Raw genomic sequence first — 111946 nt, 5'->3', positions numbered from 1 at the left:
CGCGGCTCAGTCGGCCGCGCCGAAGGCGCCCGAGGAAAAGGCCAAGCCGATCATCACCCTCGCCTCCACGAAGGCCAACTCGAAGCAGGTGGCGATGGCCTCGCTCGGCGGCTCGTCGGGCGGCGATTCGGACTGGGCGCTGCCGGGCGTCCGCACCACCGACCTGTTCGAGATCAAGCGCAAGTCGGGCATCAACGACGACAGCGACGTGGACCTGAACGAAGGCGACGACGACGGGTCCTACGAGGTCGCCTCTGCGGCTGGCCTGGCGCGTCTGGCGCCGAACGGGCTGCTCAAGCAGAACGACAATGTCGACGTCAGCTGCCTCAAGCCCTCGTTGGTGCGCGTGCTCAAGGCAGTCGAGCAACGATTCGGCACCAAGATGATCGTCACCTCCGGCTTCCGCGATCCGGAGCGAAACCGCCGGGTGGGCGGCGCCAAGAAATCTCTGCACATGGCCTGCGCGGCCGCCGACATCCAGGTGCCCGGCGTGGGCAAATGGGAACTCGCCACCTTCCTCCGCTCGATGCCCGACCGCGGCGGCGTCGGCACCTATTGCAGCACCAATTCGGTCCACGTCGACGTCGGCCCGGAGCGCGACTGGAACTGGCGCTGCGGCCGCAGGGGATAAGACGAAAAATTTCGCGGCGCAGCAAAAAGACGGGTTGCCTGCCGCGAACATCCCAACTATACACCGCCTCACCTGAGCGCGCCCATCGTCTAGCGGTTAGGACACCGCCCTTTCACGGCGGTAACAGGGGTTCGATTCCCCTTGGGCGTACCAGGTTTTCCAGACAATTCATTTGATTGAGGCTGCCATCGGCGAGGACTTGCTGAGCGCAAACACGCAATAGCAGCGGCTTTGTCTTGACCTCTGTTCAGGGCCGCCAGCGCACGTCGCTCGGCGTGAGGCCATACTCCCATCTGGTCACGACGACCTGACTTGCACCGCAAATGCCACTTTACGCCGCGCTTCCGAGGACATAGTCCAAGCTCTCCACTCCAGCCACCGAAGGACATCATGGCCGAAGACATCGTCAAGGACAGCAACGGTACCCAACTCAACGACGGGGATTCGGTCACGTTGATCAAGGACCTGAAGGTCAAGGGCACCTCCGAGACCATCAAGCGCGGCACCTTGGTCAAGAACATCCGCCTGACTGGCAATGCAGGCGAGATCGAGTGCAACACCAAGCAGGTCAAGGGTCTCGTCCTGAAGACCGAGTTCCTCAAGAAGGCCTGACCGTCCCTGCCCATGAGGTCATCTGCGTCAACGCGGCTTTAAGCTCTGAAGTCCAGACTCGCCGCATGTCCGGATTCGCCCTTCCAAAACTGAGATGGCTCCTGCTCGGCGCGATGGCGGCTGGCGGCTGGGCGATGACGCAGGAAGTGCCCAGCAAGTCGGGCCTCGGCGAGCGCCCCGCCCGCGTAGCCAGCCGTCCCCGGACCGAAGCCGCGCCCCGCAAGGAAGTGCCGCGCCCGCAGGCAAGCGTCGGCGCGCAGACCAATCCCGGCGTCGCGCGCCCGAAGGCGGACGTCGAGCAGCGCGACGCCAAGGTCCAGCCGAAGGCCGCGCAGCCGAAGCTGGCAGCGGCTCCGCGGCCAGGCGCCGACCGAATTGCCTCGAAGCCTGCGCCAGCCCCCACACCGTCCCAACCTGGCACGCCGCTTCGCCCCCCGGCCGAGATCAAGACTGCTTACATCCAGAAGGCGCCGCCGACACCCGCCCCGCGTCCGCAAGTGCCGGCGCCGCGCCCTTCGGTCGAGAGCAAGCGCGCCAGGAGCGGCGAACCCGGCATGCTGTTCACCAGCACGCGCATCTACCTTCGCCAGCGGCCGGAGATCGCCGCGCCCGTGCTCTACCCGGTCAAGCAGGGCGAAGGCGTCAGGATCTTCGCCCGCGACGGCAACTGGGCGCTGGTGATGGCCGCGGGCCGTCGCGGCTGGGTCCATGTCGAAAGCCTGAGATCGGCCGATCCCTCCGCCCCGCGCCCGGAGCAGCCGCTCGTCCAGCCAGCCAAGGGCGGCTGACCGTCGCCTTTTTGGGCGGCCGGGCGCCGCAAAAGCGCGCGCCATCGCCTTTGCGGGTTGAATCCGGACGCGTCCGGTGCCAAATCTGCGGCGATGCCTCGCATGCCCTTTGCGAGCAATCCGAACTTATCCGGCAGAAGTCCATGGTCAGCTATCTCGACGCCGCAACGGCGCCCCTCAGGAATACGGGCCAGATCCGGCTCTACGGAGCCGATGCCTTCGAAGGCATGCGCAAGGCCTGCCAACTCACGGCACGATGCCTCGACGAGCTGGCCGACCGCGTCGCACCCGGCGTGACGACCGAGGCGATCGACCGCTTCGTCTTCGAGTTCGGCATGGACCACGGCGCGGTGCCCGCCACGCTCAACTATCGCGGCTACACGAAATCCTGCTGCACCTCGATCAACCACGTCGTCTGCCATGGCATCCCCGACAACAAGCCGCTGCGCGAAGGCGACGTCGTCAACATCGACGTCACCTACATCCTCGACGGCTGGCATGGCGATTCGAGCCGCATGTATCCGGTAGGCACGATCAAGCGCGCCGCCGAACGGCTGCTCGAAGTGACGCACGAGTGCCTGATGCGCGGCATCGAGGCCGTGCGGCCGGGCGCGCGGACGGGTGCGATCGGTGCTGCGATCCAGACCTTTGCCGAGGCCGAGCGCTGCTCGGTCGTGCGCGACTTCTGCGGCCACGGCGTCGGCGCGCTGTTCCACGACGCGCCGAACATCCTGCACTACGGCAATGTCAACGAAGGCGTCGAGATGCGCGAGGGCATGATCTTCACGATCGAGCCGATGATCAATCTCGGCCGCCCGCATGTGAAGGTGCTTTCCGACGGCTGGACGGCCGTGACGCGCGACCGCTCGCTGTCGGCGCAGTACGAGCACACCGTCGGCGTCACGGCCACCGGCTGCGAGATCTTCACGTTGTCGCCCAAGGGGCTCGACCGCCCGGGCCTGCCCGCATAAGATCGCCCGGCCGGCTGCGGACCGGCGGGGGCGGCGAATGGGCAGCAACGAACACGACGAGCGCGGGTTCTTCGGCGAGCAGCCGGTGCCGCCCGTCAAAAGCGGTCCTGCGCCTGACAAGCCTCACTATCTCGGCCATCGCGAACGGCTGCGCGAGCGTTTCTCTGGGGCAGAGGACGCGCTCGCCGACTACGAGTTGCTCGAACTGCTGCTGTTCCGGTTGATCCCCCGCGCCGACACCAAGCCGGTGGCAAAGGCACTGCTGGCGCGCTTCGGTACGCTGGCGGAGGTGCTCGGCGCGCCTGCGAGCCTGCTCCAGGAGGTCAAGGGGGTGGGCGCATCGGTGGCGCTCGACCTCAAGGTCATCGCGGCGGCGGCGAAGCGCATGGCGCGCGGCGAGATCAGCGGCCGCGAGGTGCTATCGTCCTGGGCACAGGTGCTGGACTACTGCCGCGCGTCGATGGCCTTCGAGGAGCGCGAGCAGTTCCGCATCCTGTTCCTCGACAAGAAGAACGCGCTGATCGCCGACGAGGTGCAGCAGACCGGCACGGTCGACCACACGCCGGTCTACCCGCGCGAGGTCATCAAGCGGGCGCTGGAACTGTCGGCGACGGCCATCATCCTCGTCCACAACCATCCCTCGGGCGATCCGACCCCGTCACGCGCCGACATCGACATGACCAGGACGATCATCGACACGGCCAAGCCGCTCGGCATTTCGGTGCACGATCACATCATCATCGGGCGTAAGGGGTTTGCCAGCATGAAGGGCCTGGCACTGATCTGACACCGATGCGCGGTCGCGGATCGCAAGACGTCAAACAAAAAGACCGCCGGTTTCCCGGCGGCCTTTTCAAACCTTGCCTTGAGGCCCAGCCTTACTCGGCGTCGCCTTCCTTGGCGGCTTTCTTCTTCGGAGCAGCCTTCTTCTTCGGCTCTTCGCCCTCGGCGGCCTCGGCCTTGGCGGCCTTCTTCGCCGCGGCCTTCTTGGCCGGCTTCTCGGCAGCTTCGTCCTCGTCGTCCGCCAGCAGCTCTTCCTTGCTCACCTTCTTGTCGGTGACGGAGATCTGCGACAGCAGGTGGTCGACCACCTTCTCCTCGAACAACGGCGCGCGCAGGTTGACCAGCGCCGACGGGTTGTTGCGGTAGAAATCGAAAACTTCCTGCTGCTGGCTGGCCGGGTAGCGGCGAACCGTGTCGAACAGGCCGCGCTGCAGCTCCTCGTCGGAAACCGTCACGCCGGCCTTCTCGCCGATCTCGGCGAGCACGAGGCCCAGGCGCACGCGGCGCTCGGCCAGACGCTGGTATTCGGCGCGGGCTTCCTCTTCGGTCGTCTCTTCGTCGGCGAAGGTGCGGCCGGCGAGCTCCAGGTCGCGGGTGACCTGGCCCCAGATGTTGTTGAACTCGGCCTCGATCAGCTTCGAGGGCGCCTCGAACTTGTAATTGCCGTCGAGCTGGTCGAGCAGCTGGCGCTTCACCTTCTGCCGCGTCATGGCGCCGAACTGGTTCTCGAGCTGGCCGCGGACGATCTCGCGCAGCTTGTCGAGCGACTCGAGGCCGAGGTTCTTGGCCGTCTCGTCATTGATCTCGAGGGCGCCGGGAGCGGCCACTTCCTTGACGGTGACGTCGAAGGTGGCTTCCTTGCCGGCCAGGTGCGCGGCCTGGTAGTTTTCCGGGAAGGTGACGGTGACGAGCGTCTCGTCGCCGGCCTTGGCGCCGACCAGCTGGTCCTCGAAGCCCGGGATGAATTCCTTCGAGCCGAGCACCAGCGGCTGGTCGCCGCCCGTGCCGCCGTCGAAGGCCACGCCGTCGATCTTGCCGACATAGTCGATGGTGACGCGGTCGCCCTCGGCGGCCTTGCCTGCCTTCGTCTCGAAGGTGCGCGCCGACTCGGCGATGCGCTTGACCTGCTCGTCGATCTCGCTAGCCGGTACGTCGTAGACCGGACGCGAAACCTTGATGTCGGAGAATTCCTTGATCTCGATCGCCGGGATGACTTCGTAGCTCAGCGAGAATTCGAAATCGGCGCCGCCGGCGAGAATCTTCTCGGCTTCCTTTTCGTCTTCGGTCATCACGACGTCGGGCTGCATGGCAGCCTTCTCGCCGCGGTCGGCGATGATCGTGCGGGTCGAGTCGGTCAGGATCTCGTTGACGACCTCGGCCATGAACGACTTGCCGTACATCTTGCGCAGGTGCTGAAGCGGCACCTTGCCCGGACGGAAGCCGTTGATGCGGACCTTGTCCTTGGCATCCGAAAGCCGCTTGGCCAGGCGGGCTTCCATGTCGCCGGCCGGGACCGTGACCTTGATCTCGCGCTTGAGACCGGAGTTGAGCGTTTCGGTGACCTGCATCATCAAACCTTTGTTCTACGTATGGCGCGGCGCGACGGCATCCAGCCGTTCAGCCTGCCCGAATTCGTTTGCCGGGGGTGGCTTCAAGTCCGCAAATTGGAACCCGGAACCGCTTATTTCGGCCCACCTGTTCCGCCGTCTTCCGAAGATTTCGATAAGTTGTTGTTATTGCTACTTCTTATCGCATCCAGCAGAGACGGATTCTCGCGTCCCGTCATATTCGACAGGCCTTTTGTCACACGCGGGCCGAATTTTCAACCATCTTCGCCATTTCTCCCGGCCAAGCCGATTTCCTCCGCGAGATTGACAGAATGATGGCGACATGGGATTTGCGGTCGCATGCGGATGTGGCGGAACTGGTAGACGCCCTGGATTTAGGTTCCAGTGCCGAGAGGCGTGTAGGTTCGACTCCTATCATCCGCACCAGCCATCTCAGCCAGCCTCCGCCAGCCGGCCTGTTCGGGTAGCCACACGCCCCGGCTCAGATGCCCGACCCGTCCACCTCGATTTCGTCGCCTTCCCAAGGCTGCGGCATCGCAAAGGCCTTGGCCGCGTTCTTGCCCAGATTGGCTTGCGGCAGCGGCATCCAGCACTTCAGTTCCGGCTCGGCATAGCCGATGACGCAGCCCGGATATGAATCGGCGGCGCGCCAGCCTTCGCTGCCGAACTGGTCGGTCCGCGCCCAGTAGGCCACGTCCACCTCGGCCGGCCCCTGCTCGACCGGTCGCACCGTGACCAGGATCCGGCTGCCGTCCTTCGGCGCGCTCGACATCTGGCGCCAACGATCGGGTTCGTCCATCTCACTTTCCTCCGCTCGCGGCAGCCGCCGCATTTGACGGGATGTTATTGCAAGCCTTGTCGCGACGCCATGGCGGGCGTGGATATCCGGGGGCCGTACGGCGTGCCGTGTCGCGGAAGACAGGGGCCCCTTGGATTCCTGACGACATGACCTAGGATCGGCCGACCCAGACTCGGCAGCGAAGGCCACATGGCAAACCAGACCAGCCTCATCGACCGGCTCCGCATCGAAAACGGAGAGATGAATCCGGCGGACCGCGCCATCGCCAACGTCATCCTCGACGACATCGAGGCCGCGACGCGCCTGCCGATCAAGGACCTTGCGGCGAAGGCCAAGGTCAGCGAGCCGACGATCATCCGCTTTGCCCGCCGTATCGGCTGCGACGGCTTCACCGATTTCAAGATCAGGCTCGCGCAGGACTATGCGATCGGCCGCATGTACATCGCGGCGGAACGGACATCGGCCGCCGAGACCGGGCCGGACGTTGCCCAGCACGTCTACGACGCGACCAGCCAGGCGCTGGCCAACGCCTTCGCCCAGCGCGACCCTGCGGCCCTCGAGCAGGCCGCCAACCTGATCCATGCGGCGCGGCGCACGTTCTGCTTCGGCGTCGGCGGCAGCTCCGCCAACGTCGCCCGCGAGGCCGAGAACCGCCTGTTCCGCCTCGACATCGCCGTGTCGGCCACCGCCGACCCCTACAAGCAGCGCATCATCGCCTCGACGGTCGAGGCCGACGACGTGCTGTTCATCTTCTCGGTCACCGGCAAGCCGCGCTCGCTCGTCGACAGCGCGCAGATCGCCCTGTCGCTCGGCGCCAAGGTGGTCACCGTCACACATCCCGGCAGCCCCCTCGCCCAGCAGGCATCGATCAACGTGCCGCTGGTTGCCTTCGACGAAGAGAAGTTCTTCTACATGCCCAATCGCGGACGCTACGGGCAGCTCTTCGTGCTCGACTGCATTTCGACGCTGATCGGCGCACGCCGGCGCAACACCGTCGGCAAGAAACTCTGGCGCGCCCGTTCGACGCTGGTGGCGCTGCACGGCAGCACCGACAGCCAGCCCGTCGGCGACTGACGCTCGCCCCTGCCCTCACCGCACCGAATTTGTCTCTCCGCGGCATCAGCCGGGGCGGTATCGTCGCGGCTTTCAATTCTATGTGAAATTTTACTCCGCAAAGATTGACATTATCGTAGTAAAACTACATTCTCGGTTTCGTTCCAACAGCGAGCCGAAAGCCGACCATGCCTGTCACCGACAAGACCATCGTTTCCTTCCGCTTCGATGAGGTCGTCGTGCCGGCCCACAAGGGCGTCATCAATTCCGACAGCCTGGCCAAGCCGCTGCACATGCTGCCCGTCGGCGGCAAGGCCGCCTGGAGCATGCAGTTCGACGAGCTTCCCAAGCTCATCCTGCGCATGACGCTTGCCGACGGCACCGTTGGCCTCGGCGAGTTCTATCGCGACCACGAATGGCCGCGCATCGAGGCGATCTGCGCCAACCTGCTCGGCCAGTCGATCATGGACCTGACCCTGCAGGACCTGCCGCTGCCGCTGTGCCGCGAATATGACGGTTTCGAATGCGCGATCTGGGACGCCTATGCCAAGTCGCTCGGCGTGCCGATGCATTGCCTGCTCGGCGGCGCCGTCCGCGAGCACGTGCCCGTGAGCGCGTGGTCGAGCCACCGCACGATGGAGGAAGTGGGCCCCTGGGTGCGCAAGTACCAGGAACAGGGCTACAAGGTCATCAAGTTCAAGTGCGACCTCGAGGACGACGTCGCCGGCTGGTGCGCCGAGATCAAGCAGCATGCGCCGGGCATGAAGGTGATCTTCGACCCCAACCAGCGCTGGGAGAATTCGGGCAACGCGCGGCGCATCATCCGCGAGCTCGAGGCGGTCGGCAACGTGCTGCTGCTCGAGGATCCGCTGCCGCGCTGGATGCTGCTCGACTTCGCCGAGCTGCGCCGCTTCTCCTCCATCCCGATCGTGCTGCACGTCTCCCTGCCCTACATCTACCAGGGCCAGCGCCCGCACGACGCCATCAACGCGCTCGCCCACAATGCGGTGGACGGCTTCAACTTCAACGGCGGCCTCGCCAAGTTCCAGGCGCTCGACCACATCGCCGCGACCGCCGGCCTCTATTGCTGGCATGGCTCCGAGGTCGATCTCGGCATCCTCGAGGCGATGTACGTGCACCAGTCGGCCGCGGCCAGGAGCTGCGTCTGGCCGGGCGACATCTTCGGCCGCATGATCCGCTCGCACGATCTGCTGGAGACCCCGCTCGCCTTCGAGCCGCCCCATGTGCGCATTCCGAGCGACGGCCCGGGCCTCGGCGTCAAGCTCGACGAGGCCGCGCTCGCGCGCTTCCGCACCTCCGAACGCACCATCGCCTGAGGGTAGACGCAGATGCGCTGGGAAAAACTCACCACAAACGAGTTCGCCGGATTGGATCGGTCGATCCCGGTCGTGCTCAACGTCGCCGCCATCGAGCAGCACGGGCCGCACCTTGCGATCGACACCGACGTCGCCATCGGCGGCCATTTCCTCGACCGGCTGGAGGCGCGGATGGGCGATCAGGTTCTCATCCTGCCGCAGGTCAAGGTCTGCTGCTCCGAGCACCATATGGAATTTGCCGGGACGCTGAGCATCCGCCACGAGACCTTCCTCGCCTATGTCGGCGACATACTGGAAAGCGTGGTGCGCCACGGCTTCACCAACATCGTCCTGTTCAACAGCCACGGCGGCAACCAGGCCATCGGACAGGTGCTGCTCGAAACCTTCGGCTCGCGCCATCGCGACTGCCGCATGGCCATGCTCACCTGGTGGCGCCTTGCGGCACCAGAGCTCGAAGCGATCCGGGAAAGCGGCTTCGCCGGCGTCAACCACGCCTGCGAGTTCGAGACCTCGCTGATGCTGCTGGCGGCGCCCGACAGCGTGCGCCGCGAGCTGATCGGCGACATGTCCTATGTCGAGACCTTCGACTGGGCCAACGCCGACATGATCCGCGCCGCCCGCGGCGCGCTGTTCCGCACCATGCACCAGATGTCGGGGGGCACCGGCGTGGTCGGCGATCCGTCGACCGCGACAGCCGCCAAGGGCGAGCGCATCACCGAGGCCGTGGTCGACCAGATGGAGCGCGTCATCGCGTCACTGGCAAAGGCTAACTGAATACTTCACCAGCACTTCGAATGGATAAAGGGAGGCGAACATGCTGAGGAAACTGATTATCGCAGGTCTGGCAGGCGCGAGCATGCTGGCAACGACACAGGCATTTGCACAGGAACGAGGCGGCGTCGTCAACGTCGCGACGATCGGCGAACTGACCACGCTCGATCCGATGACCGCGACGGGCGACCTGCTCGGCATGGTCACGCAGCACTTCTTCGAGACACTCTACACGTTCGACAAGAACTGGAACGTCACGCCGCTGCTGGCCGAGGGCCTGCCGGAGGTCTCCGCCGACGGCAAGGTGCACACCATCAAGCTACGCCAGGGCATCGTCTTCCACGACGGCTCGGCGATGACCTCCGAGGACGTGGTCGCCTCGCTGAAGCGCTGGCTGGAGGTCGCCTCGCGCGGCAAGCTCGTCGCCGCCAATCTCGACAAGCTCGAGGCCGTCGACGACTACACCGTCCGCATCACGCTGAAGCAGCCCTTCGCGCCGCTGACGGCCCTGCTCGCCTTCAACAACTCCGCTGCCGTCGTCCTGCCGTCCGAGAAGATCGGCGAAACCCTGTCCGAATATGTCGGCACCGGCCCCTACATGATCAAGGAGCGCAAGCCCGACCAGTATCTCCAGCTCGTACGCTTCGACGGCTACAAGTCGCGCGATGGCGAGCCGGACGGCTTTGGCGGCGCGCGCAAGCAATATCTCGACGAGATCCGCTTCGTGCCGGTTCCGGACGCCAACACCCGTGTCGAGGGCGCCATTGCCGGCCAGTACGACTATGCCGATCTGCTGCCCGTCGAGGCCTTCGATCGCCTCAACGGCCAGGCCAAGACCGAGCCGCTGGTTCTCAAGTCCTTCGGCTGGCCGATGTTCATCATGAACAACAAGGAAGGCATGATGACCAAGCCCGGCCTGCGCAAGGCCGTGCAGGCGGCACTCAATTCGGAGGACATGCTGGCCGCCGCCTTCGGCAAGCCTGACTTCTTCGCCGTCGACGGCGCCCTCTATCCCGAAGGCTATCAGTGGCGGTCGGACGCCGGCATCGAGCCCTATAACCAGGGCAACCCGGACAAGGCCAAGGAACTGGCGACCGAAGCCGGCTACGACGGCAAGCCGATCCGCATCCTGACCAGCCGGCAGTACGAGTTCCACTACAAGATGGCGCAGGTCGCGGCCGAATATCTCAAGGCGGCGGGGCTTGCGGTGCAGCTCGACGTGGTCGACTGGGCGACGCTGGTGCAGCGCCGCGCGGAACCTGCGCTGTGGGACATCTTCATCACCCACAGCCCCTTCCTGCCGGATCCTGCGTTGATCGCTCCGCTGCCTTCGTCCTATCCGGGCTGGTGGGCGAGCGAGGCCAAGGACAAGCTGGTGGTCGCGCTCAACACCGAGATGGATCCGGAAAGGCGCGTCGCCATCTGGTCGGACATCCAGAAGCTGATCTATGACGAGGCGCCCTTCTACAAGGTCGGCAACTTCAACGCCCTGTCGGCCAAGTCGCCCAAGCTCGGAGGCTTCACGCCCTCGGCCTGGCCGTACTTCTGGAACGCCTACCTGTCCAAGTAACAGCCAGGTCTTTCCGGCGCGGCCACGGCCGCGCCGGAGGGACGAACGGGAGCCGATCGATGACACGATACGTCCTGCAGCGCCTCCTCGGCATGCTCACCGTGATGTTCACGGTCGTCACGATCGTCTTCATCATCGTGCGCGTAGCGCCCGGCGATCCGGCAGCCGTCATGCTCGGCCCGGATGCGACACCGGCCGACGTCGAGGCGCTGCGCGTGCGCCTCGGCCTCGACCAGCCGCTGCCCATTCAGTATGTCTACTTCCTCGCCCAGCTGGCGCGCGGCGACCTCGGCCACTCGATCTTCCTCGACATGCCGGTGGCGAGCGCCCTGCTCGACCGCGCCGAGCCGACCTTCTTCCTCACCCTGTTCGCCATCCTGATCGCCAGTGCCATCGCCCTGCCGGTCGGCATCATGTCGGCCTATCGGCGCGGCAGCCTGTTCGACCAGTCGGTCACCACGCTCACCATGCTGGCCGCGAGCATCCCGAGCTTCTGGCTCGGCCTCATCCTGATCCAGGTCTTCGCCGTGCGCTTGGGCTGGTTCCCGGTCGCGGGCTACGGTGGGCCAGACGCGTCGTTCCTGACGCGCATGAGCCACCTCGTCCTGCCGGCAACGGCGCTCGGCGTCGTCTCGTCCGCGCTCATTACCCGCTTCACCCGCGCCTCGATGCTCGACGTGCTCAACGACGACTACGTGCGCACGGCCCGTTCCAAGGGCATGGGCGAATTCCGCGTCGTCATGAAGCACGCGTTCAAGAACGCGCTGATCCCGGTGCTCACCGTCGTGGGCTTGACCGCAGCGCTTTTGGTTTCCGGCGCCGTCGTCACCGAAACGGTGTTCAGCCTGCCCGGCGTCGGCAATCTCGTCGTCTCGGCCGTGCTGCGCCGTGACTATCCCGTGATCCAGGGCGCCCTGCTCGTCATCGCCGCGATCTACGTCCTCATCAATTTCGGCATCGACATGCTCTACCTCATGATCGATCCGCGGGTGCGTTACTGATGGCTGCCTCCTCCGCCGGCGTGGACGCTCCGCGCATCTCCACCCTCATCCTACAGCGCCGCACGCTGGCGATCGGGCTCGCCGTCATCGCGACGATCACGCTGCTCGCCGTGCTCGCGCCGCTGATCGCGCCCTACGCGCCGAACAAGCTGTCGATCGTCAACCGGCTGAAGCCGCCGAGCGCGACCTGGTTCTTCGGCACCGACGAGTTCGGCCACGACGTCTTCAGCCGCACCATCTATGCCGGCCAGCTGTCGCTGGTGGTCGGCGCCGCGGCCACTGCGCTGGCCGGCGTCGTCGGCATCACGCTCGGCGTCGTCGCGGGCTTTTTCCGCAAGGCGGACGGCGTGGTCTCGCGCATCATCGACGCGATGATGGCGTTTCCGGACATCCTGCTGGCGATCGCGCTGGTGGCTGCCCTTGGGCCGTCGCTCGCCACCGTCATCATCGCGCTCGGCATCGTCTACGCCCCGCGCCTCGCCCGCATCGTGCGCGCCTCGACGCTGGTGATCCGCGAACTGCCCTATGTCGAGGCCGCGCGCGCCCTCGGCGTGCCGACCTGGCGCATCATGACGCGGCACGTGCTGCGCAACCTCGTCTCGCCGATCCTGGTGCAGGCCACCTTCATCTTCGCCTATGCGATGCTCGCCGAAGCCGGCCTCTCCTTCCTCGGCGTCGGCGTCAGCCCGGAAATCCCGACCTGGGGCACGATGATCGCGTCCGGCCGCCAATATGTCGGCCAGGCCGACTGGGTCACGATCTTCCCGGGCCTCGCCATCATCCTCACCGTGCTGTCGCTGCAGCTCGTCGGCGACGGGCTGCGCGATCTGCTCGATCCGCGCCTGCGCAAGGACCTGTGATCATGGCTGTTTCCGCATTGAAAGCCGCCAGCCAGCCGGAGGCGCTTCCTGCCGACGTCGTGCTGCGCGCCGAGGACCTGCGCACGCATTTCATCATGGGTTCTCGGGCCGCGAAGTCGGTGGACGGGGTTACGCTCACCGTCCGCCGCGGCGAGACGCTTGCGGTGGTCGGCGAATCCGGATCCGGCAAGTCGGTCACCAGCCTGTCGGTCATGCGGCTGTTGTCGCATCCGGGCCGCATCGTCGGCGGGCGACTGCTCTACCGCCTGCGCGACGGCAGCGTCGTCGATCTCGCCACGCTAAGCGACAAGCGGATGCGCGCGATCCGCGGCAAGGAGATCGCCATGATCTTCCAGGAGCCGATGACGAGCCTGAACCCGCTCTTCACCGTCGGCGACCAGATCATGGAGATGATCCGCCTGCATGAGCCGATCGGCCGGACCGACGCGCGCGCCCGCGCCAAGCGGATGCTCGAACTCGTCGAGATCCCCGCCGCAGAGAAGCGCCTCGACCAGTATCCGCACGAGATGTCCGGCGGCATGCGCCAGCGCGTGATGATCGCGCTGGCGCTCGCCTGCAACCCGGCGCTGCTGATCGCCGACGAGCCGACGACCGCGCTCGACGTGACCATCCAGGCGCAGATCCTCGACCTGATGCGGCGCCTGCAGCGCGAGATCGGCATGAGCATCCTGTTCGTGACGCACAATCTCGGCGTCGTCGCCGAGATCGCTCACGAGGTCGCGGTCATGTATGCCGGCCGCGTCGTCGAGCAGGCGCCGGTGCGCGACCTGTTCGCGCGGCCGCGCCACCCCTACACCAAGGGCCTGCTCGCCTGCATTCCGGACCCGAAGCGCGACCGCGCCGACGACGGCTCGCGGCGCATGCTCAACCCGATCCCCGGCAGCGTGCCGAGCGTGCTCGCCCTGCCCTCGGGCTGCGCATACGCCCCGCGCTGCCCGCTTGCGGAGGCGCGCTGCGAGACGGTCCCGCCCGACCTCATGAACGCGTCGCCCGAACACCTGACCCGCTGCTGGAGGCACGAACTCCTGTGACCGACGCCCGACAAACCTCCGCCGGCGACGCCGAAATCCTGCTGTCGGTGCGCGGCCTGAGCAAGCAGTTCTCGACCGGCAGCGGCCCGGTCAAGGCGGTCGAGGACATCTCGTTCGATGTCCGGCGCGGCCAGATCGTCGGCATCGTCGGCGAATCCGGCTCGGGCAAGACCACCGCCGGACGCTGCCTGCTTCGCCTGGTGGAGCCTTCCTCCGGACAGGCCGTGTTCGACGGCGTCGACCTCTTCGGCCTGTCCGAGAAGGCGCTGCGCGCCTATCGGCGGCGGCTGCAGATCATCTTCCAGGACCCCTATTCCAGCCTCAACCCGCGCATGCGCGTGCGCGACATCATCGGCGAGGCGATCGACACGCACGGGCTGGCCAAGGGCGCTGCCCGCCAGGCGAGGATCGATGAATTGTTGACGCGCGTGGGGCTTTCGCCCGAGCACGGGCGGCGCTACCCCAACGAGTTCTCCGGCGGCCAGCGTCAGCGCGTGGGCATCGCGCGGGCGCTCGCGGTCGAACCCGAGCTGATCATCGCCGACGAGCCGGTCTCGGCGCTCGACGTGTCGGTGCAGGCGCAGGTGCTGAACCTGATCCAGGAGCTGCAGCGCGAGCTCGGCCTGACCATGATCTTCATCTCCCACGACCTGACGGTGGTGGAGTATCTGTGCGACGAGATCGTCGTGCTCTATCTCGGGCGGATCATGGAGCAGGGGCCGGCGCGCTCCGTCTACGCCAACCCGCGCCACCCCTATACGCGCGCGCTGCTGGCGACCGCCCCGGTGCCGGACCCCACCGTGCGGCGCGAGCGCGTCATCCTGCAGGGAGACATCCCGAGCCCGCTCAACCCGCCGTCCGGCTGCGTGTTCCGCACTCGCTGCCTGCACGCGGTCGCCGCCTGCGCAGAGACCGTGCCGGCGCGCGAAACGGTCGGCCCAGGCCACAGCGTCGCCTGCATCCGCCAGGCTGAACTCGCAGAACAGCAGACATCGAGCCAATGACCCCATACGACCGACTGGCGGCGCTGGGCCTCTCCCTGCCGCCGCCGCCCGCTCCCATCGCAACCTACGTGCCGTTCGTGCGCGAAGACAACATCCTCTATCTGTCTGGACAGGGACCGCGCCAGGCAGACGGCATGCTCCGGAGGGGCAAGGTCGGCGCCGAAATCGGTCTCGATCAGGCCTATGACGACGCCCGCCTCACAGGCCTCAACCTGCTTGCCGTGATCCATTCGGCCATCGGCGACCTGTCGAAGGTGCGGCGCGTCATCAAGCTGCTTGGCATGGTCAACGCCGTGCCGGACTTCGAAGCGCATCCCAAGGTCATCAACGGCTGTTCCGACCTCCTGCTCGAGGTCTTCGGCGAGCGCGGGCGTCACGCCCGTTCGGCGGTCGGCTTCGGCTCGCTGCCGGACAACATCACCGTCGAGATCGAAGCGATCGTGGCCGTGGAGGCGTAAGGCGCCACAGCCAGTGCCGCCGGAGCTGTGCGGCAGCCGGCTCGCTCAATAGAGCGGTTCCTCGAACAGCATCGTGTCGCCGTCCATCAGCGCCTTGATCTGGCCGCTGCCGTCCTTGCCGACCGCCACCCTGATGCCGAAGCTGCGCATCCGCATGTCGCGCTCGATGGCCAGGCCCTCGCCTTCCGGCACGTAGAAGCGTTCGATGCCATATTCCACGCCGATCTCGGAACCCGGAGCCAGGCTCCAGCCGCCGGAGATCTCGCCGCGAAGATCGACCTCGTCGGCCGCCGCCGGCGTCAGCGCCGCACTGCCCAGCCAGGCGCTCACGGCACGCCAGAAGCCGTCGGCATCCTTCTTGAGGCGCACCACGATCGGCCCTTCCGCAGAGGTCGTCTCGCCCTCAGGCAGGTTGGCGATCCTTTCCGCCGGCAGGCGCGAAATGTCGTAGCCAAGGCGCACGTAGTCGCCACGCAGCAGGTCGCGCGGATCGACCGGCTCGACCTTGAGCAGCACCTCCTGGCCGCTGCGCAGCAGCGCTGCCCTCCCGGCGATCATCCAGCCCAGGAAGCCGATTTGCGCCAGCGCGAGCACGATCGCCGCAACGATGAGCTTGTAGCGGGACATCATGCGGCTCCCCCTGCTGCCTGGGCCTTCATCCGCCGCTCTATGCGGATGATCGCGTAGGCGAGACCGGCGAGAATTATTGCGGCTGCGAAGAAGAAGCCCGCCGTGCCCAGCATGCTGCCCACGGTGGCGACGTAGACGATCGCCAGTTCGAAGGCGAAGCCGAGATAGGCGACCCAGCGCAAGGCCCGGCTCTCGCGGCCCAGGAAGACGATGACCGCAGCGATCACGGCAAGCGCCACGGCCGCCGCAATGGCGAAACCGTCGTCCTCGGCAAGGTCGAACTGCAGCAATGCCATCCCGGTCAGGAAGCCGATCAATGCGTGCAGCGGCAGGCGCCCGCCCAGGCGGACGACGCTTTCGACGGGAGCCGCCGCCAGGGCCGATACCGCCAGCAGCACGGCCGACACCAGCGCCAGTACCGTTCCCACCGGCATAACGTCGTAGTCGATGCCCAGGAGCACCGCATAGAGAACGAGCGAGAGCAGGATCAGGTGCCGTGCCGCGCGGCTGTCGGTCCAATAGGAAAGCGCCCAGAGGACGGCCATGAACGCAGGAAACAGATGCGGAAAATCCGCGCGCCGGAACAGCTCGAAGCCCTTGGTGACCAGCCAGAAGTCGGCAATGCCTACCGCGGCGACGGTGAGCGCATTGGAGCGCAGCGCCGCCGCTGCAATTCCCGTCCCGATGCACCAGGTGACGATGGCGGCCGCCTCGTCGCCGGAGAAATGATACATCTGGCCGATCAGGGCGATCGAGCCACCGAAGGCAGCTGCGCCGATCAGCCAGAGCGCTTCGGCCAGGCCGCCATGGCCGCGCTGCTTGAGCACGGCGCCGCCGACATAGCCTGCAAGGATGAGGGCAAACAGCCCGCCAACCCTGGCCAGGCGCGGTATCGCCTCCCAATTGGCCGCGACGAGGATGAGAATGGCCGCCGCGAACAGAAGCGCTGCCATCACCGCCAGGATCGAGCCGAAGTTGAGCCCGTTGCGCTCGTTGGCCTCGACGTCGCGGACCAGCGCATCGGCCGTGGCACGGTCGATGAGCCCGCCATCTGCCCAGCGGGCGATGTCCATCTTCACCTTGGTTGCATGGCTCGCCACGCGTCACCCTCCCCCATCATGCACCGCACGATCACCCCAAGCCGTTGTCTAGTATGGCAAAAATTCGATTCGGCCACAATTGTGACCAAAGGGTGAATGCCGATTAATGGTGCAATGCACAAAACGCATTGCTGCCATGCGAGCATAGCGCTTCATTTTTGATCAGCGCGGACCTATCTACGCCCCGTAAACACGAAGCGAAAAAAGACGAACGGGATACGAAGATGAACCTGATCCGCAATTACCGCAACTGGCGCCGCTATCGCGACACCGTGAACGAGCTGAGCCGCCTGTCGAACCGTGAACTGACCGACCTGGGCATCACCCGCAGCGACATCCACTTCGTCGCGCGTAAAGCCATCTAAGCGTCGGCTCTCAAAACCGTACGAACCGAAAAGAGAACGAAAATGAACTTGCTCCGCACTTACCGCAACTGGCGCGCTTATCGCGAGACGGTGAACGAGCTGGGCCGCCTGTCGAACCGCCAGCTTGCCGACCTCGGCATCAACCGCGGTGAAATCTCGGCGATCGCCCGCCGCGCCATCTAATTGCAGTTTCCGCCAGGGTCGACCTCCTCCCCGACCCTGCCGGATCCGGTCGGCTTACTCCTCCTCCCGAAGCCGACCACCCTAACGCACCCGCCGGATCCTCCTCCCCCGGCGGGTGCCGTTACCCGGTGCATGACCCCGAAAAAGATTTCGGATAGGATCATGCACCCAGCATAAGTTTCTACAGCGTCCTTTGCGCGTCCAGTGGACGCGCGGCGCTGTAGAGGAGCTTCGCCCTCTTCGATCGGCGAAAAGAACTTCGCCTAGCCGACCTCCTCCCCGGCAAAGGCGAATAGGTCAGCCCCTCCTCCTCCCTGAGGCTGACCACCCTTAACGCGCCCGCCGGTTCTCCTCCCTCCGGCGGGCGTCGTTACCCGGTGCATGACCCCGAAAAATTTCGGACAGGATCATGCACCCAGCATAGGTTTCTACAGCGTCCTTTGCGCGTCCAGCGGACGCGCGGCGCTGTTGTAGAGGAGTTTCGCCCTCTTCGATCGGCGAAAAGAATTTCGCCTAGCCGACCTCCTCCCCGGCAAAGGCGAATAGGTCAGCCCCTTCCTCCTCCCTGAGGCTGACCACCAAAACGACGCCCGCCGGATCTCCTCCCCCGGCGGGCGTTGTCGTTTCCACACTTGAAGCAATGGCTAGTTCAGCGCGCCGCTTTCCAGCACGCCGCGCTTCCTCCATTCGCCCAGCGGGAAGATGTCGGGCGCTCCGCCCATCGGGGCGTACCACGAATCCACCACCCACCTGGTTCCATCGGACGCCCGGACCACGGCCGTCCAATGCGGATAGCGGCCGTCGAGGAGGAACCCGCGCGAGGTCCGGCGGTCTACCTTGTGGTGCTTCAACAGGCCTCTGGCCTGCAGGTAGCGCAGCAGCGCATCGGTATTCGTGGACTCGTCGACGCAGTCCATCTGCCCCCTGACCTTCGAGGCGCCGAACTCCGACTTCGGCTGGTCGCGCACGCCGGTGACCTGCTGTGCCCTCTTTTCGAAGTAGCTGACCGCCCTGGCAATCGCAGCGCGCTCGGCCTTCGGCGAGGCATTGCCCGCAGCCATAATCGACGCCAGCTTCCTGGCGTCGCCCTCTCCGAGATCGAGGCGGGACCGAAAGGCGCAACCATATCCGTGGCAGATGTCGATGCGACCGGAGGCAGGAGCGGCCAGGCCCGGCGAGAGACCAGCCCCATAGAGCGAGAGCGAAACCATGCCCGCTAGCAGCGGGCGACAGATCGAGCGCGTCGTCATCGGGCCATCTTAGAAGTCGTTCCTCGTCCGCGGCAATCCGCCGAGTCTGCGCAATCCACCGCAATGATTGCATTCATCCGGCCAAGGGACTATCTCGGCGACCATGAGCGCAAAACCCATTCACATCGTCGGCGGCGGCCTCGCCGGATCGGAAGCAGCATGGCAGGCGGCGGAGGCCGGCGTGCCGGTCATCCTGCACGAGATGCGTCCCGTGCGCGGCACCGACGCGCACAAGACCGAAGGCCTCGCCGAACTCGTCTGCTCCAACTCGTTCCGCTCGGACGACGCCGAAACCAACGCTGTCGGGCTGCTGCATGCCGAAATGCGCCTCGCGGGCTCGCTGATCATGTCATCGGGCGATGCCAACCAGGTGCCGGCGGGCGGCGCGCTCGCCGTCGATCGCGACGGCTTCTCCAATGCGGTGACCGCACGCCTCGAGGCGCATCCGCTGATCACCATCGTGCGCGAAGAAGTCACCGGCCTGCCGCCGGCGGAATGGGACCAGGCGATCATCGCCACCGGTCCGCTCACAGCACCTTCGCTTGCCGAGGCCATCGCCGCCGGCACGTCGTCGGACGCGCTCGCCTTCTTCGACGCGATTGCGCCGATCGTGCATTTCGAGTCCATCGACATGAACACCTGCTGGTTCCAGTCGCGCTACGACAAGGTCGGCCCCGGCGGCACCGGCAAGGACTACATCAACTGCCCGATGGACAAGGAGCAGTACGAGGCCTTCGTGCAGGCCCTGATGGACGGCCAGAAGACCGAGTTCAAGCAATGGGAAGGCACGCCCTATTTCGACGGCTGCCTGCCGATCGAGGTGATGGCGGAACGCGGACCCGAGACGCTGCGCCACGGCCCGATGAAGCCGATGGGGCTCACCAACGAGCACAACCCGGCCGTCAAGGCCTATGCCGTGGTCCAGCTGCGCCAGGACAATGCGCTCGGCACGCTCTACAACATGGTCGGTTTCCAGACCAAGCTGAAGCATGCCGAGCAGGTGCGCATCTTCCGCATGATCCCCGGCCTGGAGAATGCCGAGTTCGCCCGCCTCGGCGGCCTGCACCGCAACACCTATCTCAATTCGCCGACGCTGCTCGATCCGACCCTGCAGCTCAAGTCGCGGCCCGGGCTGCGCTTTGCCGGCCAGATCACCGGCTGCGAGGGTTATGTGGAGAGTGCTGCCATCGGCCTGCTCGCCGGCCGCTTTGCCGCGGCCGAACGGCTCGGCCGCCCGATGACGCCGCCGCCGGCAACGACCGCCTTCGGCGCCCTGCTCAACCACATCACCGGCGGCCACATCGTCTCGGACGACGAGCCGGGCAAGCGTTCGTTCCAGCCCATGAACGTCAATTTCGGCCTGTTCCCCGAAATCGAGGCACCGAAGGTCGACGGCAAGCGCCTGCGCGGCAAGGAAAAGACGGTTGCCAAGAAGAAAGCCATGACCGGCCGCGCGCTGGCCGACTGCCGCAACTGGCTGGGCCTTGCGACCGCGGCGCAGGCCGCGGAATAAGGGAGATGACGCCGCCTCCGGCAACGCCGCGGCTGATCCTGAGGGAGATGAAGCGCGGCGACGAGGCGGCAATCCTTTCGATATTCGCCGACGACTATGCGCGGCGCTTCTATCCCGAAATGACGGACGAAGCGGGTGCAACCGAGTGGATCGAGCGGAACCTTGCACGCTACCGGCAAGACGGCTTCGGCCTCTGGGCCATGCTGGATCGTTCCAGCGGGACGCTGATCGGAGATTGCGGCGTGACGTGGCAGGACGTCGGCGGATTGCGGGCGCTCGAGATCGGCTATCATGTCGCGCCGGCATGGCGCGGCCGCGGCCTTGCGCTGGAGGCCGCACGGGCGGCCATGGCATTCGGCTTCAAGGTCACCGACGAAGCTGAGATCGGGTCGATCGTGGCACCCGACAATACTTCTTCTGCGAGCGTGGCCCGCCGGTTGCACCGGGACGTGCGCACCTATGTGAACGCGCGCGGGCTTAGTCGGTACTTCTTCTTCACCAGGCGCGAAGAGCACCAACCCGATTGAACCCGCACGGGCGAGATCCCCTGTCGCCGATAGCGGTCAGCGCCAGCCGCGCGATGCCGTCCGCAACATCAGCAGATGCCTGCGCAGCGAGGACATGCCGTCCTTGCCGCGCTCCAGCCGGTCGAGATAGGCGCCGGTGAGCGCCAGCGGCAGGAATGCCGGGCGAAGCGAGGCGGGCATTGCGCCGGCCTGCCGCGCGAAGGCGCCGAGATGCTCGCGAGCCAGCGCGATCATCGCCTGGACGACCAGGGCCGACCGCTGGCTCCCGCCGTCGGCGACGAATTCCTCCGCCGTCATGCCCGCCACCGCAAGGATGTCCCGCGGCACATAGCACTGCCCCCGCGCGCGATGCATGGGCAGCAGCCGCAGCAGGCCCGTGATCGCCTGGGCGCAGCCGGCGTGGCCAGCCAGCTCGGCGTGCCTGGCCGCCTCGGGCGCATCGAGGACCAGCGCCGCAAGCTGGATCAGCGCCGAGGCCGTCTCGCCGCAATAGCCTTCGAGATCGGTCCGCGACGGCATCGGGTCGTCGTAGAGGTCGAAGATGCGGGCTTCGAGGTAGTTGTCGAAGGCGGCTTTGGGCAGCCGGTACGTGGCGATCGCGGCCAGCAGCGCCTCGGCCACCGGATGCCCGGCGCCGGCCTGCGGGTCGCCCGAGGCGATGACGTCGCGCCACCACTGCAGGCGTATCTCGCCCGGCATCGGCTCGCTGACGCGGTCGCGTATGCCGGCGATCTCGGCGTTGAAGGCATAGAGGGCGAACAGCGCGTCGCGCCTGTCGTCGGGAGCGTAGAGGGCGGAGAGATAGCGGTCGCGGTCCTGACCCCGGACCAGCTCCATCACCGCTGCGGCATTCGCGCTCACTTCAGTCGACGGCGATGAGCGCCGCCGCGACCGCGCGGTCTTCGGCGAGCAGCACGTTGTAGGTACGTACCGCGGCACCGGTCGACATCGGATCGGCGGAGATCCTGGCCTCCTTGAGGGCCGCGCGCAGATCGGCCGGCAGTGGCCTGAGCTCCTTGCCGGTCCCGACGAGCAGGATTTCAACCTTGTCGGCCTCGGCGAGAAGCTTGGCGAAGTCCGCCGACGTCAGCGCCAGCGGATCGGCCGGCGCCCAGCCATAGATGCCGGACGGCAGGCAGAGGATCGAACCGCGATGCGACATCTCCGCGAAGCGGAACCCGCCGTCGCCATAGGCGTCGACGGGAGCCCTTCCGGGAAAGTGCGCCTCGCGCATGACCAGGCCTGCCGCCATCGTCCGTTACGACTTCGTCGGCTGGGCGTTGGTCGGCACGGCCGGCTTGTCCTTCTCGTCGGCCTCGAAGGTCTCCGGCCGCAGCCTGAACAGGATCAGCAGCGGTCCGGCGACGAAGATCGACGAATAAGTGCCGACCAGGATGCCGAAGATCATCGCCAACGTGAACGACTGGATGACTTCGCCGCCGAACAGGTAGAGCGAAACCAGCGCGAGCAACGTCGTCACGCCGGTCAGCACCGTACGCGACAGGGTCTGGTTCATCGACAGGTCGAGCAGTTGCTCGATCGGCATCTTCTTGTACTTGCGAAGGTTCTCGCGGACGCGGTCGTAGACCACCACCGTGTCGTTGATCGAGTAGCCGACGATGGTCAGGATCGCCGCGATACTGGTCAGGTTGAACTCGATGCCGGTAATGACATAGAGGCCCACCATCATCGTCACGTCGTGCACCGTGGCGAGGATCGCGCCGAGACCGAACTGCCATTCGAACCGGAACCAGATGTAGATCAGCATCGCTGCCATGGATGCCAGGACGCCGAGCGTGCCGTACCAGGCGAGTTCGCTGGAAACCGTCGGCCCGACCGATTCGACGCGGCGGAAGTCGTACTCGTTGGCAAGCTCGCTGCGCACCTTCTCGACCACGCTCTGCTCGGCATTGTCGCCGGCATTCTGGCCCTCGACGCGGATCAGCAGGTTCTGGTCGGAACCGAACTGCTGCACCTGGACGTCGCCGAGGTTGAGCTCGCTGAGCCGTGCGCGGACGTCGCCTGAATCGGCGGTTCCCTGCTTGGCCTGCACCTCGATGCTGGTGCCGCCGCGGAAGTCGATGCCGTAGTTCATCTCAACCGAGAAGAACAGCACCATGGCGGCAAGCGAAGCCAGCGCCGACAGCGTGAAGGCATAACGCCGCCATGACATGAACGGGAACGCGGTGTTGTCGGGAACCAGGCGCACGAGGCCCTTCGGCAGTTCCTTGGGCTTCATGCGGCGGAGCCAGATCGCAACCAGCCAGCGGGTGAGCGTGAAGGCGGTGAAGACCGTCGTCACGATACCGATCGCAAGCGTCACGGCGAAGCCGCGCACCGGACCGGAGCCCAGATAGAACAGGATGACGGCGGCGATGAAGGTCGTGAAGTTGGCGTCGACGATCGTCGCCAGCGCTCGGGCAAAGCCCGAATCCAGCGATTGCACGAGCGATCTGCCCAATTGTCGCTCTTCGCGCACGCGCTCGTAGATGATGACGTTGGAGTCCACCGCCATGCCGACCGTCAGCACGATGCCGGCGATGCCTGGCATGGTCAGCGTCGCGCCGAGGATCGACAGGATCGCGATGATCAGCGCCACGTTCGCGACCAGCGCGATGTTGGCGATGATGCCGAGCGTGCCGTAGGCGACGAGCATGAACGACACCACCAGGATGCCGGCGATGATCGAGGCGAACTTGCCGGCGGCGATCGAGTCGGCACCGAGGCTCGGACCGACGGTGCGTTCCTCGACGATGGTGAGGTCGGCCGGCAGGGCGCCGGCGCGCAGCAGCACGGCAAGGTCGTTGGCGCTCTGGGCGGTGAAGCTACCCGAGATCTGGCCGGTGCCACCGAGGATGGGCTCACGGATCTGCGGCGCCGAAATCACCTGGTTGTCGAGGATGATGGCAAACAGGCGGCCGACGCCCTGCTGGGTGGCCTGGCCGAAGCGCGCGGCACCCTTGGCGTCGAAGCGGAAGGAGACGACGGCCTCGCTCGTGCGCTGGTCGAAGGTGGCCTGGGCATCGACGAGGTTCTCACCCGAAACGATCACCCGGTTCTCGATGAGATAGGGAACGGGCGGATCGTCCTGCGAGTACATGACCGTCGAGCCGGCCGGCGGGCGGCTCTGCAGGGCCTGCTCCACCGACATCGTCTGGTCGACCATCTGGAAGGTCAGCTTGGCGGTCTTGCCGAGGATGTCCTTGAGGCGCTGCGGATCCTGCAGGCCGGGCACCTGGACGAGGATGCGATCGGCGCCGGCGCGCTGGATGATGGGCTCGTTGGTGCCGAGCTCGTTGACGCGGCGGCCGACCACTTCGATCGACTGGGTGACGGCATTGCTGACGCGATAGTCGATCCCCTCTTCGGTGAGCGTGAAGCGCAGCACGCCGGGCTCAGGTTCCTCGAGCGACAGCTCCGCAAGCGTGCCGCCGCCGAAAATGCCGGCCGAAACGGGCTGCGTCAGCGCCGCGAGCGCTTTCTTGGCAGCCTCGAGTTCGTTCGCGTCGCTGATGCGGACCTGGACCGTCTTGCCGGTGCCCGTAAGCCCGGTGTAGCCGATCTTGGCGTCGCGCAGCAGCGTGCGGATGTCGTCTCGCGTCGCCTGCAGGCGTTCGTCGATCAGGTCCTGCCGGTCGATCGCAAGCAGGATGTGGGAGCCGCCCTGAAGGTCGAGGCCAAGCGTCATGGGGCGCTTGGGAAGCCAGCCGGGAAGTGAATCGAGCTGCGACTGGCTCAGCATGTTCGGGATGGAGAAGAGCACCCCGAGGAGCACGACGGCCCAGATCGCGATTGTCTTCCAGCGCGAGAAATAGAGCATTTGGCCTCGTCCGTTAAGGCGTGAAAGCGGTGCGTTCCGCCTTGAATACGGTTATTTCTTGGCGTTCTGGTTGGCGATCGGCTCGCCCTTGACCCGAACGTCGGAAATGGTGGCCCGCAGCGCGGTCACCTTGACGCCGTTGCCCAGATCGACCTCGAGTTCGTTGTCGTCGATCACCTTCGTCACCTTGCCGACGAAGCCGCCGCCGGTCACGACGGTGTCGCCGCGACGGATGGCCGAGAGCATCTCGCCGCGCTTCTTCAACTGGGTACGCTGCGGGCGGATGATGAGAAAATACATGATCACGAAGATCAGCACAAACGGCAGAATGCTGACGAATACGTCGGGCGTGACCCCCGTGGCCTGTGCGTATGCCGGCGTGACGAACATGAATGTCTCCTGAGAAGTGACGGGAAACCGCAAATCCGGCCCCCGGGAAATGTGCGCGGAATATAGTCGCTAAAGCCATCAATGCAACTGCACATGGTCCAGGCAACGCCGCTTTTCCCTGCAATCCGAGCATGGTAAAGCGGCACCACAATCGAATGCCGCTAGGGAAGTGTGCAATGGACAAGACGATCGAAGCGCTCAACGACAAACTCGACCGTCTCGTCGCCGCGGTGGCGCGACTTGCCCCGCCGGCAGCACCCGAAACCGACCTGGACTCGGCCGATTGCTTCGTATGGGCCGCCGATCCCGGCTATCTCGAGCCCGTGCACCGGGTAAACCGCGTCGACATCGGCCTCATCAGGGGCGTCGACCGCGTCCGCGACATCCTCGTCGACAACACCGAACGCTTCGCCGCCGGCCTACCGGCCAACAACGTTCTGTTGTGGGGCGCACGCGGCATGGGCAAATCGTCGCTGGTCAAGGCGGCGCACGCCACCATCAATGCCGGAGCCAAAACCGCCTCGCCGCTCAAGCTCGTCGAGATCCATCGCGAGGACATCGACACGCTTCCCAAGCTGATGGCCCTGCTCAAGGCGTCAGAGCATCGATTCATCCTGTTTTGCGACGATCTTTCGTTCGACCACGACGACACCTCCTACAAGTCGCTCAAGGCGGCACTCGAAGGCGGCGTCGAGGGCCGTCCGGCCAACGTCATCTTCTATGCCACCTCCAACCGGCGCCACCTCCTGCCGCGCGACATGATCGAGAACGAGCGGTCGACTGCGATTAATCCGTCCGAGGCGGTGGAGGAAAAGGTGTCGCTGTCCGACCGCTTCGGCCTGTGGCTCGGCTTCCACAAGTGCTCGCAGGACGAGTATCTCGAAATGATCGGCGGCTACGCGCAATATCACGGCCTGGACATCGACGCCGACGCCCTGCGTGCCGACGCGCTCGAATGGGCGACCACGCGCGGCAGCCGTTCGGGGCGCGTCGCCTGGCAGTTCATCCAGGATCTGGCCGGCCGCCTGGGCAAGCCACTGAAGGACTGAATGCGAACGCCCGCCCCTTGCGGGACGGGCGTCGATGGTCGGAAATTCCGGGAGCCGCTCGAGCCGGGGCTTCGATACCCGGCCTCGGCTGCGGCCGCGCCTATTCGAGATAGGTCGTCGGATCGACCGGAGCGGAGTTCTTGCGCACCTCGAAATGCAGCTTCGGGGCACTCGCGTTGCCGGTCATGCCCGACAGCGCGATCTCTTCGCCACGCTTGACCTTCTGGCCGCGCTGCACCTTGAGCTCGCTGGCATTGCCGTAGACGGTGACCAGTCCGTTCTCATGGCGCACCAGGACGGTGTTGCCAAACTCCTTGAGGCCGTCGCCGGCATAGATGACGACGCCGTTCTCGGCCGCCTTGACCGGCGTGCCTTCCGGAACGGAGATGTCGATGCCGTCACCCTCCTTGCCGCCACCCTTGCCGTAGTTGGACACGACGCGGCCGCGAACCGGCCAGCGCATGCGCGAGATGCCGGTGGCGCTCGGCGCCGCATCGGTGGATTCTTCCGCCTGCGTGGCCGGCTTGTCGCTCTTCGGCGGCGTGTAGGCGGCAACCGTCGGCTGCTCGGCGACCGCGGGCTTGGCTGCCGCGACAGCCGGCTTGGCCGGCGCCGGCGTGCTGGTCACCACCGGATCGACCGCCGCAGGCGCAGCCTTGGCGACCTGGGTCGTCGCATTCGCGCCGGGCACCTTCAGCGTCTGGCCGATGCGGATGCGTCCATCGGTAAGGCCGTTGGCCTCCTTGAGGGCGGCCGTGGTCACTCCGAGCTTCATCGCGATCCGGTTGAGCGAATCGCCTTCGACCACCGTGTAGCCGCCGGCACCCGTCGAACCGGAACTCTTGCCGGTCGAGGCGTCGAGCTTGGCAACCGTGTTGCCTTCTTTGGTCTTGGGCTGCTGCGGCAGCACCGCCACCTTGTCGGTCGACAGCGGCTGCTGGTTGTTCGGCAGCGGCTTCTTGGTCGCCTGCCCCGGGACCTTGAGAACGTTCTGTTCGGCCTGGGCGAGCTTGGGCTGCGCCGGCTGGCTGACGGCGGCCGTCGCGGTGCGGTCCATGGCAGGAGCGAGCGCGGGCGCCTGGGCCGTTCTCGTCGCGGGGGCGAGCGCCGGAGCTGGAGCTGCGGCTACCGGTGCCGGCAGCGGTTGCGAGGAAACCGGCTGCAGGCTGCTGCGACCGACCGACCCGCTGTTGCTGGCCACGAGCGGAGCCGCCTGGGTGTCGCCGGGATAGGGCTGCGGCTGCTGGTTGATGATCTCGCGCTGGTTCGAGGTCGAGGCGGTGAACAAGTCATCGACGCCACTGCCACCAAATCGCGCAACACTGGAACTGCAACCGGCTGCGACGCCAGCCAACAGCAGAACGGCGCCATTGCGCGCCAGAGAGCGTCCATTCGCCTTCAAGATACTGAAACGCATCGCTATGACCCGCGCTTTACCCGATACCAACTGGGTATGATTAAAGCGCGTTAATGTTACCGGTCGGTTAAGCGAAACAAATAAACGCTCGGCATTTTTTACGCTTCGGCAGGGAAGGTTACGGCCACTGGAGATCGGCGCCGAAAGACCCGGCAGTGCGTGGTCAGATGACGGCGGCGACGCCCTTTGCCAGCGGCTGCAGGCGCACGACGCCGAGATCCTCGCGCTCGAACCGGCTGCCGATCTTGGTGAGCTTGCAGACCACCTGCTCGCCCTCCTCGGGACCGATCGGCGCGATCATGATGCCGCCGCTGGAGAGCTGGTCGACGAACATGCGCGGATAGCTGTCGAAGGCCGCCCACACCACGATGCGGTCGAACGGCCCCTCGCCCGGCAAGCCGGCGGATCCGTCCGCCTGCCGCACCATGGCATTGGTGATCCCGAGCGCCTCGAATCGCTGGCGCGCCTGCTCGGCCAGGGTCTTGAAGCGGTCGACGGTGATGACGCGCGCAGCCAGGCGAGCCATGACCGCGGCGGTGTAGCCCGAGCCCGTGCCCACCTCCAGCACCCGGTCGCCGGCCTCGATGTTCAGGGCCGAAATGATCGCCGCCTGGATGTCGGCGCCTTCGATCGCCTCGCCGCACTCGATCGGCAGCATGCGGTCCGACCAGGCGAGGTGGTGGAACTGGCCGCCGACGAATTCGCGCCGCGGCGTCGCCTCGAAGGCGGCGATCAGGTTCTTCGGAACGACGCCGCGCCCGCGCAGCCGCAGCAGAAAAGCGGCAAAGCCTTCACGGTCGTCCGACATGATGTTCATGCGATTGCCTTGGCCAGTTGGTCGCGCAGTTCGTGGGCGGTCATGTCGAGCTTCAGCGGCGTGACCGAAATCTGCTTGTTGCGCACCGCGTGCAGGTCCGTTCCCGGCTTCACCTCCGGCTCGTCGCGGCCGAAGCGCAGCCAGTAGTAAGGCAGGCTGCGGCCGTCGCGGCGCTCCTCGACCCAGATGCCGTAGGCGAGCTTGCCCTGGCTGGCGACGACGGGACCCGTCACCTCGTCCGGCGGGCAGTTGGGGAAGTTGACATTGAGCAGGACGCCGATCGGCAACTCGGTCGCGATCAGCTTCCTCAGCAGCGCCGGCGCCAGCGCCTCGGCCGTCTCGTAGGGCACGATCCGCTCCTCGTTCTCGTAGACATAGGCCTGGCTCAGGGCGATCGAGCGGATGCCGATCAGCGCGCCTTCCATGGCGCCCGCCACGGTGCCCGAATAGGTGACGTCGTCGGCGACGTTGAGGCCCGAATTGATCCCCGACAGGATCAGGTCCGGGGGCTCGGGAAGGATCCTGCGCGCGCCCATGATGACGCAGTCGGTCGGCGTGCCATTCACCGCATAGTGCCTGTCGCTGATCTTGCGCAGCCTGAGCGGCTCCGAGATCGACAGCGAGTGCGCATAGCCGGACTGGTCGGTCTCGGGTGCCACCACCCACACGTCGTCCGACAGCTGCCGGGCAATGCGCTCGAGGACGGCCAGTCCCTCGGCGTGAATGCCGTCGTCGTTGGTCAGCAGAATGCGCATGTCAGTTCTTTTCGATCTTGGCCAGGCCACCCATGTAGGGCCGCAGCACTTCAGGAATCGTTACACTGCCGTCCTCGTTCTGGTAGTTCTCCAGCACGGCGATAAGCGCACGGCCGACGGCCACGCCCGAACCGTTGAGGGTGTGGACGAAGCGCGTGCCCTTCCCCTGCCCCGAGCCTGTCGAAGGGTCCGCGGGACGGTAGCGAGCGTCCATGCGGCGGGCCTGGAAGTCGCCGCAGACCGAGCAGGACGAAATCTCGCGATAGGTGTTCTGCCCGGGCAGCCAGACCTCGATGTCGTGCGTCTTGCGCGCGCCGAAGCCCATGTCGCCGGTGCACAGCACCACGGTGCGGAACGGCAGGCCGAGACGCTTCAGCACCTCTTCGGCGCAGGCCGTCATGCGCTCGTGCTCGGCCAGCGAGCTCTCCGCGTCGGTGATGGACACCAGCTCGACCTTGTAGAACTGGTGCTGGCGCAGCATGCCGCGCGTGTCGCGGCCGGCCGAGCCCGCCTCCGAACGGAAGCAAGGCGTCAGCGCGGTCAGCCGCAACGGCAGCCTGTCGTTGTCGAGGATCTCCTCGCGCACCAGGTTGGTCAGCGGCACCTCCGCGGTGGGGATCAGTCCCAGACGGGCGTCGCCGTGCGGGGTGAAGAACAGGTCTTCCTCGAACTTCGGCAGCTGGTTGGTGCCGAAAAGCACCTCGTCGCGCACCAGAAGCGGCGGCTGCACCTCGGTGTAGCCGTGCTCGGAGGTGTGCAGGTCGAGCATGAACTGGCCGAGTGCGCGTTCGAGGCGCGCGAGCTGCCCCTTCAGCACGGTGAAGCGCGAGCCGGAAAGCTTGGCGGCACGCTCGAAATCCATCAAGCCGAGGGCCTCGCCGATCTCGAAATGCTCCTTCACCCAGTTCGGGCGGGGCAGAACTTGGCCGACCTTGCGCAGCTCGACATTGTCGTTCTCGTCCTTGCCGACGGGAACCTCTGCGAGCGGCATATTGGGAATGACCGCCAGCGCATCGTCGAGCGCCTTGTCGAGCTGGCGCTCGCGGCCCTCGCCGTCCTGGATGAAGCCCTTGATCTCGGCCACTTCGGCCTTCAGCGTCTCGGCCAGGGCGGAATCACCATTGCGCATCGCATTGCCGATTTCCTTCGAAGCGGCGTTGCGGCGCTCCTGGGCCTCCTGCAGGCTGGACACGTGGGCGCGGCGCGCCTCGTCCTTCGCGATCAGGTCGTCGACCGTCGACCGTGCCGCCTCCGCCGATTGTCCGCGCTTGGCCAGCGCCTCGACAAGAGCTTCAGGGTTCTCGCGAATCCATTTGATATCAAGCATTTAAAAGGTTTCCGGTCGCGGTGGTTTATCGAAACGACCGCGACGGCGGATCGGGCTGTCAGCCGGCCTTGTCGGCGCTGCCTGTGCCTTCGAGGGAAGTCGATGCTGCATGCGTCTGCTCGGCGGGGTTGTCGTCCTCGCTCTGCGTTTCGCCTGCCAGGCGCTCCTGCTCGCGCTTCCTTTCGATCATCCGGGCGGTCCAGATGGAAATCTCGTAAAGAAGGATCGTGGGAAGGGCAAGGCCGATCTGGCTGACGGGATCGGGCGGGGTGAGCACGGCCGCCACCACGAAGGCGATCACGATCGCCCACTTGCGCTTCTCGGCCAGCCCCTGCGAGGTCACCAGGCCGACACGCGCCATCAGCGTCGTCACCACCGGCAGCTGGAACACCAGGCCGAAGGAGAAGATCAGCGTCATGATGAGGCTGAGATATTCCGACACCTTTGGCAGCAGCGAGATCTGCACCTCACCCTCGCCGCCGGTCTGCTGCATGGCGAGGAAGAACCACATCACCATGGGCGTGAAGAAGAAATAGACCAGCGCCCCGCCCATCAGGAACAGGATCGGCGATGCGACGAGGAACGGCAGGAAGGCGGAGCGCTCGTTCTTGTACAGGCCAGGCGCCACGAACTTGTAGATCTGCGAGGCGATCAGCGGGAAAGCGATCACCAGGCCGCCGAACATGGCAAGCTTGATCTGGGTGAAGAAGAATTCCTGCGGCGCCGTGTAGATCAGCTCGACCTTCTGCGGATCGAGACCGGCCCACTGCGTCGCCCACTTGAACGGGATGACGAGCAGGTTGAACAGCTGCTTGGCGAAGAAGAAGCAGACCAGGAAGGCCCCGAAGAAGCCGCCGATGGACCAAATCAGCCGCGTCCTGAGTTCGATCAGGTGCTCGATCAGCGGCGCCGATGACTTGTCGATCTCGTCGTCTTCGGCGCTCACGAGGATTTTCCTGCCTTGGTCGTCTTTTTGGGCGCGGCCTTGGCCGGCCCGGTCTGGGGTCCACCGGCGGCCTTGGCCGCACTGGTCTTCGGCGCAGCGGTCTTGGCGGCGGCCTTGGCCTTGGAAGCGGGCTTTGCCTCGGCTGCTGCCTTGGGCTTGGCCGTTTCGGCTGCAGTCGGCGCTGCGGCTGCTGGCGCCGGGGTCGACCTGGTCTCCGCTGCCGGGAACGCCGGTGGCGACGTCGGCATCGCCTCCGGACCGGCAACGCCCGGCATCGCGGTTGCACCTGCCTTGAGCGGCTCGGCCGGCCGGGCAGCCGCGTCGGCCGCCGCCGCTTCGGCGATCTCCGCCGGTGTCGGCTTCATCGCCGAATCGAAGCCGCTGCGAATGTCTGCCGCGGCCTTTTCGAACGGATTGAGCTGCTTGCGGATTTCATTCGCCGGATTGAGGCCCCGGATCGCGTCGACCGACTTCTTGACGTCGTCGAGTTCCGCCTCCTTCAGGGCCTCGTTGAACTGCCGCTGGAAGTCGCCAGCCATGGAGCGCGCCTTGGTCGTCATGCGCCCGAAGGTTCGGAGCATGCGTGGCAAATCCTTCGGCCCGACGACCACGATCATGACGATCGCGATCACCAGCATTTCGGTCCAGCCGATTTCAAACATGGCGATGCGGTCCGGCTAACGGCGGAACGGGCTCAGCTCTTGCTGGCCTTTTCCTTGCCCGGGTTCACGGTCTCGTCGGCGCGGTGTTCGACGGTCTTGGTGTCGTCGGAATCGTCTTCCGACATGCCCTTCTTGAAGCTCTTGATGCCCTTTGCCATGTCGCCCATCAGCTCGGGAATCTTGCCGCGGCCGAACAGCAGCAGCACGACGACCAGCACGATCAGCCAGTGCCAGATTGAAAACGAACCCATTGAACTCTCTCTCGAACTGTTTCCTGGGATTGATCTAGGCTTTTTCGCCGCCGGTTTCAAACACTAGAACGTCGGCTTTCCGCAACGAAAGCCAAATATCTCGCGCCTTGGCGGACAAAGCGCCGCAGCGGATGCGGGCCCGCACGGGAGTCTCGGCTCCCGACACCGCCAGTTCCAGCAACTCCACAACGCCGAGATAGCGCCGGGTAATGATCCGGGCCTGGGTTTCGCCGGTCGTTTCGCTGACATCGATGCCGTTGAGCCGCACCGCAACCTGTACGTCGGTACCGTCGGCGATGCTGGTCTCGACCTCACCGATGGGCGTGTCCGCATAGCCATCGACCACGCGCGCCGGAAATACGTTGAGTTCCGAGAAGAAGCCGGCGACGAACAGGCTTTCCGGGCGAAGATAGAGGTCTTCCGCCCTGCCCGTCTGCACCAGGCGGCCATCCTTGAGCAGGGCGATGCGGTCGCCCATGCGCATCGCCTCCTCGGCATCGTGGGTGACGACGATGGCCGTGGCGCGGCTTTCGCGCAGGATGGCGAGCGTTTCGGCCCGCACCGCATCCTTCAACCGCGAATCGAGGCCGGAGAACGGCTCGTCCATGAGCAGCACGGCAGGCCTCGGCGCGAGAGCGCGTGCGAGCGCCACGCGTTGCTGCTCGCCGCCCGACAGCGCATGCGGATAATTGTCGGCGTAGTGCTCCAGCCCGACGCGCGACAGCGCGATAAGCGCCTCGCGCCTGCCCTCCTCGCGCGACAGCGCCGTCAGCCCGAAGCGGACGTTGTCGACGATGGTCAGATGCGGGAAAAGCGCGAAATCCTGGAACACCAGCCCGATCGAACGTTGTTCCGGCGGCAAGAACACGGACGGACCGGCGATCTCCTTGCCATTGAGCAACACCCTGCCCGAGCCTTGCGCCTCTATGCCGGCGGCGATCCTGAGCAGCGTCGTCTTGCCCGACCCGGAGGGGCCAAGCAGGCAAAGCACCTCGCCCGGTTCGGCCGCGAGGCTCACGCCGCGCAGCGTCTCGGCCCCGTTGGCGAAGGAATGGCGGATGTTCTCGAACGCCAGGCGCGCTGCAAAGGTCACGCCCGCCGTCACGCGGGCCGCTGTCGCCTGGGCTTTGTTGGTCGTCACAGGATGAACCTCCGGGGCCGGTTCCTCACCGGCGCCGGTCAATCATCTGTGGCACGAGGTGTCAACAGGCCAAGCTCCTCGAGATCGATGTCCGTCAGCGGATCCTCGTCCTCGGCAAGCTGGTCCGGGTCGGCCGGCGGCAGCGGCACCGAGAAGCCGGGCGGCATGCGCGTCGACAGCAACCCCGCCCCCTTCAGCTCTTCGATGCCAGGCAGGTCGCGTATCTCCTCGAGGCCGAAATGGTCGAGGAACTTTTCCGTCGTGCCGTAGGTCACGGGCCGGCCCGGCGTCTTGCGCCGGCCGCGCATCCGGACCCATTCCGTCTCCATCAGCGTGTCGAGCGTACCCTTGGAGGTCTCGACGCCGCGAATATCCTCGATCTCGGCGCGCGTCACCGGCTGGTGATAGGCGATCACCGACAGCACCTCGAGTGCTGCGCGCGACAGCTTCTTCTGCTGCACGGTGTCGCGGCTCATCAGGAAGGCGAGATCGCCGGCGGTGCGGAACGCCCAGGCATCGGCGACGCGGATAAGGTTGACGCCGCGCCGCTCGTATATGCGTTGTAGTTCCGCCATGGCGGCGGGCACGTCCACACCTAAGGGCAGGCGCTGCACCAGCTGGCGCTCGCTCACCGGCTCGGCGCTGGCAAAGACGATGGCTTCCGCCATGCGGACTGCTTCGGCCAGATGCAGCCGGGCCGCTGGGTTGATCTCGATGGCCTTGCCGTCCTCGTCCTCGACGGAAAACGGAACGACATTCGATCCTTCGGTCATGACGCACCTTCGGTCTTGCGGGCGTGCTGGCGGTCGCGCAGGTAGATCGGCGCGAAAGGTTCGTGCTGCCGGATCTCGATATGTCCCTCGCGCACCATTTCGAGGCTCGCGGCAAAGGAACTGGCGATCGCCGTCGGCCGCTGCTCGGGGCTGGTCGTGTAGCGGATCAGGAAATGATCGAGCGAAGTCCAGTCGCTGAACTGGCCGATCAGGCGGATCAGTATCTCGCGCGCCTGCTTGAGCGACCAGACGCCGCGCTTGGCGATCTGGACGTTGGTGATCGCCTGGCGCTGCCGCTGTCCGGCGTAGGCGCTCAACAGGTCATAGAGCGAGGCCGAGTACTCGTTGCGCTTGTCGATGATGACCATCTCGGGCGCGCCGCGTGCGAAGACGTCGCGGCCGAGCCGATTGCGGTTGACGAGCCGGGCAGCCGCATCGCGCATCGCCTCGAGACGCTTCAGCCGGAACTGCAGCACCGCCGCGAGTTCCTCGCCGCTTTCGCCCTCTTCGCCCGGCTGCTTGGGGATCAGGAGCTTCGACTTGAGGAAGGCGAGCCAGGCGGCCATGACCAGGTAGTCGGCGGCGAGTTCGAGCCGCAGCGCCCGCGCATTGGAGACGAAGTCGAGATACTGCTCCACCAGAGCCAGGATCGAAATGCGCGAGAGGTCGACCCTCTGGCTGCGGGCGAGATGCAGGAGCAGGTCGAGCGGCCCTTCGAAGCCGGCGACGTCGACGACCAGTGAAGGGTCGTCCGTCGTCCGGTCCTCGTCGGCGTTTTCCGCCCACAGGCGGTCCATCGGTGCTGGCTTTGCAGCCTTGCTTTCCAATGCTTCCGCCAAGATCCGCGCCTTCTGCTTGAGAGGCTATGCAACTGCCTCGAAATAGTGACCGAATTCTGCCCTGATCGATGCTTCGTCGTGGCCGTCGCCAGTCGTGATCGCCTCAAGCGCCGCCTCGGCGCGTTCCAGCGACCTGCCAGCCAGCGGAAGAGCGCGCGAGGCGATGCCTTCCATCTCCTCCATCACCCCGTTGCAGTGAAGGACGAGATCGACGCCTGCTGCAAGGATCGCCTCCGACTTTGACGGGAAATCCCCAGAAAGTGCCTTCATCGAGGTATCGTCGCTGACCAGAAGCCCGTCGAAGCCGATCTCGCCGCGCACGATCTCCTCGATCACCTTGCGCGAGGTCGTCGCCGGCGCGTCGGGATCGACGGCACTATAGATGACATGCGCGGTCATGGCGATCGGCAGGTGATTGAGGGCCTTGAACGGCGCGAAGTCGTGGGCGCGCAGTTCGTCGAGCGGCGTGTGGACGGTGGGCAGCTCGAAATGCGTGTCGGCGGTCGCCCGGCCATGGCCCGGAACATGTTTCATGACCGGCAGCACTCCGCCGGCCAGCAGGCCTTCGGCGGCAGCAAGGCCGAGAGCAGCCACGACGGCCGGGTCGCGGTCATAGGCGCGCGCGCCGATGACGTCGCTCGCCCCTTCCACGGGCACGTCGAGCACCGGCAGGCAGTCTGCCGTGATGCCGTAGCGGCTCAGATCGAAGGCATGCAGCCGGGCATGCAGCCAGGTCGCCCTCAGGCCCGCCTCGCGGTCGCTCCGGTAGAGCGCGCCGAGCGCCCCTCCAGCCGGATAGTTGGGCGCCAGCGGTGGCCGCAGGCGCTGCACCCGGCCGCCCTCCTGGTCGATGAACACCGGGGCTTCCGGGCGTCCCACGCTGTCGCGCATCGATGCGACCAGGTCTCGGATCTGCTCCGGCTCCTTGACGTTGCGGGCAAACAGGATGAACCCCCAGGGCCGCTCGCGCCGGTAGAACGCGACTTCTTCGGGAGTAAGCGAAAGGCCTGCACAGCCCAGGATCATCGATTTTGATTCGGTCATGTCGGGAAGCTTAGCGCCTTTTGCCAGGGGATAGAATCGCGCCGGATCGTGGCCCGGAAATGAAAAACGGCGCAGCAGAGCCGCGCCGTTGCTTACCGATGTCTCAGCCTGCCGGGCGTTACTTCGAGACGAAGCAGTTGCCGCCGGCCGACTTGTAGCTTTCGCACAGCGCCACCGCGTCGTTGCGGGTGCCGGCCGGCACACGGACGCGCCAGAAGGTGCCCTTGCCGGCGATCTCGGCCTTGACGATGCTGACCTCGCGGCCATTGAGCACGCCGTTGTAGCGGCGCAGCAGGTCCTGGTAGGTCGACTTCGCCGCCTCTTCGCTCGGCTGCGAGGCGATCTGCATGGCCCAGGCGCCGGCCGCGGCCGTGGCGGGCGCCGCAGGTGCAAGCGCCGCCACCTGGTCAGGCTTGACCTCGCCAACCACGTTGACCGGCTGCTCGGACGGGCGCTGCGGCGCGATCGGGGCGCTGGCAGGCGTTTCGGCGGACTGGGCAGGCTTTGCCGGGACCGGCGCGAGAGCCGGCTTGGCGGCGGCGGGAACGGTGCCCGTCGCCTCGGCGCCAGGCTCGGCGACGCGCTGCGGTGCCGGATCGGCCGGTTCGGTCGCCGCCACCTGCGGTGCCGGAGCCGGGTCTTCGCGGGGGACCAGCGAGCCGTCGGGCCTCACCACCATGGTGCGCACCTTGCGCGGCGCAACCGCAGCGGTCTCGTCGTCCGACACCGGCTGGTCAGCCTCGATCGCCTGCTGAACGCGGTCCTCCGACTTCGGAGCGGCGGCCTGCTCTTCGCCTGCCGCGACATTGTCGCTGGCACGCGCCTCGGCTTCCTGCGCCACGACGTCGATCGGCTCTTCCGTGTTGGTCACGAGCTTCTCTTGCGTCGGCGTGGCGGTCGCGCTTCCGCCGGCGACGCGGTCATAAACCTTGTTGTCCTGGTTGGGGACAATCGCGCCGCCCGGGTTTTCGGGCCTGACCTTCATCGGGCCGTCATCGGCCTTGAGCACGACCGGGGTGTCGGCACCGTCGCTGCCACCGAACGACAGGGCGAGCGCGCCGATGCCGCCAATGACGGCAACCGCGCCGACGATGGCTGCGATCATCAGGCCGCGACGGGCGGGACGGGCCGCAGCCGGCGAACCGGGCAGCTCGGAGGCTGCCATGGCCTCGTCGAAATCCGGATCGAAGGCGAACTCGTCATGCGATGCCCCGGACTGCGCCTGCGGTGCGGTGCGCGCGTCGTGGTCGCCGCCCCTTGCGAAGGACCGGTCGCTGCCGGCATAGGCTGCGGCGGCCGAGGCAATGGCGCCGGCAGCTGCTGCGGCAGGAAATTCGGCCGGTCGCGCAGGCGTCGCCTCGCGCAGCGCCTGGCGGTCGAAGCCGGCTGCGTAAGGGTTCGACGCATAGCTGGACGACGCCGGGGCTGGCGCCGGCTCGGCGGCCTGCATCTCGTTCATCAGGCTGGAGAACTCGCCCTCAAGATCGTCGTAGGCGGAAGCCGGCGGCGTCTCGTCCTCGAACGTCAGCTCGGGAATGTCCAGGTCGTCGGCAAGCGCGATCGCCTTCTCGGGAACGTCGACGGTCTCGATGTCCGGCGCCTCGTCCACCGCCGAAACGGCAGCGAACAGTTCCGCCTCGAGGTCGTCCTGCATGTCGTCGGTCGCCTCGACCTCAGGCTCGTAGGCCGGAACCTCGGCGCGCGGCGCCTGGTAGCTGGCCACGGCCGGGGCGGCAACCGCGGCGGCGACAGGCTGCGCAGCGGCGACCTGAGGCCTGTATGCAGGATAGTCCGACATCGGCGACGAACGCGGCGCGACCGGCGTACCGAGCCCCCAGCTGCGGGCATGCTCGTAGCGCGAAGCCGCTAGCGGACGGTCCGGCGCGGGCTGGACCGGCGCTGCTGCCGGCTCGACCGGTGCGGCCGCCTCGGCCTCGCTGCTGCGTTCGAACGCCAGGTCGAAGGCCTCGTCGTCGAAGCTCACTTCATCATCAGCCTGCCTGTCGTAGGTCGGCTCGGCATAGGCCGGTTCCGCATAGGTCGGCTCGGCATAGACGGGCTCGTCTGCCGCCGAAGCCACGGCAAAGCCGGCCTCGACCGGCTGCGGCTCGATTTCGGCCGGCTGTGCCGGTGCCCACAGCGACTTGGAATGGGCAGGCGCGTCCGCCGGCATCACCGGCGAGGCCGCCGGACGAAGCGGCACGACGACGGGATTGGACAGAGCCTTGGCCTGGCTGCTCATGGTGCCGAGCAAGGCGTTGAGCTCGTCCTCCAGGCTGTCTTCCGTGCGCGCCACCGGTTCGGCCTGCCGTACAGCGACCGGTTCGTAGGCCGAAACGGCGACAGCCGGCGCCTCGTAGGCAGGCTCGTCGGTCAGGGCATCCTGCAGCCGGCGCTCGAACTCGTCATAGTCCTGTGCCTGCGCGACCGGAGCCGCCGAAGGCATTTCCACGGCCATGTCTTCGCCCGCATAGGCGGCCGTCTCGACCGGCTCGTAGCCGCTGAGAGTCATCTCCGTTTCATCCGCGGGCGCGTAGCCGGCCTCGTACTTGTCGGCGGATGCATGGGCCTCGTCGCCGTGGACCGCAAAATCCATGTCGACATCGGCCAGGGCGGAATCGAAAGCGACGTCCAGGTCGTGCTCGGCCGCCGTGGCCTCGTACACGGGCTGCGCCTCGACCATGGCGGCAGCCTCCTCGTCGGCCGGCAGCACCTCGTCCTCGAGCGTGAAATGCTGTTCGAAGGATTTATCCAGCGCGTCGTCGAACGCCTGGCCGGCTTCCACTGTCGATGCGACATGCTGTTTACGGTCGACCTGCGGCGCAGCCTGGTATTCGGGCGCCTCGACCAGCTCGTCCTCGAGCGCAAGACCCTCGTCGAACGAAGCGGCGACCGCGTCGTCGAACGCATCGGCCTCGAATGCGGGCTCGTATTCGGGCTCCGGGGCCCGCCCGTAGGCCGGCTCCTGGGCGGCATAGGCCTGGGCGGTATAGGGCTCGTATTCGGACTCGACGGCAAGCTGCGGCGGCGCCGTATCCTCGTAGGGCGCTTCGGAAGCCTCGTAGGCGGCAGGTGCCTCATAGGCCACACGAGTTTCGTAGGCGGCGGGCGCCTCGCGTTCGGGCGCGGCCGCCAGGTCGTCGCCGGCCAATTCGCCGAGCAGTTCCTTTTCCAGGTCGATGCCGAAATCGTCGTCCATCGCCGGCTCCGCACGTCCCGCGGGCGCGCCGGAATCCTGGCGCACGACCGGCTGGCGTGGGTCGAATCCCATGATCCGCGTCAGTTCAGCGAACGGATCCTCGTCGGCGAAATCATTCTTGTTGTCGGCGATCTTCAGCTGGGTTCTGTCTGCCATTAGTTTTCCCGAACTCGCACTTTTCGGACATCCGAAGACATCGCGTAAGGTTGGCCCTTACCAGCGCAATGTGGGCAAAAGGTGACAGGAAATCCCAGGAAACCTAGCGCATTTCGGTGGGGGCTTCCGCTCCGATCAACGCCAGGCCCGACGTCAAGACGTCCGAAACAGCCTGCACCAGCCCGAGTCTGGCATAGGTCAATTCTGGATCGTTAACCTTAACAAAGCGTAAGTCGGGGTTGTCCGTTCCGCGGTTCCAGTGTCCGTGGAACGTGCTGGCGAGGTCGTAGAGGTAGAATGCCAGCCTGTGCGGCTCCATCGACTGCGCCGCGGACTCGATCAGGCGCGGATATTCCGCCAGCTTCTTGACCAGGGCGATCTCGCCTTCGTCGGTCAGCCGGTCGACATGGGCCAAGAGATTGGCGCGGCCGAGGTCGACCTCGCCGAGCTGCTCCCTGGCCTGCCGGAACACCGAGTGGGTGCGCGCCGACGCATACTGCACGTAGAACACCGGGTTGTCCTTGGACTGCTCGGTCACCTTGGCGAAGTCGAAATCGAGCGGTGCATCGCTCTTGCGGTAGAGCATCATGAAGCGGATCGCATCGCGGCCGACTTCCTCGACCACGTCGCGCAGGGTCACGAACTCCCCCGCCCGCTTGGACATGCGCACCGGCTCGCCGTCGCGATACAGCTTGACCAGCTGGCACAGAAGCACGTCGAGCTTCACCGCGCCACCGGTCACCGCCCGCGCCAGCGCTTCCATGCGCTTGACGTAGCCGCCATGGTCGGCGCCGAGCACGAACACGAGTTCCTCGAAGCCGCGATCGACCTTGTCCTTGAGGTAGGCGACGTCGGCGGCGAAATAGGTGAAGGCGCCGTCCGACTTGACCAGCGGCCGGTCCATGTCGTCGCCGACCTCGGTCGAGCGGAACAGCGTCTGCTCGCGGTCTTCCCAGTCGTCCGGCTTCTCGCCCTTGGGAGGCGGCAGCTTGCCCTTGTAGATGTGGCCCTTGAGCGTGAGGTCGCTGATCGCCGCGCGGATGGCCTTGGCGTTGTCGGCATGCAGCGTGCGCTCGGAGAAGAACACCTCGTGGCGCACGTTGAGGAGCGCCAGATCCTCGCGGATCATCTCCATCATCGCCGCAATCGTGCGCTCCTTGACGATGGCCATCGCCTCGTCCTCGGGCATCTCCAGCAGTTTCGGGCCGAATTCCCTGGCCAACGCCTGGCCGACCGGCACCAGATAGTCGCCCGGATAGAGCCCGGCTGGAATCTCGCCGATCGCCTCGCCCAGCGCCTCGCGATAACGCAGCATCACCGAGCGGCCGAGCACGTCGATCTGCACGCCGGCGTCGTTGATGTAATATTCCTTGGTCACGTCATAGCCGGCGAAGTCGAGGATGTTGGCGAGCGTGTCGCCCACCACCGCGCCGCGGCAATGACCGACATGCATCGGGCCGGTCGGGTTGGCCGAAACATATTCGACGTTGACGCGCTTCTTCTTGCCGATGCCCGAGCGACCGTAATCGGCGCCGCTCTCGAGCAGGCCGGCAAGGTGCTTCTGCCAGAAGCCGTCCTTGAGCCTGAGGTTGACGAAGCCGGGTCCTGCCACCTCGGCCTTGGCGACGTCGGCGTCCTTGGCGAGTTCCGCCACCAGCCGTTCGGCCAGCGCGCGCGGGTTCTGCCCGGTCGGCTTCGCCAGCACCATGGCCGCATTGGTCGCGAGATCGCCATGCGTCGCGTCTCGCGGCGGCTCCACGGCAATGCGCGTCAGGTCGAGCACGCCGCCATCTTTCGGAGTCAATTCAAGCGCTTCGACGGCTTTGGTGATCCGCTCGTTGAAATCGGCGAAAATGTTCATTTGCTCGGCTCTGAATGGCATTGCGTGTCGACCGGCAGGAATGCCGGAAAATTGCGCCCGGCCTAAACCAAATCGGGCGTATGGTCAAACAAGCGTCGGTGCTCCTTGACCGCGTAGGTGTCGGTCATGCCCGCCAGGAAATCGGCCACCGCCCTCGCCTTGACCCTGTCCTCGCAGCGGTCGAGCCCCTCGCGCCAGCCCTCGGGCATAGCGCGGGGATCGGCGAAATAGGCGTCGAACAGCTCGCGCACAATGGTGTCGGCGTTGGCGCGCACGCGCATCACCTCGGGGTGGCGGTACATGTTGCGGTACAGGAAGGCCTTCAAGTCCTTCTCCAGCGCCGTCATCTCGACGGAGAACGTCACCATAGCCTCGCCGGCCGCCCTCACCTCGTCGGCGCTTGCCGGCTTCAGGCGCTCGATCCTGGCTGCCGCCGTCGAAATCACGTCCTCGACGAAGATGGTGATCTGCCGGCGCATCAGTTCGTGCCCGGTTCGCACGTCATCCAACGCCGGGTAACGCTCGCGCACACCCTTCAGGATCGATGCCGGCAGCGCGACTTCTTCCAGCATGTCCAACGTCAGCAGCCCCGCCCTCAGCCCGTCGTCGATGTCATGGGTGTTGTAGGCGATGTCGTCGGCGATCGCCGCGCACTGGGCCTCGAGGCTGGCGAAGCGGTCGAGTTCGAGGTCGTGAAGCTGGCAATAGTCGAGGATCGCCTGCGGCACCGGGCCCTTCAGCCCCTTGCCGGCAGCGTCGGTCAGCGGCCCGTTGTGCTTGACCAGCCCTTCCAGCGTCTCCCAGGTCAGGTTGAGGCCGTCGAACTCGGCATAACGCCGCTCCAGCTTGGTCACCACGCGCAGCGACTGGGCGTTGTGATCGAAGCCGCCCCAGGCTGCCATTTTCGCGTTCAGCGCGTCCTCGCCGGTGTGGCCGAAGGGCGTGTGGCCGAAGTCGTGCACCAGCGCGATCGCCTCGGCCAGGTCCTCGTCGCAGCGCAGGGCGCGGGCCAGCGCGCGCGCGATCTGCGCCACCTCGATGGTGTGCGTCAGCCGGGTGCGGAAATGGTCGCCCTCATGCGCGACGAAGACCTGGGTCTTGTGCTTCAGGCGGCGGAAGGCGGTCGAATGGATGATGCGGTCGCGGTCGCGCTGGAACGGCGTCCGCGTCGGGCTCTCGACCTCGTCGACGAAGCGCCCGCGTGACCGCGCCGGATCGCAGGCATAGGCCGCCCGCGGGCGATAGCCGAAGCCGATGTCGCCAAGTTGTCGCTCGCCGTCCATACTCCCCACCAGTTGACTTGCCTCAGGTCGCTTCATACCTATCATGGGAAACCGAACGCAAGGTGACGCCAATGGGCGCAGATGCCAAGACCGCAATGAAAGTCGAGATGACCGACGCCGCAGCCAGGCGGATCGCCAAGATCGTCGCCGGCGAGCCCGGCAAGACGGCGTTGCGCATCTCGGTCGAGGGCGGCGGCTGCTCCGGCTTCTCCTACAAGTTCGACCTGGTCGAGGGCGCCAACGCCGACGACATCGCCATCGAGAAGAATGGCGCGACGCTGCTGATCGACGACCTGTCGCTCGTCTACATGGGCGGCTCGGTGGTCGATTTCGTCGACGACCTGATGGGCCAGTCGTTCCAGATCAAGAACCCCAACGCGGTCGCCGGCTGCGGCTGCGGCACCAGCTTCTCCGTCTAGCATGAGCCCGCCTCGAGCGCTCCGCCAGGTTGCGCTCTCGGCCGGCCGGGACATCGACGCCACGCTCGGCTTCTGGCTCGACGTGCTTGGCCTGCCCGTCCACGCTCGCTACGACCCGCCGGGCATCGCCTTCATCGTCGTCGGCGGCGCGCGCCTGTTCTTCACCGGCGGGGTGCCGCAAGGCACCGTCTATCTCGACATCGACGACCTCGCGGCCTTTCACCGGAAGGCCACCGACGATGGCGTCGCCTTCACCGCGGCACCCGCGCTGATGCATCGCGATACCGAGGGCGTCTTCGGCCCGGCCGGCGAAAGCGAGTGGATGGCCTTCCTGAAGGATCCCGCCGGCAACATGATCGGCCTGGTGGAGCGCAAGCCGGACTGACGCCCACGCCGCCCGAAATGAAAAAGGCCGCCCTGTGGCGGCCTTTCCCGGTTTGATGTGGGCTCGATCACGCTTCCGAAGCCATCGCCGCTTCGCGGATCTCGGCTTCGTCGAGCTTGGTGCCGTTGAAGAAGGCATTGAGCACCACGGCCGAGACCGACGCCAGCAGAATGCCCGACTCGATCAGCGGATGGATGCCACGCGGCAGCCACATCTTGAAGTCGGGCGCGATGAGCGGGATCATGCCGAAGCCGACCGACACCGCGACGACGAACAGGTTGTTGCGGTTGGTCTTGAAGTCGACATTCGCCAGGATGCGGATGCCGGTGGCAGCGACCATGCCGAACATCACAAGTCCCGCACCGCCGAGCACGAAGGTCGGCAGGGCCTCGACGAGCGCCCCCATCTTCGGCACCACGCCGAGGAAAATCAGGATCACGCCGCCGGCGATGCAGACGAAGCGGCTCTTCACTCCGGTGACGCCCACCAGGCCGACATTCTGCGAGAAGCTGGTGTACGGGAAGGTGTTGAACAGGCCGCCGATGAGCGTGCCGAGGCCGTCGGTGCGCAGGCCGGCCGAAAGCATCGGCTGCGTCACCTTCTTGCCGGTCATGTCGCCGAGTGCCAGGAACATGCCGGTGGATTCGATCATGACGACGATCATCACCAGCACCATGGTGACGATGAGGATCGGATCGAAGATCGGCATGCCGAAGCGCAGCGGCGTGATGATCTCGAACCAGCCGGCGGACGCCACCTTGTCGAAGCTCATCATGCCCAGCGCCGCGGTGATGACGCCGCCGATGACGATGCCGAGCAGCACCGCGATGTTGGCCAGGAAGCCCTTGCCGAACTTGGCGATGGCCAGGATCGACACCAGCACGATGGCCGAGATCAGGATGTTGGTGGGCGGAGCATAGGCGACGTTCGACACGGTCGCGGCGAGCGCCAGCTTGTCGGGTATCGGCGGGATCGTCGAGCCGGTGGCGGCGGCCATCTCGGTCACCGACTTCAGCCATGCGGCATGCTCGGGCGCCACGATGCGCGGCGCGGTCGGACCGACGGGGGTGCCGAAGATCCAGTTGATGCCGATGCGCATCAGCGACGCGCCGATCACCACGATGATCGTTCCCGTCACCACCGGCGGGAAGAAGCGCAGCATGCGGCTGACCAGCGGCGCGATCAGCAGCGAGATGATGCCTGCGCCGATGATGGCGCCGAAGATCATGCGGGCGCCGTCGGGACCCTGGTTGGCGTTGGCCATGGCCACCATCGGGCCGACGGCGGCGAAGGTCACGCCCATCATGACCGGCAGCTTGATGCCGAACCACTGGGTCGCGCCGAGCGACTGGATGATGGTGACGATGCCGCAGACGAACAGGTCGGCGGAGATCAGGAAGGCGACCTGCTCAGGGTCGAGCTTGAGTGCGCGCCCGATGATGAGCGGCACGGCGATTGCGCCGGCATACATGACCAGCACATGCTGGATTCCGAGCGCAGCAAGACGAGGCGCGGGCAGCACCTCGTCCACAGGATGTGGACTGATTGACATGGCATTGTTCCCCTTTTGCCAACCGGTCCCAATATGCCAAAGGAAACCGGTTCCCTTCCTCCGAAGGATGATGCAGGATCGTCTGGAACGGCCTCAACGGCTATCAAGAATTATTTGAAATAATCGCGTGATTTTCATGAAGATCGTGACCTGGAATATCAACGGCGTAAGAGCCCGTATCGACAACTTGCTGCATTGGCTCAAGGAGAGCGATCCGGACATCGTCTGCCTGCAAGAAATCAAGTCGGTGGACGAACAGTTCCCGCGACTGGAAGCTGAGGCGCTCGGCTACAATGTCGAAACGCATGGCCAAAAGGGCTTCAACGGCGTCGCAATACTTTCGAAGCTCCGCTTCGACGAAGTCAATCGCGGCCTGCCCGGAGATGATTCGGACGAACAGTCGCGCTTTATCGAAGGTGTCTTCTCGACCGACAGGGGCGCGCTGCGCGTCGTCTCTCTGTACTTGCCCAACGGCAATCCGGTCGGCTCGGACAAGTTCCCCTACAAGCTGTCTTGGATGGCGCGGCTGGAGAAGTGGGCGTCCGAGCGGCTGGCGCTGGAGGAAGCACTCGTGCTCGCCGGCGACTACAACGTCATCCCGGAAGCCGTCGACGCCCGTTTTCCGGAACAATGGCTGGGCGACGCCCTGTTCCAGCCGGAAACGCGCCAGGCCTTCCGCCGGCTGAGGAACCTCGGTTTCACCGAAGCCGTCCGTGCCGTGACCGACAGGCCGGACGTCTACACCTTCTGGGACTACCAGGCCGGCGCCTGGCAGAAGAACAACGGCATCCGCATCGACCATCTGCTGCTGTCGCCCGAGGCTGCGAACCGGTTCGGCTCGGCATCGGTCGAAAAGCACGTGCGCGCGTGGGAAAAGCCGTCCGACCACGTGCCCGTAGCCATCCATCTCGACCTGGCGGCGGCTTGAGACGACCACCTGGCTCGCCTGCGGGGCGAGCCATTTCGAACCGAATCGATCGTCTGGAAGTCGGCGCCGGCGCGCAGGCCTTGCGCCCCGCCGGGGCCGGCTGCAAGCCGGCCTCGATGAGGCGCCTACTGGTTGCCCTTCTTGAGGATGTCCTCTGCGAGCGAGATCGCCGTGCGGCGGTCGGACTCGTCGGCGAGCGCGAAGGCCTCCTCCTGCATGCCCCTGATCCAGGGCTGGTCGACAGGGGTCGCACGCTCCAGCGCGGCCGTCATCATGGCGAGGCCGCGCACCACCTTGCCGCTCTGGAAGAGCAGGTTGCCGAGCGTCGCCTGGGCGCCGGCATGGCCCTTTTCGGCAGCCAGCTGCAGCCACCGCCCGGCCTGCCGGACGGACGCCTTGACGCCGCCATCCCCGTTCAGGAACATCTTGCCCATCTCGAACTGGGCGTTCGGATTACGGTAGTTGGCAGCGGCGCGCATGTAGTATTCCTGCGCCGCGACGGGGTCGGCGGCCACCGGGCTGCCGGGAATGCCCGCCTTCATGTAGCCGCCGAGCGCCACCAGCGCGTCGGAGACATAGCTCTCCTCAGGGGAGCCGGGTTCGACATCCTGCTCGGCGATCTCGCTAAAGAACTTGAAGGCCTCGTAGTCGTCCTGGGCGACGCCGTCGCCCTCGGCATACATGCGCGCGAGCTTCCAGGTGGCGCCGATCTGGCCGTTCTCGGCGGCGTAGCGATAGGCCTCGACCGCCTGGTCCTTGTGGCCGTTCTTGTAGGCGGAATAGCCGAACTGGAACACGGCCCACGGGTTGGACTGCGGCTTCACTCCGGTCTTGTCGTCGAAGACCTTGTCGTCGAAGGCCAGCGCATTGCCGGCCGCGCCGAGAAGGGCGGCGGCGACGAGCGCAGAATACGCAGATATCCTAACCAACTCAGAGACCCGCATGGCCGTGCATTTCTTTCACCCCACCGAGGTGGGCCACCGCACCGTTGCGGATCGCCGCGACGGATTGGGCACAATTCCACGCCGTTCCCTCCGGCCCGCGGCCGGCAGAAAACGGCTTCCAGTCACTCGCCCTCTCCGCAAGCTCGGCCCCGGATCGCATTGCTGCGCCGGGGCGCGCGCGGTCCGAGACGTCACCCGAACGAAGATGCCCTGAATTTTCGGCCAAAGTACGGCCATGTACGGCGCGGGCCTGGCCATGCGGGCGAAGCCGGTCCAGCCGGGTATCCTGCGGCAGCAGACCGGATGCGGGACCGCGCCAGATTGGCGACGGCAGGCGGCAGGAAAGCCGACGCGACGGCAGCCGCACCACCGCGAGGTGGCTGACCGACTGCTTGGCCATGGAGATCGCCCTGGCGTCCATTTTCGTCCCTGCCGCACCATTGCGGCTCTGCTCGGCGTCCCAACCACGATCCCGTCGCGGTCCGAAGACCTCTCCGGGGTGCGCCGGGTTTATGGCGGGAAATGGGCAATTGCCCTCCCCAGCCGCATAGCCGAAAGCATGGAGAAAAAGTGTTGCGGAATCGTCACATTCCGTGGCGCGCGAGCCACACATGGTTTCCGAAGCGCAAACGGCCGGCGGGCAACAAAAAAAGCCGGGCGCGAGGCCCGGCTTTGTGCGGAAGCGCTGGTGGTTACCACTTGACCTTGTAGGAGGCGGTGACCGCCGTCGCCCAGCCGCTGTCGACAGCCGAGTTGAGGGCTGGATTGTACGGGCTCGGATACTTGGTTTCCTCGGCGGACGTCAGGTACGACAGGCCCACGCCAGCCCGCAGTTCGCCGCCCCACTGGTCCTTGAACGACCCGCCGACGCCGAGCGTGTAAGTATCGCTGGAATGGTCGTAGCCCGTTCCAACGCCACGATCCCAGGTCAGGCTGACGGTGCCCGCTATGCGGTCCGTGAACGAATGCGCCACGCCGCCGGTGACAGTCCAGCCATCCTTCCAGTAATATTCGTTGCGGCTGATGATGGCGCCGTTCGTGCGAACGACGTCCAGGGTCTTGTTGACGCTCCAGTCAGTCCATTTGACGGAGCCGTAAGCCAGCCAGCCGGGTGCGATGCCGGACTGCAGCTTCATTTCGACACTTTGCGGAACCTCGCCAATGCCAAGAACAGGGACAGAGATTTGAGTGGCGGGGGGAATAGGCAGCGCGGGCGCCAAAACGCCAGCAGGGCCTGTCAGCGTACCGTCAGCACCATAGGATGTACCTGACCGATACATGACCTGGGCGCGCAATGCGATCTCGGTGATGTCGTAGGCCAGTCCCACACGATACCCGACGTCGGTTCCGTTGAGGGTCAGGTCGATCGGGCCAAGAAGCGTCACATTCGCCCGCTCATAGTCGAAATTCTCGGCAAACACGCCGCCCAGGACCCAAAGGCGTCCCTTGCCCATGTCGAAGTTGACGCCGCAGGTCGCGCCAAATTCGTTGACGACGAACTCCTCCTTCACCTTGCCCGTCAACGTGCCGGGAAACTCCCAGGCGCCGGAACCGCCGAACGGCTGGGTGTAGGTGCCCGCGCAGTTGAGATTGTCGAATATCTTGAACTTCACCGCGGCCGACGGGATGACGTAGGTTTCGAATGGGTCAGTTCCCACCAGATGGGGAGCCGATGGATTCGACGTGTATTTGCGGCTCGGGTTGACGATCGTCACGCCCGTCCGCAGGTTGAAGTTCCCTTCCTCGAAGAGAATGTCCGTATCGGCCGTGCCGCGCGAAAAGCCGCCGGCCTGCGCCGCGCCCGCGGCAAGCATCGTCAGCGCCGTTGCCCCCAGCAGCGCCTTGAGACGAAGGTTGGTCATGGTTGTCCTCTCCCGAAAAGCTCGTGAGCCGAATTGAACGGCTTCATTGTCGTCGGGCAACCTTGATTTTTTACCAACGCCGACAGGCCGGACCTGCGCGCCCGCCGACGCGCCAAGCTTTCCTCTTACGGAAACGTCAATTTCGACGATTCCGCATTTGGTCGGGCAAGAAATTCCAGGAATTTCCGCCCGCGTTCTTCCGGAAATCGCGATTTTCGGGGTATTTCGGCCGGCTGTTACATTATGGCAACAATCGGGCGGAAAATGGTTACAGCGACCACAATTCCGCTGCGGCATGCCGCTTTTGCTGGCAGCCGCCGGCCTGCCGCAGCCTGAGGCTGCAGCAGGCCACCACGTCGAATCGTCAGCTGGCTTCGCGCACCCGGGCGAGTGCCGCGTCGAGCTTCTGCTGGGTCAGCCGGTAGTCCTCCAGCTTCTCGCGCTCGGCGGCGACGATCTCCTCCGGGGCGCCGGCCACGAATTTCTCGTTCGACAGCTTCTTGTGCAGCCGGGCGATCTCCTCGGTCGTCTTGGCGAGTTCCTTCTGCAGGCGCGCCGCCTCGGCTGTCAGGTCGATCAGCGTACCGAGCGGCAGGCAGGCCGTGGCCTCGCCGGCGACGATCTGGGCCGATCCCCTGGGTGCGGCGTCCGCCTGGGTGATCTCGCCGACGCGCGCCAGCCGGGCGATCGCCGACTGATGCCGCTTCAGGCGCTCCAGCGTCCCGGCATTGGCGCCGACGAAGACCAGCGGGGCTATCGCCGCCACCGGCACGTTCATCTCCGAGCGCACCGAGCGGATGCCGGAAACGAGGTCGACCAGCCAGTTGATCTCGGCCGCGGCCTCGGCGTCCTCGAAGTCGGGCGACGGCCAGGCGGCATGGCACAGCAGCGACGGCCGCTCCTTGCCCTCGCCCGCCGTATGCGCCCAGAGCTCTTCCGTCATGAACGGCATCATCGGATGCAGCAGCTTGTAGACCTCGTCGAGCACGAAGGCGGCGACCGCCTGGGTCTCGGCCTTGGCGGCCTCGTCCTCGCCCATGAAGATCGGCTTCAGCAGCTCCAGATACCAGTCGCAGAAGGTGTTCCAGACGAAGCGGTAGGCGGCGCCTGCCGCCTCGTTGAAGCGGTAGGTGGCGATCGTATCGGTGACCTCACGCGAGGCGCGGGTGAGTTCGGTCAGGATCCAGCGGTTGACGGTCAGCTTGGCATCGTTGAGCCAGAAGTCGTCGTTGCGCTTGACCCCGTTCATCTCGGCGAAGCGCGTGGCATTCCACAGCTTGGTGCCGAAGTTGCGGTAGCCGGCGATGCGCGCCGGGTCGAGCTTCACGTCGCGGCCCTGCGCCGCCATGATGGCGAGCGTGAAGCGCAGCGCGTCGGCACCGTATTCGTCGATCAGTTCGAGCGGGTCGATGACGTTGCCCTTCGACTTCGACATCTTCTGGCCGTTCTTGTCGCGGACCAGCGCATGCACGTAGACCGTATGGAACGGCTCCTCCTCCATGAAGTGCAGGCCCATCATCATCATGCGGGCGACCCAGAAGAAGATGATGTCGAAGCCGGTCACCAGCACGTCGGTCTGGTAATAGGTGTCGAGCTCCGGCGTCTTGTCGGGCCAGCCGAGCGTCGAGAACGGCCACAGCGCCGACGAGAACCAGGTATCGAGCACGTCCTCGTCGCGGGTCAGGATCCTGCCCGGCTCGAAATTCTCGAGCTGCTCCTCGACCCAGGCCTTCCACGGGCCCTCGAGCGCGAGATAGTGCTGGACGGCGACATCCAGCGCCTCTTCCTCGGTGCGCTCGACGAAGACCTGACCGTCGGGACCATACCAGGCCGGGATCTGATGCCCCCACCACAGCTGGCGCGACACGCACCAGGGCTGGATGTTCTCCATCCAGTCGAAATAGGTCTTCTCCCAGTTCTTGGGCACGAAGTTCGTGCGCCCTTCGCGCACGCTCTTGATCGCCGGCTTCGCCATCTCGGCGGCGTTGACGTACCACTGGTCGGTGAGGAAGGGCTCGATCGGCACGCCGCCGCGGTCGCCATGCGGCACCATGTGCTTGTGCGGCTCGATCTTGTCGAGGAACCCGCCCTCCTCCATGAGGCTGACGACCAGCTTGCGCGCCTCGAAGCGATCCAGGCCCTGCAGCTGCGCCCAGACGCCCTCGCGCAATTCGGTGCGGTCGGCGCCGGCGAGGAAATCCTCGTTGTCGACGATGTTGATCCTGGCCTCGACGGTCAGCACGTTGATCTGCGCCAGGTTGTGGCGCTTGCCGACTTCGAAGTCGTTGAAGTCGTGGGCCGGGGTGATCTTCACCGCGCCCGTGCCCTTTTCGGGATCGGAATATTCGTCGGCGACGACGCGGATCTTGCGGCCGACGATCGGCAGGACGACGTTCTTGCCGACCAGGGCAGCGTAGCGTTCGTCTTCGGGATGCACGGCGACGCCACTGTCGCCCAGCATCGTCTCGGGGCGCGTGGTCGCAACCGTGATGTAGGTATTGGGGTTCTCGGGATCGTAGACCTCGCCCTCGACCGGATAGCGGAAATGCCAGAGGTTGCCGTTGACCTCGTGCTGCTCGACCTCGAGGTCGGAGATCGCGGTCAGAAGCTTGGGGTCCCAGTTCACAAGGCGCTTGTCCTTGTAGATCAGGCCCTGCTTGTGGAGCGTGACGAAGACCTCGATGACGGCCTTGGACAGGCCCTCATCCATGGTGAAGCGCTCGCGCGACCAGTCGCAGGAGGCGCCCAGACGCTTCAGCTGATTGAAGATCATGCCGCCGGATTCGGCCTTCCACTCCCACACCTTGTCGACGAACTGCTCACGCGTCAGGTCGCGGCGATGGATCTGCTTTTCCATCAGCTTGCGTTCGACGACCATCTGCGTGGCGATGCCGGCATGGTCCATGCCGGGCTGCCAGAGCACGTTCTTGCCGCGCATGCGCTCGAAGCGGACGAGGATGTCCTGCAACGTATTGTTTAGCGCATGCCCCATGTGCAACGAGCCGGTGACGTTGGGCGGCGGGATCACGATGGTGAACGGCTCGGCGCCTTCGGCGGCGCCGGCGCCCGCCCTGAAGGCGTCCACTTCTTCCCACGTCTTTGCGATCTTCGGTTCGACGGTCTTGGCGTCGTAGGTCTTCTCAAGCATCGGAATTTGTTCCGTTCGGTCCGGATTTTCTGTCCGGTGTAAACCGGATGGGTGCGGTCAAGTCAACTGCGCCACAGGCATGGTGCTGAAACGAAAACGCCGCCCGAAGGCGGCGCTTTCATGGTCTGTGCCCGAAAAATCACTGCGCGCCGCGCGCGATGCGCTCGATCTCCTCGCGCACCAGCTTCTCCACCAGCGTGGGCAGGTTGTTGTCGAGCCAGTCCTGCAGCATCGGCCGCATCATCTCGGCCGCGATCTCGTCGAACGACATGCGGCTGCGCGCGGCGTAGGCACCGTTGAGCTCGCCGAAGGCGGCCGAAACCTGGCGTCCCGCCACATCCGAAATCAGCGCCGGCTTCGTAGCCGTCTGCTCCGGAGCGGCCGGTTGCTCGACAAGCTTGGCCGGAGCCGGCGCGGCAGCGGCGACAGGCGCGGGACCGGCCAACTGCTCCATCTGCTCGACGGCCCGGGTCGGCGAAGGCGACCAGCTCGCCGCGACCGGTCGCGACGGCACTGCCGCCTCGATCCTGGGTGCGGCGGTTTCGGTCGCCGCCGGCTTCACCGGCTCGGCGGACGGCCATCCGGCACGGGTATCCTGCATCGCGGCCTTGGCGGGCGGAGCAACCTCCGCCTTCACCTCCGGCGTCGGCCTGGCAGCCTGGAGTTCAGCCCTGAAGGCCTCGACCTCGATGACGTTGCGCTCGCCGCGCACCTCCTCCGGCTCCGGCTTCGCCTGCTCGAAGTCGATCGACGGACGCTTTCCGGTATCGTTGTCTTCGATGATCCTGCGGATGGAGGCGAGAATCTCCTCCATCGAGGGCTCGCGTTGAACAGTGCTGGGTTGGGCCATCGTCACATCCGCCGCCTTTGTGACCGGTTACATTCCCGCCCGCCGGAACGGGCTTCGAATCAGACTTTCAGCGTAACCCACCGATTCCCCTTCGAGAATCCCCTTTCGGCCGGCCGCGGCGATTTCAACAGATTAACGATCCGTTGCCTCAGGCCGGAAACGACGACGGGTGCACGCTCCAGCAGAGCGCGCACCCGTTCGAAACTCCCCGCCCGAGACGGCGGATCAGCGGCCGTCGGGGGTCCTCAGACCGATCCACTTGTCCTTGACGGCGTTGTAGTGCTCCTTCGGATCGTACTTGGCCACCTGCAGGCCGAGCCTTTCGACCGACAGGCGCCCCGTGGCCGAAAGGATGGCGTAGCTCGCCACCACCACGTCGCGCTCCGACGTCGCCAGGTTGATCTGCGCGCTGATGACGTCGGCCTGGGCATTGAGCACGTCGAGCGTCGTGCGCTGGCCGACATTGCGCTCCTCGATGACGCCGTTGAGCGCCAGCTGCGCCGCCGACACCAGCTCGCGGTTCGCCGACACGCTCTCGCGCGCCGCAGTGTACTGCGTCCAGGCGGAGGTGACGGCCGCGCGCACCTGGTCGCGGCTGACGTCGACCTCGATGCGGGCCTGGCCGAGCGATTCCTTCGACTGGCGCACCTGCGCCGAAGCGCGGCCGCCCTGGTAGATCGGCACCGTCAGTGTCGCGCCGATGCTGGCCGAGGTCGACCAGCCGTCCGGCGAGGATGCGCTGTTCGGGGCGCTGTCACGATAGATCTGAGACACGCCCGCCGAAGCCGACACCTGCGGCAGCAGGGCTCCCTCCGCCGACTTCACCGAGAAGCCTGCCGCGTCGACCAGGTATTCGGTGGCAAGGATCGCCGGGTGCGCTTCAGCCGCCAGCGCACCGGCGGAATCGAGGCTCTTTGGCAGGAGCTTGCCGAGCGGAGAGGCCGCCTTCAGGTTCTTCGGCTCGTCGCCGACGATCTGGCGGTAGATGGCGGCGCTCGACAGCGCCTGCGCCCGCGCCGCGCTCAGCTGCGCCAGCGCGGCCGAACGCGAGGCGTCGGCCTGGGCCACGTCGGTGCGGGTCCCCTCGCCCACGTCGAAGCGGGAGCGCGCGGCGCGCGCCTGCTCGGTCAGGAACTGCAGGTTGCGCTCGGTCAGCGCGGCCACCTGGCGGTCGCGGATCACGTCCATGTAGGCGCTCGCCGCGTTGAACAGGATGTTCTGCTCGGTGTTGCGCAGGCTTTCGTTCGAGGCCCGCACGCGCGCCTCGGCCGCGGCGACGTTGTTCTTGGTCTGGAAACCGTCGAACAGCGACTGGCGGATCTCGACGCCGAACGACCCCGTCGTCAGGTTCGTCGTGGCGTTGCGCCTGGTGGTCTGATAGTCGATGCCGGCCGAGCCGGTCACCGTCGGCCGCCAGCCCGACTTGGCGATGGCGACGTTCTCGTCGGTGACGCGCACGCCGGCACGCGCCGAATTGAGCTGCGAATTGTTCTGATAGGCCTTGGACAAGGCGCCGAGGATTGTTTCGGCCGAAGCCGACAGCGGTGACAGTGCCGTGGCGGAAACCAGGGCCACGGCCAACAAGCTCTTGCGGAATAACGACACTACGCGTCCCTCATTCATTCTGCGGCGATCTGCCGGAAGGCTGACTGAAGCCCTTCGCGGAAAACCGACTCAACGCGCCTAATCCCAACCAAAGAGGTCAAGAATCAGGCACACCCGTCCGGCCTTTAGATCATCACGACGCGTCATGCACCGCAAGAAAAAGCCGGTCAGAACTCAAATTCGCGTGTACGATTGAAGCCCGGCAGTGGCTTAACTGCCGCATTGAAGGCCTGGCGGGCCGTCACCGTGCCGGCCGCCTTGACGAACAGGCGCGCCACGCCGGCGTTGCCATGCCCCTCGACCACGACGAGGCGGCCGCCCTCCTTGAGCTGGGACAGGAGCGCATCGGGCACCTGCTCGGCGCTGCCGCCGACGAAGATGACGTCGTAGGGAGCCTCCGACGGATAGCCGTCCTGGAGCGGGCCGGAAACGACGACGACATTGTCGTAGCCGAGCGAGCCAAGCGTCGAAGTTGCCTTGGCGGCGAGCGCCGGGTCGACCTCGAGCGCGACGACCGAACTGGCCAGCCGCGACAGCACCGCCGACGAATAGCCGGTAGCGCAGCCGACATCGAGCACGAAGTCGCCCGCCTGCACCTCGGCGAGCTGGGCGAGCTTGGCGAAGGGAGACGCCTCCATCAGGTAGCGCGGCTCGCCGCCGTCGGCGGTCGAGGCGTAGCGCAGGTCCTCGTCGATATAGGCGAGTTGGCGCAGGCCGTTGTCGACGAACGCCTCGCGCGGCACCTCCAGCATGGCCGACAGGATGCGGGCGTCGGTGACGTCGGTGGTGCGGACCTGGCCGTCCACCATCTTCACGCGAAGTTCGGAAAAATCAGCGTTCATGTCTTAACCGGCCCGCCTTCGGCGCGAGATGCGCAATGCCAATGCGCCCGAAATGGGAACCCCGGCGGCGGTGCCGAGGAAGCTGGAGGCCTCGCCCGGACGCCGTCAACCAAATTCGGGCAACAACTTAGCGCGCGGTGTCGCAAAAAACGCCGCCACAGTCAATCAACGACTTGGCGACGGGCTGCCACACCCTGCTCACGCCCGAGGCCGGCAGCATGGTGGATGCGACCGATCTTCGGCCGGCTCGCCGCCCGGCGGTTGCTACGAACGTATTGCGCTCGATGCCACGGTACAACGTCGAGTGGTCGCACCCAGTCACACAGCCAGCACCTCGAAGGTTGACATAGGCGACCTCGCGTTGCGGACAGCCTAAGAAGCGCTTTGAACGAGTCGTCCTTCGGCAGCGCCGTAGCGAAGGTAGTGGATTAGAGGGTTCAGCTTGGCCTCTTTGACGTCAGAGTAACGCCACAGATACCAGCAGCCATCGAAATGCGGACCCGGACAGCGCCCCTCGATCCCGCCATGGTGCAGATAGTGGTCAATCAAGTCGCCTTTCCACCCAACTAGGTCCGGGTTACGAGCTCTATACCAGTCCTCATCATATAACCCGCAGATCTCGATCAGGCGGCGATCGTTGAAACGCGGGCTGCGTTTCGGCGCGACAATCGACAATAATTTCGTCGCCCCCCCCTTGGAAACAAGGCGCTTGAGGCCGAAAAAGGCCGCGCGTTCCGCGTCCAACCGCCTTAGCGCCTTCGACGCCATGTCCTTCATCATCGCGTTGTAAGGGCCGAAATCAGATGAGCCAACCCCACCGCCTTGACCGAGCGCGTGCGAGAGCGAGCGGATGACACTGATTGCATCGCCGATGGGAAGCCCCAAAGACTTGGCCAGCCGGAGTTCCCCTGGCAAACGATCATAGGTCTTCAACATGGAGTTCGGGCGAAGGCGGTAAAGAAACATCGGGAGCGGGATCACGGCCACTTTCATGCCAGCCGCCGTCATTCGCAGAAATAGCTGCCAATCCTCCCAGAGGCCCTTGGAGGATCCATCCCAGCCGCCGAGCGAGCGCAACGCCTCGACCCGATAGACCGCCAGTGCGTCGCCAAAAACGTTCTCTCGAAGGCCGAGCCCCATATCCTGCCCGATCGGCTTATAGTGATAATCCCACCGCGCTCGACGAATTTTCCACTCGCTGCCATCGACGAAAGCGTGGTGGTAGGCCGTGACCGCAGAAATTTCAGGATCCTCATCCAGTATGCGGCAAGCCAGACCAAGGTAAGCATTTAAGATGATATTGTCGTTGTCGTGAGCGCAAACATATGGCGTCCGCACTTGGGCGACACCAATGTTGCGCGTTGCAGCCAGTCCTTTGTTTTCAGCGTTGAAGATCGTCGTGTACGGAACAGGTGCAACCTTGACCGCCCCCTCCTCGAAGCGCCTTTTGCCCTGTTCATCAGATCCATCATCAACGAAATATACGTGCTCTGGCCGATGGAAGGAGTTGCGCACGCCAAGGGCAAGGTCGTCGAAGAAATGCTGTTCGCCATTTAAGTTTGGGACAACCAGACTAACCGCCCCTCGCGGCCGCCTTACCGGCGCTCGGCCGCGGGCTTTCAATCGTGCAATGGTCTCAACGAAATCCTTTGTCTGTTGCACGCATTGATGCTGAAAGAGCTCGAACGTCCGGTCGAGAAGACGGCAACGGTCCCAAAACGGCGTACGCACCGCTTCGGCCATGGCCGAAGCAAGCGAGCGGGCATTTGGCTCGCAGAGCAAAGCCTCATGCAGCTCAGTTGGCACGACTTCCGGGATTCCCCCCGTTGCATATGCAAGTAGTTGGCAGTCAGAATCGACCACCTCGTAGATGGACAGGGGATGATTGTCTGCCTTGTATGGGAGCACCACCAACGCCCCCGCCGCACAGTCACGCAATTTCGCGACGGCCGACTCGCGATCGAAGGATCCGTGCGTAACGGCGACGCCGGAAAGACCAGTTAGTCGAGAGTCGGGAGAGGTCACCCCCATCAAAACGACTCGCCGGATGTGACGCGCAGCGTCAGCGAACTCGGGGCGCTCAAATAGTTCGACTACGGCATCACAAAACTCAGGATATCCCTTTTGAGGCGTCTGCTTGCCATAGAAGACAAGGGTATCGATAGGTCCTCTTTGCAAATCCGATCGCTGATGATCTCGCAAACGGATCGGGTATGCTTGACGCACAACATCTCGCAGGACAAGGCCCTGCTTCGACACGTACAGATCCTCTGCGAACCTGGATGCAAATATGACAGCATCGGCCTGTTCGAGAGACACCCTCTCATGTGCGTGAACCAGCAGGCTGCCCACCTGGTCGAGTTTCCCCAATGCGTTCTCGAGATAGAAATGACTGCCATGCGCATCTGCGACCACGGTTACCAGCGGCGAGATTAGCCCGGCTCGCTTAGCCTGCGCCACCCTCGACCCTAAGCCCTGAAAGTCTTGAAATTCGACCAGCCGAATCGTGTCATAGACAAATAGCGTATGCAGGGTAGCCCGCAGCACCTCATCGGGGTCGAGGCTTGGTGCAGCGGCCTTGCCTTCGCTAAAATCAGCGACATGCAGCCAGCCCTTGGAGCGGACGAAGGAAGACCACTCGGCCGGTAGCCCATGCACACCAGCGAAAAGATACAGCGGCCTCTGCCCGGCCACCGTGGTTACAAACCGGTGATATGTCCCGATTCCACCTGTTGCCAAACAGTCGGCGTGCTCGCTCGTAATCACGAGATGATCGCTGGCTTGTGGTAGCCCGCAAGACTGCAGATAGGCACCGTAAGCCTCGTCGTCGCATCGCACCTCGGCAAGCACTGTCCTGTCGAGACTGTCGAAGTTGTTCTGCGGAACGTGGCCGATACGGCAGACCTGAAATCCTGCTGCTTGAAGCGCGAGGCCAAACTCGTTCAGCGTCCATTGCCTGACATGCCCGAGATTGTCGGGCGCGCGCGACGAATGCAAGCCGTCTATGCGCTCTCGGTCAGGGGTGGATATTACTAGCCGGTTGCGCGAGTCTTGCCTCAGCAACCGTCGCAATAACGAAAGAACCGGCCTGGGATCGGATAGATGCTCAATGACATCGGAGAGCAGAAAAACTGTTGCGCAATCATCATCGCCCAGCTCGTTGGCGATCCTTTCTAGGTCCGCCGGAGCCTCGAAATCAGCCTCGATGAAGCGGCCTTTCTCAGCCGCATCGTCGTCAGGCACAGCCTCTCTACGATCGTCCCAATCGATCTGGACTCGTTTGAGGCAGCACCCCTTGAAAGCGTCAATGAACTTGTGCCCCGCGCCGGCACCGAAATCGACAACCCTGAGCGCCCCCTGCGCCTCGCAGGCCTCACGAGCAAACGCATAGACATCGCGCTGCCAGACAACAGCCTGATCGGAATACTGCCGATCGGTCTCGACCAACGTCCTCGCCGCGCCACCGGCTCCAAAGTTGTTTTCCGGCACGAAATCGAATGGAGAGAACGCGCCGACGATTGAAGCGTTTTTCATTGCCACTTCACCCATCCATACTCAACGTTACTGTATGCCTTACCCTAGGAAGCAGGGCGCTGGAGAGTGACGTCGCAATACATCAGTGGATGGAGCGCGAAATACTTGAACTCAAATCCAAAGTTCTGACTCAATTCACAGACCGCTTGCGGCACCCCATATTCTGCGCACTCCACGGGGCTCCACATGACGAAGTCGTTAAATACCAAATGGCCCCCGGGCTTCACTTTGGTACGGGCAACTTCGATGTCTCGCACAACTCCCGCATAGCTGTGGTCACCATCAATGTAGATCCAATCAAAATGATCGTCGGGCAACTTGGACAGCATCGTCGAAGAGTCGCCTTCGTGCAAAATGGCAGATCTTAACAGATGCGCATCCTCCCGCTGGTGGAGCGGCGCAAAGTCGATGTCGAACAGATGGATTTCCGAAGGCTGATTGAGCTTAACGATCAGGTCGGCAAATCGCCCCTCCTGCGTCCCAACTTCAGCAACTCGCCCCCCTTTAGGCAGCAGCGATAGCACGTCCTGCCGGCTTGCAAGTACCCTGCAATCGGCAAAACGCTGTGATGGCAAGATCGGCAGAGGCTGGAAGAGTGCGCTTGGCCCGTAGCCATCGAATGGTTTCATGACCTCGAACCATTCGGCGCGCATCCGCGCAAACCACGCGCTCTGCTCCGCGGTGAGTTTCATGACCATTGATCTGCCTCCGACATCCGTTGCAAGCGACGCTATTAGGTGATGGCCCTTGCCAAGGCAAGCGATGCAGCCTCACAAGCCATCGCAGCAAAAAGACAAACTCGGTAAAAAAGATATTCGCTCCATATATATATATTGAAATCGCGTTCGCTCGTTCAGGGTTGACGAAACGCCCCAAAGTCATTCTTTGAAAACCATCTGCGTGAATCGGAACAAGAATCAGACTGGGACATTGAGAATTAGGCATGCGGCATGCAACCTAAGGTCTGCATCTTCGGCGGAACCGGCTTCATAGGGCGACACCTTTGTGAGCATCTGCATGGCAGCGGGATACAAACGGTTGTCACCTCGGTGTCGCCGGACCGCACTTTCTTGGCCAACTTCGCGCCATCGGTGCAGGCGTTCACCCTATCTGACGAGCACCTGTGGGAGCATGTGGCAACGGCGACCTCTGTCATCCACCTCGGCGCACGTAGCAAGCCAGGCACGAGTTGGAACAGCCCGACTTACGAGATAGCGCACGATGTGGTCCCGGTGACAAGGACAATCGGGCAAGTGATCGACATCAACCCTCGATGCAGCATCATCTTTGCATCGAGCGGTGGCCAGATTTATGGGACTGGCCATTCTAGGCCGATTCCGGAGAGCGCTCCAGCTCGTCCGCCCACGGCCTATGCCCTTGGAAAACTTCTGATCGAGCAAGCGCTTGAGTTCTATGGTCGAACGCATGGGACAGCTATTTCGATTCTTCGTATCGCCAATCCGGTCGGTCGATGGCAAGTCGGCCGCCGACACGGTTTCGTTAGCGCTGCCGTCCAAGCCGCATTGCAAGGCACCGAGTTGAAGATATTTGGGGAAGGCAGAAACTCCAGAGATTACTTTGATGTCGACGATCTGGCAGCGCTTCTGCTGCGGTTGGCCACGACGGGTCAAGGAACACGGGGCGTATTCAATATCGGCACCGGGCGAGCCACTACGGAACTCGACGTGATCAACTCGGTCGAGCGCTTGTTGGGCCGAAGGATCAACTACACCGTGGCCCCAGCGCGACCTTTTGATTTGCCTTACGCAGTGTTGGATCCGACGCATTCACGACAACGGCTTGGGTGGAATCCCAATCCATCAGTTGAAGCCTTGATAGCGAAGATCGCCCCGGCAATTGAGGCAATCGAAGACAATCCGGCAGATGCGTTGCCGCACGAAGGACTCCAAGGGAATTGATCGTACTGCCAAGGCACCGCGCCGTTTTCGTCCACATATACAAGACCGGTGGCTCATCGCTCACCCGACTCTTGGCCCCTTACACCAACCCACGATTTCGAACGGGCCGCAACACCTGCGAAGGCGACGGCTGGCAAGACGCCTGGCACTTCGAAGGTCTGCAACATGCCTGGTACACTCCAGAATCGAGGTTGAGGCTCGTAGAGTGTGGCCTCGACCCAAATCACACGATCTTCGCGATTGTCCGCGATCCTTACACATGGACGCTGTCAATCTGGAATAACTTCTACCGCTACGCTAATACTTCTCTCGGTCAAGAGTTTGCAGAAAAATTTCCGCAAGTGGATTTCAAATCATACCTGCGCTTCTTGTTGAGCTGTAGTGATAATTATTGGGGACGCGCGCCGCAAACCTCATTCGTTGGTGGCGCTAAACTTGAAGACGTTCAGATTGGCTACTTCGAGGATCTGGACAAGAGCATCGCCAAACTGTTCTCCCGTCTCAACATTGACACGCCCCGCTCCATTCCACACGACGTCGAAATGTCTCCCAAGGAGCGCGAAGATTTCCAGTCATTCTACGATGCCGAATGCGTTGACATCGCCAATCACCTCTACGCGCCAGATTTCGACGCCTTTGGATATCAGCGCATCTCTAGTCTTGGCGCAGACTTGATGCTAGGCAATTCCGGAACGGCACGCCCCGGCAGGAAATCCCCGTTGGCCGAAGGCAGGGGCCCCGACGCCTAGCGGTCGCATCGATGCTCCCTTGATCCGCTGGCTTCCGACCCTGGACGAACGGACCATAGTCATCCGCCTACCGGGCGTGGATACGGCCGTGCGATTTCCGATTGGGAATGTGGTGCCGGTGAAGGAGGAGCGGCGTCCGAGGTGGAAGCCGCCGAGGGATGTGCCGGATTAGATTGGTGCAGGGCCGACGCGGCAACCCGCACCGTTACCGAACTATCAGCCCGGCGGAAACCAGTTGCGATTGCCCGCGAGGACGCAAAGTAATCCCATTGATGGGGCCGTATGCAGACAGGTCTACCGCACAGGAATTGTGCCACTTTGGGAAGCGGGCGCTTGCCATTTCCTCAATCGACAGGATCAACAATTCTTCGCCACCAGCTTCGACACTGACCTCGCCATTGGATTGCACCACGTCGATCATGACGATCGGCGAGCCGGCGTCAAAGAGATAGGAGGCTTCTCCTCCGGCACTGACTGCAACAGTGTCGGTCGTATAGAACCGCTTGTCCGTAAATGTGACGGCACCCGAACTGCTCGCAATCTTGGGGAACCGGGGAGCCGCCGGACTACTGCCCGGAAGGGCATTCCCATCAAATATCATCTCCAACCAGATGCGGCCAAATGCGGGTGGGGCTAGCGGACCATGAGCTTCAAGGTAGTCGCTCAACCACATTTCGTCGCGCCTGAGAACGCCGTCAGCCGCAGCCCAATGTGACCAACCGTCGGCCGCAATCCCAGGAAGGTGGCCGTCTGGACTGCTCATCCACAAATCGAACTCATGGTAACTGGCGCCCTGACCAAAACGATAAAGCGCCTCTTCCCCGGCAGAGACAGCCTCTGCGGCTCCGCTCCTGGGCGAGCGCTTGACGTACTGCAGCGCGATCTCAGGCGGCAAGGTCTGGAAAAAGTGCAGGTGCGTGGAGTGACTGTCGTGTGGGATTAGGCGGTTTGGCGTTTCACCAACAACCACCATGCCACCGTCCCGCAGCACTTCCGAACATAGACCCAATACTTCTTCGCGCTCACGCGGTGTCATGTGCTCAAGAACGGCGTAAAGAACCACGACATCGATTTTTCCTGAGATCCCGTATGCCTGTGGCCGGCGAATGCAATCAGCGGCGTTGCCGAGCGCAAACTGAACATTGTTTCGGCCAACCGCCCGAGCGGCTTTCCGCGCAAATTCAATGGCTTCCGGTTCCAAGTCAATCCCAACATACGACTTGAACAAGCGTGCCCACGGAATGGCCTTGAGACCACGACCGCAGCCAAACTCAACAGCGTTGAGACTAGACAGATCCCTCGGCTGATTTAACAGCCAAGGAATTCGGTAGAAAATTCCCGACCCCAGCCGATCGAGGAAATACGGCTCCGGGATCAATTCGCGAATTCTGGTGTAGTCGTCCAGCAATGTGGTGCTTACGATCGAATCGATGTCTGGCCTAGGGTTGCCAGGCGCGAACAAAGATGGTCGCAGGAGCGACAGTTCATGTTCACTGGCATCCATCAAGTCCATTAGGTCGCCTCTCGACTAGCGCGTGGATATGCGATCCGTTTCTACATCCTATTGACAATACAGCAATATCCCATTGACAGTACTGCAAGGCACCGATCGATAGTCAGACATCTGGAAAAATGAAAAAATTTTTCATCCTTTTCGAGGCCCGAAGCGGCTCCTCGCACTTGGTTTCGCTGCTCAATTCCTCGCCTCAGGTCACATGCTATTCGGAGATCTACACGGCGCAATCGGCTGAAGTCGCGGACCAGCTTACCAAGGCATTCGTCGAAGGACGCCCTCTTCACACGATCAACCGATGGGCCCTCGACGATCACAGATCAATCGACGTCGAAAAGGCCCCTCACGTCATGGGGTTCAAAACGAAAATCTACGACATCCCGGAACCAGACAGGACGCTTCGTCAACTTCATAATGCAGGTGCCACCATGATCCTGTTGACCCGCACGAACGTGCTCAAGCAGGCAGTTTCACGCGCAGCAGGCCTAGCGCTGTACCAGCGCTCACGTTTGTACAATGCCAATTCGTCAGACGAGACGGTCAGGAGCGTAACTGTAGATCCCGATGATGTCATCGCATTCGCCGAGGTCTACAATGCCAATCAAGTGGCGCTGAAAGTACGATACGAAGATTGGACGAGACCAAAGCTAGCCATCACCTATGAGCAGCTATTGGCCGACGAGATCGCGGTTGTTGGATGTGTTCGGTCTCTGCTCGGGCTGGCGCCCTTCGAATCACGCAGCCAAGTTTCGAAGAATCTTGACGATTCGCTCCAGTCTGCTGTCGCAAACTACGATGAGCTTGCAGCGGCGCTGAAGGGCCATCCCTATAGTCGCTTCCTCTAGACCAGGCTCAGCGCCACGCGATGGGCGCAAACGGCCGCCCCGACTGAGGTAACAAGCTTCACTGCAAACCGACAGCGATTGCGGATTCGTGGTCGAAATCGATGGCATCGATTGGGGTGGTATCGGGCATTCTGCCATGCTTGGAAAGTGGGGTGTGGATTTCTGACCCGTCGGCCAAGAAATCCGCCCATCAAATCAGCGACGTAACTGCCACGGTGTGGCAGAATGGAGGCCTCGCCCGGAATCGAACCGGGGTGCAAGGATTTGCAGTCCTCTGCGTAACCACTCCGCCACGAGGCCTCGCCGCTTCGGGCGTCTACACGGCTCCAATAGGTTGCCAGGATTCTTGCGTCAAGCGGGGGAAGACTCTTTCTCAAGCCTTTTGCAGTCCTCCGCCTCCACGGCGCCCGCGGGGCGGCAACATGGTCTTCGCTCAGTTGCCCGAGCGCCGGCGGCGCTCCCACCATATGATCAGCCGACGGCGCACGCGGCGCACGACGTGGAATTCGTGCGACAGGATGAGCAGCCCGAGCGGAATCATCCAGAAGCCGAGCACCGGCAGGAAGCCGAGCAGGCCGAAGATGCACAACGCCACGCCGAGCGCGATGCGCACGCCGCGCGACTGCGGCATGGCGAACTCACGTCCGAGGACCGAGATCTTCCGCTTCTGGTGTTGCCCCTGCTTCATCGTACCTCGTTGCCGGCAAAACGTGCTTCGCCCGCTGGCCGCATTCGGCCGCTCCAGCCGCCGGAACGGGTCATATGAGGGTACCTGCCGGCAAATACCAGAAAAGCGGCGATGAAAAACTTCCAAAAAAACCAGATTACCGCTTTGCAAATCGCAGAACCGTTTGCTATACGCCGCCTCGTTCACACGAGAGCGCTCTTCCCCGGTAGCTCAGTGGTAGAGCAACCGGCTGTTAACCGGTTGGTCGCTGGTTCGAATCCGGCCCGGGGAGCCATCTGCTCAGTTGAGCATTCCCATTCCCTGCTTTCTTGGTTCGCAGCTTCTGCGCAGCGCAAGCATCACTGCAAAGCTTGGCGCCTGCCGGAATCACGCGTATCGAGAGCAGGCAAGCCTTGGGGGGCCAATGATCGACGGACGCGCCGTTTCAGTTCCACTCGTCATCGAGGAACCCGTGGAGCCGGTGCTCGCCAGGCTCGGACGTACCGAGGACATCCGCTTTTCGCCGAGCAACCGGCGCCTCGCCGTCGCCGGCTTCGGCAAGAGCAGGTGCCTGCTCCTGGACGTCGAAATCCATCGCACGGCCGCATCCGCGACCCTTGGGATCACGGGCTATCTGCAGATAGAATCAGCGGCGTTGAGCGAGCCGCATGGCTTCGACTTCGTCGACGAGCATACGCTGGTCGTTGCCAACCGGCGCGGCTTCGTGAGCCTGTTTCGGCTTCCCGAGCGAGCCGGAGTGGAGCGAACGATCGAGCTTTCGCCATTCCGGATGGTCCACCGCGCAAGTCCCTGGCGGCGCATCCACTCTCCGGGCTCGGTCTGCGTAACCCGGGCCGACGCGGAGACATGCGAGATTCTCGTCTGCAACAACTACAGGCATCGCATCACCCGACACGTCGTCGGGCTCGCCCGCACCTCGGTTCGCAACAAGATCCTGCTCGACCGCGGGCTCGACATACCCGACGGCATCGCCCTCAGCCCGGACAAGGCGTGGATCGCCGTCAGCAATCACAACACTCACACCGTCCTCATTTTCGACAATCGCAGCGCTCTCGGCCGGCACTCGGCAGCCATCGGCACCCTCCATGGCGTCAGCTATCCGCACGGCCTGCGTTTTTCGCCCGACGGCAGGCGTTTGTTCGTCGCCGATGCCGGCAGCCCGCACGTGCTTGTCTATGATGCCAAGGACGGCGATTGGAGCGGCGAGCGAAACAGCAGCCTTTCGATCGTCGTGATGAGCCAGGAGATATTTCTGAAGGGGCGCAACAACCCCCAGGAGGGAGGCCCCAAGGGGCTGGACATCGACGCCAGCGGCCGACTGCTGGTTGTCACTTGCGAGGAACAGGCGATCGCCTGCTTCGACATTGCGAGGTTGCCGTCCGAAGATGCACCTGGCCGGCTTCCATCCGGTTGTGGGCCGGAAGTTCTGCGGCCCGCCCATGCTGCAGACAACCCGCTAAACATAACCGCCGCGACGGCGGTTGCCTCTCCGCCGAGCCAATAGTCATAGTCTATTATGCATATATGAATGCATCATCTATCCGATCCCAATGATCTCGCAACAATTGACTTTCCATCACAATGAAGGAAACATGCGAGTTGCATTTTTTCTTCTTTTCTTGGGAGGGACCAAAATGACATTCGACATAGCTGACAGTTCAAAAGTACAGATTGCCAACAAGAGCCCCCTTTTCCCGACAGCGTATGAAGTCCCGGCGTCGATCAGGGACGCCGGCGACGTTCAAATCGCCAACAAGAGTCCGCTGTTCGGCAGTGCGCCGGAAAGCTGCCATGCGATTGCCGACGATGGTCGCGTGATCATCGCCAACAAATCCCCGTTGTTTCAGCCCAACTAGCGATGCCGATGCCGCCAGCAGCCGTAGCGTCCTGGTTGGTTGAGCATCAATAGTCGGTAACAAGCGTGATGGGACATCCCATCACGCTTGGACATTTCACGGCAATCTCCGTTCAGCCAATGGCCGATAGCGTTCCGGGCAACTTCTCGATCAAGTTCTACCGCATGGTCCCCTCGGCCCCCACGCCCGTGGCCGGAGATCATTCCGCTGGCGGAACCATGCCGATGCGGGCTTTTCGCTATTGCGAACCGATGCGTTTGGCTTCGTCTGTCGGCTGGTACATTTTCCCGCCCATCGACTTCAGTCTTGTGTGGGACGGCGCCACCACCCGCTGGACGTTCAAGGGTGCCGACGCCTGGTACAATCTCGACGGTGCCCAGTTCCCGAACTTCCGCTTGCTTTTCGACAAGCTCAGCCCGGAGAGGGTCCGGGGATATTCTCCACAGTTTCTGGGTGCAGTAAGCCATCCGGGTGTCGTTCAGATTTGGAGCGGGCTCGCAGCCAGAACCTCTGAAGACTGGAGCCTCCTGGTGAGGCCTCCCGCGAACCTACCGAGAACGCAGAATTTCCAGGGATTTGAAGGGATCATCGAAACGGACCGGTGGTTTGGTCCCCTCTTCACCAACATCAGACTTACCAAGACAGACGTGCCCGTCGACTTCAAGGTCGACTACCCGTTGTTCATGGTGCAACCCGTTCACAGGTCGACCGCCGATCTGGTCGGCAAGACGCCCGTTGAGGTTGTTGGCGGATTGGAGCAATTCCTCGACAGCGATTGGGACGACTATCACAAGACCATCGTCGAACGGGTCGGCGAAAAGCGCGTCACGGGCGATTACGCAAAACGCTCCCGCAAGCGAAAATGACGCTATCTGGCGAAACCCATCAGACGCGTCCGGCTGCACTGCGCCCGCGACTTGCGCTTGCATCCCCGATACTTGGAAACGCTGCTTACATCGTCGAGATATCGGGGTTTTCGATCATTCTCGCAAGTTTTGCCGCCTCGTCGGGCACCGATCCCGACCGGGTCGTCTGGATCTATTCCGTCTATAGCGCCGTCGTTGCAATCGCTATCCTCGCCGGGGGATGGATCGGCGACCGGTTCAGCGCCCGGCTCGTCTTTGTGCTTGGTATGACCCTCTTCATACTGGGGGGCGTAGGCTTCTTCTTCGCGACGACGCTCGGCATGCTGCTCGTCGCGCGCCTGCTGCAAGGGGCTGGCGGAGGGCTCTTCTCGCCGATGGTACCAGTCCTGCTCATAGCGGGCTCCAAGAGCACGGACAGCAAGATCCTTTCCAGTTGGGCCATCCTCAGCGGCCTTGTCGCCGCCGCAGCCCCCCTGACCTTCACCATGCTGTCGGATTCATTCGGCTGGCGTGCTGCCGCCTTGGCGATTCCCGGAATTGCCCTTTCCGCCCTGGTTTGCGCACGTTGGCTGCCCCGAACGACGCGAGAACACGAGCCCAGGAAACTGCCGCGAAGCACCGCCTTCTGGATGCTGGCCGCCCATGTCTTCTGCGTCTACGGTCTCACCACCTATTTTCTGTATGTGGTGCCGCTGCAGGCGGTGGACATCGGCATTTCTCATCTTGCTCTGGGTACCGCGCTTTCCACGCTCTGGCTCGCCTTTGCGGCCGGAAGCGGCGTCGTTCGCAGGCTGAACGACGACCGGCACCTGCTTGCCTACCTCGTACTCGGTGTCGCGCTGGACTTCATCGCGATCGCCTTGTTTTTGCTGAACCCTGCCACCATCACGCTGTTTGCCGGGGCGATTATCCTTGGCGCCGGGATGGCATTGAACAATGTGCCGACGACCGTGCTGATGCTGCGACTGGCACCGCCGCAGTCAAAGGGAATGGCCTCGAGCATCGACATCGTCGCCGCCCGCGCAGGCGGGATAGCAACCGTCAGCCTTCTCGGCACGGCGCCCTCACCGGGCCTCATCGGCGTGGTCGCATTGTCCATCCTGGGGGTGGCGTCGCTTGCTCGGTTGTTTGGGACCAACGCCACAACAGCAATCTCAAGCACGAACTAGCTGTAGGCGCAGCCAGCGTTCGAGGTCACCGCAGCCAGCGCTCCAGCCGGTCCATCGCCTCGACCATGTCGTCATGGCTTCCGGCATAGGAGAAGCGCATATAGCGGTGGCCGGCGAGCGTGTCGAAGTCGCGCCCTGGCGTTGCCGCCACATGCGCCTCGGCAAGCATGCGGCGCGCGAATTCCATGCTGTCGTTGGTCAGCCGCGAGACATCGCAGAACGCATAGAAGGCGCCGTCCATCGGCGCGGCGAAACTGAACCCCAGCGCCGGCAGCCGCACCTCCAGGAGTTCGCGGTTCCAGGCATAGCGCGCCTTGACCGCCTCCAGTTCTTCGGTGGCGTTGAACGCCTCGATGGCCGCTACCTGCGACAGCTCCGGCGCGGAGATGTAGAGCGACTGGGCGATGCGCTCGACCGGCCGCACCAGCCGCTCCGGCAGCACCATCCAGCCGATGCGCCAGCCGGTCATGCAGTAATATTTGGAGAAGGAATTGATGACCGTCACGTCCTGGTCAAAGGCGAGCGCGGTCACGTCCGGCGCGCCATAGGCGAGGCGGTGGTAGATCTCGTCGGAGATCACCGCGATGCCAAGCTCGCGCGCGGCGTCGACAAGCGCCCTGAGCTCGCCCGGCGGCACCACCGCCCCGGTCGGATTGGCGGGGCTCGCGAAGAGCACGCCCTTCAGCGGCTTTTTCGCGTGCGCCTGCCTCAGGTGATCGGCATGCAGGTAGGCCGCGCCGTCCAGTTCGATCTCGACCACGTCGAGCCCGAGCGCGCCCATGATGTTGCGGTAGGCCGGGTATCCGGGCGCGGCGATCGCCACCCTGTCGCCGGCGTCGAACATGGCGAGGAAGGCCAGGTTGAAGGCGGCCGAGGAGCCGGTGGTCACCGCGATGCGCGAATCAGGCACCTCGACGCCATAGTGATCGGCATAGTGGGCGGCGATCGCCCGGCGCAGCCCGGCGAGCCCGAGCGCGTCCGTGTAGCCGATGCGCCCCAGCTTGAGCGCCGCCGCAGCCGCATCGCGCACCCTTTGCGGCGCCGGGTCGGAGGGCTGGCCCACCGCCATCGACACCACCGGAGTGCCGAGCGCCTTGAGCCTGTTGGCTTCGGCGAGTATGTCCATCGCATGGAATGGCTCGACTTCGCCGCGCCGTGATATAGCAACAACCATCTTCTTCGTTCGCTTCCCTTGCCGCCACGCTGGCAACACGCCGCACAATTGCCCGATTGGTATGGGGATCACAAGTTGATGAGATTTTCGAACCTGCCTTTTCATCGCCCGAGGGCTCGTCTACGAGTGTTTCCCGCAATGCACAGCCACGGTAGTCTTTCGCGTTTCCTCGCAAGAACGGCGCGCGCCTTCACCGGCCTTGCGCTGGCGGGGGGGCTCGCGCTGAGTTCGACGGGCGCTGCGCTGGCGCAGCGCGTGCCGATCGTCCGCGACGCCGAGATCGAAGCGCTCGTGCGCGAGTACGCCCGGCCCATACTCAAGGCTGCCGGCCTCGGCAATTCCGGCATCAACATCGTGCTCGTCAACGACCCGGCATTCAATGCCTTCGTCGCCGGCCGGCGCATCTTCATCAACACCGGCGCACTGATGACGGCCGAGACGCCGAACGAGATCATCGGCGTGCTGGCCCACGAGGCCGGCCACATCGCCGGCGGCCACCAGGAGCGCCTGCGCGACCAGCTGGAACGCGCCCAGACCATGGCGATCGTCGCCGCCCTGCTGGGCGCCGGCGCGATGGTCGCGGGTGCTGCCACCGACACCAGCGGCCTGGGTGCCGCGGGCGCCGGCATCGTCTCCGGCGGATCGGAGATGGCACGGCGCAGCCTGCTCGGCTACCAGCGTTCCGAGGAAACGACCGCCGACCGCTCGGCCCTCACCTATCTCAACGCCACCGGCCAGTCCGCCCAGGGCATGCTGAAGACCTTCCAGCGCTTCCAGAACGCGCTGTCCTTGTCCGGCGCGCGGGTCGACCCCTACCGGGTCAGCCACCCGATGCCACGCGAGCGCATCGCCAATCTCGAAACGCTGGCGCGCGAAAGCCCCTATTTCGACAAGGCCGACCCCGCCGCGCTGCAGCAACGCCACGACATGATGCGGGTCAAGATCGCCGTCTATACCCAGGGCCAGGCGGCCGCCTCGCGGCTGTTGCGCGGCAGTACCGACAGCCTCGCGGTCAGCTACGGCGACGCCCAGGCGACCTATCTCTTCGGCGACCTGCGCTCGGCGCTTTCCAAGGTCGATGCGCTGATCAAGTCGCAGCCGAAGAACGCCTATTTCCACGAGTTGCGCGGCGACGTCCTGATGAAGTCGAACAAGCCCGCAGCGGCGGCGGAAGCCTATGCCACTGCGGCCCGGCTCGATCCGGCCAAGTCGGGCATCCTGCCCATCCAGCTCGGCCAGGCCTATCTCGCGATCGGCACGCCCGATGCGCTCAAGAAGGCGGTCTCCGAAATTCGCAAGGGCCTCGACCGCGATCGCGAGAACGCTTCGGGCTACCGCTACCTGGCCCAGGCCTACGGCATGCTCGGCGACGTGGCGGACGCGGATCTTGCGACCGCCGACGGGCACTACTACAGCGGCGCCTATCAGGACGCCAAGATCTTCGCCATGCGCGCGCAGCAGAAGCTGCAGCGCGGCTCGCCGGGCTGGGTGCGGGCGCAGGACATCATCAACTACAAACAGCCGGGCAAGAAGAAGTGAACCTTTTGCACGGGGCGGCGACAAAGCCGAAAGGGCTGGAGACTGAGATCATGAAAAAGGCAATCCTTCTAGGGACGACGGGCATCGCCGTCGCATTCGCGATGCTGGCGCTGGGTGCACTGGCCCAGCCGAACGCCGCGCACGCCCAGAACGCGCAGCTCGACCGCAAGGAAGTCGAGAAGATCGTGCGCGAATATCTGCTCGACAATCCCGAAATCCTGCTCGACATGCAGAATGCGCTGGAGGTCAAGCAGAAGGAGGCGCAGCGTACCGCCGCCATCGAGACCATCAAGCAGTACAAGGAAGAGATCTTCAATTCGCCGTCCGACGGCGTCGTCGGCAATCCCAACGGCAAGATCACGATCGTCGAGTTCTACGACTACAACTGCGCCTACTGCAAACGCGCCCGCGCCGACATGCACGCGCTGATGCAGGAGAACCCCGACCTCCGCTTCGTGCTCAAGGAATTCCCGATCCTCGGGCCGGATTCGCAGAAGGCCCATGTCGTGTCGATGGCCTTCCTCAAGCTGATGCCGGAGAAGTATCTGGAGTACCACGACAAGCTCCTGGGCGGCGAAGGCCGTGCCGGCGAGGAACGCGCCATCAAGGTCGCGCTGGAGCTCGGCGCCGACGAGGCGAAGCTGCGCGAGGGCATGAAGGACCCCGCCATCATCGACGCCTTCAACAAGACCTACGATCTCGCCAACAAGCTGTCGATCAGCGGCACGCCTTCCTACGTCGTCGGCAACGAGGTGGTCTTCGGCGCCCTCGGCAAGGACGTGCTGACCGAGAAGATCGTGGCCGCCAGGGCCTGCAAGGAAGACGCCACCTGCTGAGCGCCCGCTACAGCCGCCGCTGTGGACAGCGCAAGAAGTCGCTTGCGCTCTTTTCGCGGCGGCTTATGCCGATTATAGAGGGTCCGCCGCGCCAGAGAGGATCTGGCGGGCGGAAGGGTCTATAAATTGAAAACGGTTTTCGTCCTCAACGGTCCGAACCTCAACATGCTGGGCAAACGCGAGCCCGGCATCTATGGCGGCAAGACGCTGGCCGACATCGAGGCCGACTGCATGGCAGCCGGCGCGGCGCTCGGTATTGCGATCGATTTCCGCCAGTCCAACCACGAGGGCGTACTGGTCGACTGGATCCACGAGGCCGGCGAGAAAGCCGCCGGAATCGTGCTCAACGCAGGCGCCTACACCCACACCTCGATCGCGCTGCAGGACGCCATCCGGGCAGTCGCCCCCCTGCCGGTCGCCGAGGTGCACCTTTCCAACATCCACGCCCGCGAGCCGTTCCGCCACAAATCGATGGTGGCGCCGGTGGCCGTGGGCATGGTCTGCGGCTTCGGGCCGCTCGGATACACGCTGGCGCTTCAGGCGCTGGCCGCCCGGCTCTGACCGGAAACAGAAAGAGAAAAAGGCTTGAACATGTCGACGAAGAAGACCGGTGGTGTTGACCAGCAGCTCGTCCGCGACCTTGCAGGAATCCTGAACGACACCAATCTGACCGAGATCGAAGTCGAACTCGGCGATCTCAAGGTGCGCGTCTCGCGCCAGTCCCAGGCCGTTCACGCCGTCGCTGCCGCGGCACCCGTGCACGTTGCGGCGCCGGCCCCGGTGAACTCCACCCCCGTGGCGGCGATCGCAGCGCCGGCCGCCGACAACTCCAAGAACGCGGTGCCCTCGCCGATGGTCGGCACCGCCTATCTGGCGCCGTCGCCCGATGCCAAGCCGTTCATCGAGATCGGCGCCAAGGTCAAGGAAGGCCAGACGCTGCTCATCATCGAAGCCATGAAGACGATGAACCAGATCCCTGCCCCGCGCGCCGGGACCGTCACTGCGATCCTGATCGAAGACGCGCAGCCTGTCGAATACGGCATGCCGCTCGTCATCGTCGAGTAAGCCGGAAGGCTGCGCGCAATGTTCCAGAAAATCCTGATCGCCAATCGCGGCGAAATCGCCCTCAGAGTGCTGCGCGCGGCCAAGGAGCTCGGCATCCAGACGGTTGCCGTGCACTCCACCGCCGACGCCGACGCCATGCATGTGCGCCTTGCCGACGAAAGCGTCTGCATCGGCCCGCCGCCGTCGCGCGACAGCTATCTCAACATCCACCAGATCGTCGCGGCCTGCGAGATCACGGGCGCCGATGCCGTCCATCCGGGCTACGGCTTCCTGTCGGAGAACGCCAAGTTCGCCGACATCCTGGCCGCCCACAACATCACCTTCATCGGCCCCTCGGGCGACCATATCCGCATCATGGGCGACAAGATCGAGGCCAAGCGCACCGCAAAGCGCCTCGGCATCCCGGTCGTCCCCGGTTCGGAAGGTGCGGTCAGCGACGAGAAGGAAGCCAAGCGCGTCTCCGCCGAGATCGGCTATCCGGTCATCATCAAGGCCTCCGCCGGCGGCGGCGGCCGCGGCATGAAGGTGGCGCACAGCGAGGCCGACCTCGAGATCGCGCTCGCCACCGCCCGTTCGGAAGCAGGTGCGGCCTTCGGCGACGACGCCGTCTACATCGAGAAGTACCTGCAGAAGCCGCGGCACATCGAAGTCCAGATCTTCGGCGACGGCGCCGGCAAGGGCGTGCATCTCGGCGAGCGCGACTGCTCGCTGCAGCGCCGCCACCAGAAGGTCTGGGAAGAGGCCAATTCGCCCGCCCTCAACAGCGAGGAGCGCTCGCGCATCGGCGACATCTGCGCCAATGCGGTGGCAAATCTCGGCTATTCCGGCGCCGGTACCATCGAGTTCCTCTACGAGAACGGCGAATTCTACTTCATCGAAATGAACACCCGCCTGCAGGTGGAGCACACGATCACCGAAGCGATCACCGGCATCGACCTCGTGCACGAGCAGATCCGCGTCGCCTCGGGCGGCGGCTTGTCGGTCAAGCAGAGCGACATCCGTTTCCACGGCCATGCCATCGAATGCCGCATCAATGCCGAGGATCCGCGCACGTTTGCGCCGTCGCCCGGCACGATCACGCATTTCCACACGCCCGGCGGCCTCGGCATCCGCGTCGATTCGGGCGTCTATTCCGGCTACAGGATCCCGCCCTACTACGACAGCCTCATCGGCAAGCTGATCGTGCACGGCCGCAACCGCGTCGAGTGCATGATGCGGCTGAGGCGCGCGCTCGACGAATTCGTGGTAGACGGTATCAACACGACGTTGCCGCTGTTCCGCGATCTCGTCGGCAACCCCGACATCGCCAACGGCGATTACGACATCCACTGGCTGGAGAAATACCTCGCCAAAAGCGAGTAGAATGGGGGTCTCATGACCCGACCCTATGCGCCCGGCTACAGCATACCCACTGACCTTCTGTTGAAGGCCTATGCGTCGGGCGTCTTTCCCATGGCCGAGAGTGCCTCTGACCCGGAAGTCTTCTGGGTCAGGCCCGAGACGCGCGGCGTCATTCCGCTCGACGCCTTCCACGTGCCCCACAGCCTCGCCAAGACCATCCGCCAGGGCCGTTTCGAGATACGCGTCAACAGCGACTTCGAGGCCACGATCGACGCCTGCGCCGAAAGGCGCAGCGGACGTCTGTCCACCTGGATCAACGGCCCCATCCGCGAAGCCTATACGCGCCTTCACAAGATCGGCCACGCCCACTCGGTCGAGGCGTGGCATGGCGACTGGCTCGTCGGAGGTCTCTACGGCGTGTCGCTCGGGCGCGCCTTCTTTGGCGAAAGCATGTTCTCGCGCGAGACGGATGCCTCGAAGGTCTGCCTCGTGCATCTCGTCGAGCGGTTGCGCGAGCGCGACTTCGCGCTGCTCGACACCCAGTTCACCACCGACCACCTGAAGCGGTTCGGCGCGGTCGACGTGCCGCGGGCCCGCTACGAGAAGCTGCTCGCCGGCGCTATCGCCGGCCACGCCGCCTTCGCCCCTTAAGGCAGGCTCTTAGCCCTTGCCCTTGCCTGGCTCCGCGCCGAGCGGCGTCTGGGCGTGGAACATCATCTTCCAGCCCTGCAGGCGCCTCACATAGCCGGTGCTCACCAGCGCCCGGTAGGGCTCGCCATTGTCGCGCTCGGCACTGGCTTCATAGGTCAGGACGGCGATGTCGTTGCCGGGCTCGACAATGCCCTTGAGCTTCATCTCGAGGTGCTTCCAGCGGTTCGGCTTGCTTGCCGTCGCCGCAAGGTCGGCATTGCTCATCACGCCGGCCATGTCCGGAAAGGCCACAAGGCACTCGCGGTCGGCATGCTCGGCGAAGAACTTGGAATCGCCGGTCCAGAACTTGCGTTCGAGCTCCAGCAACTGATCTCGGTCCAGGGTCACGGCTCGATCCTCCGTCTGCGTCGTCCCTTGCGGTCAACGCAGAGCATCGATGGCCGTTCCCGCAGGAGGCTTAGTTGGTCTTGGGGGCTTCCGGCGGAGGAATGTCCGACTTCTGCTTGCAGCCCTTGAGCCACACGTCGTAGACGGCGTGCTCGACCGCGTTGAGACCGGGGCTCTCGGCGAACATCCAGCCGGTGAAGATGCGGCGGATCTTGCGGTCGAGGGTGATCTCGTCGACCTCGACGAAGGAATCCGTCTTGGGCTCCTCGTTCTCGGGCCGCGAGTAGCAGACGCGCGGCGTCACCTGCAGCGCTCCGAACTGAACGGTCTCGTCGACATAGACGTCGAAGGTGATGATGCGGCCGGTGATCTTGTCGATGCCGGCGAATTCGGCGACCGGGTTCTTGATGCGCTGCGGCTGCGCCGGCTTGGGCGCCGGCTGGCCCTGCTGCTCTTCTTCGGCCTGCGACGGGGTCTGCTGCGGCGCCTCGCCCTGTGCCGGCTGGGTGTCGTCGAGCGCCGGCAGGTCGTCGCCCTCGAAGGGGACCTCCTCCTCGCTCGGGAAGACCTGCGGATCGAGCGGCAGCCTCTCGATGCTGTCCTGAGCTATCGCCTGCCCGAGGCTGGCGCACAGGGCAGCCGCCGCCAGCATGGCCTTCGCCGTCGATCGTACGTTCGAAGCAGCCCGCCCAGTTCTTGTCATGCAGTCGTTACCGCCGTTGCGCCGGAGTGACATCCACTCGGTGATTCCCTTGGCCAAGGCTAGTGGCCTCAACCCGATGGGCAAGCCGTTAGCTGCCAATTGTGGCGACAAATGTCCGGGCAGCGGAAGCGGGCGTTACGCGCCGGGCGTCCAGGCGTCGTAGTCGCCGGTCACCTGCGGCCGGTGCGAGGTGCCGAGCACCGATCCCTTCGGGCGGTAGGCGGCAGCCGATCCGGTGAGGTTCGGCTGGTGCGGCTTCTGCCAGTCGCGCGGGATGTAGTTGTCCTGGCTCGGCGCCACGTCGACGCGATGGTGCATCCAGCCGTGCCAGCCGGGCGGAATCATCGAGGCTTCCGAATAGCCCTTGTAGATCACCCAGCGGCGGGTGCGGCCTTCGGAGTCCTTGCCGCCCTCGTAGTAGGTGTTGCCGAACTCGTCCTGGCCGACCTTGGTGCCTTTGCGCCAGGTGTGGAGGCGCGTGCCAAGGGTCTGGCCATTCCACCAGGTGAAAAACTGGACAAGGAATTTCTTCATCGGGTTCCTCGCGGCGGGCGCGTCGAATGTTTCCCGCTTATGGCGTCCCCCTCGCCCGAACGCAAGGGTTTAGCACCGGCTGCGACGATTGGCAGGGAGACAATCACAACCTACTGTCCGGCATTTGCCGCCGCGGGGACAGCCGAAATGCCCTCCATGCAGATCCTGGAAATGCTGAGCATGCTGGTGACCATCTTCGGCCTGCCGCTCGCCATCTTCATCTTCGTCTACGAGCAGCGCAAGGAGCGCATCAACGAGGAGGAGGAGATCTACCAGATGCTCTCGGACGGCTACACCAACTTCCTGACGCTGTCGCTCGACCATTCCGACCTGCAGCTCCAGTCGCAGCAGGCGACCAGCGACCTCAGCCCCGAGCAGCGGGACCGCCTGCTAGCGATGTTCGCCATCCTGATCTCGCTGTTCGAGCGCGCCTATCTCGTCGCCTACGAGCCCGGCATGCCCGAACGGCGCAGGCGCCGCTGGGCCTCGTGGGAGGACTTCATGCGCGAGTGGTGCCGGCGCGAGGATTTCCGCGCCGCCCTGCCCCAGCTGCTGCCCGGCGAGGACCCGGAATTCGCCGCCTACATACGGCGCATCGCCGCGGAAGAAGCAGCCGGCCGATCGTCCTGACGGACGATGTTTTTGCAACTGCTCACGCTTTCATCTCGCACTTGCAAAAACATTAGCCGGTCCGTAAACAACTCTGGCCCCATCGGGCTCTCGCGCTGGCCTAGGCCAGCAGCGTCGAGGGAGGAACATATGGCATCTGACGCGCCAGCCGCAGGCGGCCGCATCACGCCCGCAGGTCTGCTGCGCCGCAAGGGCGGCGTGCCGATCGTATGCCTCACCGCCTACACCTACCCCATTGCCCGGCTGCTCGATCCGCATGTCGACCTCTTGCTCGTCGGCGACAGCGTCGCGATGGTGCTGCACGGGCACGAGACCACGCTCGGCGCCACCATGGACATGATGGTCGCCCACGGGCAGGCGGTGATGCGGGGCTCGAGCAACGCCTGCGTCGTCGTCGACATGCCCGCCGGCTCCTACGAAGACTCGGTCGAGAACGCCGTCGCCTCCGCCCGGCGCATCGTGGACGAGACCGGCTGCGACGCAGTCAAGCTCGAAGGCGGCGTGACGATGGCGCCGCAGATCGCGGCCATCGTCGCCGCCGGCATCCCGGTCATGGGCCATATCGGGCTGTTGCCGCAATCGGTCGAGAAGGAAGGCGGCTACAAGATCAAGGGCCGGTCCGACGAGAACATCGTGCAACTCCATGCCGACGCCCGCGCGGTCGAGGCGGCGGGCGCCTTCTCGGTGGTGATCGAGGGCACCATGGAGCCGGTCGCGGCCGCTTTGTCCGCCATGCTCGCGATCCCGACGATCGGCATCGGCGCCAGCCCGAAATGCGACGGCCAGATCCTCGTCATCGACGACGCGATCGGGCTCACCGTCGACCGCGTGCCAAAATTCGTCAAGCAATACGCCCATCTGCGCGACATCGTCGCGGATGCGGCCGCAGCCTACGCCAATGACGTCCGCAGCGGCGCATTCCCCGCGCCGGAGCATCTGTTCACCCCCGACAAGGACAAGGCATGACCGAGGTCGTCGAAACCGTCTCCGCCCTGCGCGCACAGGTCAACGCATGGCGAGCCGCCGGGCTCAAGGTCGCGCTGGTGCCGACGATGGGCGCCCTGCACGAGGGGCACGTCTCCTTGATGCGCGCCGCACTGCAACGCGCCGACCGCTGCGTCGTCTCGATCTTCGTCAATCCGCGCCAGTTCGCGCCGACCGAGGACCTCGACAAATATCCGCGCCAGCTGGCGCTCGACCTCGACAAGCTGCACCGGGCCGGCGTCCACCTCGCCTTCACCCCGAGCGTCGACGAGGTCTATCCCGAGGGCTTCGCCACGACGATTTCCGTCGGCGGCCCGTCGGCCGGGCTCGAAACCGACTTCCGTCCCGCCTTCTTCGACGGCGTGGCGACGGTGGTCGCCAAGCTGTTCGTCCAGGCCGCGCCCGACCTCGCCGTCTTCGGCGAGAAGGACTACCAGCAACTCTGCGTCGTCAGGAAACTCTGCCTCGACCTGAATCTGCCGGTCGAGATCGTCGGTTCGCCGACGATCCGCGACGCCGAGGGCCTCGCCATGTCGTCGCGCAATGCCTATCTCAGCCCGGCCGAGCTGGAGATCGCGCGCAAGCTCAACAAGGCGTTGCGCAAGGCGGCGGCAGCACTTGAGGACGGCGCCGACGGGACGGCGACGATGGCAATGGCGCGGCAGGAGATCCTCGATGCCGGCTTCGACGTCGTCGACTATGTCGAGGCGCGCGAGAGCCTGACGCTCGCGCCCTGGAGGCGCGGGGCCGAAGGCCGCGTGCTGGTGGCGGCACGGCTCGGCAAGACGCGCCTCATCGACAATGTCGAGGTCCGGAAGACCTGAACTTGACGCGCTGACTGGCGGCAGATTGACGGCGGGCTACCGGTCTGAGGCGCCGTTTGCGCTAGCGCAAGCAGAAAACACGCCGTTCGCAAGCTGGGATTGCCTGCAAGGCTTCAGCCCAGCCGCTTCTCGAAGATGAGCGCCGGAATGCCGGACTGTTCCGCGCCGCCATCGGCCGTCTCCCCGACCTGCGCGAAGCCGCTGGCCCGGTAGAAGGCAATCGCCCCGGCGTTCGACTTCTCGACCTCGAGGCGCAGGGTGCGCGCTTCCGGGAAGCACTGCTCGACCTCGTCGAGCAGCAGGCGGCCGACGCCCGCCCGCTGGTTGCCGGGCCGCACGTCGAGTTGATGGAGCACGACGGTCTTGCCGTCGCTGGTCGCGGCGGCGAAGGCCGTACCGGCGATCCGTTTGCCGTCGTCGGCGACCAGGAATTCCGAGTTCGGCCGCGTCAGCCGCGCCTTGAGCGCGGCGAGCGAATGCCACTCGGCCGTGATCTCGTCCACCCGCTCGGCGCCGTAGATGGCATCGTAGGCCGCGTGCCAGGTGTCGGCGAGCAGCACCTTGATCGTCTCAAGGTCGCGTTCGCTCGCCGTGCGGACGAACATCCGCCTTACTCCTCGATACCGAGCTTGGCCTTGACCAGGTCGTTGACCGCCTGCGGGTTGGCCTTGCCGCCGGTGGCCTTCATCACCTGGCCGACGAACCAGCCGGCCATGGTCGGCTTGGCGCGCGCCTGCTCGGCCTTGTCGGGATTGGCGGCGATGACGTCGTCGACGGCCTTCTCGATGGCGCCGGTGTCGGTCACCTGCTTCATGCCGCGGCTCTCGACCAGTTCCTTCGGGTCGCCGCCCTCGTTCCAGACGATCTCGAACAGGTCCTTGGCGATCTTGCCGGAGATCGTGCCTTCCTTGATGAGGTCGATGATGGCGCCGAGCTGGTCGGGCGACACCGGAGCTTCCTCGATGTCCCTGCCGGCCTTGTTGAGCGCGCCGAGCAGGTCGTTGATGACCCAGTTGGCAGCGAGCTTGCCGTCGCGTCCGGAAGCCACCTTCTCGAAATAGTCGGCGATCGCCTTTTCCGACACCAGGATCGAGGCGTCGTAGACCGACAGGCCGAGCGCCTTGACCAGCCTTTCCTTCTTGTCGTCGGGCAGTTCGACGAGATCCTTGGCGAGCGCATCGACATAGGCCTGGTCGAATTCGAGCGGCAGGAGGTCCGGATCGGGGAAGTAGCGGTAGTCGTGCGCCTCTTCCTTGGAGCGCATCGAACGCGTCTCGCCCTTGTTCGGGTCGAACAGCCGCGTCTCCTGGTCGATCTTGCCGCCGTCCTCGAGGATGGCGATCTGGCGCCGCGCCTCGTATTCGATGGCCTGGCCGACGAAGCGGATCGAGTTGACGTTCTTGATCTCGCAGCGCGTGCCGAACTCACCGCCAGGACGGCGCACCGAGACGTTGACGTCGGCGCGCATCGAGCCTTCGTCCATGTTGCCGTCGCAGGTGCCGAGGTAGCGCACGATGGTGCGCAGCTTGGTGACGTAGGCCTTGGCCTCGTCGGCCGAGCGCATGTCCGGCTTGGAGACGATCTCCATCAGCGCCACGCCCGACCGGTTGAGGTCGACATAGGACATGGTCGGGTGCTGGTCGTGGATCGACTTGCCGGCGTCCTGTTCGAGATGCAGGCGCTCGATGCCGATGTCGATGTCCTCGAACTCGCCCTTGCGGTCGGGGCCGACCGAAATGGTGATCGTGCCTTCGCCGACGATCGGCTGCTTGAACTGCGAGATCTGGTAGCCCTGCGGCAGGTCGGGATAGAAGTAGTTCTTGCGGTCGAACACCGACTTCAGGTTGATCTGCGCCTTCAGCCCGAGGCCCGTGCGGATCGCCTGGCGCACGCATTCCTCGTTGATGACGGGCAGCATGCCGGGCATCGCCGCGTCGACGAGGCTGACATTGGCATTGGGCTCGGCGCCGAACGCCGTCGAGGCACCCGAGAACAGCTTCGCCTCCGAAGTCACCTGGGCATGAACCTCGAGGCCGATGATGACTTCCCAGTCGCCGGTGGCGCCGGGGATCAGTCGCTTGGGATCGGGCGTGCGGGTGTCGATGATGGTCATGGTGATCCGGAATCGCTTGTCTGTTGTGTCGGCTCGTGTCGGCCGACAAACCTTGTGGTTTCGCTAGATCAATCGTTGCCGTGTTGCAACCTTTCCCGTTCGAAATGCGGGGCATCGCCGCGCCACTCTGGCATTTCGCGACAGCCGCGCCTATATCGCCATCGTCCTATGGAGAGTGGATGTTCAACTCGTCTGAGTCCCGCTGAGGCCCCGACCTTCCGAGGAAGGCGGGGCGTGAAAACCTGAAACCCCGTGCCGCGAAGCTTCGCGGCGGCGGCATTTTTCATTGGCTGTTTCAGCCAGGTTTTCCGGGACATCTCCAAGCATGGACATTTCGCGCACGGAGCAGCGCATCCTCCACATGCTCGCCCAGGGCGGGCGCATCGAAATCGAGAAGAACGAACACAGGAAGGTCGAGGCGGTGATCTGCCTCACCCGCGACGGCTGGCGCTATCCGGGCTTCGACCTCGAACTGTTCAGGAAACTGAAGCGCAAGAAGGCGGTCGCCTCGTCCAATGGCGGCCCCTATCGCATCACCCGGCGCGGGCTCGAACTCGTCCGCTCCGAACTCGACAACAGGTGACCGCGAAACACCGCCGGTCGGGTCTCCCGGCCGGCGGCACCGCGCCAGCCTCAGGCGGTGGCGATGTAGGCCTTGATCTCCTCGGCCTCGCGCTCGACGTCCTCGATGCGGCGCTTGACCACGTCGCCGATGGAGACGATGCCGTGGAGATAGCCGTCGCGCTCGACCGGCAGATGGCGGAAGCGGCCGTTGGTCATGATCTCCATGACCTGGTTCACGGTGTGGCTCTCGTTGCAGATCTTGACCTTGGGGGTCATCACTTCGCGCACGGTCCTGTCGAGCGCCGAAGCGCCTTCCTTGCCGACCACGCGCACCACGTCGCGCTCGGAGAGAATGCCGACGATCTTGCGGTCGCCATTGGTGACGACCAGCGCACCGATCCGGTGCTCTGCAAGCATGCGCGCGGCCTCCGACAGCGGAACGTTGGGGCCGACGGTGAACACGTCATGGCCCTTCTTGTCCAGGATTGCCTTCACAGTCATCGGGACCTCCTTCCGTAGCGGTCTGCGCATGCACTTCCAGTGGCCATTGCGGCCGATTGCATGGTGCGCTGCATCAGGCCGCATTTCAAGTGCGCAGCGCGGCGCTAGGCGGGCCTGCGGTCGAAGAGACGGACGCCGAAGAAGCCGGCCAGGAAGCCGCCGATATGGGCTTCCCAGGCGATCTGGTTTTCGACGCCGGGCGCAAAACCGACGAGACCGGTGATCAGGTTGATGACCATCCAGACGCCGAGGAAGGTCATCGCCATGCGCGATCGGAGCACCTCGCCGATGGGCAGCACGGCGCCGGCGAAGGCGGGCTGCCCCTGCGCGCGGTCGATGCGGAAATTGAAGCGGGCGGCGGCGCCCATCATGCCCGAGATCGCACCGGATGCGCCGACCAGCGGGGCATTGTCGAGCGGATGCAGAACGTAGTGCAGCATAACCGCGGCCAGCGCGGTCACCGCGAAGAACAGCGAGAAGCGCAGCGCCCCCAGCCGGTTGGCCAGCGGCGAGCCGAAGACGGCGAGCCAGACCATGTTGATGATCAGGTGGGCGTAGCCGCCATGCAGGAACGCGTAGGTCAGCGGGCTGGTGAAGGCGTAGACGTCCAGGTCGAACTGCCCGGAGTAGCGGATCGGGATGAAGGCCGCGCGCACCAGCAGCCGGAAGTCCTGGTCGGGCGTGAGCACGTAGTCGCGCAGCAGCTGGATGGCGACGCAGGCAGCGATGATGGCGATCACGATGCCGGGCATGTTGAAGACCGGCTCGCGCCGGTTCGGCTCCGCCGCCGGCGCTTCGTTCTCGATCGGGTTGGCTGGCTCGCTCATTCTGCTCGGGTCCGTCTCGGTCATCCGCCCCATCTACGCGACCGCCGGCCAAAGCGCAAAAAAAGAAGCCGTCCAGGGTTTCCCCTGAACGGCTGGTCGAGCCCCCTTGCCCGCCCCCAAACCTTTGACTGAAGTGCTGCCGGCCGCCGGGCGGCCAACATCATGGAGTGACCGAAGCCTGCCACGCGGCGCCCGGCGCGGCAACGTAAACCACTTGTTAACCTTAACGTCCCCCAGCCGTTAACAACTGTTACTGTGACTGGCACGGGTCCTGCTCCACCGCTCATGTAGTCCTCAAGAATGAAGCGATTCTGTCCAGCGATGGCACATCCCGAACAGGATCGCTCGGAGCGGAGCAAGATGAAACAGAAAGGATCGCTGGCACTGTTCCAGTATTGGAACCGCCTTCGCGACGGCCGGCCCGCACCCAAACGCACGGAAGTCGAGCCTGCCGACATCAAGGGCCTTCTGGCCGACACCTTCATCCTCGAACGCGATGCCCGCGGCGAGGCCGTATTCCGGCTCGCGGGCACGCGGCTGTGCGCCACCTTCGGGCGCGAACTCAAGGGATTCTCGTTCCCGTCGCTGTGGCGGCAGAAGGACCAGCGCCTGATCGCGCGCCTTGCCTACGGCGTGTTCCAGCAGAAATCGGTGGTCGTGATCGGCTTCGAGGGCTTCACCGCAAGCCGGCGCTGCGCGACCTTCGAGATGCTGCTCCTGCCGCTCGACGGCGGCGTCGAGAACCCGCGCAGCCTGGGCGTCCTGTCGAGCGCCGACCGCCCCTTCTGGCTGGGCTCCGACCCGATCACGGACGCCTCGATCGAGAGCGTGCGCGTCGTCGATCCGAACGTCGAGCCGATGTATCTGAAGAACCGCCCCGCAGTGACCGTGCCCTCGCTGGCGCCCAGCGACGCGACGCTCGAGGGCGAGCCGAACCCGCTCGACGGGGCGCGCCGCATCCGCCACCTTTTCGTGCTCGAAGGCGGACGCGAGGAATAGGCGGAACCGGCTTACGCAGGGGTAGCCGCTACGCGCTTTATTAACCTCTTTGGCGCTAGCTTGTGGCGATGGCTCCCTGCCGCTCACGGTCCATGGGAGTTTGCGGCAAAGAGGGCAAAATGAGGCCAGCGGCGATCGATTACGCGCCGTCACGAGCGGAACGGCGCAACTTCCAGCGCGTCCGCGTCAAGATTTACGGCCGGTTCATGCTCGAGGATCGCAGCGAGCATGCCGGACAGGTCATCGACATGTCTCCCGGCGACGTCGCCTTCCGCACCGATCACTCCGGCGCTCCGGGCGAGAAGGTCATCGCCTATATCGACCATATCGGCCGCGTCGAAGGCGTCGTCACGCGCCGCCTGCCGGACGGCTTCGCGATGACGGTCATCGCTTCCGAGCGCAAGCGCGACAAGCTGGCTGCGCAGCTCACCTGGCTTGCCAACAAGCACGAGCTCGACCTGCCCGAAGACCGGCGCCACGAACGCGTCGCGCCGCGCAACCCGGTCAGCGTCCTGCAGCTCACCGACGGCCGGCAGTATCCGTGCCGTATCATCGACCTGTCGCTGTCGGGCGCTGCCATCGAGATCGAGGTCAAGCCGGCCATCGGCGTCCAGGTCATGCTGGGCACCATGCGCGGCCAGGTCGTGCGTCACTTCCAGGATGGCGTCGCCATCGAATTCGCCGTCGTCCAGCGGCCCGAGACGCTCGACTCCGAATTCAACAGGCCGCGTACCTAGAACCTGTTCCATTCCGACTGGATCGGAATGGATCTCCGTTGTCCCGACGAAGCTCGTTTCTTTCGAAAACCGGTCCCGGATTAAGGGGCCATGCTCCGGCCGACGCCAGGCCGATCCGCTCGCTCCTGCGACATCTCGTCCAGCACCGGCCAGCCACATCCCGAAACCGCTACAGCCCACCCAAAGGCGTCTTCGGCCGCCCGCGCCCCGCACACCGGCCCCTGCCCCATTTCGGCACAGCCCCATCCTGCCGTGCCGAAACGAGCCAGGAAACGCATGGCGCATCGTGCCATTTCGATAAAATTCCAATCAAATTCTCCTCAAAATTTATTCTTATTATATTCTTGATTTCAGAAACTCCTGTTTTGTTTTTACTCAACATCTACTTCGTCGCTTTGCGTGAAATAAATCCGCACCTGTCATTGTCTTCTCAAACGGGGAGACAATCACATGAACAAGCGACAGGGATGGCTGGTTCTTCTGGCCGCCACACTCCAGGCCGGCGCTGTCGGCACCGCGCTGGCCGTGCCGTCGGTCATGCAGACCAACGGCCGCACGACCCAGCCGGTCGGGCACTACGAATTGTGCAAGCGGCTTCCGGACGAGTGCAGCCAGAAGACCGATGTCCGCGCGCCGGTGGAACTGACCCGCACGCTCTGGCAGGCGATGGTCGACATCAACAACGAGGTCAACACCGCGGTCGCGCCGCGCACCGACATGGAAATGTGGGGCAAGGAAGAGGTCTGGTCCTATCCCGCCAGCGCCGGCGACTGCGAGGACTACGCGCTGGAAAAGCGCCGCAAGCTGATGGACCTCGGCGTTCCGGCGGGCGACCTGCTGCTGACGGTCGCGCGCCAGCCCAATGGCGAGGGCCATGCGGTGCTGACCGTCCGCACCAGCATGGGCGAGTACATCCTCGACAATCTCGACCCGCGCATCATGGCCTGGGACGAGACCGTCTATACCTATCTCAAGCGTCAGTCGGAGCGGAACTCCGGCGTCTGGATCGGCATCAACGACGGCCGCGCCGACTCCGTCGCGTCGGTTCGCTAGACAACTCCCGGGAAAACCCGGTCGCGTCCCCACCCTCCCCGTCCCCAACGACCGGGTTCAGGAGCCGGCCCCCATCCAGGGCCGGCTCCGTTCTTTTTACCCGCCGGTCAGTCGGCCACCTTCTTCAGCCCGGCCTTGAAGCGCTTCTGGTTGGCGACATAGTCCGCCGCCGACTTGCGCAGCCGATCGGCTGCGGCATCGTCGAGCTTGCGCATCACCTTGGCGGGCGAGCCGACGATCAGCGAATTGTCGGGGAATTCCTTGCCCTCGGTCACCAGCGCGCCCGCACCCACCAGGCAGTTCCTGCCGATCTTCGCGCCGTTGAGCACGATGGCGCCCATGCCGATCAGGCTGTTGTCGCCCACCGTGCAGCCATGCAGGATGGCGCGATGGCCCACGGTGCATCCCTCGCCGATGGTCAGCGGATAGCCCGGATCCGTGTGCATCACCGTGTGTTCCTGGATATTGCTGCGCGCCCCGATGGTGATCGGCTCGCGGTCGCCGCGGATCGCCGCGCCGAACCAGACACCGACATCGCGGCCGATCCTGACGTCGCCCACCACCGACGCGTCCGGCGCGATCCAGTTGCTGTCGCGATCCTCGAACCTCGGCTCGGTTCCATCTAGTGCATAAAGCGGCATCTTGAAATCCCTTGCGATTATCCGGGCGCAAACTATGGAGCACGGGTCCGCATGGCAAGCGCCGGACGCATTAACCGCCGCTTAACCATGCCGGCGCAATGTCGGTGCGATATTAGGCCGCCTCCGCAGCGCGCGTTCGCAGGCGCAAGCCCTGCATCGGCCGATCGGCCGGCAGGCGCAGGCAGCCGATCCTGGAGACATCGATGAACCAGCAGGCGATGAACGACCCGGATTTCGAGGTCGTCGATTCCGCGCCGATGATGAAGATCTTCTGCGCGCTTGCGGTGCTGGCGCTGCTGTCGCTGGCGATCAGCGCCGCCGGCCGCTGGTACGGCCACGCGATCGAGATGGGGGGCCACAGCGACGATACGACGATGCGCACCGTCCTGGTCGGCGGCGAGGCGATCGCCGCCCCGGCCAACATGATCCGCTTCGACAAGGCACGCCGCGATGGCCCGGCGAGCCGGCTCGACCTCTATCTGCGCTGGCCCGAGATGGACGGCTACAGCACTGCCGCCCGCAATGCCTTCAACAATGCGGGTGGCCGCAAGCGCATCATCTTCGTCGGCTTCGAGCCGCGCATGATGGCTCGCGACATGAGCGGACGGCTTGGGCCGATCTACGACGCCCTCACCGTCAAGCCCGGCGTACCGGGCCCGGACGGCATGACGCTGTTCGGCTTCTCGGGAACGTCCGGCTATCTCAACGAGGTGCTGGCGGTCGCGGCCCGCCCGGGTGAGCCTGCCTTCGTGGCCCGCTGCCTCGGCGGCGCTGCCGCCGAGGAATCGCTTGCGCCTTGCGAGCGCGACGTGTTCGTCGGCAAGGATCTCAGCCTGACCTACAGGTTCCCGCGGGAACTGCTGGGTGAATGGCGCGCGCTCGATGCTGCGGTGCTGGCGACAGCGAACGCGATGCTCGTCGCCAGGTGACTGCCGCGCGACAGGTCGCGCGGCCTTCGATCAGCCCAGGTCGACGTCGAGGATCGCCATCGAGAAATTGTAGTCGCCGTCGTCCTCGTCCTTGAAAACGATGCCGAGGAATTCGTCGCCGATATAGACCTCGGCCGAATCGTCCTTGCGCGGGCGAGCCTTGACCTGGAGGTTCGGGTTCTGGAACTGGCGCTTGAAATAAGCGTCGAGCTTTCGGATTTCTTCCGGCTTCAACTGGCTTCTCCGGCTTGTAGTTTGAGAGAGGCGCTTCTGGCACGCCCGGCATGACGATGTAAAGGCAAGGAGCCGCCCCGGCCGCGCAATTCACGTGTTCTGCGCAGCCAGGACGCGCCGGCGATCATCAGATGTCGAAGGTGACGACGTGGTCCATGCTCTGCGACGGCAGCAACTGGTCCATCTGGCTCGACGGACGGTCGCAGCCGGTCTCGCCGACAACGCGCGCGGGCACGCCGGCAACCGTCTTGTTGTGCGGCACGGGCGACAGCACCACCGAACCGGCAGCGATCTTGGCGCAATGGCCGATCTCGATGTTGCCGAGGATCTTGGCGCCGGCGCCGATCAGCACGCCGTAGCGCACCTTGGGGTGGCGGTCGCCGCCGGCCTTGCCGGTGCCGCCCAGCGTCACCCCGTGCAGGATCGACACGTCGTCCTCGATGACGGCCGTCTCGCCGACGACGAGCCCCGTCGCATGGTCGATGAAGATGCCCTTGCCCATGCGTGCGGCCGGGTTGATATCGGTCTGGAACACCGACGACGAGCGGCTCTGCAGGTAGAGCGCGAAATCCTTGCGGCCGCGGTTCCAGAGCCAGTGCGCCAGCCGGTGCGTCTGGATGGCGTGGAAGCCCTTGAAATAGAGCACTGGCATCAGGTAGCGGTCGCAGGCGGGGTCGCGGTCGTAATAGGCCTGGATGTCGGTGCGGATGATGTCGCTCCACTCCTGCCTGTCCTCGAGCATGGCATAGAAGGTCTGGCGCAGCAGGTCGGCGCCGAGGTCCTGGTGCGCCAGCCGCTCGGCCAGGCGGTGGATCACCGCCTCCTCCAGCGTGTCCTGGTTGAGGATCGTCGCATAGAGGAATGCCGCAAGCAGCGGGTCGCGCGCCACCGCGTCGGCAGCTTCGTCGCGCACCGACTGCCAGATCGGGTCCAGCGGCTTCAGCGCGCCGTGGCGCGCAGCGGTTATGGTGTTCATCGACGGTCTCCGTTCACAGTCGGCTTGTGCATTCCCGCGCCGGACATATAAGCCACATGCTAACATGATTGAACTCAATTTTCCTTAGCGGAGGATCAGCACGTTTCGTTGGTGCGGCCGCTGCAGGATTTGGTTCACGGATATTCGAGGCATCATGGAAAGCGAGCCCATCAGGGTCACGACCAGCGACGGCATGGCGACCATCGTCATCAACCGCCCGGCGCGCAAGAACGCCGTCACTCAGGCCATGTGGGCAGAGCTGGCCGCGACCGTGAACGGGCTCTCGGGCGATCCCGAAGCCAGGGTGATCGTGCTGCGCGGCGCCGGCCAGGATTTTTCCGCAGGCGCCGACATCGCCGAATTCAACACGCTGCGCGGCTCGCCCGACAGCGCCCGCATCTACGAAGCCGGCAATTCGGCGGCCTTCGCCTCGCTCCGCAACTGTTCCGTGCCAGTGATCGCGGCGATCCGCGGCATCTGCTTCGGCGGCGGCTTCGGCCTGGCGGCGGCCTGCGACCTGCGCCTTGCCACGGCCGACGCCGTGTTCGCCGTGCCCGCGGCCCGACTCGGCCTCGCTTATCCGCAGGACGCGATGGGCGACATCGTCTCGGCAGCCGGCCCGCAGATGGCGCGCTATCTCACCTATACCGCCGCCCGCATCGGTGCGCCGGCAGCCCTTGCCGCCGGCTTCCTGCTCGAGATTGTCGAAGCCGCCGAATTCGACGCCCGCGTCGAGGAGATCGCCCGGGGCATCGCCCGCAACGCGCCGCTGTCGGTCAGGGCGTCCAAGGCCGCCATCCGCGCCGCCCTGAGCCACGATCCGGAGGAGGCAGCCCTCGCCCGGTCGCTCGGCGACGCCACCTTCCCGAGCGAAGACTATGCCGAAGGCCGCGCCGCGTTCCACGCGCGGCGCACGCCGCATTTCAAGGGGTGCTGACGCCATGCCGATCCTAGACGCCACGACAAAGGCGGAACTGACGACGCTCTACGAGGCGGCGGACCGGCACTACCACGGCCTCCGCCACATCGAGGCCCTGCTCAAGCTGCTCGACGAGCACCGCCAGGCCTTCGCCGATCCCGAGGCGGTCGAGGCGGCGATCTGGTTCCACGACGCCATCTACGACAGCCGCCGCAAGGACAACGAGCCGGCAAGTGCCGCACTCGCCGCAGACCGGCTGCGCGGCCATGTCGACGACACGCGCCTTGCCCGCATCGTCGCCATGATCGAGGCAACCGCGGCGCATCAGGTGCCGGAATTCGGGGACGGGGCCGCGCAAGAGGACGCGGCCCTGTTCCTGGACATGGACCTGTCGATCCTCGGCGCGCGCCCTGAGGCCTTCGACGCCTACGAGGCCGCCGTCAGGCGCGAATATGGCTGGGTCAGCGAGGCGGACTGGCGCGCCGGGCGGGGTGTCGTGCTGCGAAACTTCCTCGCCCGCCCGCGCATCTTCCACACCGACATCTTTGCCCGGCTCTTCGAGGCACGGGCACGGGCGAACATGCAGCGGTCGCTCGCGGTCCTGGAGGCCTGAACTCAGAGCGGATGCTCGGCGTAGAACTCCAGCACCCTCTTCTTGAAGGTGCGGTCGCCGACGGCGAGCATGTGGTCGCGAGCTTCGATGTCGAAGCTGACCGCATTGGGCATCAGCGCCGCCAGCTCGGCGGCCGAACCGCCGATGTCGTCAGTGGTGCCGACCGCAACCAGCGTAGGCTGGGTGATGCGGGACATGTCGGCCTCGGTCAAAAGCTCGCGCGAGGTGGCGATGCAGGCGGCCAGCGCCCGCTTGTCACTGCGGGTCTGGTCGGCAAAGGCGCGGAACGATTTTCCGCGGCGATGCGTGATGGATTCGGGGTCTTCCGCCAGCAATGCGTCGGCGATCGGGTCCCAGTCGCCGACGCCGTCGACCATGCCGATGCCGAGGCCGCCGAACACCAGCGTCGCCACCCTTTCCGGCGCGGCGAGCGCCAGGAACGCCGAGACGCGCGCGCCCATCGAATAGCCCATGACATGGGCGCGCTCGATGCCGAGATGGTCGAGCAGCGCCACTGCGTCGCTCGCCATCTTCGAGGGCGTGTAGTCGGCCTCGTCATAGCTCTTCGACGACAGGCCATGGCCGCGATTGTCGAACGCGATCGCCCGGTAGCCCGCTTCCGTAAGCGTCTTGAACCAGCCGGGCGACACCCAGTTGACGAAATGGCTCGAGGCGAAGCCGTGGATCATCAGCACCGGCGCGCCGCTTCCCGCCGCCACCGGCGGCTGGTCGAGAAACGCCAGGTCGAAGCCTTCGTGCGAGAAATGATCCACAGCCATGTCGATCCCTGCCGCCTATCCCGGATTGGCCGCGCCGGACTCGGCGATGACACGGTGCTTCAACTGGTCGCCATCCTTGATGCCGGCCTTCTCGGCCGTGCCGGCCTTGAGCTCCAGCACGAAGCGCACCGGCTCGTCGGGCGCGATGACCGCCTCGGAGAAAGGCTCGCCCTGCTGGATGTCGCGCACCTTGCCGTCCTCGCCGATGAACAGAAGGTCCAGCGGCAGCGGCGTGTTCTTCATCCAGAATCCGACCGGCTGGGTCTGGTCGAAGACGAACAGCATGCCCTGGTCGTCGGCGAGATCCTTGCGGAACATCAGCCCCATCGAACGTTCCGCCGGCTCGTCGGCCACTTCGATGCGGAACGAAACGTCGCCCTTGGCCGTCACCGCGACCAGCGGATCGGGGTCCTGCGGCAGTGCCATCGGCTGGCTCTCCGCCAGTCCCGGCGATGTCCAGGTGAGCGACAGCGCGACCACCGCCGCAGCGGTCGCGGCGCCGATCGCGCCAGCCAGCAAAAATCTACGTCTGTTCATGAGTTCCCCCGCCCGGCCGCATGCGGCCGGCAATCCGAGCCCTGCCTTCGACCGCGCGCTGAACCGCTCAGTGCGCGACCGGCAGGGTCCCTAGATCGGGGTGAATTTCGGCAGCCATAAGGCCTTTGTCGCCTTTGCCGTAGCGAACGAGGACCACCTGTCCGGGCCGCAGTTCGGTGACGCCATAGCGGCGCAGCGTCTCCATGTGGACGAATATGTCCTCGGTGCCGTCGCCGCGGGTCAGGAAGCCGAAGCCCTTGGTGCGGTTGAACCACTTCACCAGGGCGCGCTCGAGCCCGCTCTCGGCGGTCACCGCCACATGCGTGCGCTGCTCCTGCATCTCTGCCGGGTGGACCGCTGTGGAGGTGTCCATGGAGAGGACGCGGAAGGCCTGCAGGCCACGGTCGCCCTGCTTGGCGAGGCACACCACGCGGGCGCCCTCCAACGCTGTCTGGAAGCCGTCGCGGCGCAGGCAGGTCACATGCAGCAGCACGTCGCTGGTGGCACCCCGGTCGGGAAGGATGAAGCCGTAGCCCTTGGCCACGTCGAACCACTTGATGGCGCCGGAAACCTCGACGAGACCCACATTGTCGGTGCCGTCATCCGCGAAAGCATCCCGACCAGTGTTGTCATGCATCAAGAGAGAGGCCTTTTCCCCCATCAGAACGCCCCCTTTCCTTGCAAACGCCGCTACTGATTCTTGACGTAAGATTAACACTTCCGCTTTGGACATGCGCAAGGGCCGGCCAGCCATTTTTCAACTTCGTCCCGAGAATAGAGAGGCCCGCCTGAACTTCGGCGCACAAAAGTCGCAGGCCGGCTTGCCGAGCCCGGCGGGCCCGCCCTATGTATCGGCACGCTCCCGAACAGTTGAGGAACCGAGATGCGCTATCTGCACACAATGGTCCGCGTCGCCGACGTCGACGCTTCCCTGGATTTCTACTGCAACAAGCTCGGGCTGAAGGAAGTCCGCCGCCACACCAACGAAAAGGGCCGCTACACGCTGATCTTCCTCGCCGCGCCCGGCGACGCGCCGGCCGCCGACCAGCGGGCGCCGCTGGTGGAACTCACCTACAACTGGGATCCGGAAGACTACAAGGGCGGCCGCAATTTCGGCCATCTCGCCTACGAGGTCGACGACATCTACGCCACCTGCCAGAACCTGATGGACAAGGGCGTCGTCATCAACCGCCCGCCCCGCGACGGCAACATGGCCTTCATCAAGTCGCCCGACGGCATCTCCATCGAGCTTTTGCAGAAGGGCAGCCCGAAGGCACCGGCCGAGCCGTGGCTGTCGATGCCCAACACCGGCTCCTGGTAAGCGCTCCGCCCGCCGGGCAGGCCAGATTGACCGACCGAAGGGCGCCTCAGGCGCCCTTCGCCATTTCAACCAGCGCAAGCACGGTGCGCCAGTTGCGCGCCGTCGCCGGCACCTTGAGCACGCGCGGCAAAACCTCGGCGAACTTCGACTTGCCGAGACCGTCCGGCGCGTGCAGGTAGAGCACGTCGCCGATCACCTCGAACCGCTCCGCCCCGGTGCAGCGCTCGGCCACCGGCCCGATCTCCGCCGCCGTCGGTTCGCGCTCCAGCACATAGGCGTGCAGCCTGGTTGGGTCGCCCGCCACCTCCGGATAGGGATTTTTCGCGACGGTATTTTCGAACCAGGCGGCATCGCGCACCATGATGCGCGAGCCGAAACCCCAGCGCGCCTCGAAGGCAGCCTCTATCCTCTTGCAAAGCGCTGCCGCGTCGCCCTCGCCCGCGGCGGTGAAGACGACGTTGCCGCTCTGGATGTAAGTCGCGACGTCGCCAAATCCCTGGTCCCCGAAGAAGGCCCGGAGCTCCGCCATCTTCACGATGCGGTTACCGCCGACATTGATGCCGGAAAACAGCGCCACATACACGGTCATATGATGAAGCCGCCGAGCGTCTCGTTGTCGGTGATGTCGTGATATTGCACGCCCTCGACGTCGAAGCGCGCCTTGAGCAGGTCGAAGTTGCGGCGGTCCTTGGTCTCGATGCCGATCAGCACCGAGCCGAAGTTGCGGGCCGACTTCTTGAGATATTCGAAGCGGGTGATGTCGTCGTCGGGCCCGAGGAGTTCGAGGAAGTCGCGCAGCGCGCCCGGCCGCTGGGGGAAGCGGATCACGAAATACTTTTTCAGCCCCTCGAAGCGCAGCGCCCGTTCCTTGACGTCGGGCAGCCGCTCGAAGTCGAAGTTGCCGCCCGACACCACGGCCACCACGGTCTTGCCCTTCAGATCCTTCTTGGAGAAATCCTTGAGCGCGTCGATGGCGAGCGCGCCGGCAGGCTCCAGCACGACGCCCTCGACATTGAGCATCTCCACCATCGTGGCGCAGAGCCGGTTCTCCGGCACCAGCCGGACGGCGTCGGCGGGGAAGTCCTTGAGGTGGCGCAGCGGCTCGCGCCCGATCTCGGCCACGGCTGCGCCATCGACGAAATTGTCGACCTTGGCGAGCTTGACCCGCTTGCCGGTGGCAAGGCTGTCCCTCAGGCTCGGCGCCCCCGCCGGCTCGCAGAACACGAAGCGCGGGGCATCGCCCGTCTCGCCGAGATAACGCGTCACCCCCGCCGCCAGGCCGCCGCCGCCGACCGGCAGCAGCACCAGGTCGGGCGACTTGCCCCCGGGCATCTGCGCCGCGATTTCCAATGCCACCGTCGCCTGGCCTTCGATGATGTCCTTGTGGTCGAAGGGCGGCACCATGTGGCCGCCGGAATGGTCGGCGAATTCGAGCGCGGCGCGATAGCAGTCGTCGAAGAAGTCCCCCACCAGCCTGATCTCGACGAACTCGCCGCCGAACAGCTTGGTCTTGTCGATCTTCTGCTGCGGCGTTGTCACCGGCATGAACACCACGCCCTTCTTGCCGAAGTGCCGGCAGACGAAGGCGAAGCCCTGGGCATGGTTGCCCGCCGAGGCGCAGACGAACAGTTCGGCATGGTTGCCGGCCGCCAGCGCCTTGCGGAAGAAGTTGAACGCCCCCCTGATCTTGTACGAGCGCACCGGGGTCAGGTCTTCGCGCTTGAGCAGCACGCGCGCACCGGTCTTGCGCGACAGATAGTCGTTCAGCTGCAGCGGCGTTTCGGGGAAAAGCTGCCTTGTTGCCTTGGCCGCCAGAGCAACCCTTTCGGCAAAGCTGGTCATGGCGACGGCACTCCTGGATTCGGCCGGGCAAATGCTGTGGCCCGCATGGATGGGCTATTGCATATTCGACGGCGGGAAGCCACTGTCCGGCGCCCGCCGCAAGGTCCAGCCGTCGCGCCGCGATCAAAACTGGGGACACGTCACGGTGAACAGAATTGCCGTCCGCGCCGCGATCCACGTGGCCGCGGTCTTTGCCATCTATCTCTCGGTCGCAATGCTCATACCGGCTGCCGTCGACCTGTTCTACGGCAACGACGACTGGCGCTCCTTCGCCTTCACGGCCATGTTCATGGGCGCCCTGGCGCTGGCGGTCGCGCTGGCCACCCAGGGCCACAAGCCGCCGGCCAACACGCGCTTCGGCTTCCTGCTCGTCAATTTCCTGTGGCTGACGCTGGCCATCGCGGGCGCCGTTCCGTTCATGACGTCGTCGCTGCAGCTCAGCGTCACCGACGCCTTCTTCGAATCGGTGTCCGGCATCACCACCACCGGCTCCACCGTCATCAACGGCCTCGACAACGCCCCGCCCGGCGTCCTCATCTGGCGGTCCCTGCTCAACTTCATGGGCGGCCTCGGCGTCATCGCGCTCGGCCTGTTCCTGCTGCCGTTCCTCAACATCGGCGGCGTGTCCTACTTCAAGATCGAATCCTCCGACATCGAGGAGCGCCCGTTCGAGCGTTTCCAGACCTTCGCCGTCAGCCTCATCGGCATCTACACCGCGCTCGTCACCGCCTGCGCCATCGCCTATGCAGCGGCCGGCATGGAAGCCTTCGACGCCATCAACCACGCCATGTCGACGCTCGCCACCGGCGGCATGGCCACCAGCGACACCTCCTTCATCCGCTATGCAGGCCAGCCCGCGATCCTGTGGGTCGGCACCATCTTCATGTTCGTGGGCAGCCTGCCCTTCTCGATCATGATCCTGTTCGCCGTGCGCGGCCGGCTCGACGCGCTGCGCGACCCGCAGATCAGGGTCTTCGCCGGCTATTGCATCGTCTTCGCCGTCTCGGTCGCGGTCTATCTCAGCCTCAGGACCGGCATGCCGTTCCTGACCGCGCTGACCCACACCGCCTTCAACTTCATGTCGGTGATCTCGACCACGGGCTTCGCCAGCGACGACTACACTCTCTGGGGACCGTTCGCGGTCGCCTGCATCTTCGTCGCCACCTTCATGGGCGGCTGCTCGGGGTCGACCACCGGCGGCATCAAGGCCTATCGCTTCCTCATCCTGTTCGAGCTGCTCGCCAACGGCCTGCGCCGGCTCATCTACCCCAACTCGGTGACGCCGGTGCGCTATGGCGACCGCATCGTCGATGCCGACATGCAGCGCGCGGTCGTGCTGTTCATTGCTTCCTTCTTCGTGCTCTGGGCGATCGGCACGATCCTGATGGCCGCCACGGGCCTCGACCTCGTCACCTCCATGACCGGCGTGCTGACGGCGCTGACCAATGTCGGCCCCGGCCTCGGGCCGATCATCGGGCCGGTCGGCAATTTCTCGTCCCTGCCGGATGCCGCGAAGTGGATCTCGTCGGCCGCCATGCTGCTCGGGCGTCTCGAAATACTAGCCGTGCTGGTGGTCTTCACGCCAACTTTCTGGGGTCGCTAACTTCGTGAACAGGATCTGAGAAGTCTCTGTTTCCACCGCAGTTTTGGCATTCGGGCAACACCCTGCGCGCAATTGCCCCGGCGGCGGTCCTTTTCGGCTGGACCGGACTTACTTCCGCCACTATCAGCCGCTCGGGAAGAAGCTACCCTGCACGTACTGCCCGTCAGCGAGATTACGAAGTGTTGCCGTCCAAGTTCATCATAGTCGCCGCCGCCCTCTTCCTGTCCGGTTGCATCAGCCAGCCTTCGGGCGAACTGTTGACGGGTTCGGTCGTCAACGTCCCGGTCACCGAGATAGCCGGCAACCATGCCATTTTCATCGCCTCGACGCGCGAGCGCGCCGCCGACGACAAGCAGGTCTTCGACCGCGGCCGTTCGGCGATGCTCAACTTCGCGCGCGTCAACGTCACAGTGCCGAAGATCCACAAGGTCGGTCAGATCGAGCTGCGCAAGAGCGGCAAGGAGGCAGATCCGAGCAAGTACTTCACCGCCACCGACGCGGTCACCTTCGAGACGCAGCCGGAATTTTCCAAGGCGCTCAGCTCCGACATCGCCGCGCGCGGCGGTCGCGCCATGGTCTTCGTGCACGGCTACAACACCTCCTTCGACGCCGGCGTCTACCGCGCCACCCAGATCGCGCAGGATTCGGGCTACACCGGCACGCCGGTGCTGTTCTCCTGGGCTTCGGGCGGCAGCACGACCGACTATGTCTACGACAAGGAGAGCGCCTCGGCCGCCCGTGACCAGCTCGAGGCCACGCTGCGCATGCTCGCCCAGTCGGGTGCGCGCCGCATCGACATCGTCGCCCATTCGATGGGCACCTGGGTCACCATGGAGGCGCTGCGCCAGCTGGCGCTCACCGGCGACCGCGACCTCGGCGGCAAGCTCGGCGACGTGGTGCTGGCCTCGCCCGACATCGACGTCGACGTGTTCAAGAGCCAGATGCGCCGCTACGGCAAGCCGACCAAGCCGTTCTTCCTGATGCTGTCGGACGACGACCGGGCGCTCAAGCTGTCAGGCCTGATCGCCGGCTCCAAGCCGCGCCTCGGCGACTACAAGAACGCGGCCGACCTCGCCGAGTACGGCGTCATCGTCGTCGACCTGTCGAACACCAAGAGCGGCGACGCTTTCAACCACACCAAGTTCGCCGACAACCCCGAGATGGTGAAGCTGCTCGGCCAGCGCCTGCGCACCGACGACGGCTTCGCCAGCGACCGCGACGTCACCGACCGGCTCCGCCTGCTCGAAGGCGGGTTGATGTAGCCTCAACGCGGGCGACGCCCTCCTGGGCTGCTGCCGCTTGTTGGTCCCCATAGGCGTGGGCCATTGCCCTCGCCTTTGATCCCTCCCCGCGAGGGGGGAGGAAACTGGGCATTCAGACGAACAGGTCTACCTTCTCGAATTTCGTCACGTCGACCAGCCCGACGTCCGAGATGCGCAGTTCCGGAATGACCACCAGCGCCAGCAGCGAGTGCTGCATATAGGCGTTGTTGAGGCTGCAGCCCATGTCGCGCATCGCCTGCACCAGCCTGTCGGCCTTGGCTGCGACGATCTCGGCGCGCTCGTCCGACATCAGCCCGGCGATCGGCATCTCGACCAGAGCCAGTTCCTTGCCCTCGGAGAACAGCACCACGCCGCCGCCGACTTCGCCCAGCCGGTTGGCGGCCAACGCCATGTCGGCCTTGTTGGTGCCGACCACGATCATGTGATGGCTGTCATGCGCCACCGTCGAGGCCATGGCACAGTCCTTCATGTAGCCGAAGCCGGAGACGAAGGCATTGGTCACCTGGCCGGTCGCCCTGTGGCGCTCGACCAGCGCGATCTGGCAGACGTCGTTGCGCCGGTCCATGCTCACGAGCCCGTTCTCGACCGAAAGGTCCGCCTCCAGCGCCCGCGTCGGCGCCTGGTTCTCGATCACGCCGATGACGCGCACGCGGACTTCGTTTGCGCCCTCCGGCGCCCTGATGTCGAAGTCGCCGCCGGCGAGTTTCCTGCCGAGCTTGACCGTGTTCTTCGCGGCAGCTGGATAGGCATAGGCGGGAATGTCGATCTCCAGCCTGCCGGCTTTGGCCACGCGCACGCCGCGGGCGAACACCTCGTCGATCCTGAGTTCGGCGAGGTCCGAGACGATCAGGAAGTCGGCCAGCCTGCCGGGCGCGATCGAGCCGATCTCGCGCTCCAGGCGGAAGTGCTGGGCGGTGTTGATCGTCGCCATCTGGATCGCCGTCACCGGCTTCAGGCCCTGCTGGATGGCGTGCCGGACCACCCGGTCCATGTGGCCGTCATGCACCAGCGTTCCGGAGTGGCTGTCGTCGGTGCAGAGGATGAAGTTGCGCGGATCGATGCCCATTTCCGTGACGGCCTTGATCTGGCTGGCAACGTCGTACCAGGCGGAGCCCAGCCTGAGCATCGCCTTCATGCCCTGGCGGACGCGCGCGATCGCGTCCTCGGCGCGCGTGCCCTCATGGTCGTCTTCCGGTCCGCCGGCGACGTAGCCGTGGAACGGCAGGCCGAGATCGGGCGAGGCATAATGGCCGCCAACCGTCTTGCCGGCGCGCACGGTGGCGGCGATCTCGCCCGACATAACCGGGTTGTTGGCGGCGACGCCCGGGAAATTCATCACCTCGCCGAGGCCGATGATGTTCTCCCAACCCATTGCCTCGGCGACGTCCTCGACGGTGAGCACGGCACCCGCATTCTCCAGCCCCGGCGCCGAAGGCACGCAGGACGGCATCTGCACATGCACGTTGATCGGCATCGCCAACGCCTCGTCGTGCATCAGCCGCACGCCCTCCAGGCCCAGCACGTTGGCGATCTCGTGCGGATCGACGAACATCGAGGTGGTGCCGTGCGGGATGACCGCGCGCGAGAACTCGGTCACCGTCACCATGCCGCTCTCGACATGCATGTGCGCGTCGCACAGGCCGGGCACGAGATAGCGGCCGCCGGCGTCGACCACCTTGGTGCCCTCGCCGATGGCGTGGCTGGCATCGGGCCCGCAATAGGCGAAGCGGCCGGCGGTGATTGCAAGATCGGTGCCGGCGATGATTTCGCCCGAATGCACGTTCACCCAGCGGCCGTTGCGGATGACGAGGTCGGCCGGCTTGCGGCCCATGGCGACATCGACCAGTTGCGGCGCGGATTCCGTCCACGGTCGGGGTTGGGCAAATCGTGCGGTCTTCGGCATTTAAGGGATTCCTCTGGACTTTCGTCCCGACTGTAGCGAAAGCCGCACGGGATAACAGGGGCTTGGTTGTCTGCACCGGCATCGCCGCTATACTTCGGGCCCCGACAATGGGTTTGCGCCGCGCCTATGCCGAAATTCCTCAGAGGTCGCCGCTGGATCCTCCCCGGCCTTGCCTTGGCCGCGCTGGCGCTGGCGATCGTGGTTGTCGGCGGCGGGCTCGCCAGGCGCATGTACATGGACGAGACCGCAGCGCGCGGCGAGACGACGCTTCGCCTTGCGGTTGCGGCGCTTGCCGGCAACATGAGCCGGTTCGAGCCCCTGCCCGAGCTCATCGCCGACAATGACGACATCAAGGATCTCGTCAGCGATCCGGATAACACCCAGCTACGCGCGCGCGCCAACGACTATCTCAAGGAAATCAATGCGCTGCTCAAATCTTCGGATATCTACATCCTGACCCCCGGCGGCGACACCATCGCCTCCAGCAACTATGACCAGCCGATCAGCTTCGTCGGCGAGAACTTCTCCTATCGTCCCTATTACCAGGATGCGATCCGCGGCAATCTCGGGCGCTTCTTCGCCCTCGGCACGACGTCCTTGAAGCGCGGCTACTACTTCTCCTCCCCCATCCGGGTCGGCAGGGAGATTCGCGGCGTGGTCGTCTTCAAGGTCGACATCGACGGCATCGAGGCGTCCTGGAAGGGCGGCGAGCACCAGATCATCGTCACCGACCCCGAGGGCATCATCTTCATGACCGGGCGGCCGGAATGGCTTTATGCCGGCGTCCTGCCGCTGACGCCCGAACGGCTGGCGCGCACCGAAGCCTCGCGGCGCTACGCCGACGAGATGCTGCGCGAATTGCCCGTCACTCAAACGGTTTCCGAAACCGGCCATCCGCTGATGACGATCGACGAGGGCGGCCGGTGGCGCGAATTCATCGAACTCGCAGAGGCGATGCCGCTGGAAGGCTGGACTGTGCGGGTGCTCGCCGACACCGCCTCTGCCAAGGCCCAGGCGCTGACCGCCGTCATCTCCGCCCTGCTCGCGCTCAGCCTCGCCACGCTCGGCGGCGCCGTGATCCTGCAGCGCCGCGCCCGTCTCGCCGAGCGCCTGCAGCTGCAGCAGAGCGCCCAGGTCGAGCTGGAACGGCGCGTCGAGGAGCGCACCTCCGACCTGGCGCTGGTCAACAGCCGCCTCGAGACCGAGGTCGCCGAGCGCCGCGCCGCCGAACAGCAGCTGCGCCAGACCCAGGCCGACCTCATCCAGGCCGGCAAGCTCGCCGCGCTCGGCCAGATGTCGGCTGCGCTCTCGCACGAATTCAACCAGCCGCTCGCGGCGGTGAAGACCTATGCCGACAATGCCGCCGTGCTGATCGACCGCGCCCGCATGGAGGAGGCGCGCGACAACGTCTCGCGCATTTCCAGCCTCGCCGACCGCATGGCCTCCATCAGCCGGCATCTCAGGAACTTCGCACGCAAGCCCAACCAGAAGCTCGGCCCCGTCAGTCTCGACGAGGTGATGCTCGACACCCAGGAGATCGTCGCCTGGCGGCTCAAGGCCGCCGACGCCACACTCTCGGTCGATCTCGGCCCGGTGCCGCTGGCGGTCAGGGCAGGTTCCGTGCGCCTGCAGCAGGTTCTGGTCAACATCATCACCAATGCCGCCGACGCCGCCGAAGGCCGCCCCGACCGCCGCATCGAACTCACGGCCCGCCGCAATGGCGGCAAGGTCGCCATTGCCATCCGCGACCACGGGCCGGGCGTGCCCGCGGCGGTGGCCGACCGTATCTTCGATCCGTTCTTCTCGACCAAGGGCGTCGGCAAGGGCCTTGGATTGGGCCTTTCGATTTCCTACAACATCGTCAAGGACTTCAGGGGGAGTCTTGGCGTAGTGAATCACCCGGAAGGCGGAGCCTTGTTCACCATCGAGCTCGACGCGGCACGGCCGGCCGTCCGCGAGGCGGCGGAATGAAGCCGCCCGTCGTTCTGCTCGTCGAGGACGAGGACGAGTTGCGCCGCTCGACCGCGCAGTCGCTCGACCTTGCCGGCTTCGCCGTGCAGGACAGCGCGTCCGCCGAGCGCGCGCTCGACTTCATCACCCAGGGCTTCAACGGCGTGGTCATCTCCGACATCCGCATGCCGGGCATGGACGGGATGACGCTGCTGGGCCGCATCCGCGAGATCGACGCCGACATCCCGGTCATCCTGTTCACCGGCCACGGCGACGTGCAGCTCGCCGTCCGCGCCATGCGCGAAGGCGCCTATGATTTCGTCGAGAAGCCCTTCGCCACCCAGCACCTGGTCGAAATGGCGGCGCGCGCCATCGACCGTCGCAAGCTGGTGCTCGAGAACCGCGAGCTGCGCGCCGTCGCCGGCAAGCGCGACGACATCGAGGCCCGCCTGCCCGGCCGCAGCCAGGTCATGATCGACCTGCGCTACAAGCTGCGCGCCGTCGCCGCCACCGATGCCGACGTACTGGTCATCGGCGACACCGGCACCGGCAAGGAAGTGGCGGCGCGCGCGCTGCACGACATCAGCGGCCGCGCGACAAAACCCTTCGTCGCCATCAACTGCGCCGCCCTGCCCGCGACCCTCATCGAAAGCGAGCTCTTCGGCCACGAGGCCGGCGCCTTTCCCGGCGCCCTGCGCCCGCGCTACGGCAAGTTCGAGCATGCGCGCGGCGGAACCGTCCTGCTCGACGAGATCGGCTCCATGCCGGCCGACCTGCAGGCCAAGCTGCTGCGGGTCATCCAGGAACGGGTCATCACCCGCCTCGGCTCCAACGAGGCCATCCCGCTCGACGTGCGCTTCATCGCCACCAGCAAGGCCGATCTCGACGCCGAAGCCGGCGCGGGCCGCTTCCGGGCCGACCTGCTCTACCGCCTGAACGTGGTCACGCTGCGCATGCCCGACCTGGCGACCCGCCGCGAGGACGTGCCGCTGCTGTTCCTGCAGCTGGTGCGGGAGGCGGCGGCGCGCTACCGGCGCGACGACGTCGAGGTGCCGGCACAGGTCGTGGCAGACGTCGCCCGCCGCGACTGGCCGGGCAATGTGCGCGAACTGCGCAACGCGGCCGACCGCTTCGTCCTCGGCCTCGGGCTCCAGCAGCCCGCGGAAGCCGAAACCAACGGCGCGGCCGAGAAACTCGCCGACCGTGTCGCCGAATTCGAGAAGAAGGCCATCTCGGCTGCCCTCCTCGCCCATGGCGGCAGCCTCAAGCCGGTCTACGAGACGCTCGGAATCTCGCGCAAGACGCTCTACGAGAAGATGCAGCGCTATGGCCTCGACAAGAATCGCATCGGCGGCATCGAGGGCTCCGACAGCTAGCGCGGCTGCGATGTGTGGAATTCCACACATGCCCGGAAGCCGATGTTACCGTTTCCACCCATCGCGGATGCCCGAGCCTCATTTTTGCTGCCGGCAAGCCGCCCGGCGCGTTGCGGAACGCGGCTTGTCCTCGCCCTAATCGCTCATCCACTGCTGGCGCCGGGAGGATCTGCGGCGCGGGTGGAGGTCACGAACAAGCCCCTGGGAGGATTCCGTGAAGAAACTTTTCGCCACGCTGGCGACTGCCGCCGCCGTTGCCATTTTCCCGCTCGCCGCCGACGCGCAGACCTATCCCGAGCGCACCATCACCGTGGTGGTGCCGTTCTCGGCCGGCGGCCCGACCGACACGGTCACCCGCCTCGTCGCCGAATCGATGTCCAAGGATCTCGGCCAGCAGGTCATCGTCGAGAATGTCGGCGGTGCCGGCGGCACTTTGGGCGCCGGCCGCGTCGCCTCGGCCGATCCGGACGGCTACACGCTGCTGCTCCACCACATCGGCATGGCCACCAGCGCTTCGCTCTACCGCAAGCTCGCCTACGACCCGCTGAACGCCTTCGAATATGTCGGCCTCGTCACCGAGGTGCCGATGACCATCGTCGCCCGCAAGGACCTCGAGGCAACCGACCTCAAGGACCTGGTCGAATACGCCAAGGCCAACAAGGACACCGTCACCGTCGCCAATGCCGGCATCGGCGCTGCCTCGCATCTCTGCGGCATGCTGTTCATGAGCGCCATCGGCACGCCGCTGGTCACCGTCCCCTACAAGGGCACCGGCCCGGCCATGACCGACCTGCTCGGCGGCCAGGTCGACATCATGTGCGACCAGACCACCAACACCACCAAGCAGATCCAGGGCGGCACCATCAAGGCCTACGCCGTGACCTCGCCGGCCCGCCTCGACGTCCTGAAGGACGTTCCGACCACCAAGGAAGGCGGCCTGGACGGCATGGAAGTCGGCATCTGGCACGGCCTCTACGCTCCCAAGGGCACGCCGGCCGAGTTGACCGAGCGCCTGTCCAAGTCGCTGCAGGCGGCGCTGAAGGACCCGAACGTCGTCGCCCGTTTCGCTGAGCTCGGCACCACGCCGTCGCCCGAAGCCGATGCTACCCCGGCTGCGCTGAAGGCCAAGCTCGAAAGCGAAATCGCCCGCTGGAAGCCGATCATCGAGGCCGCCGGCCAGTACGCCGACTGAGGCGAAAGGCAGTTGCGGATTGGTGCCGCCGCTGATTTCCAGCGGCGCTGCCCCTCCGGTCCTGAAAATTATCGAAGGGCCGGCACCTTCTCTCCGTCTGCGGGGAGAAGGTAGACTGCCGCACTCCACTGCGTCGACGTCGCCAACTATGCGTGGTTCCCGATGCCAAATCCCTTCTCCCCGCCTGCGGGGAGAAGGTGCCGGCAGGCGATGAGGGGCGGTGCTTCGCTCAATTGATCCAGCCATCCAAGGAGGCGGTCATCCCATGAACAAGCTTTCCATCGACCCCACCAATGGCGCCTGCGGTGCGCTGCTCACCGCCGCCGGCGCCTTCTTCGCCTACCAGGCACTCGGCCTGGAACTGGGCACCTCGCTGCGCATGGGCCCCGGCTACTTCCCGCTGGCGCTGGCTCTGGTGCTGGTCGTCCTCGGCCTCGTCATCGTCATCCAGGCGACACGCGTCGCCGGCGAGCCGATCGGCCCGATCGCCTGGCGCGGCATGGCCTTCATCCTGCCGGCGCCGATCTTCTTCGGGCTCACCGTGCGCGGCCTCGGCTTCGTGCCGGCGCTGTTCGTCACCTGCCTGATCGCCGCCTTCGCCTCGTCGCGCATGAAACCGCTCGCCGCGCTGGCGCTCGCCTTCGCCGTCACGGTCTTCTCGGTGGCGGTGTTCAGCTACGCGCTCGGCCTGCCGTTCCAGCGCTTCGGCCCCTGGCTGCCGTTCTGAGGAGGACATTCAAATGGAACTCTTCAGCAACCTCGCACTCGGCTTCGCCACCGCGTCCACGATCTACAACCTCGGCTTCTGCCTGATCGGCGTGCTGCTCGGCACGCTCATCGGCGTGCTGCCCGGCATCGGCGCCACGGCGACCATTGCCATGCTGTTGCCGATCACCTTCCAGATCGGCGACCCGGTGTCGTCGCTGATCATGCTCGCCGGCATCTACTACGGCGCGCAATATGGCGGCTCGACCACGGCCATCCTCATCAACATGCCCGGCGAATCCTCGTCCGCCGTCACCGCCATCGACGGCTACCAGATGGCCCGCAAGGGCCGCGCCGGCGCGGCGCTCGCCATCGCCGCCATCGGCTCCTTCTTCGCCGGCACTGTGTCCACCTTCCTGGTCGCCATCTTCGCCCCGCCGCTCACCGCGATCGCGCTGCAGTTCGGCGCGGCCGAATATTTCTCCCTGATGGTGGTGGGCCTCGTCTCATCCATCGCGCTCGCCCACGGCTCCATCGTCAAGGCGCTGGCCATGGTCGTGCTCGGCCTGCTGCTCGGCCTCGTCGGCACCGACATCTACACCGGCACGCCGCGCTTCACCCTCGGCATCCGCGAATACGCCGACGGGCTCAACTTCGTCGCGGTTGCCGTCGGCGTCTTCGGCATCGCCGAGATCCTGCGCAACCTCGAAAGCGAAAAGACCCGCGAGGTGCTGATGGCCAAGGTGTCGGGCCTGATGCCGACGCGCGACGACTTCAAGCGCATGGCAGCGCCGATCCTGCGCGGCACGGCGATCGGCTCGGCGCTCGGCATCTTGCCCGGCGGCGGCGCCATCCTAGCGGCCTTTGCCTCCTACACGGTGGAAAAGCGCCTGTCAGACCGCCCGCAGGAGTTCGGCAAGGGTGCGATTGCCGGGGTCGCCGGCCCGGAATCGGCCAACAATGCCGGCGCGCAGACCTCGTTCATCCCGATGCTGACGCTCGGCATCCCGGCCAACCCGGTCATGGCGCTGATGATCGGCGCGATGATCATCCAGGGCATCGTGCCCGGCCCCAACGTCGCCACCGAGCAGCCAGCGCTGTTCTGGGGCATCATCGCCTCGATGTGGATCGGCAACCTGATGCTGATCGTGCTCAACCTGCCGCTGATCGGGCTGTGGGTGAAGCTGCTGACGGTACCCTACTACGTGCTGTTCCCGATCATCATGGCGTTCTGCGCCATCGGCGTCTACAGCGTCAATTCCAACGTCTTCGACCTCTATGCCGTCGCCTTCTTCGGCCTGGTCGGCTATGCGCTGGTCAAGCTGCGCTGCGAGCCGGCGCCGCTGCTGCTCGGCTTCGTGCTCGGGCCGCTGCTCGAGGAAAACCTGCGCCGCGCCATGATCCTGTCGCGCGGCGACCCCACCACCTTCGTCACGCGGCCGATCAGCGCGCTGCTGCTCGCGATCGCGGCCGCCGTGCTGGTGGTGGTGCTTTTGCCGGCGGTGCGCAAGAAGCGCGACGAGGTCTTCGTCGAGGAAGACGCCTGAGGGCGATCGCATCTTTCAACTGCAACCAACGGGCGGATCTTCCGCCCGTTGACTTTTTCGGGCGCAAGGATTGCCGCGGCATGGTTCGTCCTGCTTCGGCGGCATGAAGCGGCCGAATGGCCAGGCAAGGCCGCGCCGGTTCCAATCCCGGCACGGTCTTGCTAGGCTGCCCGGATGCAGACGAAAGCACTCGCTCTCGCCCTCGCCCTGGTCTCGGGTTGTGCCACGCAGCCAGGCAAAGGCCCCGCAGATGCCTCGAAATACGGCGCGCTGTCCTGTTCGGAACTCAACAACGAGATCGGCGACATTTCGAAGAGCATTTCGGCCACCGCGAAAAGTCGAGGACGTGTCGCCGCCTGGAACGTGCCGTTCTGGGCTCCGGGCGGGGCCAAGGCCATAGAGCTCATCCAGGACAGGCAGACGGCGAAAATCGAACGGCTCCAGGCCGAGCAGGCCGCGATCGACGCCACCCGCAGGCGGAGCTGCAATTAGACGAGGCCCTCCCAGCTTCGGCGGCGACACAAATCCGCGCTCCGGAAACAGCGCCAACCGCCTGCCGGCACTTGCAATATCGCCCGGCTGCTTTACCAGTTCCGCCCAGGCGGACGTGGCGGAACTGGTAGACGCAAGGGACTTAAAATCCCTCAGCCTCGGCTATGCGGGTTCGATCCCCGCCGTCCGCACCACTTCCTGCGGGTTGCAGGGCGCCCCTTTTCGCGGCTTGAAATTCGACCGTTCGCCCGGCGCGCCGCCATTCGCCGACCGGTTGCACAATCAGCGCCGCGCACCTTCGCCGCCTTCGCGCGCGGCGAGGTGCTGCAGCAGCACGATCGTCTTCAGGTCGCAGATCTCGCCCGAGCGGAGCTTGGCGAGCGCCTCGGCGAAGGTCATTTCGACGACCTCGATGTCCTCGTGCTCGGTCGCCACCCCACCACCATCCGACACCTTGTCGCCAGCACCATAGGTGGCCAGGAACAGCGCGATCCGCTCGGTGTTGGCGCCCGGGCTGACATAGGCCGTCGTCACATGCGTGCAATTGCCGATGCGGTAGCCCAGTTCCTCCTCGGCCTCGCGGATGGCCGCCGCCTCCGGCGCGTCCAGGTCGAGCTTGCCGGCGCATACGGTCAGCACCCAGGCGTCGGCCCCGGCGCAATACTGGTTGACCAGCAGCACGGTGCGGCGCTCGGCGTCGAACGGCAGCACCGCCGCCGCGTCGCCGCTGGTGAAGACCTCGCGGACCAAGGTCGCGCTGCCGCCGTCGAACCTGTCGACCTCCAGCACGCGGCGCTCGAGCCTTGCCCAGCCCTGGTGCAGCATGCGGGTTTCGACAATCCTGCTCTTCATGGTCTTCTCGCCGATCCGTTCCGTGGCCGTTTGAGGTGGGGCAGGATAGTCGCCCGCCCGGTGCCGCGAGGTCAAACCCGGGTCCACCGGACCACTGATGTTTCCGCCCGATTGCAGGTGGACACGGTTCCGAAACAAATCCGCGCTGTTGCTAAAATATCACTTGCCGGCGTTTTCGATTCGGCAAAACGTCCTTCCGAAATTGCAGATTGTTACATGGTGAAATACAACTTCACCGCGTGGAAGTAAGAGGGGATATGCGTATGCAGTACAACTGGGAACGTGCGCCGTACTTCTGGGAAAGACACCGCACCGCCTGCTACGGTGTCGCAGCCGCGCTCTGCAGCGCCTGGGTGATCCTGTCCATCGTGCCTCTCTGAGGCGAAGGACGGCCCTGCCCCGCCGCATTTCGGCGGCGTCCGTGCAACCAATCGCCCCCGTCGACGTTTGAGCGGCCATGACCGCCAATCGAGGATCGACGATGGCCAAGCTCCTCTACGAAATCGTCCAGCACGACGGCGGCTGGGCGTACAAGGTCGGCGAGACCTATTCCGAGACGTTCCCCAGCCACGAGGATGCCCTGCGCGCCGCCGAAACCGCTGCTGCCGAGCAGCGGGTGGCAGGCGCCACCGACGGCATCCAATTTGAAGACGCCGAGGGCCGCTGGCATGACGAGGTCGCCCGCGGCGACGACCGGCCGGACACGGAGGTCTCCGACTAGCCTGGCCAGCGGTCAGGATAGGTGAGCGCGCGTGGCGGCAGTTCACTGCCTCAGGCAAAGGCCCGCGCGGCGATGCGGCGAATGAAGTCGGCGACCCGGCGCGGCTCGATGAATTGCGGCATGTGGCCAAGCCCCTCGACCAGTTCGAGATCGAGATTGCCGATGCGGCCGACCAGCGGCTCCCCGTTCAGCCTGTAGTCGAGCACGCGGTCGGCCTTGCCGAAAAGCACGCCGACCGGCATGGCAATCTCCTCGTAACGCGCCTCGACGGCGCCGAGATCGTGCTCGATCGCCACGAGGTCCGAGGAGGTCGCGTAGATGTGGCTCGGGCGCAGGCCGGCCAGTCCGCCGCCGGCGATGCCGTAGTCCTTGGTCGGTGCCTGCGGCCCGAACACGAAGGCGAGCGTCTGCGCCGCATATCTGAGCGACGTCGGCACCCACAGCGTCTGCGCCAGGGTGGACCTGAGCAGGGGCGAGCGCACATAAAGCGACCGGAATTCGGGCCGCACCTCGTCTTCGAGGTGGGTCAGCGGCGCAAGCAGCGCCAGGCCGGAGATTGCCTCCGGGTGCCGCAGCGCCAGCGTCAGCGCGACCGCGCCGCCCAGCGAATGGCCGACGACCAGCGGCTTCTCCAGCCCCAGCGCGTCGATGAAGCGGCGCAGCAGTTCCGCCTGCTCGGTCAGCCTTCCGGTAAAGCCGGACGGCCGCGCCGAATAGCCCGAGCCAGGGCGGTCGAGGGCGACGAGCCGGTAGTCCTTGCCGAGTTCGGCAAACAGCGTGCCGCGGAAATGATGCGACTGCCCGCCCAAGCCGTGGACGAACAGGATCGGCCTGCCCTCGCCCTGCTCGAAATAGTGGATGCGATGCTCGCCGAGGTCGAGGAACTTGCCCGAGGCAGGCACCGCCCGCTCGGCCTCGCCGGCAATGCGCCGGGTCGCGAGCACGAAGTAGCCGCCGGCGAAGGCGGCGGCGAGCACCGCGGCCGTGCCGAGCCAGAACAGAAAGGAGGCGACCACCAGAAGCTCTCCGCCGAAGACCGGCCGTCAGCTTAGCGCCGGGCGCCGCCCCGGCAAGGCCCGCCCAAATGCAAAACGGGCGGCCTTCCGGCCGCCCGTTCGAAGATGCCGTCGGTTGAGAAGCCTATGCGGCTTCCTGCGCCGATTTGCTGCCCTTGCCGTGCAGGCGCATGGTGATCTCGGCCACGCGCTTGCCCTGGAAGTGGGCGCCCTCGAGCTCCTGCGCCGAGGGCTGGCGCGACCCGTCGCCGTCCGAGGTGGTGGTCATGCCGTAGGGGGCGCCGCCGCGAACCACGTCGTTGCCCATCTGGCCCTGGTAGGCATAGGACAGCGGCACGATGACCATGCCATGGTGCTGCAGGTGGATCTGGGCGTTGATCAGCGCGAGTTCGGCGCCGCCGTGCTGGGTGGCGGTCGAAACCATCACCGAACCGACCTTGTCGAGCAGCGCGCCCTTGGCCCAGAGCGGGCCGGTCTGGTCGAGGAAGTTCTTCATCTGCGAGGCCATGGTGCCGTAGCGGGTGGCGGTGCCGATGATGATGCCGTCATAGTCGGCCAGTTCGAGCGGCTCGGCGATCGGCGCTTCCTGGTCGAGCTTGTAGTAGGCGGCCTTGGCGACGGCTTCGGGCACCAATTCGGGAACGCGCTTGATGGTCACGTCGGCGCCGGCGGCACGCGCGCCTTCGGCGGCAGCCTTGGCCATCTGCTCCATGTGGCCCCAGCTCGAATAGTAGAGAACAAGAATCTTAGCCATTTCATCTCTCCAGCAGGAAATCTCGTTGCGCCGTCTCGGGGCGGCGATGGCCAAGATGTAATGCAAAGCCCGTTCAGCGAAAGCGCCCCCAACCGTGACGCATCGTTCACAGATCGGCGACTATTGCCGCCTCGCGCTGCGGGCTGTATCTGACGTGGGCCCCAACGGAGCGCGCGAAATGACCGATATCGTCACCGCAGCAATGATCGTCATCGGCGACGAGATCCTGTCCGGCCGCACCAAGGACAAGAACATCGGCCACCTCGCCGACATGATGACCGCCGTCGGCATCGACCTCAGGCAAGTGCGCGTCGTCCCCGACGAGGAGGACGAGATCGTCGCCGCCGTCAACGCGCTCAGGGAGCGCTACGACTACGTCTTCACCACCGGCGGCATCGGCCCGACGCATGACGACATCACCGCCGACTCCGTCTCCAAGGCGTTCGGCGTGCCCTGCGAATACGAGCCGCGCGCCTTTGCCATGCTGGAGGCCAACTACGCCTCGCGCGGCATGGAGTTCTCCGAGGCGCGCAAGCGCATGGCGCGGATGCCGCGCGGCGCCGACCTCATCCTGAACCCGGTTTCCGTCGCCCCCGGCTTCCGCATCGGCAACGTCCATGTCATGGCGGGCGTCCCGTCGATCTTCCAGGCGATGCTCGACAACGTCGTGCCCACGCTCAGGACCGGCACCCGGCTGCTCTCCACCACCATCCCCTGCCCCTATGGCGAAGGCACGATCGGCGGACCGCTGGCCGAGATACAGAAGGCGCATCCCGACACCATCATCGGCTCCTACCCGAAATATCTCGACGGCAAGTTCTGGACCGAACTCGTCGTCCGCTCGCGCTCGCAAGAAGCAATGGAGCGCGCCAGTAGCGCCATCGAGGCAATGCTGTCGGAAATCGCGAAAGCGGCGTAGTATTGGGTTGACGTCGATCAACCCGGAACAACAGCGGGCACGATACTGTTTCTTTGTCGAACCAGGCTCTTGAGGTTCAAGCAAAGGAGGTTGCCATGCCGTTCAAGACCATCGTCGCCATCATCCAGAGCGAGCGCGACGTCGCTCGCGTGCTGGACGTGGCAATCCCCTTCGCCGAGCGCCACGAAAGCCACCTGATCGGCGTCCATGCCGAGGCGTTGGCGATGCCCTACACCACGGCGGTGGGCTTTCCGGACACGGAATTCATCCAGGCCAACGCGGAGCTGTGCAAGGAGCGGGCCGAGAAGATCGAACGGGCCTACCTCGCCCGCATGGAGCCGGCGGGGCTGTCCTACGAATGGCGCAGCTTCGAGAGCTTTTCCGGCGACAGCGCCCTGTCGGGGGTCGAGAGCGCCCGCTGCGCCGATCTCGTGATGGTCTCGCAGGGCTCCGCCGAAATAAAGGACTCGATCGCCGCCGACATCGATTCCCTGATCTACGAGGCCGGCCGGCCGGTGCTCGTCGTCCCGCATTCGGGACCGCTCATCTCGACCTTCAACCGCCTGGTCGTCGCCTGGAACGGAAGTCGCGAGGCAGCGCGCGCCGCATTCGACGCCCTCCCCTTCGTCATCGAGGCCAACCACACCGAGATCCTCGTGGTGGACCCCTCGGACACCGACGTCCGCAGCAAGGATTCGGCCGGAGCCGAGATGGCGGCGGCCTTCTCCCGCCACGGCGCCAAGGTGTCGGTCAGCCTGCAGGAATCCCGCGGCCACTCGGTCGACGCCGTCATCCACGACAAGGTCGTCGAGAGCGGCGCCGACCTCCTGGTGATGGGCGCCTACAGCCATTCGTGGCTGCGCGAGTTCCTGTTCGGCGGCATCACGCGCAGCGTGCTGCAGGCCGGCGACGTGGCGGTCCTGCTTTCACGCTGACGTTTCCCTCGATTTTGCACGGGCCCCGCTTGCCAAGAGCGGGGCTTTCCGGCTAATTCCGCCTGCATTCCCCAGTTTTCGCGCGCGTTTGGCGCGCCATCAGGAGTGCGCGTCGATGTCCCTTCCCGAAAAAGCCTTTCCCGTATCCTGGGACCAGTTCCACCGCGACGCCCGCGCGCTCGCCTGGCGGCTGTCCGGCGTCAACGGCGAGTGGA

Annotated in this window: 114 protein-coding genes and 5 tRNA genes (2 of these 119 only partly in view); 63 read left to right on the top strand and 56 right to left on the bottom strand. The window is 65.2% G+C overall.

What is annotated here, in order from left to right; genetic code table 11:
- The 6 genes from PV773_RS12665 to radC form a co-directional block, all read left to right on the top strand.
- Nucleotides 1–631: the 3' portion of a D-Ala-D-Ala carboxypeptidase family metallohydrolase gene (locus PV773_RS12665; RefSeq protein ID WP_347966672.1), read on the top strand. It extends 575 nt beyond the left edge of the window; the window shows 631 of its 1206 coding nt (coding positions 576–1206); the start codon falls outside the window, past its left edge; its stop codon occupies nt 629–631.
- 78 nt (nt 632–709) lie between these two features.
- A tRNA-Glu gene (locus tag PV773_RS12660) sits at nt 710–784 on the top strand.
- A gap of 237 nt (nt 785–1021) precedes the next feature.
- Nucleotides 1022–1243 carry an alkylphosphonate utilization protein gene (locus PV773_RS12655; protein WP_347966671.1) on the top strand — a complete coding sequence of 74 codons (222 nt, stop codon included), beginning with the start codon at nt 1022–1024 and terminating at the stop codon, nt 1241–1243.
- A gap of 65 nt (nt 1244–1308) precedes the next feature.
- Nucleotides 1309–2031, top strand: a complete 723-nt coding sequence (locus tag PV773_RS12650; RefSeq protein ID WP_347966670.1) for an SH3 domain-containing protein — start codon at nt 1309–1311, stop codon at nt 2029–2031.
- Nucleotides 2032–2174: 143 nt separating this feature from the next.
- Nucleotides 2175–3002: a type I methionyl aminopeptidase gene (gene map, locus PV773_RS12645; protein WP_347966669.1), complete on the top strand. Its 828-nt coding sequence runs from the start codon at nt 2175–2177 to the stop codon at nt 3000–3002.
- Between the two features lie 37 nt (nt 3003–3039).
- Nucleotides 3040–3789 carry a DNA repair protein RadC gene (radC, locus tag PV773_RS12640; protein ID WP_347966668.1) on the top strand — a complete coding sequence of 250 codons (750 nt, stop codon included), beginning with the start codon at nt 3040–3042 and terminating at the stop codon, nt 3787–3789.
- Between the two features lie 91 nt (nt 3790–3880).
- Here the strand turns inward: radC and tig are convergent, their stop codons facing one another.
- A complete protein-coding gene (tig, locus tag PV773_RS12635) occupies nt 3881–5353 on the bottom strand; it encodes a trigger factor (RefSeq protein ID WP_347966711.1) in 1473 nt (490 codons plus the stop codon).
- A 341-nt stretch (nt 5354–5694) separates the two neighbouring features.
- Between tig and PV773_RS12630 the strand changes: the two genes are divergently transcribed.
- Nucleotides 5695–5779: transfer RNA gene (locus tag PV773_RS12630), tRNA-Leu, on the top strand.
- A gap of 55 nt (nt 5780–5834) precedes the next feature.
- Here PV773_RS12630 and PV773_RS12625 read toward each other — a convergent pair.
- Nucleotides 5835–6152 (bottom strand): hypothetical protein, encoded by a 318-nt coding sequence (locus PV773_RS12625; protein WP_347966667.1) that lies wholly within the window; start codon nt 6150–6152, stop codon nt 5835–5837.
- 189 nt (nt 6153–6341) lie between these two features.
- On the opposite strand from PV773_RS12625, the gene PV773_RS12620 reads away from it, so the two are divergent.
- The 9 genes from PV773_RS12620 to PV773_RS12580 all read left to right on the top strand — a co-directional run bounded on the left by PV773_RS12620 (nt 6342) and on the right by PV773_RS12580 (nt 15258).
- Nucleotides 6342–7226: a MurR/RpiR family transcriptional regulator gene (locus PV773_RS12620; RefSeq protein WP_347966666.1), complete on the top strand. Its 885-nt coding sequence runs from the start codon at nt 6342–6344 to the stop codon at nt 7224–7226.
- A 167-nt stretch (nt 7227–7393) separates the two neighbouring features.
- Nucleotides 7394–8542, top strand: a complete 1149-nt coding sequence (locus PV773_RS12615) for an enolase C-terminal domain-like protein (RefSeq protein ID WP_347966665.1) — start codon at nt 7394–7396, stop codon at nt 8540–8542.
- A 12-nt stretch (nt 8543–8554) separates the two neighbouring features.
- On the top strand, nt 8555–9316 hold the full coding sequence (locus PV773_RS12610) for a creatininase family protein (protein WP_347966664.1): 762 nt from the start codon (nt 8555–8557) through the stop codon (nt 9314–9316).
- A gap of 40 nt (nt 9317–9356) precedes the next feature.
- On the top strand, nt 9357–10883 hold the full coding sequence (locus PV773_RS12605; protein WP_347966663.1) for an ABC transporter substrate-binding protein: 1527 nt from the start codon (nt 9357–9359) through the stop codon (nt 10881–10883).
- Nucleotides 10884–10942: 59 nt separating this feature from the next.
- Nucleotides 10943–11884: an ABC transporter permease gene (locus PV773_RS12600; protein WP_347966662.1), complete on the top strand. Its 942-nt coding sequence runs from the start codon at nt 10943–10945 to the stop codon at nt 11882–11884.
- Nucleotides 11884–12744: an ABC transporter permease gene (locus PV773_RS12595; RefSeq protein WP_347966661.1), complete on the top strand. Its 861-nt coding sequence runs from the start codon at nt 11884–11886 to the stop codon at nt 12742–12744. The genes PV773_RS12600 and PV773_RS12595 overlap by 1 nt, the downstream gene beginning before the upstream one ends.
- A 2-nt stretch (nt 12745–12746) precedes the next feature.
- Nucleotides 12747–13796 (top strand): ABC transporter ATP-binding protein, encoded by a 1050-nt coding sequence (locus tag PV773_RS12590; protein ID WP_347966660.1) that lies wholly within the window; start codon nt 12747–12749, stop codon nt 13794–13796.
- Nucleotides 13793–14800 carry an ABC transporter ATP-binding protein gene (locus tag PV773_RS12585; protein WP_347966659.1) on the top strand — a complete coding sequence of 336 codons (1008 nt, stop codon included), beginning with the start codon at nt 13793–13795 and terminating at the stop codon, nt 14798–14800. Before PV773_RS12590 ends, PV773_RS12585 begins: the two co-directional genes overlap by 4 nt.
- Nucleotides 14797–15258 (top strand): RidA family protein, encoded by a 462-nt coding sequence (locus PV773_RS12580; protein ID WP_347966658.1) that lies wholly within the window; start codon nt 14797–14799, stop codon nt 15256–15258. The genes PV773_RS12585 and PV773_RS12580 overlap by 4 nt, the downstream gene beginning before the upstream one ends.
- 45 nt (nt 15259–15303) lie before the next feature.
- On the opposite strand, the gene PV773_RS12575 is transcribed toward PV773_RS12580, so the two are convergent.
- Both PV773_RS12575 and PV773_RS12570 read right to left on the bottom strand, forming a co-directional pair.
- Nucleotides 15304–15888 (bottom strand): GDYXXLXY domain-containing protein, encoded by a 585-nt coding sequence (locus PV773_RS12575; RefSeq protein WP_347966657.1) that lies wholly within the window; start codon nt 15886–15888, stop codon nt 15304–15306.
- Nucleotides 15885–16988 (bottom strand): DUF2157 domain-containing protein, encoded by a 1104-nt coding sequence (locus PV773_RS12570; RefSeq protein ID WP_347966656.1) that lies wholly within the window; start codon nt 16986–16988, stop codon nt 15885–15887. Before PV773_RS12570 ends, PV773_RS12575 begins: the two co-directional genes overlap by 4 nt.
- A gap of 224 nt (nt 16989–17212) precedes the next feature.
- Here PV773_RS12570 and PV773_RS12565 point away from each other — a divergent pair, with 224 nt between their 5' ends.
- Nucleotides 17213–17353, top strand: coding sequence for a DUF1127 domain-containing protein (locus tag PV773_RS12565; protein WP_347966655.1), 141 nt, complete (start codon nt 17213–17215; stop codon nt 17351–17353).
- A 42-nt stretch (nt 17354–17395) separates the two neighbouring features.
- On the top strand, nt 17396–17536 hold the full coding sequence (locus PV773_RS12560; RefSeq protein WP_269930005.1) for a DUF1127 domain-containing protein: 141 nt from the start codon (nt 17396–17398) through the stop codon (nt 17534–17536).
- A gap of 644 nt (nt 17537–18180) precedes the next feature.
- On the opposite strand, the gene PV773_RS12555 is transcribed toward PV773_RS12560, so the two are convergent.
- Nucleotides 18181–18786, bottom strand: a complete 606-nt coding sequence (locus PV773_RS12555) for a hypothetical protein (RefSeq protein ID WP_347966654.1) — start codon at nt 18784–18786, stop codon at nt 18181–18183.
- 103 nt (nt 18787–18889) lie between these two features.
- Between PV773_RS12555 and trmFO the strand changes: the two genes are divergently transcribed.
- Both trmFO and PV773_RS12545 read left to right on the top strand, forming a co-directional pair.
- Nucleotides 18890–20299 (top strand): methylenetetrahydrofolate--tRNA-(uracil(54)-C(5))-methyltransferase (FADH(2)-oxidizing) TrmFO, encoded by a 1410-nt coding sequence (gene trmFO / locus PV773_RS12550; RefSeq protein WP_347966653.1) that lies wholly within the window; start codon nt 18890–18892, stop codon nt 20297–20299.
- Nucleotides 20300–20304: 5 nt separating this feature from the next.
- On the top strand, nt 20305–20826 hold the full coding sequence (locus PV773_RS12545; protein WP_347966652.1) for a GNAT family N-acetyltransferase: 522 nt from the start codon (nt 20305–20307) through the stop codon (nt 20824–20826).
- 36 nt (nt 20827–20862) lie between these two features.
- Here PV773_RS12545 and PV773_RS12540 read toward each other — a convergent pair whose 3' ends face one another.
- Genes PV773_RS12540 through yajC form a run of 4 tightly spaced genes read right to left on the bottom strand, consistent with a single transcriptional unit; the run spans nt 20863 to nt 25036 of the window.
- Nucleotides 20863–21663 carry a phytoene/squalene synthase family protein gene (locus PV773_RS12540; RefSeq protein WP_347966710.1) on the bottom strand — a complete coding sequence of 267 codons (801 nt, stop codon included), beginning with the start codon at nt 21661–21663 and terminating at the stop codon, nt 20863–20865.
- Between the two features lie 25 nt (nt 21664–21688).
- Nucleotides 21689–22078 (bottom strand): Mth938-like domain-containing protein, encoded by a 390-nt coding sequence (locus PV773_RS12535; protein WP_347966651.1) that lies wholly within the window; start codon nt 22076–22078, stop codon nt 21689–21691.
- A gap of 6 nt (nt 22079–22084) precedes the next feature.
- Nucleotides 22085–24646 carry a protein translocase subunit SecDF gene (gene secDF, locus PV773_RS12530; protein WP_347966650.1) on the bottom strand — a complete coding sequence of 854 codons (2562 nt, stop codon included), beginning with the start codon at nt 24644–24646 and terminating at the stop codon, nt 22085–22087.
- A gap of 51 nt (nt 24647–24697) precedes the next feature.
- The gene (yajC, locus tag PV773_RS12525; RefSeq protein WP_340037441.1) at nt 24698–25036 is read right to left on the bottom strand and encodes a preprotein translocase subunit YajC; all 339 of its coding nucleotides are present in this window, start codon (nt 25034–25036) and stop codon (nt 24698–24700) included.
- A 176-nt stretch (nt 25037–25212) separates the two neighbouring features.
- Here yajC and PV773_RS12520 point away from each other — a divergent pair, with 176 nt between their 5' ends.
- Nucleotides 25213–26085: an ATP-binding protein gene (locus PV773_RS12520; protein WP_347966649.1), complete on the top strand. Its 873-nt coding sequence runs from the start codon at nt 25213–25215 to the stop codon at nt 26083–26085.
- Between the two features lie 100 nt (nt 26086–26185).
- On the opposite strand, the gene PV773_RS12515 is transcribed toward PV773_RS12520, so the two are convergent.
- The 14 genes from PV773_RS12515 to PV773_RS12450 form a co-directional block, all read right to left on the bottom strand.
- The gene (locus tag PV773_RS12515) at nt 26186–27502 is read right to left on the bottom strand and encodes a M23 family metallopeptidase (RefSeq protein WP_347966648.1); all 1317 of its coding nucleotides are present in this window, start codon (nt 27500–27502) and stop codon (nt 26186–26188) included.
- A 163-nt stretch (nt 27503–27665) separates the two neighbouring features.
- On the bottom strand, nt 27666–28319 hold the full coding sequence (locus PV773_RS12510) for a protein-L-isoaspartate(D-aspartate) O-methyltransferase (protein WP_347966647.1): 654 nt from the start codon (nt 28317–28319) through the stop codon (nt 27666–27668).
- Nucleotides 28316–29074: a 5'/3'-nucleotidase SurE gene (gene surE / locus PV773_RS12505; protein WP_347966646.1), complete on the bottom strand. Its 759-nt coding sequence runs from the start codon at nt 29072–29074 to the stop codon at nt 28316–28318. The genes PV773_RS12510 and surE overlap by 4 nt, the downstream gene beginning before the upstream one ends.
- A gap of 1 nt (nt 29075) precedes the next feature.
- The gene (gene serS / locus PV773_RS12500; RefSeq protein WP_347966645.1) at nt 29076–30401 is read right to left on the bottom strand and encodes a serine--tRNA ligase; all 1326 of its coding nucleotides are present in this window, start codon (nt 30399–30401) and stop codon (nt 29076–29078) included.
- A 58-nt stretch (nt 30402–30459) separates the two neighbouring features.
- Complete coding sequence (gene tatC, locus PV773_RS12495; RefSeq protein WP_347966644.1) at nt 30460–31347, bottom strand: twin-arginine translocase subunit TatC; 888 nt, start codon at nt 31345–31347, stop codon at nt 30460–30462.
- Nucleotides 31344–32009, bottom strand: a complete 666-nt coding sequence (gene tatB, locus PV773_RS12490; RefSeq protein ID WP_347966643.1) for a Sec-independent protein translocase protein TatB — start codon at nt 32007–32009, stop codon at nt 31344–31346. Before tatB ends, tatC begins: the two co-directional genes overlap by 4 nt.
- 32 nt (nt 32010–32041) lie before the next feature.
- On the bottom strand, nt 32042–32260 hold the full coding sequence (locus tag PV773_RS12485) for a twin-arginine translocase TatA/TatE family subunit (protein ID WP_340037448.1): 219 nt from the start codon (nt 32258–32260) through the stop codon (nt 32042–32044).
- Between the two features lie 34 nt (nt 32261–32294).
- Nucleotides 32295–33401, bottom strand: a complete 1107-nt coding sequence (locus PV773_RS12480) for an ABC transporter ATP-binding protein (RefSeq protein WP_347966642.1) — start codon at nt 33399–33401, stop codon at nt 32295–32297.
- 38 nt (nt 33402–33439) lie between these two features.
- Nucleotides 33440–34174: an SMC-Scp complex subunit ScpB gene (gene scpB, locus PV773_RS12475; RefSeq protein WP_347966641.1), complete on the bottom strand. Its 735-nt coding sequence runs from the start codon at nt 34172–34174 to the stop codon at nt 33440–33442.
- Complete coding sequence (locus tag PV773_RS12470) at nt 34171–34971, bottom strand: ScpA family protein (protein WP_347966709.1); 801 nt, start codon at nt 34969–34971, stop codon at nt 34171–34173. The genes scpB and PV773_RS12470 overlap by 4 nt, the downstream gene beginning before the upstream one ends.
- Before the next feature lie 66 nt (nt 34972–35037).
- Nucleotides 35038–36057, bottom strand: a complete 1020-nt coding sequence (nagZ, locus tag PV773_RS12465) for a beta-N-acetylhexosaminidase (RefSeq protein WP_347966640.1) — start codon at nt 36055–36057, stop codon at nt 35038–35040.
- A 118-nt stretch (nt 36058–36175) separates the two neighbouring features.
- Nucleotides 36176–39412: an SPOR domain-containing protein gene (locus PV773_RS12460; RefSeq protein ID WP_347966639.1), complete on the bottom strand. Its 3237-nt coding sequence runs from the start codon at nt 39410–39412 to the stop codon at nt 36176–36178.
- A gap of 103 nt (nt 39413–39515) precedes the next feature.
- The gene (gene argS, locus PV773_RS12455; RefSeq protein ID WP_347966638.1) at nt 39516–41273 is read right to left on the bottom strand and encodes an arginine--tRNA ligase; all 1758 of its coding nucleotides are present in this window, start codon (nt 41271–41273) and stop codon (nt 39516–39518) included.
- 62 nt (nt 41274–41335) lie between these two features.
- Nucleotides 41336–42556, bottom strand: a complete 1221-nt coding sequence (locus PV773_RS12450) for a deoxyguanosinetriphosphate triphosphohydrolase (protein WP_347966637.1) — start codon at nt 42554–42556, stop codon at nt 41336–41338.
- 71 nt (nt 42557–42627) lie between these two features.
- On the opposite strand from PV773_RS12450, the gene erpA reads away from it, so the two are divergent.
- Together erpA and PV773_RS12440 are read left to right on the top strand one after the other, a co-directional pair.
- Nucleotides 42628–42975: an iron-sulfur cluster insertion protein ErpA gene (gene erpA / locus PV773_RS12445; protein ID WP_347966636.1), complete on the top strand. Its 348-nt coding sequence runs from the start codon at nt 42628–42630 to the stop codon at nt 42973–42975.
- Nucleotide 42976: 1 nt separating this feature from the next.
- Nucleotides 42977–43360 (top strand): VOC family protein, encoded by a 384-nt coding sequence (locus PV773_RS12440; protein WP_347966635.1) that lies wholly within the window; start codon nt 42977–42979, stop codon nt 43358–43360.
- 67 nt (nt 43361–43427) lie between these two features.
- Here PV773_RS12440 and PV773_RS12435 read toward each other — a convergent pair whose 3' ends face one another.
- Nucleotides 43428–44912: a nucleobase:cation symporter-2 family protein gene (locus PV773_RS12435; RefSeq protein ID WP_347966634.1), complete on the bottom strand. Its 1485-nt coding sequence runs from the start codon at nt 44910–44912 to the stop codon at nt 43428–43430.
- Nucleotides 44913–45048: 136 nt separating this feature from the next.
- On the opposite strand from PV773_RS12435, the gene xth reads away from it, so the two are divergent.
- Nucleotides 45049–45840 (top strand): exodeoxyribonuclease III, encoded by a 792-nt coding sequence (xth, locus tag PV773_RS12430; RefSeq protein ID WP_347966633.1) that lies wholly within the window; start codon nt 45049–45051, stop codon nt 45838–45840.
- Nucleotides 45841–45965: 125 nt separating this feature from the next.
- Here xth and PV773_RS12425 read toward each other — a convergent pair whose 3' ends face one another.
- The 9 genes from PV773_RS12425 to PV773_RS12385 form a co-directional block, all read right to left on the bottom strand.
- Entirely contained in the window at nt 45966–46784 is an 819-nt protein-coding gene (locus tag PV773_RS12425; RefSeq protein ID WP_340037463.1) for a tetratricopeptide repeat protein, read from the bottom strand.
- A complete protein-coding gene (locus tag PV773_RS12420) occupies nt 46771–47184 on the bottom strand; it encodes a hypothetical protein (RefSeq protein ID WP_347966632.1) in 414 nt (137 codons plus the stop codon). The genes PV773_RS12425 and PV773_RS12420 overlap by 14 nt, the downstream gene beginning before the upstream one ends.
- Nucleotides 47185–47476: 292 nt before the next feature.
- A complete protein-coding gene (locus PV773_RS12415; protein ID WP_347966631.1) occupies nt 47477–48646 on the bottom strand; it encodes an outer membrane protein transport protein in 1170 nt (389 codons plus the stop codon).
- A gap of 364 nt (nt 48647–49010) precedes the next feature.
- Nucleotides 49011–51794 (bottom strand): valine--tRNA ligase, encoded by a 2784-nt coding sequence (locus PV773_RS12410; RefSeq protein ID WP_347966630.1) that lies wholly within the window; start codon nt 51792–51794, stop codon nt 49011–49013.
- A gap of 139 nt (nt 51795–51933) precedes the next feature.
- A complete protein-coding gene (locus tag PV773_RS12405; RefSeq protein ID WP_347966629.1) occupies nt 51934–52644 on the bottom strand; it encodes a DUF2497 domain-containing protein in 711 nt (236 codons plus the stop codon).
- Between the two features lie 225 nt (nt 52645–52869).
- Nucleotides 52870–54267, bottom strand: a complete 1398-nt coding sequence (locus tag PV773_RS12400; RefSeq protein WP_347966628.1) for a TolC family outer membrane protein — start codon at nt 54265–54267, stop codon at nt 52870–52872.
- Between the two features lie 149 nt (nt 54268–54416).
- Entirely contained in the window at nt 54417–55091 is a 675-nt protein-coding gene (locus tag PV773_RS12395) for a protein-L-isoaspartate O-methyltransferase (protein WP_347966627.1), read from the bottom strand.
- A 372-nt stretch (nt 55092–55463) separates the two neighbouring features.
- A complete protein-coding gene (locus PV773_RS12390) occupies nt 55464–58640 on the bottom strand; it encodes a glycosyltransferase (protein ID WP_347966626.1) in 3177 nt (1058 codons plus the stop codon).
- A gap of 29 nt (nt 58641–58669) precedes the next feature.
- On the bottom strand, nt 58670–59323 hold the full coding sequence (locus PV773_RS12385) for a class I SAM-dependent methyltransferase (RefSeq protein ID WP_347966625.1): 654 nt from the start codon (nt 59321–59323) through the stop codon (nt 58670–58672).
- Nucleotides 59324–59575: 252 nt separating this feature from the next.
- Here PV773_RS12385 and PV773_RS12380 point away from each other — a divergent pair, with 252 nt between their 5' ends.
- Both PV773_RS12380 and PV773_RS12375 read left to right on the top strand, forming a co-directional pair.
- On the top strand, nt 59576–60544 hold the full coding sequence (locus PV773_RS12380) for an NAD-dependent epimerase/dehydratase family protein (protein WP_347966624.1): 969 nt from the start codon (nt 59576–59578) through the stop codon (nt 60542–60544).
- Nucleotides 60541–61293: a sulfotransferase family 2 domain-containing protein gene (locus PV773_RS12375; RefSeq protein ID WP_347966623.1), complete on the top strand. Its 753-nt coding sequence runs from the start codon at nt 60541–60543 to the stop codon at nt 61291–61293. Before PV773_RS12380 ends, PV773_RS12375 begins: the two co-directional genes overlap by 4 nt.
- 205 nt (nt 61294–61498) lie before the next feature.
- Here PV773_RS12375 and PV773_RS12370 read toward each other — a convergent pair whose 3' ends face one another.
- Nucleotides 61499–62806 carry a class I SAM-dependent methyltransferase gene (locus PV773_RS12370; protein WP_347966622.1) on the bottom strand — a complete coding sequence of 436 codons (1308 nt, stop codon included), beginning with the start codon at nt 62804–62806 and terminating at the stop codon, nt 61499–61501.
- A gap of 119 nt (nt 62807–62925) precedes the next feature.
- Here PV773_RS12370 and PV773_RS12365 point away from each other — a divergent pair, with 119 nt between their 5' ends.
- A complete protein-coding gene (locus PV773_RS12365; RefSeq protein ID WP_347966621.1) occupies nt 62926–63651 on the top strand; it encodes a hypothetical protein in 726 nt (241 codons plus the stop codon).
- Between the two features lie 226 nt (nt 63652–63877).
- On the opposite strand, the gene PV773_RS12360 is transcribed toward PV773_RS12365, so the two are convergent.
- Nucleotides 63878–63951 (bottom strand) — tRNA-Cys (locus PV773_RS12360).
- A 133-nt stretch (nt 63952–64084) separates the two neighbouring features.
- Nucleotides 64085–64339: a PGPGW domain-containing protein gene (locus PV773_RS12355; RefSeq protein WP_347966620.1), complete on the bottom strand. Its 255-nt coding sequence runs from the start codon at nt 64337–64339 to the stop codon at nt 64085–64087.
- A gap of 199 nt (nt 64340–64538) precedes the next feature.
- Here PV773_RS12355 and PV773_RS12350 point away from each other — a divergent pair.
- The 5 genes from PV773_RS12350 to PV773_RS12330 all read left to right on the top strand — a co-directional run bounded on the left by PV773_RS12350 (nt 64539) and on the right by PV773_RS12330 (nt 68230).
- A tRNA-Asn gene (locus tag PV773_RS12350) sits at nt 64539–64613 on the top strand.
- A gap of 129 nt (nt 64614–64742) precedes the next feature.
- Entirely contained in the window at nt 64743–65843 is a 1101-nt protein-coding gene (locus tag PV773_RS12345) for a hypothetical protein (protein ID WP_347966619.1), read from the top strand.
- Nucleotides 65844–65973: 130 nt separating this feature from the next.
- Nucleotides 65974–66195 (top strand): hypothetical protein, encoded by a 222-nt coding sequence (locus PV773_RS12340; protein WP_347966618.1) that lies wholly within the window; start codon nt 65974–65976, stop codon nt 66193–66195.
- Between the two features lie 68 nt (nt 66196–66263).
- Complete coding sequence (locus PV773_RS12335; protein WP_347966617.1) at nt 66264–67061, top strand: DUF6065 family protein; 798 nt, start codon at nt 66264–66266, stop codon at nt 67059–67061.
- A complete protein-coding gene (locus tag PV773_RS12330; protein ID WP_347966616.1) occupies nt 67058–68230 on the top strand; it encodes an MFS transporter in 1173 nt (390 codons plus the stop codon). Before PV773_RS12335 ends, PV773_RS12330 begins: the two co-directional genes overlap by 4 nt.
- A gap of 25 nt (nt 68231–68255) precedes the next feature.
- On the opposite strand, the gene PV773_RS12325 is transcribed toward PV773_RS12330, so the two are convergent.
- Nucleotides 68256–69404, bottom strand: coding sequence for an aminotransferase class I/II-fold pyridoxal phosphate-dependent enzyme (locus tag PV773_RS12325; RefSeq protein ID WP_347966615.1), 1149 nt, complete (start codon nt 69402–69404; stop codon nt 68256–68258).
- A 138-nt stretch (nt 69405–69542) separates the two neighbouring features.
- On the opposite strand from PV773_RS12325, the gene PV773_RS12320 reads away from it, so the two are divergent.
- The 6 genes from PV773_RS12320 (at nt 69543) to aat (ending at nt 74836) form a co-directional block, all read left to right on the top strand.
- Nucleotides 69543–70943, top strand: a complete 1401-nt coding sequence (locus tag PV773_RS12320; RefSeq protein ID WP_347966614.1) for a M48 family metalloprotease — start codon at nt 69543–69545, stop codon at nt 70941–70943.
- A gap of 50 nt (nt 70944–70993) precedes the next feature.
- A complete protein-coding gene (locus PV773_RS12315) occupies nt 70994–71779 on the top strand; it encodes a DsbA family protein (protein ID WP_347966613.1) in 786 nt (261 codons plus the stop codon).
- 126 nt (nt 71780–71905) lie between these two features.
- Entirely contained in the window at nt 71906–72340 is a 435-nt protein-coding gene (gene aroQ, locus PV773_RS12310; RefSeq protein ID WP_347966612.1) for a type II 3-dehydroquinate dehydratase, read from the top strand.
- A 30-nt stretch (nt 72341–72370) separates the two neighbouring features.
- A complete protein-coding gene (gene accB / locus PV773_RS12305) occupies nt 72371–72844 on the top strand; it encodes an acetyl-CoA carboxylase biotin carboxyl carrier protein (RefSeq protein WP_347966708.1) in 474 nt (157 codons plus the stop codon).
- Nucleotides 72845–72862: 18 nt separating this feature from the next.
- Nucleotides 72863–74206, top strand: a complete 1344-nt coding sequence (gene accC, locus PV773_RS12300) for an acetyl-CoA carboxylase biotin carboxylase subunit (RefSeq protein WP_347966611.1) — start codon at nt 72863–72865, stop codon at nt 74204–74206.
- A 12-nt stretch (nt 74207–74218) separates the two neighbouring features.
- On the top strand, nt 74219–74836 hold the full coding sequence (aat, locus tag PV773_RS12295; protein ID WP_347966610.1) for a leucyl/phenylalanyl-tRNA--protein transferase: 618 nt from the start codon (nt 74219–74221) through the stop codon (nt 74834–74836).
- A 9-nt stretch (nt 74837–74845) separates the two neighbouring features.
- Here the strand turns inward: aat and PV773_RS12290 are convergent, their stop codons facing one another.
- The 3 genes from PV773_RS12290 to PV773_RS12280 all read right to left on the bottom strand — a co-directional run bounded on the left by PV773_RS12290 (nt 74846) and on the right by PV773_RS12280 (nt 76460).
- The gene (locus tag PV773_RS12290) at nt 74846–75223 is read right to left on the bottom strand and encodes a hypothetical protein (RefSeq protein ID WP_347966609.1); all 378 of its coding nucleotides are present in this window, start codon (nt 75221–75223) and stop codon (nt 74846–74848) included.
- 70 nt (nt 75224–75293) lie between these two features.
- Entirely contained in the window at nt 75294–75875 is a 582-nt protein-coding gene (locus tag PV773_RS12285; RefSeq protein ID WP_347966608.1) for a DUF2155 domain-containing protein, read from the bottom strand.
- Nucleotides 75876–76061: 186 nt separating this feature from the next.
- Nucleotides 76062–76460: an NADH:ubiquinone oxidoreductase subunit NDUFA12 gene (locus tag PV773_RS12280; protein ID WP_347966607.1), complete on the bottom strand. Its 399-nt coding sequence runs from the start codon at nt 76458–76460 to the stop codon at nt 76062–76064.
- A gap of 147 nt (nt 76461–76607) precedes the next feature.
- Between PV773_RS12280 and PV773_RS12275 the strand changes: the two genes are divergently transcribed.
- The 3 genes from PV773_RS12275 (at nt 76608) to panC (ending at nt 78898) form a co-directional block, all read left to right on the top strand.
- The gene (locus PV773_RS12275) at nt 76608–77090 is read left to right on the top strand and encodes a hypothetical protein (protein ID WP_347966606.1); all 483 of its coding nucleotides are present in this window, start codon (nt 76608–76610) and stop codon (nt 77088–77090) included.
- 129 nt (nt 77091–77219) lie between these two features.
- Nucleotides 77220–78056, top strand: coding sequence for a 3-methyl-2-oxobutanoate hydroxymethyltransferase (panB, locus tag PV773_RS12270; protein WP_347966605.1), 837 nt, complete (start codon nt 77220–77222; stop codon nt 78054–78056).
- Entirely contained in the window at nt 78053–78898 is an 846-nt protein-coding gene (gene panC, locus PV773_RS12265) for a pantoate--beta-alanine ligase (protein WP_347966604.1), read from the top strand. Before panB ends, panC begins: the two co-directional genes overlap by 4 nt.
- A gap of 113 nt (nt 78899–79011) precedes the next feature.
- On the opposite strand, the gene PV773_RS12260 is transcribed toward panC, so the two are convergent.
- Nucleotides 79012–79503, bottom strand: coding sequence for a GNAT family N-acetyltransferase (locus PV773_RS12260; protein ID WP_347966603.1), 492 nt, complete (start codon nt 79501–79503; stop codon nt 79012–79014).
- 5 nt (nt 79504–79508) lie between these two features.
- On the bottom strand, nt 79509–81011 hold the full coding sequence (gene gatB, locus PV773_RS12255; protein ID WP_347966602.1) for an Asp-tRNA(Asn)/Glu-tRNA(Gln) amidotransferase subunit GatB: 1503 nt from the start codon (nt 81009–81011) through the stop codon (nt 79509–79511).
- Nucleotides 81012–81336: 325 nt separating this feature from the next.
- Between gatB and PV773_RS12250 the strand changes: the two genes are divergently transcribed.
- On the top strand, nt 81337–81594 hold the full coding sequence (locus PV773_RS12250) for a YjhX family toxin (RefSeq protein ID WP_347966601.1): 258 nt from the start codon (nt 81337–81339) through the stop codon (nt 81592–81594).
- A 50-nt stretch (nt 81595–81644) separates the two neighbouring features.
- On the opposite strand, the gene PV773_RS12245 is transcribed toward PV773_RS12250, so the two are convergent.
- The gene (locus PV773_RS12245; protein ID WP_347966600.1) at nt 81645–82076 is read right to left on the bottom strand and encodes a CBS domain-containing protein; all 432 of its coding nucleotides are present in this window, start codon (nt 82074–82076) and stop codon (nt 81645–81647) included.
- Nucleotides 82077–82180: 104 nt separating this feature from the next.
- Nucleotides 82181–82903 carry a rhomboid family intramembrane serine protease gene (locus tag PV773_RS12240; RefSeq protein WP_347966599.1) on the bottom strand — a complete coding sequence of 241 codons (723 nt, stop codon included), beginning with the start codon at nt 82901–82903 and terminating at the stop codon, nt 82181–82183.
- Between the two features lie 360 nt (nt 82904–83263).
- Between PV773_RS12240 and PV773_RS12235 the strand changes: the two genes are divergently transcribed.
- The 3 genes from PV773_RS12235 to PV773_RS12225 all read left to right on the top strand — a co-directional run bounded on the left by PV773_RS12235 (nt 83264) and on the right by PV773_RS12225 (nt 85692).
- On the top strand, nt 83264–83902 hold the full coding sequence (locus PV773_RS12235) for a PAS domain-containing protein (protein ID WP_347966598.1): 639 nt from the start codon (nt 83264–83266) through the stop codon (nt 83900–83902).
- Nucleotides 83903–84021: 119 nt separating this feature from the next.
- The gene (locus tag PV773_RS12230; protein WP_347966597.1) at nt 84022–84639 is read left to right on the top strand and encodes a PilZ domain-containing protein; all 618 of its coding nucleotides are present in this window, start codon (nt 84022–84024) and stop codon (nt 84637–84639) included.
- 450 nt (nt 84640–85089) lie between these two features.
- Nucleotides 85090–85692 carry a transglutaminase-like cysteine peptidase gene (locus PV773_RS12225; protein WP_347966596.1) on the top strand — a complete coding sequence of 201 codons (603 nt, stop codon included), beginning with the start codon at nt 85090–85092 and terminating at the stop codon, nt 85690–85692.
- Between the two features lie 107 nt (nt 85693–85799).
- Here the strand turns inward: PV773_RS12225 and PV773_RS12220 are convergent, their stop codons facing one another.
- The gene (locus tag PV773_RS12220; RefSeq protein WP_347966595.1) at nt 85800–86333 is read right to left on the bottom strand and encodes a gamma carbonic anhydrase family protein; all 534 of its coding nucleotides are present in this window, start codon (nt 86331–86333) and stop codon (nt 85800–85802) included.
- 203 nt (nt 86334–86536) lie between these two features.
- Between PV773_RS12220 and PV773_RS12215 the strand changes: the two genes are divergently transcribed.
- A complete protein-coding gene (locus PV773_RS12215; protein WP_347966594.1) occupies nt 86537–87262 on the top strand; it encodes a hypothetical protein in 726 nt (241 codons plus the stop codon).
- Nucleotides 87263–87292: 30 nt separating this feature from the next.
- Here PV773_RS12215 and PV773_RS12210 read toward each other — a convergent pair whose 3' ends face one another.
- Together PV773_RS12210 and cysE are read right to left on the bottom strand one after the other, a co-directional pair.
- The gene (locus tag PV773_RS12210; RefSeq protein ID WP_067961526.1) at nt 87293–87496 is read right to left on the bottom strand and encodes a DUF3126 family protein; all 204 of its coding nucleotides are present in this window, start codon (nt 87494–87496) and stop codon (nt 87293–87295) included.
- A gap of 127 nt (nt 87497–87623) precedes the next feature.
- Nucleotides 87624–88472, bottom strand: coding sequence for a serine O-acetyltransferase (gene cysE / locus PV773_RS12205; protein ID WP_340037503.1), 849 nt, complete (start codon nt 88470–88472; stop codon nt 87624–87626).
- 154 nt (nt 88473–88626) lie between these two features.
- Between cysE and PV773_RS12200 the strand changes: the two genes are divergently transcribed.
- Nucleotides 88627–89409, top strand: a complete 783-nt coding sequence (locus PV773_RS12200) for an enoyl-CoA hydratase-related protein (RefSeq protein ID WP_347966593.1) — start codon at nt 88627–88629, stop codon at nt 89407–89409.
- A gap of 4 nt (nt 89410–89413) precedes the next feature.
- Nucleotides 89414–90004 (top strand): hypothetical protein, encoded by a 591-nt coding sequence (locus PV773_RS12195; protein WP_347966592.1) that lies wholly within the window; start codon nt 89414–89416, stop codon nt 90002–90004.
- A gap of 2 nt (nt 90005–90006) precedes the next feature.
- Here the strand turns inward: PV773_RS12195 and PV773_RS12190 are convergent, their stop codons facing one another.
- From PV773_RS12190 to PV773_RS12180, 3 genes are all read right to left on the bottom strand, one after another.
- The gene (locus PV773_RS12190) at nt 90007–90777 is read right to left on the bottom strand and encodes an alpha/beta hydrolase (RefSeq protein ID WP_347966707.1); all 771 of its coding nucleotides are present in this window, start codon (nt 90775–90777) and stop codon (nt 90007–90009) included.
- Nucleotides 90778–90798: 21 nt separating this feature from the next.
- On the bottom strand, nt 90799–91320 hold the full coding sequence (locus PV773_RS12185; RefSeq protein ID WP_347966591.1) for a DUF192 domain-containing protein: 522 nt from the start codon (nt 91318–91320) through the stop codon (nt 90799–90801).
- 67 nt (nt 91321–91387) lie between these two features.
- Nucleotides 91388–91957, bottom strand: a complete 570-nt coding sequence (locus tag PV773_RS12180; protein ID WP_347966590.1) for a cold-shock protein — start codon at nt 91955–91957, stop codon at nt 91388–91390.
- Between the two features lie 246 nt (nt 91958–92203).
- Here PV773_RS12180 and PV773_RS12175 point away from each other — a divergent pair, with 246 nt between their 5' ends.
- Nucleotides 92204–92641 carry a VOC family protein gene (locus PV773_RS12175; protein WP_347966589.1) on the top strand — a complete coding sequence of 146 codons (438 nt, stop codon included), beginning with the start codon at nt 92204–92206 and terminating at the stop codon, nt 92639–92641.
- A 46-nt stretch (nt 92642–92687) separates the two neighbouring features.
- Here PV773_RS12175 and PV773_RS12170 read toward each other — a convergent pair whose 3' ends face one another.
- A complete protein-coding gene (locus PV773_RS12170) occupies nt 92688–93230 on the bottom strand; it encodes a DUF1697 domain-containing protein (RefSeq protein ID WP_347966588.1) in 543 nt (180 codons plus the stop codon).
- On the bottom strand, nt 93227–94483 hold the full coding sequence (gene ilvA, locus PV773_RS12165; RefSeq protein ID WP_347966587.1) for a threonine ammonia-lyase IlvA: 1257 nt from the start codon (nt 94481–94483) through the stop codon (nt 93227–93229). The genes PV773_RS12170 and ilvA overlap by 4 nt, the downstream gene beginning before the upstream one ends.
- A 145-nt stretch (nt 94484–94628) precedes the next feature.
- Between ilvA and PV773_RS12160 the strand changes: the two genes are divergently transcribed.
- Together PV773_RS12160 and PV773_RS12155 are read left to right on the top strand one after the other, a co-directional pair.
- Nucleotides 94629–96086, top strand: a complete 1458-nt coding sequence (locus PV773_RS12160) for a TrkH family potassium uptake protein (protein WP_347966586.1) — start codon at nt 94629–94631, stop codon at nt 96084–96086.
- 179 nt (nt 96087–96265) lie between these two features.
- Nucleotides 96266–97348: an alpha/beta hydrolase gene (locus PV773_RS12155; protein ID WP_347966585.1), complete on the top strand. Its 1083-nt coding sequence runs from the start codon at nt 96266–96268 to the stop codon at nt 97346–97348.
- 112 nt (nt 97349–97460) lie between these two features.
- Here PV773_RS12155 and ade read toward each other — a convergent pair whose 3' ends face one another.
- Nucleotides 97461–99272: an adenine deaminase gene (gene ade / locus PV773_RS12150; protein ID WP_347966584.1), complete on the bottom strand. Its 1812-nt coding sequence runs from the start codon at nt 99270–99272 to the stop codon at nt 97461–97463.
- Nucleotides 99273–99398: 126 nt separating this feature from the next.
- Here ade and PV773_RS12145 point away from each other — a divergent pair, with 126 nt between their 5' ends.
- From PV773_RS12145 to PV773_RS12115, 7 genes are all read left to right on the top strand, one after another.
- Complete coding sequence (locus tag PV773_RS12145) at nt 99399–101243, top strand: sensor histidine kinase (protein ID WP_347966583.1); 1845 nt, start codon at nt 99399–99401, stop codon at nt 101241–101243.
- The gene (locus PV773_RS12140) at nt 101240–102598 is read left to right on the top strand and encodes a sigma-54 dependent transcriptional regulator (RefSeq protein WP_347966582.1); all 1359 of its coding nucleotides are present in this window, start codon (nt 101240–101242) and stop codon (nt 102596–102598) included. The genes PV773_RS12145 and PV773_RS12140 overlap by 4 nt, the downstream gene beginning before the upstream one ends.
- 214 nt (nt 102599–102812) lie before the next feature.
- Entirely contained in the window at nt 102813–103790 is a 978-nt protein-coding gene (locus PV773_RS12135) for a tripartite tricarboxylate transporter substrate-binding protein (protein WP_347966581.1), read from the top strand.
- 265 nt (nt 103791–104055) lie between these two features.
- A complete protein-coding gene (locus tag PV773_RS12130) occupies nt 104056–104517 on the top strand; it encodes a tripartite tricarboxylate transporter TctB family protein (RefSeq protein ID WP_347966580.1) in 462 nt (153 codons plus the stop codon).
- 13 nt (nt 104518–104530) lie between these two features.
- Complete coding sequence (locus tag PV773_RS12125; RefSeq protein ID WP_347966579.1) at nt 104531–106042, top strand: tripartite tricarboxylate transporter permease; 1512 nt, start codon at nt 104531–104533, stop codon at nt 106040–106042.
- Nucleotides 106043–106216: 174 nt separating this feature from the next.
- Entirely contained in the window at nt 106217–106534 is a 318-nt protein-coding gene (locus PV773_RS12120) for a hypothetical protein (RefSeq protein WP_347966578.1), read from the top strand.
- Between the two features lie 109 nt (nt 106535–106643).
- Nucleotides 106644–106728 (top strand) — tRNA-Leu (locus PV773_RS12115).
- Between the two features lie 88 nt (nt 106729–106816).
- Here PV773_RS12115 and PV773_RS12110 read toward each other — a convergent pair.
- Nucleotides 106817–107386, bottom strand: a complete 570-nt coding sequence (locus tag PV773_RS12110) for an NUDIX domain-containing protein (protein ID WP_347966577.1) — start codon at nt 107384–107386, stop codon at nt 106817–106819.
- A 257-nt stretch (nt 107387–107643) separates the two neighbouring features.
- Here PV773_RS12110 and PV773_RS12105 point away from each other — a divergent pair, with 257 nt between their 5' ends.
- Nucleotides 107644–107766 carry a hypothetical protein gene (locus tag PV773_RS12105; protein ID WP_347966576.1) on the top strand — a complete coding sequence of 41 codons (123 nt, stop codon included), beginning with the start codon at nt 107644–107646 and terminating at the stop codon, nt 107764–107766.
- Between the two features lie 101 nt (nt 107767–107867).
- Nucleotides 107868–108107, top strand: a complete 240-nt coding sequence (locus tag PV773_RS12100) for a DUF2188 domain-containing protein (RefSeq protein WP_347966706.1) — start codon at nt 107868–107870, stop codon at nt 108105–108107.
- A 50-nt stretch (nt 108108–108157) separates the two neighbouring features.
- Here the strand turns inward: PV773_RS12100 and PV773_RS12095 are convergent, their stop codons facing one another.
- Together PV773_RS12095 and wrbA are read right to left on the bottom strand one after the other, a co-directional pair.
- Nucleotides 108158–109123: an alpha/beta fold hydrolase gene (locus tag PV773_RS12095; protein WP_347966575.1), complete on the bottom strand. Its 966-nt coding sequence runs from the start codon at nt 109121–109123 to the stop codon at nt 108158–108160.
- Nucleotides 109124–109247: 124 nt separating this feature from the next.
- A complete protein-coding gene (gene wrbA / locus PV773_RS12090) occupies nt 109248–109877 on the bottom strand; it encodes an NAD(P)H:quinone oxidoreductase type IV (protein ID WP_347966574.1) in 630 nt (209 codons plus the stop codon).
- A gap of 178 nt (nt 109878–110055) precedes the next feature.
- Here wrbA and PV773_RS12085 point away from each other — a divergent pair, with 178 nt between their 5' ends.
- The 3 genes from PV773_RS12085 to gpt all read left to right on the top strand — a co-directional run.
- On the top strand, nt 110056–110796 hold the full coding sequence (locus PV773_RS12085) for a competence/damage-inducible protein A (RefSeq protein ID WP_347966573.1): 741 nt from the start codon (nt 110056–110058) through the stop codon (nt 110794–110796).
- Between the two features lie 95 nt (nt 110797–110891).
- Nucleotides 110892–111731, top strand: a complete 840-nt coding sequence (locus tag PV773_RS12080; RefSeq protein ID WP_347966572.1) for a universal stress protein — start codon at nt 110892–110894, stop codon at nt 111729–111731.
- A gap of 115 nt (nt 111732–111846) precedes the next feature.
- Nucleotides 111847–111946, top strand: partial view of a xanthine phosphoribosyltransferase gene (gene gpt / locus PV773_RS12075; RefSeq protein WP_347966571.1) — the beginning only. The gene runs 398 nt beyond the window's last position; the window shows 100 of its 498 coding nt (coding positions 1–100); it begins with the start codon at nt 111847–111849; its stop codon lies off the right edge, out of view.

Source organism: Mesorhizobium sp. CC13, from assembly GCF_039907765.1.
GTDB lineage: Bacteria > Pseudomonadota > Alphaproteobacteria > Rhizobiales > Rhizobiaceae > Aminobacter.
Note: the sequence above shows the minus strand (reverse complement) of the source record. Positions and strands in the feature narration are given on the sequence as shown.

Coding starts and splice junctions, on each gene's coding strand:
- xth (WP_347966633.1), top strand. CDS start 45,049: ATGAAGATCGTGACCTGGAATATCAACGGCGTAAGAGCCCGTATCGAC.
- PV773_RS12575 (WP_347966657.1), bottom strand. CDS start 15,888: ATGATGTCCCGCTACAAGCTCATCGTTGCGGCGATCGTGCTCGCGCTG.
- PV773_RS12405 (WP_347966629.1), bottom strand. CDS start 52,644: ATGGCCCAACCCAGCACTGTTCAACGCGAGCCCTCGATGGAGGAGATT.
- PV773_RS12180 (WP_347966590.1), bottom strand. CDS start 91,957: ATGCATGACAACACTGGTCGGGATGCTTTCGCGGATGACGGCACCGAC.
- map (WP_347966669.1), top strand. CDS start 2,175: ATGGTCAGCTATCTCGACGCCGCAACGGCGCCCCTCAGGAATACGGGC.
- PV773_RS12410 (WP_347966630.1), bottom strand. CDS start 51,794: ATGCTTGAGAAGACCTACGACGCCAAGACCGTCGAACCGAAGATCGCA.
- yajC (WP_340037441.1), bottom strand. CDS start 25,036: ATGTTCGTCACGCCGGCATACGCACAGGCCACGGGGGTCACGCCCGAC.
- PV773_RS12240 (WP_347966599.1), bottom strand. CDS start 82,903: ATGAGCGAGCCAGCCAACCCGATCGAGAACGAAGCGCCGGCGGCGGAG.
- PV773_RS12400 (WP_347966628.1), bottom strand. CDS start 54,267: ATGAATGAGGGACGCGTAGTGTCGTTATTCCGCAAGAGCTTGTTGGCC.
- PV773_RS12565 (WP_347966655.1), top strand. CDS start 17,213: ATGAACCTGATCCGCAATTACCGCAACTGGCGCCGCTATCGCGACACC.
- PV773_RS12415 (WP_347966631.1), bottom strand. CDS start 48,646: ATGACCAACCTTCGTCTCAAGGCGCTGCTGGGGGCAACGGCGCTGACG.
- scpB (WP_347966641.1), bottom strand. CDS start 34,174: ATGACCGAAGGATCGAATGTCGTTCCGTTTTCCGTCGAGGACGAGGAC.
- PV773_RS12225 (WP_347966596.1), top strand. CDS start 85,090: ATGAACAAGCGACAGGGATGGCTGGTTCTTCTGGCCGCCACACTCCAG.
- PV773_RS12355 (WP_347966620.1), bottom strand. CDS start 64,339: ATGAAGCAGGGGCAACACCAGAAGCGGAAGATCTCGGTCCTCGGACGT.
- PV773_RS12260 (WP_347966603.1), bottom strand. CDS start 79,503: ATGTTCGTCCGCACGGCGAGCGAACGCGACCTTGAGACGATCAAGGTG.
- aat (WP_347966610.1), top strand. CDS start 74,219: ATGACCCGACCCTATGCGCCCGGCTACAGCATACCCACTGACCTTCTG.
- ilvA (WP_347966587.1), bottom strand. CDS start 94,483: ATGACCAGCTTTGCCGAAAGGGTTGCTCTGGCGGCCAAGGCAACAAGG.
- PV773_RS12125 (WP_347966579.1), top strand. CDS start 104,531: ATGGAACTCTTCAGCAACCTCGCACTCGGCTTCGCCACCGCGTCCACG.
- PV773_RS12620 (WP_347966666.1), top strand. CDS start 6,342: ATGGCAAACCAGACCAGCCTCATCGACCGGCTCCGCATCGAAAACGGA.
- PV773_RS12655 (WP_347966671.1), top strand. CDS start 1,022: ATGGCCGAAGACATCGTCAAGGACAGCAACGGTACCCAACTCAACGAC.
- PV773_RS12560 (WP_269930005.1), top strand. CDS start 17,396: ATGAACTTGCTCCGCACTTACCGCAACTGGCGCGCTTATCGCGAGACG.
- PV773_RS12380 (WP_347966624.1), top strand. CDS start 59,576: ATGCAACCTAAGGTCTGCATCTTCGGCGGAACCGGCTTCATAGGGCGA.
- cysE (WP_340037503.1), bottom strand. CDS start 88,472: ATGAACACCATAACCGCTGCGCGCCACGGCGCGCTGAAGCCGCTGGAC.
- PV773_RS12485 (WP_340037448.1), bottom strand. CDS start 32,260: ATGGGTTCGTTTTCAATCTGGCACTGGCTGATCGTGCTGGTCGTCGTG.
- PV773_RS12650 (WP_347966670.1), top strand. CDS start 1,309: ATGTCCGGATTCGCCCTTCCAAAACTGAGATGGCTCCTGCTCGGCGCG.
- PV773_RS12325 (WP_347966615.1), bottom strand. CDS start 69,404: ATGGTTGTTGCTATATCACGGCGCGGCGAAGTCGAGCCATTCCATGCG.
- PV773_RS12615 (WP_347966665.1), top strand. CDS start 7,394: ATGCCTGTCACCGACAAGACCATCGTTTCCTTCCGCTTCGATGAGGTC.
- PV773_RS12145 (WP_347966583.1), top strand. CDS start 99,399: ATGCCGAAATTCCTCAGAGGTCGCCGCTGGATCCTCCCCGGCCTTGCC.
- PV773_RS12215 (WP_347966594.1), top strand. CDS start 86,537: ATGAACCAGCAGGCGATGAACGACCCGGATTTCGAGGTCGTCGATTCC.
- PV773_RS12170 (WP_347966588.1), bottom strand. CDS start 93,230: ATGACCGTGTATGTGGCGCTGTTTTCCGGCATCAATGTCGGCGGTAAC.
- PV773_RS12100 (WP_347966706.1), top strand. CDS start 107,868: ATGGCCAAGCTCCTCTACGAAATCGTCCAGCACGACGGCGGCTGGGCG.
- PV773_RS12220 (WP_347966595.1), bottom strand. CDS start 86,333: ATGCCGCTTTATGCACTAGATGGAACCGAGCCGAGGTTCGAGGATCGC.
- panC (WP_347966604.1), top strand. CDS start 78,053: ATGACCGAGGTCGTCGAAACCGTCTCCGCCCTGCGCGCACAGGTCAAC.
- tig (WP_347966711.1), bottom strand. CDS start 5,353: ATGCAGGTCACCGAAACGCTCAACTCCGGTCTCAAGCGCGAGATCAAG.
- PV773_RS12080 (WP_347966572.1), top strand. CDS start 110,892: ATGCCGTTCAAGACCATCGTCGCCATCATCCAGAGCGAGCGCGACGTC.
- PV773_RS12230 (WP_347966597.1), top strand. CDS start 84,022: ATGAGGCCAGCGGCGATCGATTACGCGCCGTCACGAGCGGAACGGCGC.
- serS (WP_347966645.1), bottom strand. CDS start 30,401: ATGCTTGATATCAAATGGATTCGCGAGAACCCTGAAGCTCTTGTCGAG.
- PV773_RS12250 (WP_347966601.1), top strand. CDS start 81,337: ATGGACATTTCGCGCACGGAGCAGCGCATCCTCCACATGCTCGCCCAG.
- PV773_RS12515 (WP_347966648.1), bottom strand. CDS start 27,502: ATGCGTTTCAGTATCTTGAAGGCGAATGGACGCTCTCTGGCGCGCAAT.
- accC (WP_347966611.1), top strand. CDS start 72,863: ATGTTCCAGAAAATCCTGATCGCCAATCGCGGCGAAATCGCCCTCAGA.
- PV773_RS12105 (WP_347966576.1), top strand. CDS start 107,644: ATGCGTATGCAGTACAACTGGGAACGTGCGCCGTACTTCTGGGAAAGA.
- PV773_RS12320 (WP_347966614.1), top strand. CDS start 69,543: ATGCACAGCCACGGTAGTCTTTCGCGTTTCCTCGCAAGAACGGCGCGC.
- nagZ (WP_347966640.1), bottom strand. CDS start 36,057: ATGACCGAATCAAAATCGATGATCCTGGGCTGTGCAGGCCTTTCGCTT.
- PV773_RS12140 (WP_347966582.1), top strand. CDS start 101,240: ATGAAGCCGCCCGTCGTTCTGCTCGTCGAGGACGAGGACGAGTTGCGC.
- PV773_RS12185 (WP_347966591.1), bottom strand. CDS start 91,320: ATGAACAGACGTAGATTTTTGCTGGCTGGCGCGATCGGCGCCGCGACC.
- PV773_RS12605 (WP_347966663.1), top strand. CDS start 9,357: ATGCTGAGGAAACTGATTATCGCAGGTCTGGCAGGCGCGAGCATGCTG.
- PV773_RS12590 (WP_347966660.1), top strand. CDS start 12,747: ATGGCTGTTTCCGCATTGAAAGCCGCCAGCCAGCCGGAGGCGCTTCCT.
- PV773_RS12175 (WP_347966589.1), top strand. CDS start 92,204: ATGCGCTATCTGCACACAATGGTCCGCGTCGCCGACGTCGACGCTTCC.
- ade (WP_347966584.1), bottom strand. CDS start 99,272: ATGCCGAAGACCGCACGATTTGCCCAACCCCGACCGTGGACGGAATCC.
- PV773_RS12235 (WP_347966598.1), top strand. CDS start 83,264: ATGAAACAGAAAGGATCGCTGGCACTGTTCCAGTATTGGAACCGCCTT.
- PV773_RS12335 (WP_347966617.1), top strand. CDS start 66,264: ATGGGACATCCCATCACGCTTGGACATTTCACGGCAATCTCCGTTCAG.
- PV773_RS12365 (WP_347966621.1), top strand. CDS start 62,926: ATGAAAAAATTTTTCATCCTTTTCGAGGCCCGAAGCGGCTCCTCGCAC.
- argS (WP_347966638.1), bottom strand. CDS start 41,273: ATGAACATTTTCGCCGATTTCAACGAGCGGATCACCAAAGCCGTCGAA.
- PV773_RS12330 (WP_347966616.1), top strand. CDS start 67,058: ATGACGCTATCTGGCGAAACCCATCAGACGCGTCCGGCTGCACTGCGC.
- PV773_RS12130 (WP_347966580.1), top strand. CDS start 104,056: ATGAACAAGCTTTCCATCGACCCCACCAATGGCGCCTGCGGTGCGCTG.
- PV773_RS12535 (WP_347966651.1), bottom strand. CDS start 22,078: ATGGCGGCAGGCCTGGTCATGCGCGAGGCGCACTTTCCCGGAAGGGCT.
- PV773_RS12390 (WP_347966626.1), bottom strand. CDS start 58,640: ATGGGTGAAGTGGCAATGAAAAACGCTTCAATCGTCGGCGCGTTCTCT.
- PV773_RS12275 (WP_347966606.1), top strand. CDS start 76,608: ATGCCCTCCATGCAGATCCTGGAAATGCTGAGCATGCTGGTGACCATC.
- PV773_RS12510 (WP_347966647.1), bottom strand. CDS start 28,319: ATGAACATCATGTCGGACGACCGTGAAGGCTTTGCCGCTTTTCTGCTG.
- PV773_RS12280 (WP_347966607.1), bottom strand. CDS start 76,460: ATGAAGAAATTCCTTGTCCAGTTTTTCACCTGGTGGAATGGCCAGACC.
- accB (WP_347966708.1), top strand. CDS start 72,371: ATGTCGACGAAGAAGACCGGTGGTGTTGACCAGCAGCTCGTCCGCGAC.
- PV773_RS12470 (WP_347966709.1), bottom strand. CDS start 34,971: ATGGACCGCCTGTGGGCGGAAAACGCCGACGAGGACCGGACGACGGAC.
- PV773_RS12425 (WP_340037463.1), bottom strand. CDS start 46,784: ATGCGGGTCTCTGAGTTGGTTAGGATATCTGCGTATTCTGCGCTCGTC.
- PV773_RS12385 (WP_347966625.1), bottom strand. CDS start 59,323: ATGGTCATGAAACTCACCGCGGAGCAGAGCGCGTGGTTTGCGCGGATG.
- PV773_RS12245 (WP_347966600.1), bottom strand. CDS start 82,076: ATGACTGTGAAGGCAATCCTGGACAAGAAGGGCCATGACGTGTTCACC.
- PV773_RS12440 (WP_347966635.1), top strand. CDS start 42,977: ATGAGCCCGCCTCGAGCGCTCCGCCAGGTTGCGCTCTCGGCCGGCCGG.
- PV773_RS12555 (WP_347966654.1), bottom strand. CDS start 18,786: ATGACGACGCGCTCGATCTGTCGCCCGCTGCTAGCGGGCATGGTTTCG.
- PV773_RS12545 (WP_347966652.1), top strand. CDS start 20,305: ATGACGCCGCCTCCGGCAACGCCGCGGCTGATCCTGAGGGAGATGAAG.
- PV773_RS12195 (WP_347966592.1), top strand. CDS start 89,414: ATGCCGATCCTAGACGCCACGACAAAGGCGGAACTGACGACGCTCTAC.
- PV773_RS12460 (WP_347966639.1), bottom strand. CDS start 39,412: ATGGCAGACAGAACCCAGCTGAAGATCGCCGACAACAAGAATGATTTC.
- PV773_RS12420 (WP_347966632.1), bottom strand. CDS start 47,184: ATGGCCAAGCAGTCGGTCAGCCACCTCGCGGTGGTGCGGCTGCCGTCG.
- tatB (WP_347966643.1), bottom strand. CDS start 32,009: ATGTTTGAAATCGGCTGGACCGAAATGCTGGTGATCGCGATCGTCATG.
- PV773_RS12340 (WP_347966618.1), top strand. CDS start 65,974: ATGACATTCGACATAGCTGACAGTTCAAAAGTACAGATTGCCAACAAG.
- PV773_RS12595 (WP_347966661.1), top strand. CDS start 11,884: ATGGCTGCCTCCTCCGCCGGCGTGGACGCTCCGCGCATCTCCACCCTC.
- secDF (WP_347966650.1), bottom strand. CDS start 24,646: ATGCTCTATTTCTCGCGCTGGAAGACAATCGCGATCTGGGCCGTCGTG.
- PV773_RS12200 (WP_347966593.1), top strand. CDS start 88,627: ATGGAAAGCGAGCCCATCAGGGTCACGACCAGCGACGGCATGGCGACC.
- PV773_RS12435 (WP_347966634.1), bottom strand. CDS start 44,912: ATGTCAATCAGTCCACATCCTGTGGACGAGGTGCTGCCCGCGCCTCGT.
- PV773_RS12625 (WP_347966667.1), bottom strand. CDS start 6,152: ATGGACGAACCCGATCGTTGGCGCCAGATGTCGAGCGCGCCGAAGGAC.
- PV773_RS12580 (WP_347966658.1), top strand. CDS start 14,797: ATGACCCCATACGACCGACTGGCGGCGCTGGGCCTCTCCCTGCCGCCG.
- PV773_RS12370 (WP_347966622.1), bottom strand. CDS start 62,806: ATGGACTTGATGGATGCCAGTGAACATGAACTGTCGCTCCTGCGACCA.
- wrbA (WP_347966574.1), bottom strand. CDS start 109,877: ATGGCTAAGATTCTTGTTCTCTACTATTCGAGCTGGGGCCACATGGAG.
- PV773_RS12520 (WP_347966649.1), top strand. CDS start 25,213: ATGGACAAGACGATCGAAGCGCTCAACGACAAACTCGACCGTCTCGTC.
- panB (WP_347966605.1), top strand. CDS start 77,220: ATGGCATCTGACGCGCCAGCCGCAGGCGGCCGCATCACGCCCGCAGGT.
- PV773_RS12610 (WP_347966664.1), top strand. CDS start 8,555: ATGCGCTGGGAAAAACTCACCACAAACGAGTTCGCCGGATTGGATCGG.
- erpA (WP_347966636.1), top strand. CDS start 42,628: ATGGGCGCAGATGCCAAGACCGCAATGAAAGTCGAGATGACCGACGCC.
- trmFO (WP_347966653.1), top strand. CDS start 18,890: ATGAGCGCAAAACCCATTCACATCGTCGGCGGCGGCCTCGCCGGATCG.
- PV773_RS12540 (WP_347966710.1), bottom strand. CDS start 21,663: ATGGAGCTGGTCCGGGGTCAGGACCGCGACCGCTATCTCTCCGCCCTC.
- radC (WP_347966668.1), top strand. CDS start 3,040: ATGGGCAGCAACGAACACGACGAGCGCGGGTTCTTCGGCGAGCAGCCG.
- PV773_RS12085 (WP_347966573.1), top strand. CDS start 110,056: ATGACCGATATCGTCACCGCAGCAATGATCGTCATCGGCGACGAGATC.
- PV773_RS12285 (WP_347966608.1), bottom strand. CDS start 75,875: ATGCTGGCGGCGGCTGCCCTGTGCGCCAGCCTCGGGCAGGCGATAGCT.
- PV773_RS12110 (WP_347966577.1), bottom strand. CDS start 107,386: ATGAAGAGCAGGATTGTCGAAACCCGCATGCTGCACCAGGGCTGGGCA.
- PV773_RS12600 (WP_347966662.1), top strand. CDS start 10,943: ATGACACGATACGTCCTGCAGCGCCTCCTCGGCATGCTCACCGTGATG.
- PV773_RS12315 (WP_347966613.1), top strand. CDS start 70,994: ATGAAAAAGGCAATCCTTCTAGGGACGACGGGCATCGCCGTCGCATTC.
- PV773_RS12120 (WP_347966578.1), top strand. CDS start 106,217: ATGCAGACGAAAGCACTCGCTCTCGCCCTCGCCCTGGTCTCGGGTTGT.
- gatB (WP_347966602.1), bottom strand. CDS start 81,011: ATGACCATCATCGACACCCGCACGCCCGATCCCAAGCGACTGATCCCC.
- PV773_RS12345 (WP_347966619.1), top strand. CDS start 64,743: ATGATCGACGGACGCGCCGTTTCAGTTCCACTCGTCATCGAGGAACCC.
- PV773_RS12395 (WP_347966627.1), bottom strand. CDS start 55,091: ATGAACGCTGATTTTTCCGAACTTCGCGTGAAGATGGTGGACGGCCAG.
- surE (WP_347966646.1), bottom strand. CDS start 29,074: ATGCGCATTCTGCTGACCAACGACGACGGCATTCACGCCGAGGGACTG.
- PV773_RS12450 (WP_347966637.1), bottom strand. CDS start 42,556: ATGGACGGCGAGCGACAACTTGGCGACATCGGCTTCGGCTATCGCCCG.